This window comes from Exiguobacterium sp. s194, assembly GCF_018618275.1.
Lineage (GTDB): Bacteria > Bacillota > Bacilli > Exiguobacteriales > Exiguobacteriaceae > Exiguobacterium > Exiguobacterium chiriqhucha.
The window spans coordinates 172,327-260,177 of record NZ_JACSLT010000006.1 but is presented as its reverse complement, the minus strand read 5'-3'; the positions used below and the strand labels follow the sequence as shown (position 1 = coordinate 260,177).

85 protein-coding genes and 2 other annotated features (1 of these 87 running past the window's edge) are annotated in these 87,851 nt (G+C 52.2%); of the genes, 62 read left to right on the top strand and 23 right to left on the bottom strand.

What is annotated here, in order from left to right:
* Positions 1–133 precede the first annotated feature (133 nt).
* Both mnmM and mnmL read right to left on the bottom strand, forming a co-directional pair.
* Positions 134–706, bottom strand: coding sequence for a tRNA 5-(aminomethyl)-2-thiouridylate-methyltransferase MnmM (mnmM, locus tag KNP85_RS09740; RefSeq protein ID WP_214802830.1), 573 nt, complete (start codon positions 704–706; stop codon positions 134–136).
* Positions 660–1,637: a tRNA modification radical SAM protein MnmL/YtqA gene (gene mnmL / locus KNP85_RS09735; protein ID WP_214802828.1), complete on the bottom strand. Its 978-nt coding sequence runs from the start codon at positions 1,635–1,637 to the stop codon at positions 660–662. The genes mnmM and mnmL overlap by 47 nt, the downstream gene beginning before the upstream one ends.
* Before the next feature lie 176 nt (positions 1,638–1,813).
* Between mnmL and KNP85_RS09730 the strand changes: the two genes are divergently transcribed.
* The 5 genes from KNP85_RS09730 (at position 1,814) to KNP85_RS09710 (ending at position 8,276) form a co-directional block, all read left to right on the top strand.
* Complete coding sequence (locus KNP85_RS09730) at positions 1,814–2,995, top strand: MFS transporter (RefSeq protein WP_214802825.1); 1,182 nt, start codon at positions 1,814–1,816, stop codon at positions 2,993–2,995.
* A 129-nt stretch (positions 2,996–3,124) separates the two neighbouring features.
* Positions 3,125–3,871: a bacteriorhodopsin gene (locus KNP85_RS09725; RefSeq protein WP_131437070.1), complete on the top strand. Its 747-nt coding sequence runs from the start codon at positions 3,125–3,127 to the stop codon at positions 3,869–3,871.
* Positions 3,872–3,928: 57 nt separating this feature from the next.
* Positions 3,929–4,147: a binding site (T-box leader), on the top strand.
* 38 nt (positions 4,148–4,185) lie between these two features.
* Entirely contained in the window at positions 4,186–6,591 is a 2,406-nt protein-coding gene (leuS, locus tag KNP85_RS09720) for a leucine--tRNA ligase (RefSeq protein ID WP_214802823.1), read from the top strand.
* Between the two features lie 117 nt (positions 6,592–6,708).
* Positions 6,709–7,749, top strand: a complete 1,041-nt coding sequence (locus tag KNP85_RS09715) for a hypothetical protein (protein WP_214802820.1) — start codon at positions 6,709–6,711, stop codon at positions 7,747–7,749.
* A gap of 14 nt (positions 7,750–7,763) precedes the next feature.
* Positions 7,764–8,276: a pyrophosphohydrolase domain-containing protein gene (locus tag KNP85_RS09710; RefSeq protein ID WP_021065560.1), complete on the top strand. Its 513-nt coding sequence runs from the start codon at positions 7,764–7,766 to the stop codon at positions 8,274–8,276.
* A gap of 44 nt (positions 8,277–8,320) precedes the next feature.
* On the opposite strand, the gene KNP85_RS09705 is transcribed toward KNP85_RS09710, so the two are convergent.
* Positions 8,321–9,595, bottom strand: a complete 1,275-nt coding sequence (locus KNP85_RS09705; RefSeq protein WP_021065561.1) for a BaiN/RdsA family NAD(P)/FAD-dependent oxidoreductase — start codon at positions 9,593–9,595, stop codon at positions 8,321–8,323.
* A gap of 128 nt (positions 9,596–9,723) precedes the next feature.
* On the opposite strand from KNP85_RS09705, the gene KNP85_RS09700 reads away from it, so the two are divergent.
* Complete coding sequence (locus KNP85_RS09700) at positions 9,724–11,421, top strand: putative polysaccharide biosynthesis protein (RefSeq protein ID WP_214714552.1); 1,698 nt, start codon at positions 9,724–9,726, stop codon at positions 11,419–11,421.
* On the top strand, positions 11,421–12,131 hold the full coding sequence (locus KNP85_RS09695; protein ID WP_214802817.1) for a pseudouridine synthase: 711 nt from the start codon (positions 11,421–11,423) through the stop codon (positions 12,129–12,131). The genes KNP85_RS09700 and KNP85_RS09695 overlap by 1 nt, the downstream gene beginning before the upstream one ends.
* Before the next feature lie 83 nt (positions 12,132–12,214).
* Here KNP85_RS09695 and KNP85_RS09690 read toward each other — a convergent pair whose 3' ends face one another.
* Positions 12,215–12,436, bottom strand: a complete 222-nt coding sequence (locus tag KNP85_RS09690; RefSeq protein WP_081637897.1) for a DeoR family transcriptional regulator — start codon at positions 12,434–12,436, stop codon at positions 12,215–12,217.
* Between the two features lie 306 nt (positions 12,437–12,742).
* Here KNP85_RS09690 and pepV point away from each other — a divergent pair, with 306 nt between their 5' ends.
* The 6 genes from pepV to KNP85_RS09660 are packed head-to-tail and all read left to right on the top strand — an operon-like array spanning position 12,743 to position 19,761.
* Positions 12,743–14,128, top strand: a complete 1,386-nt coding sequence (gene pepV, locus KNP85_RS09685; RefSeq protein ID WP_021065564.1) for a dipeptidase PepV — start codon at positions 12,743–12,745, stop codon at positions 14,126–14,128.
* A 59-nt stretch (positions 14,129–14,187) separates the two neighbouring features.
* The gene (locus KNP85_RS09680) at positions 14,188–15,339 is read left to right on the top strand and encodes an MFS transporter (RefSeq protein WP_214802814.1); all 1,152 of its coding nucleotides are present in this window, start codon (positions 14,188–14,190) and stop codon (positions 15,337–15,339) included.
* A 5-nt stretch (positions 15,340–15,344) separates the two neighbouring features.
* Entirely contained in the window at positions 15,345–15,920 is a 576-nt protein-coding gene (thpR, locus tag KNP85_RS09675) for an RNA 2',3'-cyclic phosphodiesterase (RefSeq protein WP_214802811.1), read from the top strand.
* Entirely contained in the window at positions 15,890–16,729 is an 840-nt protein-coding gene (locus KNP85_RS09670; RefSeq protein WP_058764022.1) for an NERD domain-containing protein, read from the top strand. The genes thpR and KNP85_RS09670 overlap by 31 nt, the downstream gene beginning before the upstream one ends.
* A 21-nt stretch (positions 16,730–16,750) precedes the next feature.
* Complete coding sequence (pulA, locus tag KNP85_RS09665; RefSeq protein WP_214802808.1) at positions 16,751–18,916, top strand: type I pullulanase; 2,166 nt, start codon at positions 16,751–16,753, stop codon at positions 18,914–18,916.
* A gap of 50 nt (positions 18,917–18,966) precedes the next feature.
* The gene (locus KNP85_RS09660) at positions 18,967–19,761 is read left to right on the top strand and encodes a phosphotransferase family protein (RefSeq protein WP_029595153.1); all 795 of its coding nucleotides are present in this window, start codon (positions 18,967–18,969) and stop codon (positions 19,759–19,761) included.
* Between the two features lie 45 nt (positions 19,762–19,806).
* Here KNP85_RS09660 and cydS read toward each other — a convergent pair whose 3' ends face one another.
* A complete protein-coding gene (gene cydS / locus KNP85_RS15965; protein ID WP_021065570.1) occupies positions 19,807–19,917 on the bottom strand; it encodes a cytochrome bd oxidase small subunit CydS family protein in 111 nt (36 codons plus the stop codon).
* 135 nt (positions 19,918–20,052) lie between these two features.
* Between cydS and trmB the strand changes: the two genes are divergently transcribed.
* Together trmB and KNP85_RS09650 are read left to right on the top strand one after the other, a co-directional pair.
* Entirely contained in the window at positions 20,053–20,700 is a 648-nt protein-coding gene (gene trmB / locus KNP85_RS09655) for a tRNA (guanosine(46)-N7)-methyltransferase TrmB (RefSeq protein ID WP_214802806.1), read from the top strand.
* 105 nt (positions 20,701–20,805) lie between these two features.
* Positions 20,806–21,315 (top strand): hypothetical protein, encoded by a 510-nt coding sequence (locus tag KNP85_RS09650; protein WP_236355697.1) that lies wholly within the window; start codon positions 20,806–20,808, stop codon positions 21,313–21,315.
* Positions 21,316–21,339: 24 nt separating this feature from the next.
* Here KNP85_RS09650 and dhaM read toward each other — a convergent pair whose 3' ends face one another.
* From dhaM to KNP85_RS09630, 4 genes are all read right to left on the bottom strand, one after another.
* Positions 21,340–21,708, bottom strand: coding sequence for a dihydroxyacetone kinase phosphoryl donor subunit DhaM (dhaM, locus tag KNP85_RS09645; protein ID WP_021065573.1), 369 nt, complete (start codon positions 21,706–21,708; stop codon positions 21,340–21,342).
* Positions 21,701–22,291 (bottom strand): dihydroxyacetone kinase subunit DhaL, encoded by a 591-nt coding sequence (dhaL, locus tag KNP85_RS09640; protein ID WP_021065574.1) that lies wholly within the window; start codon positions 22,289–22,291, stop codon positions 21,701–21,703. The genes dhaM and dhaL overlap by 8 nt, the downstream gene beginning before the upstream one ends.
* A 23-nt stretch (positions 22,292–22,314) precedes the next feature.
* Positions 22,315–23,292: a dihydroxyacetone kinase subunit DhaK gene (gene dhaK / locus KNP85_RS09635; RefSeq protein WP_029595158.1), complete on the bottom strand. Its 978-nt coding sequence runs from the start codon at positions 23,290–23,292 to the stop codon at positions 22,315–22,317.
* Between the two features lie 105 nt (positions 23,293–23,397).
* A complete protein-coding gene (locus KNP85_RS09630) occupies positions 23,398–23,700 on the bottom strand; it encodes a PepSY domain-containing protein (protein WP_021065576.1) in 303 nt (100 codons plus the stop codon).
* Positions 23,701–23,836: 136 nt separating this feature from the next.
* Between KNP85_RS09630 and KNP85_RS09625 the strand changes: the two genes are divergently transcribed.
* Both KNP85_RS09625 and KNP85_RS09620 read left to right on the top strand, forming a co-directional pair.
* On the top strand, positions 23,837–24,910 hold the full coding sequence (locus KNP85_RS09625; protein ID WP_029595159.1) for a M42 family metallopeptidase: 1,074 nt from the start codon (positions 23,837–23,839) through the stop codon (positions 24,908–24,910).
* A 128-nt stretch (positions 24,911–25,038) separates the two neighbouring features.
* A complete protein-coding gene (locus KNP85_RS09620; protein ID WP_021065578.1) occupies positions 25,039–26,055 on the top strand; it encodes a PTS sugar transporter subunit IIC in 1,017 nt (338 codons plus the stop codon).
* Positions 26,056–26,104: 49 nt separating this feature from the next.
* On the opposite strand, the gene KNP85_RS09615 is transcribed toward KNP85_RS09620, so the two are convergent.
* Positions 26,105–26,437: a hypothetical protein gene (locus tag KNP85_RS09615; protein ID WP_021065579.1), complete on the bottom strand. Its 333-nt coding sequence runs from the start codon at positions 26,435–26,437 to the stop codon at positions 26,105–26,107.
* 114 nt (positions 26,438–26,551) lie between these two features.
* On the opposite strand from KNP85_RS09615, the gene KNP85_RS09610 reads away from it, so the two are divergent.
* The 6 genes from KNP85_RS09610 (at position 26,552) to KNP85_RS09585 (ending at position 31,245) form a co-directional block, all read left to right on the top strand.
* On the top strand, positions 26,552–26,863 hold the full coding sequence (locus KNP85_RS09610) for a thioredoxin family protein (RefSeq protein ID WP_021065580.1): 312 nt from the start codon (positions 26,552–26,554) through the stop codon (positions 26,861–26,863).
* A gap of 5 nt (positions 26,864–26,868) precedes the next feature.
* The gene (locus KNP85_RS09605) at positions 26,869–27,660 is read left to right on the top strand and encodes a DUF1444 family protein (protein WP_029595160.1); all 792 of its coding nucleotides are present in this window, start codon (positions 26,869–26,871) and stop codon (positions 27,658–27,660) included.
* Between the two features lie 48 nt (positions 27,661–27,708).
* On the top strand, positions 27,709–28,329 hold the full coding sequence (gene ytpR / locus KNP85_RS09600; protein ID WP_058764015.1) for a YtpR family tRNA-binding protein: 621 nt from the start codon (positions 27,709–27,711) through the stop codon (positions 28,327–28,329).
* Positions 28,330–28,382: 53 nt separating this feature from the next.
* Entirely contained in the window at positions 28,383–29,294 is a 912-nt protein-coding gene (locus KNP85_RS09595; protein WP_214802803.1) for a hypothetical protein, read from the top strand.
* An 88-nt stretch (positions 29,295–29,382) separates the two neighbouring features.
* Positions 29,383–30,690 (top strand): UDP-N-acetylmuramate--L-alanine ligase, encoded by a 1,308-nt coding sequence (gene murC / locus KNP85_RS09590; RefSeq protein WP_021065584.1) that lies wholly within the window; start codon positions 29,383–29,385, stop codon positions 30,688–30,690.
* 102 nt (positions 30,691–30,792) lie between these two features.
* Positions 30,793–31,245, top strand: a complete 453-nt coding sequence (locus KNP85_RS09585; protein WP_021065585.1) for a Dps family protein — start codon at positions 30,793–30,795, stop codon at positions 31,243–31,245.
* A 40-nt stretch (positions 31,246–31,285) separates the two neighbouring features.
* Here KNP85_RS09585 and KNP85_RS09580 read toward each other — a convergent pair whose 3' ends face one another.
* Positions 31,286–32,398: an aminopeptidase gene (locus tag KNP85_RS09580; RefSeq protein WP_029595163.1), complete on the bottom strand. Its 1,113-nt coding sequence runs from the start codon at positions 32,396–32,398 to the stop codon at positions 31,286–31,288.
* Positions 32,399–32,571: 173 nt separating this feature from the next.
* On the opposite strand from KNP85_RS09580, the gene KNP85_RS09575 reads away from it, so the two are divergent.
* From KNP85_RS09575 to ccpA, 4 genes are all read left to right on the top strand, one after another.
* Entirely contained in the window at positions 32,572–33,090 is a 519-nt protein-coding gene (locus tag KNP85_RS09575) for a DUF948 domain-containing protein (RefSeq protein ID WP_021065587.1), read from the top strand.
* A gap of 22 nt (positions 33,091–33,112) precedes the next feature.
* Entirely contained in the window at positions 33,113–33,829 is a 717-nt protein-coding gene (locus KNP85_RS09570) for a YtxH domain-containing protein (RefSeq protein WP_029595164.1), read from the top strand.
* 138 nt (positions 33,830–33,967) lie between these two features.
* Entirely contained in the window at positions 33,968–35,059 is a 1,092-nt protein-coding gene (locus tag KNP85_RS09565) for a bifunctional 3-deoxy-7-phosphoheptulonate synthase/chorismate mutase (RefSeq protein WP_021065589.1), read from the top strand.
* 126 nt (positions 35,060–35,185) lie between these two features.
* Positions 35,186–36,199 (top strand): catabolite control protein A, encoded by a 1,014-nt coding sequence (ccpA, locus tag KNP85_RS09560; RefSeq protein ID WP_021065590.1) that lies wholly within the window; start codon positions 35,186–35,188, stop codon positions 36,197–36,199.
* 49 nt (positions 36,200–36,248) lie between these two features.
* On the opposite strand, the gene KNP85_RS09555 is transcribed toward ccpA, so the two are convergent.
* From KNP85_RS09555 to KNP85_RS09545, 3 genes are read right to left on the bottom strand one after another with little or no spacing between them, the layout of a single operon-like run.
* Positions 36,249–37,418, bottom strand: a complete 1,170-nt coding sequence (locus tag KNP85_RS09555) for an acetoin utilization protein AcuC (protein WP_021065591.1) — start codon at positions 37,416–37,418, stop codon at positions 36,249–36,251.
* Positions 37,415–38,047 (bottom strand): acetoin utilization AcuB family protein, encoded by a 633-nt coding sequence (locus tag KNP85_RS09550; RefSeq protein ID WP_021065592.1) that lies wholly within the window; start codon positions 38,045–38,047, stop codon positions 37,415–37,417. The genes KNP85_RS09555 and KNP85_RS09550 overlap by 4 nt, the downstream gene beginning before the upstream one ends.
* Positions 38,048–38,059: 12 nt before the next feature.
* On the bottom strand, positions 38,060–38,689 hold the full coding sequence (locus KNP85_RS09545) for a GNAT family N-acetyltransferase (protein ID WP_029595165.1): 630 nt from the start codon (positions 38,687–38,689) through the stop codon (positions 38,060–38,062).
* Between the two features lie 155 nt (positions 38,690–38,844).
* On the opposite strand from KNP85_RS09545, the gene acsA reads away from it, so the two are divergent.
* A complete protein-coding gene (acsA, locus tag KNP85_RS09540; protein ID WP_021065594.1) occupies positions 38,845–40,551 on the top strand; it encodes an acetate--CoA ligase in 1,707 nt (568 codons plus the stop codon).
* 44 nt (positions 40,552–40,595) lie between these two features.
* Here the strand turns inward: acsA and KNP85_RS09535 are convergent, their stop codons facing one another.
* Positions 40,596–43,076, bottom strand: coding sequence for a transglycosylase domain-containing protein (locus KNP85_RS09535; protein ID WP_214802799.1), 2,481 nt, complete (start codon positions 43,074–43,076; stop codon positions 40,596–40,598).
* A 167-nt stretch (positions 43,077–43,243) separates the two neighbouring features.
* Positions 43,244–43,441: a binding site (T-box leader), on the top strand.
* A gap of 47 nt (positions 43,442–43,488) precedes the next feature.
* On the opposite strand from KNP85_RS09535, the gene tyrS reads away from it, so the two are divergent.
* On the top strand, positions 43,489–44,736 hold the full coding sequence (tyrS, locus tag KNP85_RS09530; protein WP_214714563.1) for a tyrosine--tRNA ligase: 1,248 nt from the start codon (positions 43,489–43,491) through the stop codon (positions 44,734–44,736).
* Between the two features lie 107 nt (positions 44,737–44,843).
* Complete coding sequence (locus KNP85_RS09525) at positions 44,844–45,470, top strand: GTP pyrophosphokinase (protein WP_021065597.1); 627 nt, start codon at positions 44,844–44,846, stop codon at positions 45,468–45,470.
* A 43-nt stretch (positions 45,471–45,513) separates the two neighbouring features.
* Here the strand turns inward: KNP85_RS09525 and rpsD are convergent, their stop codons facing one another.
* Both rpsD and KNP85_RS09515 read right to left on the bottom strand, forming a co-directional pair.
* Complete coding sequence (gene rpsD / locus KNP85_RS09520; protein WP_029595169.1) at positions 45,514–46,113, bottom strand: 30S ribosomal protein S4; 600 nt, start codon at positions 46,111–46,113, stop codon at positions 45,514–45,516.
* A gap of 222 nt (positions 46,114–46,335) precedes the next feature.
* Complete coding sequence (locus KNP85_RS09515) at positions 46,336–46,818, bottom strand: GAF domain-containing protein (RefSeq protein WP_021065599.1); 483 nt, start codon at positions 46,816–46,818, stop codon at positions 46,336–46,338.
* Positions 46,819–47,054: 236 nt separating this feature from the next.
* On the opposite strand from KNP85_RS09515, the gene ezrA reads away from it, so the two are divergent.
* Entirely contained in the window at positions 47,055–48,785 is a 1,731-nt protein-coding gene (gene ezrA / locus KNP85_RS09510; protein WP_021065600.1) for a septation ring formation regulator EzrA, read from the top strand.
* A 74-nt stretch (positions 48,786–48,859) separates the two neighbouring features.
* Positions 48,860–50,431, top strand: coding sequence for an amidohydrolase (locus tag KNP85_RS09505; RefSeq protein WP_214802796.1), 1,572 nt, complete (start codon positions 48,860–48,862; stop codon positions 50,429–50,431).
* Positions 50,432–50,476: 45 nt separating this feature from the next.
* On the opposite strand, the gene KNP85_RS09500 is transcribed toward KNP85_RS09505, so the two are convergent.
* Entirely contained in the window at positions 50,477–51,295 is an 819-nt protein-coding gene (locus KNP85_RS09500; RefSeq protein ID WP_031199840.1) for an NAD kinase, read from the bottom strand.
* A gap of 155 nt (positions 51,296–51,450) precedes the next feature.
* Between KNP85_RS09500 and tpx the strand changes: the two genes are divergently transcribed.
* The 5 genes from tpx (at position 51,451) to KNP85_RS09475 (ending at position 56,473) form a co-directional block, all read left to right on the top strand.
* Complete coding sequence (gene tpx, locus KNP85_RS09495) at positions 51,451–51,939, top strand: thiol peroxidase (protein ID WP_021065603.1); 489 nt, start codon at positions 51,451–51,453, stop codon at positions 51,937–51,939.
* 99 nt (positions 51,940–52,038) lie between these two features.
* Positions 52,039–52,926: a class I SAM-dependent methyltransferase gene (locus tag KNP85_RS09490; RefSeq protein WP_058764001.1), complete on the top strand. Its 888-nt coding sequence runs from the start codon at positions 52,039–52,041 to the stop codon at positions 52,924–52,926.
* Positions 52,927–53,052: 126 nt separating this feature from the next.
* A complete protein-coding gene (locus tag KNP85_RS09485) occupies positions 53,053–54,264 on the top strand; it encodes an acetate kinase (RefSeq protein WP_058763999.1) in 1,212 nt (403 codons plus the stop codon).
* Positions 54,265–54,698: 434 nt separating this feature from the next.
* The gene (locus tag KNP85_RS09480) at positions 54,699–55,292 is read left to right on the top strand and encodes a 3D domain-containing protein (protein ID WP_021065606.1); all 594 of its coding nucleotides are present in this window, start codon (positions 54,699–54,701) and stop codon (positions 55,290–55,292) included.
* 158 nt (positions 55,293–55,450) lie between these two features.
* Positions 55,451–56,473 (top strand): serine hydrolase domain-containing protein, encoded by a 1,023-nt coding sequence (locus KNP85_RS09475; RefSeq protein WP_214802793.1) that lies wholly within the window; start codon positions 55,451–55,453, stop codon positions 56,471–56,473.
* A 48-nt stretch (positions 56,474–56,521) separates the two neighbouring features.
* Here KNP85_RS09475 and KNP85_RS09470 read toward each other — a convergent pair whose 3' ends face one another.
* Positions 56,522–56,959, bottom strand: a complete 438-nt coding sequence (locus tag KNP85_RS09470; RefSeq protein ID WP_021065608.1) for a universal stress protein — start codon at positions 56,957–56,959, stop codon at positions 56,522–56,524.
* 183 nt (positions 56,960–57,142) lie between these two features.
* Between KNP85_RS09470 and KNP85_RS09465 the strand changes: the two genes are divergently transcribed.
* Positions 57,143–57,868 carry an SDR family oxidoreductase gene (locus tag KNP85_RS09465; protein WP_214802790.1) on the top strand — a complete coding sequence of 242 codons (726 nt, stop codon included), beginning with the start codon at positions 57,143–57,145 and terminating at the stop codon, positions 57,866–57,868.
* A gap of 12 nt (positions 57,869–57,880) precedes the next feature.
* Complete coding sequence (locus tag KNP85_RS09460; RefSeq protein WP_214802787.1) at positions 57,881–58,603, top strand: metallophosphoesterase family protein; 723 nt, start codon at positions 57,881–57,883, stop codon at positions 58,601–58,603.
* 43 nt (positions 58,604–58,646) lie between these two features.
* On the opposite strand, the gene KNP85_RS09455 is transcribed toward KNP85_RS09460, so the two are convergent.
* Complete coding sequence (locus tag KNP85_RS09455; RefSeq protein WP_021065611.1) at positions 58,647–59,744, bottom strand: M24 family metallopeptidase; 1,098 nt, start codon at positions 59,742–59,744, stop codon at positions 58,647–58,649.
* Between the two features lie 161 nt (positions 59,745–59,905).
* On the opposite strand from KNP85_RS09455, the gene KNP85_RS09450 reads away from it, so the two are divergent.
* Positions 59,906–61,216 (top strand): DRTGG domain-containing protein, encoded by a 1,311-nt coding sequence (locus KNP85_RS09450; protein WP_021065612.1) that lies wholly within the window; start codon positions 59,906–59,908, stop codon positions 61,214–61,216.
* A gap of 44 nt (positions 61,217–61,260) precedes the next feature.
* Here KNP85_RS09450 and KNP85_RS09445 read toward each other — a convergent pair whose 3' ends face one another.
* Positions 61,261–61,575 (bottom strand): YtpI family protein, encoded by a 315-nt coding sequence (locus KNP85_RS09445; RefSeq protein WP_251128808.1) that lies wholly within the window; start codon positions 61,573–61,575, stop codon positions 61,261–61,263.
* A 77-nt stretch (positions 61,576–61,652) separates the two neighbouring features.
* On the opposite strand from KNP85_RS09445, the gene KNP85_RS09440 reads away from it, so the two are divergent.
* Positions 61,653–62,618, top strand: coding sequence for a DHH family phosphoesterase (locus KNP85_RS09440; RefSeq protein WP_058764551.1), 966 nt, complete (start codon positions 61,653–61,655; stop codon positions 62,616–62,618).
* 18 nt (positions 62,619–62,636) lie between these two features.
* Here KNP85_RS09440 and KNP85_RS09435 read toward each other — a convergent pair whose 3' ends face one another.
* Entirely contained in the window at positions 62,637–62,828 is a 192-nt protein-coding gene (locus KNP85_RS09435) for a YtzJ family protein (protein ID WP_021065615.1), read from the bottom strand.
* Between the two features lie 102 nt (positions 62,829–62,930).
* On the opposite strand from KNP85_RS09435, the gene dnaE reads away from it, so the two are divergent.
* The 15 genes from dnaE to coaE all read left to right on the top strand — a co-directional run bounded on the left by dnaE (position 62,931) and on the right by coaE (position 82,557).
* Positions 62,931–66,101 (top strand): DNA polymerase III subunit alpha, encoded by a 3,171-nt coding sequence (gene dnaE, locus KNP85_RS09430; protein WP_353048933.1) that lies wholly within the window; start codon positions 62,931–62,933, stop codon positions 66,099–66,101.
* Positions 66,102–66,175: 74 nt separating this feature from the next.
* Complete coding sequence (locus tag KNP85_RS09425; RefSeq protein WP_214802781.1) at positions 66,176–66,730, top strand: FadR/GntR family transcriptional regulator; 555 nt, start codon at positions 66,176–66,178, stop codon at positions 66,728–66,730.
* Positions 66,731–66,744: 14 nt separating this feature from the next.
* Complete coding sequence (accD, locus tag KNP85_RS09420) at positions 66,745–67,599, top strand: acetyl-CoA carboxylase, carboxyltransferase subunit beta (RefSeq protein ID WP_029595180.1); 855 nt, start codon at positions 66,745–66,747, stop codon at positions 67,597–67,599.
* Complete coding sequence (locus tag KNP85_RS09415) at positions 67,592–68,527, top strand: acetyl-CoA carboxylase carboxyltransferase subunit alpha (RefSeq protein ID WP_021065619.1); 936 nt, start codon at positions 67,592–67,594, stop codon at positions 68,525–68,527. The genes accD and KNP85_RS09415 overlap by 8 nt, the downstream gene beginning before the upstream one ends.
* Positions 68,528–68,687: 160 nt before the next feature.
* On the top strand, positions 68,688–69,656 hold the full coding sequence (gene pfkA / locus KNP85_RS09410; RefSeq protein ID WP_029595181.1) for a 6-phosphofructokinase: 969 nt from the start codon (positions 68,688–68,690) through the stop codon (positions 69,654–69,656).
* Between the two features lie 95 nt (positions 69,657–69,751).
* Positions 69,752–71,494, top strand: coding sequence for a pyruvate kinase (gene pyk / locus KNP85_RS09405; RefSeq protein WP_021065621.1), 1,743 nt, complete (start codon positions 69,752–69,754; stop codon positions 71,492–71,494).
* Between the two features lie 67 nt (positions 71,495–71,561).
* A complete protein-coding gene (locus KNP85_RS09400) occupies positions 71,562–72,026 on the top strand; it encodes a DUF441 domain-containing protein (RefSeq protein WP_021065622.1) in 465 nt (154 codons plus the stop codon).
* A gap of 183 nt (positions 72,027–72,209) precedes the next feature.
* On the top strand, positions 72,210–73,322 hold the full coding sequence (citZ, locus tag KNP85_RS09395; protein ID WP_021065623.1) for a citrate synthase: 1,113 nt from the start codon (positions 72,210–72,212) through the stop codon (positions 73,320–73,322).
* A 118-nt stretch (positions 73,323–73,440) separates the two neighbouring features.
* Complete coding sequence (gene icd / locus KNP85_RS09390; RefSeq protein WP_029595182.1) at positions 73,441–74,709, top strand: NADP-dependent isocitrate dehydrogenase; 1,269 nt, start codon at positions 73,441–73,443, stop codon at positions 74,707–74,709.
* A 30-nt stretch (positions 74,710–74,739) separates the two neighbouring features.
* Complete coding sequence (mdh, locus tag KNP85_RS09385; protein ID WP_214714576.1) at positions 74,740–75,675, top strand: malate dehydrogenase; 936 nt, start codon at positions 74,740–74,742, stop codon at positions 75,673–75,675.
* A gap of 185 nt (positions 75,676–75,860) precedes the next feature.
* Complete coding sequence (locus tag KNP85_RS09380) at positions 75,861–76,565, top strand: response regulator transcription factor (protein WP_214714578.1); 705 nt, start codon at positions 75,861–75,863, stop codon at positions 76,563–76,565.
* On the top strand, positions 76,562–78,289 hold the full coding sequence (pnpS, locus tag KNP85_RS09375; RefSeq protein WP_021065627.1) for a two-component system histidine kinase PnpS: 1,728 nt from the start codon (positions 76,562–76,564) through the stop codon (positions 78,287–78,289). Before KNP85_RS09380 ends, pnpS begins: the two co-directional genes overlap by 4 nt.
* 207 nt (positions 78,290–78,496) lie before the next feature.
* Positions 78,497–81,094, top strand: a complete 2,598-nt coding sequence (gene polA / locus KNP85_RS09370; protein ID WP_214714581.1) for a DNA polymerase I — start codon at positions 78,497–78,499, stop codon at positions 81,092–81,094.
* Positions 81,095–81,114: 20 nt separating this feature from the next.
* Complete coding sequence (gene mutM / locus KNP85_RS09365; protein ID WP_214714583.1) at positions 81,115–81,939, top strand: DNA-formamidopyrimidine glycosylase; 825 nt, start codon at positions 81,115–81,117, stop codon at positions 81,937–81,939.
* A 12-nt stretch (positions 81,940–81,951) separates the two neighbouring features.
* On the top strand, positions 81,952–82,557 hold the full coding sequence (gene coaE, locus KNP85_RS09360) for a dephospho-CoA kinase (protein ID WP_214714585.1): 606 nt from the start codon (positions 81,952–81,954) through the stop codon (positions 82,555–82,557).
* A 17-nt stretch (positions 82,558–82,574) separates the two neighbouring features.
* On the opposite strand, the gene KNP85_RS09355 is transcribed toward coaE, so the two are convergent.
* Positions 82,575–83,057 (bottom strand): site-2 protease family protein, encoded by a 483-nt coding sequence (locus tag KNP85_RS09355; protein ID WP_214714587.1) that lies wholly within the window; start codon positions 83,055–83,057, stop codon positions 82,575–82,577.
* 155 nt (positions 83,058–83,212) lie between these two features.
* Between KNP85_RS09355 and KNP85_RS09350 the strand changes: the two genes are divergently transcribed.
* The 6 genes from KNP85_RS09350 to dnaI all read left to right on the top strand — a co-directional run.
* Entirely contained in the window at positions 83,213–84,244 is a 1,032-nt protein-coding gene (locus tag KNP85_RS09350; RefSeq protein ID WP_058763986.1) for a glyceraldehyde-3-phosphate dehydrogenase, read from the top strand.
* A gap of 231 nt (positions 84,245–84,475) precedes the next feature.
* Positions 84,476–84,862 (top strand): adenosylmethionine decarboxylase, encoded by a 387-nt coding sequence (speD, locus tag KNP85_RS09345; protein ID WP_029595188.1) that lies wholly within the window; start codon positions 84,476–84,478, stop codon positions 84,860–84,862.
* Between the two features lie 111 nt (positions 84,863–84,973).
* Positions 84,974–85,345 carry a hypothetical protein gene (locus KNP85_RS09340; RefSeq protein WP_214714589.1) on the top strand — a complete coding sequence of 124 codons (372 nt, stop codon included), beginning with the start codon at positions 84,974–84,976 and terminating at the stop codon, positions 85,343–85,345.
* A 12-nt stretch (positions 85,346–85,357) separates the two neighbouring features.
* Positions 85,358–85,825, top strand: coding sequence for a transcriptional regulator NrdR (gene nrdR, locus KNP85_RS09335; protein ID WP_021065634.1), 468 nt, complete (start codon positions 85,358–85,360; stop codon positions 85,823–85,825).
* A 42-nt stretch (positions 85,826–85,867) separates the two neighbouring features.
* Positions 85,868–87,220, top strand: coding sequence for a DnaD domain protein (locus tag KNP85_RS09330; protein WP_021065635.1), 1,353 nt, complete (start codon positions 85,868–85,870; stop codon positions 87,218–87,220).
* Between the two features lie 5 nt (positions 87,221–87,225).
* Positions 87,226–87,851, top strand: the 5' portion of a protein-coding gene (dnaI, locus tag KNP85_RS09325) for a primosomal protein DnaI (RefSeq protein WP_029595191.1). 289 nt of this gene lie beyond the right edge of the window; the window shows 626 of its 915 coding nt (coding positions 1–626); the start codon lies at positions 87,226–87,228; its stop codon lies off the right edge, out of view.

Genomic DNA, 87,851 nt, shown 5'->3' with positions numbered 1-87,851 from the left:
CTGCGGAAGTTCATCGCCACCGTTGTCGCCCGAAGTACAAAGAAGGGGTCCGGTCACCGAAAATCGGTGACCGGACCCCTCTTTTTGATTGAAATACTTTAGAACTGGCTAGTTATGTCCCAGCCTCGTTTTTTTATGCTCGTTTTTCAATCGCCACGATGAACGGGGGATGATTGATTTGATTGATGAAGCCGTAACGGAGGACGCCGGCCCGTTTTTGATCGATTGATTCGACATAGGCTAGCACTTCGTCGCGCTCGACTTTGCCGCTCTCATGGCCGTGATAGATGACGACGACGATGACGCCGCCGACGGCCATGACATCGAGCAGTTGCTCGAGGGCGTCGATGGTCGTATTGCCGGTCGTCGTGACCGACTTGTCGCTTCCCGGTAAATAGCCGAGATTGAACACGGCCGCTGTGATTGGGCGTGTCTCGTCCGCCACAATGTCTCGGACCGTGTCATGGCTATCGTGGATGACAGTGACGCGGTCCGTCAATGCTGCTTCCTCGATGCGAGTACGTGTCGCCTCGACCGCCGCTGCTTGAACGTCGAACGCGTAGACGTGTCCCGTCTCCTCGACGAGTTCGGCTAAAAACAATGTATCGTGCCCGTTGCCGGCCGTCATATCGATGGCGACGGCACCAGGTGTGACGTGTTCACGAAGTAGGTATTTCGCGAACGGTAAGACTCTCATTAATCCCATGGCTCTCATCCTTCTTTTTTCCTTGGAAAGAATCACGACGCATTAATTCGGCATCGATGGCGTTCAAGACAGCCATCTTGTGCCGGCTCCACGTCGGACCAATCAACAGATCGGGTGGTCCGTCACCAGTCAGACGATGGATGACGATCTCGGGCGGCAATACTTCCAATTGATCGCAGACGAGCGAGACGTAAGTCGCCTCGTCCATGAGCTCGAGCAGTCCTTTTTCGTATTGTCTGGCGAGCGGTGTCTGTTTCAAGACGTGGAGCAAATGAATCTTGATTCCTTGTACGTCCATTTTAGCAACTTCTCGCGCCGTGTCGAGCATCATCTTTGTCGTCTCGCCCGGCAGGCCGTTAATGATATGGACCACGACGCTGATTTGGCGTCGCCGGAGTTTGTCGAGTCCTTCCAAAAACGTCTTGTAGTCGTGACCACGATTGATTTTCCTCGCCGTCGCATCGTGAATCGTCTGCAGGCCGAGTTCGACCGTGAGTGACGTCCGTTCATTCAACTCGGCGAGATAGTCGACGACGTCGTCTGGCAGACAGTCCGGTCGGGTCGCAATCGATAGACCGACGACACCGTCTTCCTCAAGGGCGGGCTCGAATAATTCCTGGAGCCGGGAGACGGGGGCATACGTGTTGCTGAACGCTTGGAAGTAGGCGATGTAACTGGCGTGTTTCCATTTTCGGTGCAGCCGCGCCTTCACTTCGGCGAATTGGACCGAAATCGGATCACAGGCATTGCCTGCGAAGTCGCCACTTCCGTCATCCGAGCAGAACGTACACCCGCCCTTCGAGACGAGCCCGTCCCGGTTCGGACAAGTGAAGCCCCCGTCGAGCGGTACTTTGAACACTTTCCCGCCGAACTCGCGGCGATATGCTTCATTTAATTTGTGATATCTGGCTTCGCCAAACGGATGTTGCATGAATATCCTCTCCTTCTTTGCTCATGCTATCACAAAGATAAGTCACCGTTATTTCATAATAAGTAATTTTTCTTGACAGTTATGAGGCGTTCCGTTAGCTTGGAGGAGGACTTATTTTTGATTCGGCCGTCGTGCCGAATTTTTATCGTTTAACGGGTAGGAAAGGAGTAACTGGTATGAACAACAAAATGCCGATTTCGGTATGGATTTTGGTCATCGCGATGGCGCTCAATACGACGGCGGCGTCTTTTTTATGGCCATTTAACACACTCTATATAAATGGATATTTAGGCGAGTCGATGACGCTCGCAGGGGTGGCGCTGCTCGTTAACTCGGCGCTCGCCATTGCCGGGAACTACATCGGGGGGACGCTGTTTGACCGGATCGGCGGGAAGCGGACGCTCATCCTCTCGGTCGGCCTATTGCTCGCGAGCTCGCTCGGTTTCTTGTTGTTCCACGCCACGTTCCTCGGCTACTTGGCTTGGCTCGGCTTAATCGGATTTTCCGGTGGACTCGTCTTCCCGACAGTATACGCTTTTGCTGGCTTGATCTGGCCGGAAGGGGGACGACGTTCGTTCAACGCGATTTACGTCGCCCAAAACGTTGGGGTCGCCCTCGGGACAGCGATGAGCGGACAGATCGCGCGTATCGATATCGAGTTGATTTTCTACGCCAACTTCTTCTTATCGGTCTTGTTTGTCGTCGTTCTCTTGTTCGGGCTCCGTTATTTGAAAGACCCGGCACGTCCGGTCGTCCAGTCGCAGCTTGAGGCTGCGGCGACGACGTTGTCCGGCGCGACGATGAAATCGATGTGGTTCGTCGCCATCGGTTACGCGGCGCTTTGGTTCGTTTACGTGCAATGGCAAGGCACGATCGCCGTCCATTCGAAAGACCTCGGCGTGACGATCAGCCAGTATTCGCTCCTTTGGACGGTGAACGGTGCATTAATCGTGTTCGCTCAACCGCTCCTCAACCGCGCGCTTCGCTATTTTGAAGACGATTTGAAGAAACAATTGGTCGTCGGTGCTGTCATCTTCCTCGCAGCTTTCGTCATTGTCCCGTTCGCGGGCGGTTTCACGATGTTTATGGTCGCGATGATTGTCATGACGATCGGGGAAATGTTCATTTGGCCGGCGGTCCCGACGATTGCCGCGAAACTTGCACCTCCGGGGAAAGCAGGGCAGTTCCAAGGGCTCGTCAATATCGCGGCCTCGGTCGGACGGATGATTGGTCCGACGCTCTCAGGACTTACGTTTGATTTACTCGGTATGAATGCTGTGTTCGGACTGTTGCTCGTGCTCATTCTGACCGCACTCGTCTTCTTCATTAAAATTCGGACACTGAATGTTCAAACTTGATTCGATTTGCACATCGGCTGCATATCTAAATCAGGCGAAGACTAATTCGCGAATATAAAATGAAGACAAAGGATTCTTTCACATAATCGTTCCGTCGTTTCCTGTTTCAGCAATGAGGAGATGTACACCATGAACGAAGAGGTCAATTTGCTCGTGCTCGCGACCCAATATATGTTTTGGGTCGGATTTGTCGGAATGGCAGCCGCTACGCTCTACTTTCTAGTCGAACGGAATAGTCTTGATCCAGAATATCGGTCTGTCGCCACCGTTGCCGCCTTAGTCACGTTCGTCGCGGCGATTCATTATTACTTTATGAAGGACGCGGTTGGCGATTCGGGTCTGTTATCGGAAATCACTGGATTCCCGACGGAGATTCGGTATATCGATTGGCTTGTGACGACACCGCTTCTACTTGTGAAGTTCCCACTCTTGCTCAGTCTAAAAGGAAAGATGAAGACTGGTCTGTTGACGAAGTTGATTGTCGCCGACATCATCATGATCGTGGCTGGTTACCTTGGAGAGTCTTCGATTAATTTGAATGGCGGCTTCACCCAGCTTGGATTATGGGGCTATCTCGTCGGTTGTTTGGCTTGGATCTATATCATCTATCTGTTGTTCACGAACGTCACGAAGGCGGCCGAATCGTCTCCAGCCCCAATTCGGAAAGCGCTCCTCAACATGCGTTTGTTCATTTTGATCGGGTGGGCGATTTATCCGATTGGCTATGCGGTCACGTTGTTTGCGACCGGTGTCGAAGTCCAATTGGTGAGAGAACTCATCTATAACGTCGCCGATTTGATAAACAAGGTCGGCTTCGGGTTGATTGCCTTCTTCGCGGTCAAAACGATCTCGACGTTGAAACAAATTAAGACGTAAAGATAAGTTGACGTTGACGTAGATTTTTATCTTGCGCTAGAATGAAGAGGTGAGATAAAAATTGCGTTGATAAGGAATAGTATCGTGACGTCTGTATTTGTAGAGAGCCGGTGGGTGGTGTGAACCGGTATATGGACCGCGAGAACTCGCCTTGGAGCAGTTCGCCTGAACGAACAGTAGGGTGAACCGGAGTTACGCCTCGTTACCGGCGTCTCAAGTGGCAGAAATGCAACATGGGTGGTACCGCGGAAAGCTTTCAAGCCTTTCGTCCCATTACCGGGGCGGAAGGCTTTTTATTATGCAGAGGAGGATGAATGTTGGACTATTTTAAACATCAAGACATCGAGCCGAAATGGCAAAAGCGTTGGGACGAGAAAGATGCATTCCGGACGACAGAAGACCCGGACAAGGAGTGTTTCTACGTCCTTGACATGTTCCCTTATCCGTCAGGAGCCGGACTTCACGTCGGTCATCCGGAAGGTTACACGGCGACGGACATCATCGCGCGTATGAAACGGATGCAAGGCTTCAACGTCCTCCATCCAATGGGGTGGGACGCGTTCGGTCTTCCGGCCGAGCAATATGCCCTCGACACAGGGAACGACCCGCGCGAGTTCACAGAGCGCAACATCGGCACATTCCGCCGCCAATTGAAAGAGCTCGGTTTCTCATACGATTGGGATCGTGAAATCAGCACGACCGACCCGAAATACTACAAGTGGACGCAATGGATCTTCACACAACTCCATGACCGCGGACTCGCCTACGTCGACGAAGTCGCCGTCAACTGGTGCCCGGCCCTCGGGACGGTACTCGCCAACGAAGAAGTCATCGACGGATTGTCGGAGCGGGGAAGCCATCCGGTTTACCGTGTGCCGATGAAACAGTGGGTGCTTCGCATCACGGAATACGCCGAGCGCTTGCTCGATGATTTAGAAGGGCTTGACTGGCCAGACAGCGTTAAAGAGATGCAACGCAACTGGATCGGCAAGTCGGTCGGGGCTGAAGTCGATTTCAAAGTCGACGGTCACGATAAAGTCGTGACGGTGTTCACAACACGTCCGGACACACTTTACGGCGCGACATACGTCACGCTCGCACCGGAGCACCCATTCGTGAAAGCAATCGCGACACCGGAACAAGTCGTCGCCATTGAAGCGTACGTCGAAGAAGTCTCGAAAAAGACAGACCTCGAACGGACCGATCTCGCCAAAGAGAAGACGGGTGTATTTACCGGCGCTTACGCCATCAACCCGGTCAACGGGGAGAAGCTTCCGATTTGGATCGCTGACTACGTGTTGTCGACATACGGCACGGGCGCGGTCATGGCCGTACCTGGACATGATGAGCGCGACTATGAGTTCGCGAAGACGTTCGACCTTCCGATCCGTGAAGTCGTCACAGGCGGCAACTTGGATGAGGCGGCTTACGTCGAGGACGGCGTCCACGTCAACTCAGGCAGCTTGGACGGCCTCAATAAAGCCGACGCGATCGCCAAAATCATCGAAGAACTCGAACTCGCCGGCACTGGCCGTGCGAAGACGACGTATCGTCTCCGCGATTGGTTGTTCAGCCGTCAACGCTATTGGGGCGAGCCGATTCCAATCATTCATATGGAAGACGGTACGCTCAAGACCGTTGCGATTGAAGAGCTTCCGCTCGAACTCCCGATTATCGATGAAATCAAGCCGTCGGGTACGGGAGAATCACCGCTTGCGAACGCCGACGAGTGGTTGATGTACACGGATCCTGTGACAGGTGAGAAGGGGCGGCGCGAGACGAACACGATGCCACAATGGGCCGGTAGCTGCTGGTACTACATTCGCTTCATCGATCCGCACAATGAAGACATGATCGCGGATCCAGAGAAGTTGAAGCGTTGGCTTCCGGTCGACTTATATATTGGTGGTACGGAGCACGCGGTCCTACACTTGCTCTACGCTCGCTTCTGGCATAAAGTGCTCTATGATATCGGCATCGTTCCAACGAACGAGCCATTCCAAAAGCTCTATAACCAAGGGATGATTCTCGGTGAGAACAACGAGAAGATGTCGAAGTCAAAAGGGAACGTCGTCAACCCGGACGATATCATCAAATCGCACGGTGCTGACACGCTTCGCCTTTACGAGATGTTCATGGGACCGCTCGACGCAGCCATCGCTTGGTCGACGAACGGCCTTGACGGCGCTCGTCGCTTCCTTGACCGCGTCTGGCGCTTGTTCGACCAGACGGAGCTCACGGACGGCGCTCCGACGGCCGACTTCGAACGGACGTACCATCAGACGGTGAAGAAAGTGACAGAAGACTACGAGGCGCTCCGTTTCAACACGGCGATCTCGCAACTCATGGTCTTCATCAACGAGGCGTACAAACAAGACACGCTTCCAAAACAAGAGATGGTCAACTTCATCAAGATGCTCTCCCCAGTCGCGCCACACTTGGCCGAAGAGTTATGGGAACGTCTCGGCATGACAGAAGACTTGACGTACGCGGCATGGCCGACGTTCGATGAGTCGAAACTCGTCAGCGACACGATTGAAGTCGTCATCCAAGTGAACGGGAAGCTTCGTGCGAAGATGCACGTGGCCCGCGACGCTTCGAAAGAAGCGCTCGAGGTCGATGCGCTTGCGAACGAACGCGTTCAAGAGTTCACGGAAGGAAAGACGGTCCGCAAAGTGATTGTCGTTCCAGGGAAACTCGTCAATATCGTCGTAGGATAAGCAAAGGAATGTGTGACATTGTCACACGTTCCTTTCTTTTTCGTCATGTCGTTTTCTTTTCGGGTCGGGTTTGTTACACTAAAGGGCGATACTGCATATAAAGGGGACGAAACGTCCATGAAACGTTCATACGTACTATATACGACGCTATTTGCCGTCGTCGTCGGTGTGATTTTATGCTATGTGTTCGTCTTTTCGGACGAGGACATCCAAAGCCAAATCGCCTCGACGTTTGAGAAAATCGATATTCAAACGAGCCATCAATCGACTTCGGTACCTCCCGTCGAAGCCTCGCCGGACGAGGAGGACATCGATACGACCGATGCCCTTGAACAGATTCAAGAGATTGATGAAGTGTACTATAGTGACACGATCGGATCGTATCTTGTCTTGACGAAAAATAAAGAGTTCTTCGAAGTGAGCGGGAACGCCAATCGCGTGAATTCGTCGCTCATATTGGAGAACGAAGGGCAACCCTATCGGTTCGGCGAGTTCATCGGCATGCGCATGATTTCCGAAGACAAGATATATGCCGTCACGGCGAACGGGGTTCTCGTGACAATCGAGCGGGTAGAAGGCCGTTGGACGGAACAACGACGCAAATTGATTAAAGGAATCGCCTCGACAGATCGGTTGTTCGGCCTCGGTTACGATGAAGAGACGAAACGATTGATTATCATGAGCCGTTTGGAGGACACGCCGGATGTAGAACTGTTGTACGTCCAAGAGCGGACGCTCGAGGAAGAGACGGTCGACGACAGTGAGGCGGAAACGGGTACAGCGACGGAAACCGATTCAGACGACGATTCGACATCGACGACAGATGAAGCGGACTCTGAAGCAGTAGCGGAACCGAAGACGGAATGGGCTGTCGAGTCGAGAAAACCGCTCACGACCGAAGGGATGAGCGCCTCGATTCAACAGAAGTTCGAGAACTTCCGCGGTGTCGGCCTCGTCGAACGCCAAGGGCGCATTTACGTCCTCGATTCGGAAGAACTCGTCCTCTATACGGTCAACCCGGACGAAGGGACGATGAACGGGCAGATGGTGACACCTCGCGTCTACGGCTCGACCGGCATGTTCCTGCAAGACAATGAGATATTCGCCATCGTGCGACCAGATGTGTTCGACCTTGACGATTTCGTCTCGGTCGACTGATAGGAGAGAATGAGATGAGCAAACGTTACTTTTATGAAGAGGTTCGCCAGTTCCACGAGACGTTCGGACACCCGGAGGCGAGTGCACCGCAACCGCTCGGCTTAGACCGTGCTGTCAAACGTTCGGTCTGGACGGCAGAAGAAGCTGTCGTCGAATTTTTACATCAATCGGCACGGAATGAAGACGAATTCCTTGCTGCCGTCGCCACGTTCCAACAAGGATTCGAACAGGCGGTTCAAAAATCGCTCCAAGACGCACCGCCGACGGACGACGTCGCTCGCCTCGTCGGACAAGGTGATGCGCTCACGGACGCCCTCTATTTCGTGATGGGCAGTTTCGTCGAACTCGGGCTCGACCCGGTTCCGTTGTTTGAAATCGTGCAGCGTGCCAATATGGCGAAGCTCGGACCAGACGGCAAGCCGATCCTCCGTGCGTCAGACAATAAAGTCATGAAGCCGGAAGGCTGGTTGCCACCCGAGCCAGAGCTCGAGGCGGAAGTAAGACGTCAACTTGAAGCAAAACAGTGACACTAAAAAGAGAGCCGATCGCACGTGCGATCGACTCTCTTTGTTTATACGGTCGTCTGTTCCGCGAACTGTGCCGCGTGTGAACCGGCACAGTGTCCGGTCGTGAAGGCGGCCGTGATGTTATAACCACCCGTATAGCCGTGAATATCGAGCACTTCGCCGGCGAAGAACAAGCCGTCTGCTTTCTTCGACATCATCGTCTGTGGGGCGATTTCTTTGACGGAAACGCCGCCGCCCGTGACGAACGCTTTATCGAAATCGAGCGTTCCGGTGGCGTGCAACTCGAACGTCTTCAATCGGGTCGCGAAATCGATGACCGATTGTTTCTTCAGTTGGCTCGCGTCCTCTTCGCCGAACGCGAGGTCGGCCAACAACAAGTCGAGCATACGCTCCGGGATAAATCCTTTCCAGACGTTCTTGACGGCCCGCTTCGGTTGGTCTTGCACTTGGTTCCAAAGCTCTTGATACAGCTCGTCACGTGCCATGTCCGGGAACAAGTCGAGCGAGAGGGCGACGACGCGCTCTTTGCTACGTTTGCGTTCTTTAATCGTATATTGACTGCACCGGAGGGCAATCGGACCCGAAATCCCGAAATGCGTGAAAATCATGTCGCCACGGTGTGTCTTAATCGGCTTGCCTTTCTTGCCGTGAACGGTGAGGGCGACGTCACGGAGCGACAGCCCTTGCAGCTGTTTCGTGCCGATGAACGCATCGTTCAACAAAATCGGTACTTCAGTCGGGAACAGCTCGGTGATCGTATGGCCGGCTTTCTCGGCCCATGGATAGCCGTCCCCGGTCGAGCCGGTGTGAGGGACGGATTGTCCACCGACGGCGATGACGCAAGCGCCGGCCTCGATCCGCTCTCCGTCCTCGAGTTCGACCGCTTCGAACTCATTTGCTTCATTAAAATGGAGCGTCTTCACTTTCGCATTTTTGCGAATCTCGACACCGAGTTGGTCGATGGCCCCGAGGAGCGTGTTGACGACGTCTTGCGCTTTATCCGTCACCGGGAACATCCGGCCGTTATCTTCCTCTTTTAACGGGATGCCGAACCCGGTGAACAAGTCGATAATCGACTGGTTGTCGAACTGGGCGAGGGCGCTATATAAGAAGCGTCCGTTCCCCGGGATGAATTGAATCAACTCGTCGACGGGCTTGCGGTTCGTCACGTTACAGCGTCCTCCGCCAGAAATGGCGAGCTTGCGTCCGAGCTTCGAACCTTTATCAATTAGGAGTGTGTTCGCTCCGGCTTTGGCGGCGGCATAGGTCGCCATCAGACCGCTTGGGCCTCCTCCGATGACGATTACATCTTTCATCATGGTATCCCTCGTTTCTCTTTCAAATCAAATTCGTAACTTTATTATCTGCAACAGTAAGAGTATAATGAGAAACGGTCGTTTTGTAAAATTAGGTACATTAGTTGTGAAACAATAGATGGAGGTATCTCATGTCATCAAGCGTCAAACAAGATTCAGGACGAGAGTCCTTCGTCAAAGGCACGCTGCTGCTGTCAGCCGGAAATTTGATTTCACGTGCACTCGGACTGCTCTATACGTTCCCGTTCCAAGCGATGGTCGGGATTGCCGGTGTCACGCTCTATCAGGCGGCGTACACCTATTATGCGCTCATGATCGCCATTTCGACGGCGGGGATTCCCGTGGCCGTATCGAAATTCATCGCCAAGTATAATGCGCTCGGCGAATATGGCACGAGTCAGCGCTTGTTCCGTCAAGGGATGAAGCTGATGCTCGTGACCGGAGTCGTCGCTTTTTTATTACTGTTCTTCTCAGCACCGTGGTTATCGGAACTCATGGTCCGCAACTCGGAGAACAATCAGCAATATATCGACTCGTTGACGCTCGTCACGCGTAGCGTCAGTTTCGCCCTCCTGCTCATCCCAGCGATGAGTATGGTGCGCGGCTATTTCCAAGGACATCAGGACATGGCCCCGACGGCCATCTCCCAAGTCATCGAACAGATCGTCCGCATCATGTTCCTCCTCAGTGGGACGATGCTCGTCTTATTCGTCTTCTCGGACTCGGCACTCATTCGTCCGCTCGCTGACTCGCTCGGTGGCACCGCTGCCGTGGCGACGACCGAGTTGAACGGTTTGAAAGTGCTCGCCGTCACGATTGCGACGTTCAGCGCCTTTATCGGTGCGATTGGGAGTATCGTCGTGCTCGCCATGTACTGGCGCAAACGGAAAGACATCCATCGTCAAACCGATAATCCGGCCGGCACACCGGTCCGTTCGATGAAATCACTATTGCTCGAGTTGCTCAGCTATTCGATTCCAATCGTCATGGTCGGTCTGTCGACGCCGCTCTATCAGTTCGTCGACCAGTTGACGATGGTCAATACGTTGCTCAACTCTGGGAAGTCGGTCGCCGAAGCGACGTCCGCGTTCGGATTCTTGACGGGGAACGCCCATAAAATCGTGTTGATTCCGGTATCGATTGCGGCGAGTGTGTCGATGGCGACCATCCCGCTCGTGACAAAATCGTTCACGCACGGCGATATGAACAAAGTTCGCAATCAAGTGAACCATATTTTCCAAGTATCGTTCTTTGTCACCATCCCGGCCGTCATCGGATTGGTCGCGCTCGCGGAGCCGTTGTTCGGGACGTTGTTCCCAGGTGACCGCGAAGGGTGGGTCTACCTGCTCCACTACGCACCGAGTGCGTTCTTCCTCGCTTATTACTCGGTGGCGGCGGCCATCCTGCAAGGGATCAACCGTCAATATTTCACCATCTTCGCGACGGCGATGGGTCTCATCACGAAAGCTGTGCTCAACGTACCTTTCGTGTATGCACTCGGCGGGATCGGCGCTGGTTATGCGACGATCGCCGGTTATATCGTCGCGATTATCCTCATGGTTTGGAAAATCCAACGGGCGCTCCAGTTTCCGTATAAGCAACTGTTGCGTCGGACGATGCTCATGTTTGCCATGGGTGGCGCGATGTTTATCGCCGTGTATGGTTCGCTGTTCGTCACGCTCCGGAATGAACCGAGTTGGGGCAATGATATCGTTGCCACGATCGTCGGTTTCGGAATCGGTCTCGTCGTATACGGCTATCTCGGTTGGAGAAGCCACTTGGCCGGAAAACTATTAGGGAAACGATTCCAGTATCGGAGGAAAGCTTAATGCGAATTGATAAATTATTGGCGAACATGGGATACGGTTCGCGCAAAGACGTCAAGATTTTACTGAAACAAGGGGTTGTCCGTGTCGATGACCAACCTGTCAAAGACGCGAAACGTCAAGTCAACCTTGAAACGGAACGGGTGACCGTGCAAGGCGAGGTCGTCGAGTACAAACCGTTCGTCTACTTGATGATGAACAAGCCGGCAGGTGTCATCAGTGCGACCGAGGATAAGGTCGAATCGACGGTCGTCGATTTGATTGACCCGTCCTACGCCCATTACGAGTTGTTCCCGGTCGGACGTCTCGACAAGGACACGACCGGTCTGTTGCTTCTCACAAACGATGGGGCGTTCAATCATGCGCTCATGTCACCGCGTAAGCATGTCGACAAAGTGTATGTCGCCGAAGTTGACGGGGAGATGACGACAGACGATGTCCGTCACTTCGCCGAGGGTGTCGAGCTTGAGGACGGCTATACGACGAAACCGGCCCGACTTGAGCTCATCAGCAAATCCGGACGTCGTTCGACGGTCCGTCTGACGCTCTCGGAAGGGAAGTATCATCAAGTAAAACGGATGATTGCCGCGGTCGGGAAACACGTCGAGCAGCTCGAACGGGTCCAAATCGGCGAGCTCGAGCTCGACCCGACGCTCGAACCCGGGGCGTATCGGGAATTGAGCGAAGAAGAAGTCGACTTGTTCTTCACATGAAATGAAGGCACGTGTCAGCCGACACGTGCCTTTTTGGGCGCAAAAAAAGGGACCCGTTGCCGGAATCCCTCGTAACTTGTTATTTAATTTGCCGTCTTGAGCGAACGTTTTGATGATGTCCACGTTCCGCGACTCGGACTTTCAACCAGATTGTTGTATTCAAGCACGTTCAAATCACGCTGTACGGTGCGTGATGTGATCCCGAACTCCTCTACTAGTTCAGAAGTGGTGACGCATTCCCTTTCGTTAATGAACAAATAAATGGACTTGATGCGGGTTAGCATACGATCTGTTGAACCTTTCATTGGATAACCTCCCAATGCGTAGAATGATGAAAGACAAAACCTACGGACGACAAATGAAATATGAAATTGTTATTTTCTAAAATTACACCTTTAGTATACCGCTCCTGCATAGAATTGCAAGGGAAAAGAACGAACAATCGAAATGTAAAGAAACGATTATGAACGTAAATATCGAATGAAGGATATGTAAAGACGTAGACAAAAGGCTAAAAGACGAACGAAAAAATATTTTCGAAATGAATGTTCGTCTTTCTAACATTTGGATATACTAATAAGGGAGAGAACATTCGCAAAGGGGAGATCCATATGAATTGGAGACAAGAAGTCGACGCACGAAAAGACGCATTTTTAGAAGATTTAACAGGGTTATTGCAAATCCCAAGCGTGCTTGATGAGACGAAGACCGGCCCGAACGAACCGTTTGGACCTGAAGTCCGCCGAGCTCTCGATTACATGTTTGCACTCGGAGAGCGAGACGGGTTCGCTACGAAAGACGTCGCCGGATACGCGGGGCATTTAGAATACGGGTCAGGGGAAGAAATCGTTGGCATCCTCTGTCACTTAGACGTGGTGCCGGCTGGGGAGGGATGGACGTATGGGGCGTTCAATCCTACCATCGCCGACGGGAAAATATTCGCCCGTGGCAGCAATGACGATAAAGGACCGACGATGGCTGCTTATTACGGACTGCGCATCGTGAAGGAACTTGGATTGCCGCTATCGAAACGCGTCCGCCTGATTGCAGGTTGCGACGAGGAGAGCGAATGGCGTTGTGTCCGCGAATACTTCAAACAAGAGGCGATGCCGACATATGGCTTCGCACCGGACGCTGACTTTCCAATTATCAATGCTGAAAAGGGGCTATACGATGGCGTCTTGAAGCAGCTCCCAATTCAACGGGTGCCAGGCTCGAAACATCACTTGGTCTCGTTCGTGAGCGGAGAACGGCCGAACATGGTCCCGGACTTTGCGACAGCGGTACTCGAGACAGAAGACGTTCTCGAAGAAAAGTTTGAAGCGTATCTCGAAAAATATGAAGCGGACGGCACGTGCACATGGGACCAAGGGACGTATACGTTCACGATGAAAGGTGTGGCCGCCCACGCCATGGAACCAGATAACGGAGTCAACGCGGCCTACGTCCTCGCCGGCTTCTTGTTGACGCTCCCGCTCGACATTCAAGGAGAGCGCTACATCGAGTTCATTCGTCACGTGTTCGCCGATTCACGCGGGATTTCACTCGGTATCGAAGCGAGTGATGAGACGGGTGATTTGACGATTAACGGTGGCGTGTTCCGCTATCAAGGGGACGAACGGACGGCGACGGTGAATATCCGTTATCCATACACCGCGAAATTCGAGGAACGGTTGCAAAACTTGAAAGAGATCGCCTTGTCGTTCGGGTTCGAACTGTCGACGCGTCATCATATGCCGCCGCACCATGTGGCCGAAGACCATCCGCTCGTGAAAACGTTGGCAGGCGTCTATGAGCGTCAGACCGGCGAGTCAGCGCACTTGATGGCCATCGGCGGAGGGACGTATGCGCGCTCGCTCGAGGCTGGTGTCGCTTTTGGGGCGCTGTTCCCTGGAGCGAAAGACGTCGCCCACCAAGTCGATGAATACATGGAAATTGAAGATTTACTTCGCGCCGCCGCCATCTATGCGGAAGCGATTTATGAGCTCGCTAAATAATAACCCGTGAGAGCTGACTGATTCGGTCGGCTCTCTGTCTGTTAGGAAGGAAGTTTACTGTGAACCAACAAAAAATATCGTTTCAATCGATTTACGTCGCCATTTTCTTTGCCCAAGGAGCCCTCATTCCTTACATGGCACTTTTCTTCTCGCAGTCACGTTTTGATTTGTCTCCGGGTCAGGTCGGAACAATCGTCGCCATCATGCCGATCCTCTCAATCGGTGTCCAACCGCTATGGGGCATGCTCGCCGACCGAACGGGGCGGGTTCGGGCTTGGCTGATTATCGCAATGCTCGGGGCGGCTGCCTTATCGCTCACGTTTTTGTTCGCGACGTCTTACGTATGGATTATTGTATTGATGATCGCCTGGTCCATCTTCCAATGTGCACACATCCCGCTCGTCGATATGATGACACTCGAGTATACGTCACGCGCCAAAATCGACTACGGGGCCATCCGTCTGTTTGGATCGGCCGGATTTGCGATTGCGGTGTTCGTCATGGGTCGCATCTCGGACACGACATGGGGACTCGCGAGTACGTTTTTACTCAGCGCGGTCATGCTGGCAATCGGTACGCTGTTCGTGCGGAGCGTATCTGAACAGGAACCGAAGCAAGTGCACACGACGGCCCCGTTCCAATGGTCGGCCGTCTGGAATGGGCCGTTCATCGCCTTTTTGATTGGGGGCATGCTCGTCTTCGGCCCGATTTACGCGAATAACTATTACTTCGGAATTTATGTGACGAGCATCGGAGGCTCAACGACGCTCGTCGGGACACTGTTCCTTGTCGCGGTATTATGCGAAATTCCATTCATGAAAGTGGCTTACCAAATCGTCTCACGTCTAGGTACGGTCAACGTGCTGGCGGGAGCCGCCTTGATTTCGGCGCTTCGCAACGGCTGGTTAGCACTTGAGCCCCCGATTTGGGTCGTTTGGATTCTTGCCATCGTTCAAGGACTGGTCGTCGGATTATTGATTCCGGTCGCACTTCAATTTGTCCGCAGCCTTGTCAGCCGCAACGTCGTCTCGACGGCGATTGGCGTCTATATGGCCATCACGTCAGGACTAGCGACGGCCGGATTCAACCTCCTCAGTGGATTTATCATTGAATATAACAGCATCATCGGTGTATTTTGGATGTACACGGTGGTCAGCATCGTAGGAGCGGTCCTCTTCTTTGGACTGAGACGTTTTCGAGTGAAAGGATGATGGTCATGTCGACACATTATTTTTTGGCGCTACCCATCGAGGACGAAAAGTTCGAACATGTACATCGGGACATCTTGCCGTTTTATTCGTATCGTCGGACGTATCGTCCGGAGGAATTTCATTTGACACTTCAGTTTCTCGGTTCATTGGACGATGATGAAGTCGAGGCAGTGAAAGAACTCACACGTGAAGTGACAACGTCGACGGCCCCGTTCGCGCTGACGTTCCAGCAAATCGACCACTTCGGTAGACCGGATCGTCCGCGTGTCTTGACGATCGTCCCGGAACCGTCCGTGGACTTGACGGCGCTTACCGGGACGCTTCGACGAAAGTTATCCGAAGAGATTCCAGCACTCGACCGTAAACCGTTCGTCCCCCACGTCACACTCGCGAAGAAGTGGGACATAGGCACACGAATCCCGTACATCGCCCCGACGTTTACCATCGAGGAGCCGATTGAAACGGTCGTACTTTATCGAATCAATCCAAACCATACCCCTGCCTATGAGGCAGTCGAAGTATTTCCGTTACAGCGGTCAGAGGAGGACACATGGCGATCCCGATTAAAATTTTTGACGTAACATCTAAATATGAACGAAACATGCTCGACCAGTTCAATCGCTTTCAAGAGTATGTCGAGTCCGATGTCGCTCGCATGCGTCGTCTTCACGATTCCAATCGGTTGAATCCTCCCGAAATCATGGAGTTTGAGAACCCGTGGTGGAAATTTTGGCGCCGTACGGAACGCATCGAGCTCGAACCGACACCGCTCTCGGAGTCGCAGTTCCAGACGTTGCTCACGAACCGCCGTCATATCCAAAAACTGCAGTACGCCTGTGAAGGGGCGACCGAGGCGGACGTCCCGTTGTTGCCGTTTTTGCGAGAATACGGATATCGCAAGATGGTATCCGAATGGAACGACCAACACTTCTTCATGTATCGTCCGGTCGTCGAATGGAACGGGGCGACGGTCGAACTGAGCCATCTCATCATCGGACCATCGCATATTTACCTGGTCGAATGGCTCGACGGCGACCGCAGCATCTATCACATATCGAAGCAGAAGACGTGGATTCATCAACCGCTCAAAGGGGAAAATAAACGTGTAGTCAACCCGCTCATCGCGTTGACGCGCACCGAAGAAATCGTTCGACAGTTTCTTCCGTCCTATGACGGGGTCATCCAAAAAGTGACGGTGGCCCCACAAGGCTATTTCGATCATGTGCCTGAAATTCGGTCGACTCAGTTCATCTCACGCGCGGATTATGAACCGTGGATGAAACAAGTGAACACGAGGGCGCCGATCGTCAAAGCCCAACAAATTCGAGATGTGGCGAAACTACTAGATGCGACAGCCCAGATGCCGTTTCGACAATTTTTGGACCAGTAGGTAGGAGAGGATGGAACGCGTATGCATCACACACCAAATCAGCAAACGACGTCTCATGTGACGATTGAACGGGCTTCCTTGCTCTCATTCGAGACGATTCGACTCGAGGTCATTGCCGAATATGAATCCGTACCGGTACAAATCGAACAAAACGGTCGACCGGTCGATTATGTGGTGCTCAACGAATGGACGACAGAGGCGGGCACGATTGAACGAGATATCCAATTGACGCGCCCGGTTACGCTCGAAGCGGTCTATACCGTGTTTCACCCTGGACATAAGACGATTGTCGTCGTGCCCCGCGAAATTGTGCATACAGACGAGTTTGAACGTCGCTATGCCTATGACGGACCGCTCGGCCTTTCATTTTCCGGGCAATCGATTGAGGCATATGTCTGGTCGCCCGTCGCGTTTTCGATTTGGTTCGTCATCCATGATCCCGAAACGCATCGTGAGATTGAACGGTTTCGCATGTCTCGGAGCGGTCGAGGCGTCTGGCATGCCGATGTTCCTAGACTGTACGAAGGCTATTTTTATCGACTGTACGTCAAGACACCTGTCGAAACGAACGAGGTCGTCGATCCTTACGCCAAAGCCGTCAGCCTAAATGGCGAATTTGGCGTATTGATCGATGTTGAGACAGCCGTCGCTGAGCACGTGGAGCCGGCAGAACGCCCGCCTCTCCGCAAAGCGACAGATGCCGTCATCTATGAACTGCATATCCGTGACTTCACGAGCCACCCTGCGTCGACGAGTCGACGGCAAGGGCTGTACGCCAGCATCGTCGAGACCGGGCTTGAAACCCGGGCGGGGAACAGTGCCGGTTTCGATTATTTGAAAGAACTCGGGGTCACGCACCTGCAGTTATTGCCGGTCCATGATTTTGGAAGCGTCGACGAAGCGACCCGGATGCCTTACAACTGGGGTTATGATCCGATCCATTGGTTCGGGTTGGAAGGCAGTTACGCCTCGAAACCTGACGAGCCGCTATCACGCATTCTAGAGTATGCCGAAATGGTCGATGCCTTGCATCGCCATGACATGCGCGTCGTCGTCGATGTCGTCATGAACCATATCTTCATCCGTGAGCAATCGTCGCTCGAAGCACTCGTCCCGTACTATTATTTCCGTTATGAACATGACGGGACGGTCGCGAACGGGACCGGCGTCGGAAACGACACGGCCTCAGAACGGTATATGATGCGACGGATGATTGTCGATTGTGTGACGTACTTTGCCGAGACGTATCACGTCGACGGTTTCCGGTTCGACTTGATGGGCATTCATGACGTCGAGACGATGAATCAAATACGGGCCGCACTCGATAAAATCGATCGCTCGATTTTGATTTACGGGGAAGGATGGGATTTGGCGACACCGCTCAGCCCATCATTGAAAGCCTCGTCGCATAACGCGGCCTTCATGCCCCGAATCGGTCATTTCAATGACATGATGCGGGACGCCTTGAAAGGGTCGACGTTCAATGACCGGGAGCGCGGGTTCGTCTCCGGGAATGAGTGGCGGGAGTGGGAGCTTCGCGAATGTATCACCGGAGCGGTCCAAATCCCGAACGTCACCGTCGGGCGTTTCCCGAGCCCGCAGTATACGATCAACTATGTCGAAGCACATGACAATTATACGACGTACGATAAATTGCTCTTGTCGTGTGAAGATATGGACGAGACGATGCGGTTGCGGATGCAACGGTTCGCCACAGCCATCGTCATCACGTCGCAAGGCGTCCCGTTCCTTCACGCCGGCCAAGAGTTTGGTCGGACAAAACAAGGGGTTGAGAACAGCTATAATGCACCGGACCGAATCAATCACTTCGATTGGGACTTACGTGACGAGCGGCAAAGTGAGGTCGAGTTTGTGAAGACCCTACTCAAGTTACGGCGCCGTCACACGTGTTTCCGCTACGATACCCGGCAAAAAGTCATCGAACAGTTCAAGTTCCTCCCGTCGCCCCCGGGCGTGATTGCATACGAGCTGACGGCGAGCCATTCTTATGATGCCTGGCAGCGCGTCCGCGTCTATCTGAACGGAACGTTCCACGATGTGACGTTCCAAGCGGAGGGGGACTGGAACGTCTACGTACAAGGGGAAACGGCGAGCCTCGTCCCGATTGAACGAAATCCGAGCCAGATTCAAGTCGAGTCGTTGTCAATGACGATTATCGCGTGTTAATATGGTGATTGTATCTTTGTAATTCTTAATGAGATTTGAGCGTGATGAATATGTATTCAGATATAATCGGTGCGCTCGGTGAAGAGTGGACGGTGGCTTCCGCAGGCGGGATTACAGGCGAAGCGTACGTAGCGACGACGCGCCAACAAAAAATCTTTGTCAAACGAAACTCGTCCCCGTTTTTAGCCATTCTTTCCGCCGAAGGCATCGTCCCCAAATTGCTGTGGACGAAACGGATGTTTAACGGTGACGTCCTCAGTGCCCAACAGTTCATCGAAGGTCGTGAGCTCTCGCCAGCCGATATGAAACGGGCTGATGTGGCGGCACAGCTTGGGAAGATTCATCATTCGAAAGAGCTATTATTCATGTTGCAGCAGTTGAATCATACACCGGTCACGTCCTCACTGTTGCTCCGGCAATGTGCCGCTTACGAGCAAGACGAGGCGGACGTGACGATTGATGAGGCAATCCGTTGGTTGTCGGTCCATCAGCCGATTGATGACGAACGTGAACTCGTCGTCTGCCATTCAGACTTGAACCATAACAATTGGATTGAGGATGAGACCGGTCTGTTATATTTGACCGACTGGGATGACGCCATCATCGCCGACCGTGCCTTTGATTTGGCCATGGTCGTCTACAGCTACGTCGACGAGGTGGACTGGGAGACGTGGTTCAGCCATTACGGCATCCGTTTCACCTCCGAGTTACACTATCGAATGCACTGGTATGCGATTGCCCAGACGGTTCTGACCTTATATGGGGAACAGAACGGCATCGCCCGCGCAGAAGGATTGACCGTGCTCCGGGAATTGCTCGATGAAGCAGAGGAACGGACACAATGAAAAAAGGGATGGATCACGAGTGTGAGCCATCCCTTTCCATATGCATCAGACATCATCAGGTTTCATGAAATACGCCCATACGAACGTCGCGATGACGGCGCCGAAGAACGTCAACGGAGCCGCGTAAAAAATAAGAAATTGATCTAACGTGCTCATCGATATAACCTCCTTGTGAAGGATGATTCATGTCCATTAAACAATGATTTCGTGTATAATCGCAAGGGGACTGCTCGCGCGAAGCGGCTAGTCAGCTGAAACTTGAACATTTCTTGAACGAAAGGTTGGAAAAACATGCGTTTACGTCACAAGCCTTGGGCTAAAGAATACATGGAAGCTCAAGAACACGTCTTTATCACTCATCCCGAAACGTTAAAAGGGAACTGGACATCAGAATTTAAGAACGACAATCCGCTCTTCATCGAAGTCGGGTCGGGGAAAGGGCAATTCATTTTAGGGATGGCCCAACAGTTCCCGGACGTCAACTTCATCGCTATCGAGTTGTTCGAGAGCGTCGCCGTGTCGATCGTGCAAAAGCTCGTCGAAACGCCGATGCCGAACGTCCGCGTCTTGACTGTGGATGCCAAGCAACTCGTCGACTATTTCGAAGCCGGCGAAGTCGACCGCGTCTATTTGAACTTCTCAGATCCATGGCCGAAGACCCGACATGCGAAACGTCGTTTGACGTATAAGACATTCCTCGCCACGTACGAGGCTGTGTTGCCACGCGGAGGCGAGATTCACTTCAAGACGGATAACCGCGGACTCTTCGAATATTCACTCGAAAGCATGAGTCAATACGGCATGTACTTCACAGATATTTCACTTAATCTTCACGCGAACGAACCGGCAGATAACGTCCGTACCGAGTACGAAGAGCGCTTCAGCGCCATGGGACAACCGATTTATCGGATGGAGGCCGCGTTCCGCCCGAAAATTTGACACGCTTTTTTCTTATTTTAATAGCATTTTCTTCACACTTTTTTCTTTCTTCTTGGTACAATAGGAATGACGCTAAACTGGAATTAGAGAAGGGGGAACATGGGGATGTTGAAAAAAGCATGGGCAAGCCTGCTTGCACTAATCTTCATTCTAACAATCGCACCACTTAATACCTCGGCAAATGAGGCGTTCTTGGACGCCCTTGAAGAGGATTTGAAGGCCACGCACTATGATTACAAAGAAGGAACGGCTGAAATCGTAAAAGAAGAGACGCTCCGTCACTCGAATGGCAACGAAGTCATCGCGGCGGTCGTTGAAATTGATACGATCCGTGACGGCATCTTCATCACACGTAAGACGGAGTTCCATTACTATGATGCGACGGACAACAAAATCCTCGCAACAGCTGACCTTGCAGAAGTCGAAGGCGCGACTGAATTTGCAGACGCAAACATCGACATGCTCGGACAACAAATCGTCTATTGGTTGCCTGTCTTGATCTTGTTACTCTTGATCGCAATCCCGGCTGTCATCTTGTTCGTTGTCGTGCCACGTTTCTACTCGACGACTGAATACATGAACCCGATTTACGAGAAAAACGATAACCCACGTTAAAAAAAGAGCCGCGAGGCTCTTTTTTTATGCCATCTTTAACTGTTCGACGATTTGAGCAACGTCCATGCCGTTACCGGCTGAGACGGAAGCGACGAAGGCGCTTTCGACGATCGGGCCGTCATAAAACTGGACGGTCTTCTCGCCTTCATACATATCGACGGCCAGTTCGGCGTTCATCGTGGCCGAACCGATATCCGATAAGATGAGTGCCTCTTTGTCGACGGCTTCGATGGCCTCAAGGATTCGGGTCACATCAGTCCCGATGCTGCCGTCTTCAAGCCCGCTCGCTAAATGAATCGGAACGGATGGGGCCATCTCTTTCATCAAGTCTTGAATCCCTTCAGCGATTTTGGCGCTATGGGATACGATGATGAGCTCTACGATATCACTCAACCTCCTTCATAATCGCTTTTAAGACGATTGAACTCGAGAGGGCCCCAGGGTCGACGGTGCCGCGAGAGTTCTCACCGAAATAAGACGCCCGTCCTTTCGTGGCAACCATATCCTCGGTCGCACCGACGAGTTGATCAAGTTTCGCGTCAAAGTCGTCGGACTCGTTCAAGTCACTCAAGAACGGGTCCCACACATCGACCATCGTCTTTTGGCCAACTTCCGATTTCCCGCGCGCCTTGATTGCTGTCGCTGCTTCGACGAGCGCTTCTTTGACGAGATTGAAATCGGCTTCGGTCGCGTCACCAAACTTAGGCGCTGCCTTGACGAAGGCGGAACCGTAAAGTGGACCGGCTGCACCACCGACTTTCGACATGAGCGTCATCCCGACTTTCTTACTCAAGTCGCCGAGAGTTGCGTAGTCATCATCGAGGACAGCGACAACCGCTTCAAAGCCACGTGACATATTGATGCCGTGATCTCCGTCGCCGATAGCGCGGTCGAGATCGGTCAATGTATCCTTGTTCGCCTCAATCTCTGATTGGGCGTGCCGTAATGCTTGCTTGAATCCTTCAATCGTCAACATTGCATGAACACCTCATTCGTAGATTAGAGTTTGAAACCGAGTGCCGCCGATGGTGCATCGAGATAGCCCGTCAACTCTTCATCGAGCGGCAAGAGTGTGATCGAGAAGCCGTGCATCTCGAGTGACGTCATATAGTTGCCGACGTATTTCCGTTTCAATGAATAGCCGGCATCTTCCAATTTTTTCGCGACGAAGTGATACGTCACGTACAGTTCAGATAGAGGCGTTCCGCCCATACCGTTGACCATGACGGCGACTTCGCCGGGGCTGACTTCTTTTTTCAAATGATCGAGCAAGTCATCGACAATCGCATCGACGTTCGTCGTCGGTTTCCGTTCGACGCCGCGTTCTCCGTGAATCCCGATTCCAATTTCCATTTCTTCTTCGTTCAAATCGAATCCAGGTTTACCGCTCACTGGCATATAGCAAGGTTCGACGGCCATCCCCATTGAGCGGACATTGGCCGCAACTTTCTCTGCAAGCGCTTTCACTTCATCGAGCGACTTCCCGCTCGCTGCGGCTGCACCGGCAATCTTGTGGACGAACACGGTACCGGCGACACCGCGACGGTCTTCTTTGTTCGTGATAGCGACATCATCGGCGACGACGACGTGGTCGACTTTAATGCCTTCGGCGTCCGCGAGCTCGGCGGCGAGTTCGAAGTTCATGACGTCACCTGCGTAGTTTTTGACGACGAGCAATACGCCGTTGCCGCCATCGGCCGCTTTGATGCCTTCGAGTACCATGTCCGGTGTCGGGGACGTGAACACTTCACCGCATACGGCGGCATCGAGCATCCCATCGCCTACATAACCGGCGTGCGCTGGTTCGTGACCGCTCCCTCCACCTGAGACGAGTCCGACTTTCCCGGACTTGGCCCCGTCGGCACGACAGAGGACATTGAATCCTTCCACACGACCGTACAGTTCAGGGTGGGCGTGGACCATACCTTCGACCATTTGTGACACGAGCTCGTTTGCTTCACCGATCAGTTTCTTCACGTGGGATCACTCCTTTTTGAGTTTGAAAAGTACCATATTCAATTTTCCACTCTTTTGGGTGAATTAAACAAAAAAAAGTCGGCGAAAATGTTCGCCGACCTCATCTCATGCATATTCAAGTAGAGCGCCAGTCTCTGAATCGACTGTGAATTGGTACGTCTTCTCTTCGTCGTTCTCGAGAACCGAGATGCCGCCTTTGAAGACATCGTACTCGCGTCCGTCATACGTGTAAATCTCAGGTGATGCCGAGATCCATGCCCCTTGGACGTGACCTTTGGCTGAAAATGCACGCTTCGTGTACTCAAGCGCATCCTCGGCCGATAAGCTTCGTTCATCTAACACTTTTTTCGTCATAAGTGCGGCTGCGATGGCAACCCCGATTCCAACTAACCAATATCTTTTCTTCATATGACTACCTCCCCTTGAACTATGGCTATCATGTACATCGTACCAAAACCTGTACCCCATTGGAACGAAAACCATTCGCATCTGTCGAAAAGTTCTGTATATAATGAAACAAGAACGGTTGAAGGGATGGATGGAAATGGAACAAAAAACGAGAGACTTATTCAAGACGTTGACAGAGCTTCCGGGCGCGCCCGGGTTTGAATCAGAGGTCCGCCGGTTTGTTCGTGACCGAATCACACCGCACGTCGATGAAGTCATGACGGATGGCATCGGCTCGATCTTTGGGAAACGAGTCGGCGATGAGGCGGGACCACGCATCATGGTTGCCGGTCATATGGACGAAGTCGCATTCATGGTCACCCGAATCACAGAAAACGGGATGCTGTACATACAACCGCTCGGCGGATGGTGGAGCCAAGTGCTCATGGCACAACGATTTGACATCGTGACGGCCGATGGATTGATTCCAGGGGTCGTCGCATCGACGCCGCCGCACTTGCTTGGACCGGAGGCGATGAACAAGCCGATGGACATGAAGCAAATGTTTATCGATATCGGGGCCGACACGAAAGAAGAGGCCGAATCGTGGGGCGTACGTCCAGGTCTACCGGCTGTGCCGACGAGCGAGTTCACGCCGCTCAAACATCCGAAAAAAATTATGGCCAAGGCATGGGACAACCGCTACGGCGTCGGGCTCGCCGTCGAGTTGCTCGAAGAGACGACAAAAGCCGATCACCCGAACATCTTGTTCGCCGGGGCGACCGTACAAGAAGAAGTCGGTCTCCGTGGTGCCCAAACAGCAGCCGAAATGATTCGTCCGGATGTCGCGCTTGTCCTCGACGCATCACCAGCCAACGATGCATCAGGCAATAAGACAGAGTTCGGACAGCTCGGGGAAGGGGCACTCATTCGTATCCTCGATCGAGTCATGGTCATGTCTCCTGAGATGCGTGACTTCCTGCTCGATACGGCATCTGATGAAAACATTAAGACCCAGTATTTCGTCTCGCCAGGTGGCACGGATGCGGGTCGCATCCACATGAGCGGGGAAGGGGTGCCGACGGCCGTCATCGGTGTCGCGGCGCGTTATATCCACACGCATGCCTCGATTTTGCATACGGACGACTACGACGCGGCGAAAGCGCTCCTGAAGGCACTCGTCAAACGACTCGATCGATCGACGATGGAGACGCTCCGGGCTTCACGCTAATTGAACGAAGAACGTCACTCGTGGAGTGGCGTTTTTTTTCATATTGAAATTTCACGAGAAAAGCTTATACTGATAAAAGTGTGAAGACAGAAACTTTACGACTGACAAGACAGAAAAGAGGAATTTCCATGCTTAAGAAAAAAGGGATTACGCTCAGTCCGTCGCTCTATTTCGTGACGGCTCTCAGTTATATGGCACTCGGATTATTCAGTACGCTCATTATCGGCTTGATTATGAAGACGGCCGGAGGACAGTTGCTCGAGACGAGCCTGTCTGGATTTGGTTCGACGCTCATCGAGATTGGTGACGTGGCCATCGGCTTGACCGGGCCTGCCATCGGAATCGCCATCGCCTATGCGCTCCAGGCACCACCGCTCATCTTGTTCTCGGCACTCGTCGTCGGGGCGTTCGGCTATGAGTTCGGACCGGCCGGCAGTTATGTGGCGACGTTGCTCGCCGTCGAAGTCGCCAAACTCGTCTCGAAGTCGACGAAACTCGATATTTTGGTCACGCCGTTCACGACGATCGGCATCGGTTATTTAAGTGCGACCTATATCGGTAAGTACGTCGGGTTGTTCATGACACAGCTCGGCACATGGATCGAATGGGGAACGGAACAGCAGCCACTGTTCATGGGCGTCGTCGTCGCGACGTTGATGGGGCTCGCGCTCACGGCTCCGATCTCGAGCGCGGCCATCGCCCTCATGCTCGGTTTGAGCGGGATTGCCGCCGGCGCGGCGACGGTCGGGTGTGCTGCCCAAATGGTCGGGTTTGCCATCACGAGCTATCGGGACAATGGCATCGGAGGCGCCATCGCCCAAGGCATCGGTACATCTATGCTCCAAGTCGGCAATATTGTCAAAAACCCATGGATTCTGTTGCCGCCGACCGTGGCCGGCGCTGTGCTCGCGCCGATTGCGATTCTGTTGTTTGAACTCGAGAGCGTCGCGGCAGGCGCTGGCATGGGAACAAGTGGACTCGTCGGACCGATCGTCATGCTCGAAACGATGGGCTTCAGTTGGTATACGTTCATCGTCGTCTTCGGCTTTTTAATCGTCGGGCCAGCGGTGCTCAGTTACGCCGTCTATCAAGTGTTGGTCCGGATGAACCGGATTCGACCGAACGACATGAAAATCGAATATTGAACATACGAAAGAGAGCGTCCCGTCAAATAAGCGGGACGCTCTCATTCGTTCACCACCCAAAAAAATTCCGGACGATTTCGACCGTTTCCCGCGGGACGCGGAAGCTCGCGAGGAATAGTACGAGCAGGACGGCATAGACGGGGAGTAAAAAACGTTTTCGAATGATGGGCAGCCTGCGCACAAGACGCTTGCCGACGCGTTCAAGTATGTAAATCACGGCGAATCCGACGACGAGCCAAATGAAAATCTCGCCTCGTGATTTGTCCGTATCGATGAACAAATAACCGTAGCGCAGAATCGCCAACATGCCGATGACGCCGACGAGTTGTTCAAGTGGATGCTTCATTTCTGGATTCAACTGTTCGCGTGTCCATTTTGTCATGACTTCACCTTTTTCACGTAGTCTTCACTCCCGACTATCATAAAACACGAGAGCGGAATGTGACAACGGACTTATGCTATCATGAATGAGGAAAAAAGAACAGGAGTGGTGAAGATGAAACAACTGACAACGATGAACGAATATACAGCAGCGAAACAAGGGAAGAGCGTCCTCATGTTTTCAGCAACGTGGTGCGGCGATTGCCGTTTCCTCGACCCATTCATGCCGGACATTGAAGCGAAGTTCTCAGACTGGTCATTTTATTACGTCGATCGTGATGAATGGATGGAACTTGCGCAAGAACTCGACATTTTTGGAATTCCAAGCTTCGTCGCTTTCAACGGCGGACAAGAAGTCGACCGCTATGTCGGACGCGAACGGAAGACGCCGGAGCAAGTCGAAGCCTTCCTTCATGGGTTAGGGTGATTTAAATGGAGCGGAATGAATTACGTCGTCATCTCGAAAGTAAGTTCACTGACGGATACCGGACCTCGTACGACCGCGAGAATGAGGTGTTGCGCATCGAACGGGCGACCGATCGTTTCGGCGTCAACATCCGTCTCGCCCCGCTCGTAGCGAAAACAAAAGTTCGAGGGGAAATCGCTGTCGATGAGGTCGTAGACTACATCAAGACAGCGCTCACCGCGGATGATGACATCACATTAGCGGGTAATGAGGCCAATCTTTATCCTGTCATCCGTTCTGCTTCGTTCTCGACCGAGACGAAACGGGGCGAGACATTGGCGATGACGCCGCATACAGCTGAGACTGCCGTCTTTTACGCCCTAGATTTGGGTAACGGCTATCGCTTGATCGAAGAGCGTCATTTGGGCGGGATGACGCTCGAACGCCTTGATGAGTTGGCGCGGGATAACGTCAAAAAATTACCGACCGATTTAAAAGAAGATACCGTTGCCGGCAACACGTTCTATTTCCTGGCGGCACGGGACGGCTACGAGGCGTCACGTATCTTGAACGATGACTTTTTACGAGTTATGGAACGGCGCATCGAAGGCGATATGCTCGTCGGAGTGCCGCACCAAGACGTCATGATTATCGCGGACATCCGTAACGATCAGGGTTATGATGCGATGCAACAGCTCATGTTCGACTTTTTCACGAACGGTCGGATTCCGGTGACGGCTCTTTCTTTCCATTATGAGGCTGGCGTACTCGAGCCAATTTTCATTGTCGGAAAAAAGAACCCACCAACCGACGCATAATCTGCTAAACTATTTGTGTCTAGTTTGAAAGAAGGGGCGTTTTTACGTATGCAAATCAATGCTTTTTATAACCGTGAAGGAATCGGCGATGTCCTCATGGTCCTGTTAAGAGAAGGCGATCGCCATCATCAAGTTGTTGAACGGAAAGACGATGTCGCCATCGTTAAGTCGACGACAGGGAAAGTCAATGGCTACAACGTGTTCAACGCGAGCAACTATTTTGATGTCAGCGATTGGCATGGACCGGTCGAATTGACGGCCGAATTGATTGAGACGCTCGGTGTCATCTTGCGTAAACAAAATATCGAAGCCGAGTTGTCGGGCGTGGACTTTACCCCGAAATTCGTCGTCGGCTATGTCAAAGAAGCTGAGAAACACCCGGATGCCGATAAATTGTCGATTTGTCAGGTCGAGACTGACCAAGGTATGGTCCAAATCGTCTGTGGCGCACCGAACGTCGCGGCCGGCCAAAAAGTCGTCGTCGCGAAACCGGGTGCGGTCATGCCATCAGGTTTGATCATTCGCCCGTCTAAATTACGTGGTGAGAGCTCACACGGGATGATCTGTTCGGCGCGTGAATTGAACTTGCCTGATGCACCGCAAGAAAAAGGAATTCTCGTATTAGATGACGAATATGAAGTAGGTAAAGCATTTGAAATCGGTCGCTAAACTCGACCGATTTTTTGCTAAATAGGATTGAGTGAAAAAGCGAGGAATCAAGTATGGATGCATATGAACGTTCATTAAAACAGCAAGCAGACCGAATTCGACGCGAACTATCCCAAGAAGGGAAGAAAGGTGCGCCTGCACCGAAGCCCGAGCCGAAGGATGAATTTGTGCCGTCGGATGTACCGTCTCCGATTTATGGATACGCCCGACCGAAACCGAAAATCATCCTGCCGACTGAACATTCTCCGGAGACGCGAGACGATTCAGCGATGCGCCAAGCGAAGCGAGTGGCCGTCCCAGTTGAGGGAATGTCAGAGGTGGTGCCACCAAGCGTAACGTCTGAGCCTGAGAACGAACCGGTAATTGATTCTGTAGATGAATCGGTGATGGAGTCAGTAGACGAATCGGCGCCGGACACGGACGAAGCGACGACACCACAGTCTGACTTTGATGTCATAGCGGACGAAGCGCCAGTAGCGGAGACGCTTGAGGAAATGGTGGCCGAGCAAACAGATTCACCAATCGAAGCGTCGATTATTTCCGCGGAAACATCGCAACCGATTGACGAGAGTCAGACCGTCTTGGAAGATGAGCCGGATGAATCAGATACAAAACCGCTTCTCGGGGAAGTCTCGATTGTAGAGAGCGGATTTGCATCGGTCTTCATGGGGTCGACCGATTTGAAATCGTCAAAGATTGCCGTTCGTGAAGAAAAACAAGATGTGACCGAACCATCGTTGCCGACTGAAGCATCGGTCGAGAGGGTGGCACCGATTGTTGAGGATGTTGCGAAAACATTACAGTCGGACGAACCGGTCGATGTGCCTGATGAAGAAACATTGACGCCCGCCATGGGCGTGTCATACAAAGCGGATGGCCCTCCGCTCAACGTCATGATGACGCCGCAAGACCGGATGGCGATGTACAAGAGTCGCCGATTGGCTAAAAAAAACAATAATCTGTAATAGCATGACTCCGGTAGTTTTGCTATAATGACAAAGGTTTGTCGCATTTTTGAAACAGACCGCAATGAATTAGGGGGGCTATTTACAGATGAACCGTTATCACTTCGTCGGAATTAAAGGAACGGGCATGAGTCCTTTAGCTCAAATTTTAAATGACATGAATAATGAGGTCCGAGGTTCGGACGTTGACAAAGCATTTTTTACTGAAGAAGCATTGAACCGTAAAGGAATTGAAATCCTTCCGTTTGACCCTGAAAACATTACTGAAGGGCAAATCGTCGTCCAAGGTAACGCCTTCACAGACGATCACCCTGAAGTTGTTCGGGCACGCGAACTCGGATTGACGATATACAAGTACTATGAGTTTCTAGGCGAGTTGGCTGACCACTATACTAGTGTCGCCATCACTGGATCTCACGGGAAAACATCGACGACAGGTCTGTTGGCCCACGTCATGCGTGGCATCGAGCCGACATCATTCTTAATCGGCGATGGTACGGGTGAAGGTGTCGAAGACTCGAAAAACTTCGTCTTCGAGGCTTGTGAGTATAAGCGTCACTTCTTATACTATCGTCCGGACTATGCCATCATGACGAACATCGACTTTGATCATTCTGATTACTTCTCAGGACTCGATGACGTCATCGACGCATTCCAAGAGATGGCCAAGCAAGTGAAGAAAGGCATCATCGCTTGCGGGGATGATGAAAATCTTCAACACATTCAAGCGAACGTGCCAATCGTCTATTACGGTTTTGGCGCTCATAACGACTTCCGCGCCGAGAACGTGAACTCGACGGATAACGGGACGACGTTTGACGTGTATTTGCGTGACGACTTCTATGGGACGTTCCGGATTCCAGGATACGGGAACCATAGCGTCTTGAACGCACTTGCCGTCATCGCGACATGTGACTACGAGAACTTACCGAAAGAGTTGGTCAAAGACCGCCTCGAGACGTTCAACGGCGTGAAACGTCGTTTCAGCGAATCGACGCTCGGAAGCCAAGTGTTAGTGGATGATTATGCCCACCATCCACGGGAAATCAGTGCGACAGTGGAAGCGGCGCGTAAAAAATACGTCGGCCGTGAAGTTGTAGCTATCTTCCAACCGCACACGTACACGCGTCTTAAATCATTCATGGATGATTTCGCTGCGGCATTAGCCGAAGCGGATGCCGTTTACTTGTGTGACATCTTCGGTTCGGCTCGCGAACAAGAAGGTACAGTTACGATTGAAGACCTGCAATCGCGCATCGAAGGCGCGAACGTGTTGAAGCGCGGCGGAACGCAAGTGCTCCAGGCACATGACAATGCCGTCCTCCTGTTCATGGGGGCTGGGGACATCCAGACTTATCAACGCGAATATGAGAAACACGTCCAACTTGAAGCGTGAATCGAGAGCGAACGGCTGATGCCGTTCGTTTTTTTTGTGTTTAACATCGAGCTAAGACGGTAATAATACTAGCGACTGAATTTGGAAAAGGAGATGTTAAGGATGGCAAGCCAAGGCGCATTAAACACATTGAACAAAGAGGTAGCCAACTATGGCCTCTTATTCGTCAAACTGCACAACTACCATTGGTACATTAGCGGCCCTCACTTCTTCACGTATCATGAAAAATTAGAGGAACTGTATAATCTCGTCGCCGAACTGTACGATGACGTGGCGGAACGTCTATTGATGAACGATGGCGAACCGTATGCGACGATGAAGGAGTATCTCGAACATTCGACGTTGCAAGAAGGGGACCGCCACGCGGATACCGAGCAGATGATTAAAGATGTCATCAGTGACTTCAAACAGATTCGCCAAGAGATGCAAGACGCGATGGAGAACTTCGAAGACGGGGACGAAGCCATCGAGGACACATTCGTGTCTCATATCGAACGACTCGAAAAAGAGATTTGGATGATGTCGGCTGCGCTCGGTAAAAAGACGAAGCTGTAACGAAAAAACAAGCGTGCCGTCATCGGCACGCTTGTTTTTGTTATTTCAAGTTCTCTGGGTTGAGTGGCAAGAGCGAGTCGATGACGAAACGCCCGTCCTTACGAATCAAGACATCATCGAACCAAATCTCGCCGCCGCCGTAATCAGGGCGTTGGATATTGACGAGGTCCCAATGGATTGACGAGTTGTTGCCGTTATAGGCGTCGTCATACGCCTGACCCGGTGTAAAGTGGAAACTGCCGTCGATTTTCTCATCGAACAAGATATCCTTCATCGGATGTTGGATGTACGGGTTGACGCCGATGGCGAACTCGCCGACGAAACGTGCCCCTTCGTCCGTATTGAACACTTCATTGATTCGGTCTGTGTCGTTCGCTGTCGCATCGACAATCTTTCCATCTTTGAACGTCAACGACACGTTCTCGAACGTGAAGCCGTGATACGGTGACGGCGTGTTGTACGTGATGACACCGTTGATCGAATCTTTGACCGGCGCTGTGAACACTTCACCGTCCGGAATGTTCATTTGGCCAGAACACTTGATGGCCGGAATGTCTTTAATTGAGAACGTGAGGTCCGTCCCTGGTCCTTTGATTGTGACACGGTCGGTCTCATTCATGAGGCTGACGAGCGCGTCCATGGCCCGGTCCATCTTACCGTAGTCGAGTGTGCAGACGTTGAAGTAGAAGTCTTCGAACGCCTCAGTCGATTTGCCAGCGAGTTGTGCCATCGACGGCGATGGATAACGGAGCACGACCCATCTCGTTCCTTTGACGCGGTCCTCGGTATGCATTTTACCGATAGTGGCCCCGACGAGTTTTTGTTGCTCGGCCGGCACGTCTGACAGTTCGTTGATGTTGTCACCGGCACGAAGGCCGATGTAAGCGTCCATCGCTTGCATCTGTTTGCGTTCGATGTCGGCCATGAGTTCGAGCTGTTCCCGGCTCGCTCCCGTATAAAGTTTGCGCAAGATGCGGCTCTCTTTCAATAAGACGAACGGATGCCCCCCAGCCTCATACGCCTTTTCGACGAGCGCTTCGACAAGCGATTCCTCGACGCCGAAATTTTCAATGAGAACGCGTTCCCCCGGTTTCAATTCGACTGAATAATTGATTAATCCATCAGCGAGTTGCGTGATTCTTGGATCTCTCATACGAACACCCCTTTTAACTTTTTTAAATTTATTTCTATTTTAGTGTAATCGAAAACATAAAAACGGGTAAAGGAATAATCAGACCGGATGGCGAAAACGGTTGTGACAAATCTTTTGAGTCATAATGGTGCTATAATGAAACCACCACATTATCGAATAGGAGGAATGGATGCATGGAAATCACATTAGGAGGCATTGCAGGGCTCGTCGCAGCACTCGCATTTGTCGTACTCGTATTTTTCTTGGCACGTGTCTTGTCGAACGTCAATCGGACACTCGGCAGCGTCGCCAACACAACTGAAAACTTAGAACGTCAATTAGACGGAATCACAATGGAAGTGACGGCGCTCTTACATAAGACGAACCGTCTCGTGGATAACGTCGAGGAGAAAACAGAATTGCTCGCACCGGTGGCACACGCCCTTGATGAGCTCGGCACGTCACTCAACGAAGTGACAGAGTCGGTACGGACGGTTTCTTCTTCTGTTCACGTAGCAGCAGACGAGAATAAAGAGCAGATTGCCCAAGCGGTACGTTGGGGATCGGTCGCTGTAGAATTATTTAAGAAAAACAAAACAGAAACGTCTTCAGACGAACGACCATCACGTCGTCGCGGCCGTCGGGACCGTAAACAAGAACCGACTACGGTTTCACCAGGGTTGATTGCGACAGACGATACAATCAAATCATAACTATCACAAGGAGGAAGTAACGATGACATACGACAAGAACAAGACATATACGAATGAACAGCAATCAAGCGGTGGGTTTTTAGCAGGTGTCGTCCTCGGCGGCGTGATTGGTGCAGCAGTAGCACTCCTCACATCACCGAAGAGCGGACGTGAAGTACGGACATACCTCGACGAGAAAACGGCGACGTCGCGTGAGCGATTGACCGTCAAGTCGAAAGAAGTTCGTGAAAAAGCAGAACCGGTCGTCGGCGAATGGATTAAAGTAGCGAGCGATAAAGCGGCTCCGGTCTTAAACCTCGTCAAAGACAAGGCCCGTGAAGCGGCTGAATTGAAACAACAAGTCGATGAAGACGAATTGTCAATCGAAGAAGCGATGGAGAAAGCTGATCAACTCGTAGCGGAGGCGGAAGCCGAAGTGAAAGAGCAACTCGATAAGGCTTCAGAAGAGCAGTCGAACGAAGCAAAAGATTCGAATGAAGCGAAAGCCTCAAATGAGTCAAACGAGTCGTCGAAGTCAGAAGCGTCGACAGACAAACCGAAACAATCAGACAATAAGCCGAACGCGAACAAATCGAACGCGACGAAATCGGCTGCAAACAAACAAAAAACAACGAGCAGCCGTGACCAATCGGAAGACTATGAGTCAGACTTCGAGGCACCTGTGAAAGACTTGCTCGACGATGAGTCGAAACAAGAATTGAACAACTTGAAGCAAGACCTTAAAAACGGCAACAAATAAGTGATGACGCGTCCGGGACTAGCCGGGCGCTTTTTTTTGTTGATTTTGTGTCGTCAGCCCATTTCCCTATGACAAAGCGATTAAAGTTCGTTATAATTAGGAATCTGGAAAGAACGGCTTAGAAATGAGAGGGTAATTATGAGTCCACAAGATCAGTTGAATCGATTACGTCGCGAGATGGATGAGTTGAATCGTGAGATGCTCGACTTGCTCAGCCGCCGTGGCACACTCGCTGTTGAGATTGGAAAAGTAAAACGTCTGCAAGGTGTGGAGCGATACGATCCGGTACGTGAACGTGAGATGCTCGACTTCATCGCGGCAGAGAATCCGGGTCCGTTCGAGACGGCTCGCTTGCAACATCTGTTCAAAGAGATGTTTAAAGCTTCGGCCGAACTGCAAGGCGAAGACCGTGACAAGACGCTACTCGTTTCACGGAAACGCCAAGCCGAAGACACGATCGTCACGCTCGATGATGTCAAAATCGGCAATGGACGTCCGCAACTGATTGCGGGACCATGTGCGGTCGAATCGTTTGAGCAAGTGAACGCCGTCGCTGAGAAATTGGCGCTGTCCGGAGTGAAAATCTTGCGGGGCGGGGCGTACAAGCCACGTACTTCACCATACGACTTCCAAGGTCTCGGCTTCGAGGGATTGAAACTGCTGAAGCAAGCGGCAGATCGTCATGACTTACGGGTCATCTCTGAAATCATGACGCCTGGTGCGGTCGAATCGGCACTTCCATACGTGGACATCATCCAAGTCGGTGCGCGCAACATGCAAAACTTCGACTTGCTGAAAGAAGTCGGGAAGACGGATAAACCGGTGCTCTTGAAGCGTGGCTTATCGGCTACGATTGAAGAGTTCATCTATGCGGCCGAGTACATCATGGCGAGCGGCAACAGCCAAGTCATCTTGTGCGAACGCGGCATCCGGACATATGAACGGGCGACACGCAACACGCTCGACATCACCGCGGTCCCGATTTTGAAACAAGAGACGCATTTGCCGGTCATGGTCGACGTGACGCACTCGACAGGACGACGCGACTTGTTACTGCCAGCGGCCAAAGCGGCGCTTGCAGTCGGAGCGGACGGGGTCATGGTGGAAGTACACCCGAACCCGGCCATCGCCTTATCGGATGCCCAGCAACAACTCGATTTCGATCAGTTCGATCAATTCGTGGACGGGCTAACGGCCCAGTTCCCTCAACTTGATTTGGTGAAAAAGTAAGCTTTCCAATTGGAAACGTTTTATATAGCGTGAAGACAGGGTAAAATGATGACAGATACCTGTCTTCCTTTTTTGACACGTTTTTTGAAAATCGTTTGAAAATCATTGCTTGTAGGAGGAGTTTTAATGAATAGTAACAATGTAACCATCTATGATGTCGCACGAGAAGCCGGGGTGTCGATGGCAACCGTCTCACGCGTCGTCAACGGAAACCCGAACGTCAAACCGACGACCCGCAAGAAAGTCCAGGATGCGATTGACCGTCTCGGCTATCGTCCGAACGCTGTCGCACGTGGACTGGCCAGTAAGAAGACGACGACGGTCGGCGTCATCGTCCCAGATATCTCGAACATCTTCTTCGCAGACCTTGCCCGCGGAATCGAGGACGTCGCGACGATGTACAAGTACAACATCATCCTCGGGAACTCGGACTCGAACCGTGACAAAGAGATCCATTTGTTGAACACATTGCTCGGGAAACAAGTCGACGGCATCATTTTCATGGGCGGTCGTCTACATGAAGACCTCGTCAACGAGTTTAAAAAGTCACCCGTCCCAATCGTCCTCGCGGCGACACTCAACCAAGGGTATGACCTCCCTGCGGTCAACATCGATTATGAGCAAGCGGCATACGACGCGACCGAAATGTTGATTGGCCACGGTCATAAACAAGTCGGCTTCATCACAGGTCCACTCGAGCAACAAATCAACGGCGAGAAGAAATTCTCTGGCTACCGCCGTGCCCTTGACGACGCCGGACTCCCGTTCCGTGAGAGTGACGTCGTCCTTGGGAATTACACATACGCATCAGGCCTTGAGGCGATGCAGAAGATGCTCGAACGTGACGATTGCCCGAAAGCGATTTTCGCCGGTACGGATGAGATGGCACTCGGTGTCATTCACGCGATTCAAGACGCCGGTTTCTCGGTCCCGAACGATTTTGAAGTCGTCGGCCATGATAACACGCGTCTCGCTACGATGATTCGTCCGAAATTGACGACGGTCGTCCAACCGATGTATGACATCGGTGCCGTTGCCATGCGTCTCTTGACGAAAATCTTGAATGCGGAAGAAGTCGAAGAGAAGAACGTTGTCTTGCCGCACCGCATCGAACGTCGCGATTCGGTACGTCAAGACTGAATAAAAATCCCCTCGCCTGTCGGAGTCACTCCGCGGACGAGGGGATTTTTTAGACATATAGTGATTTGCGATCGTGCGAAATGAACGGCCAGAACGCCCGTTTCGTCACTTCCCAATTTTTCTCCTCAATTTGTTGGCGTCGGGGAATATGTTGGAACGTGTACGGATGGTCATCCCAGCGTGTCGGCAAGGCTAAATCCGCTTTGTCCTGCCACTGCTCGATCCATTCGGGCGGAATGTCGCCGCTGTACGGCGCCTCGCGCGTCAGTCCGGCCCACACTTGCGCCCAAGCCCGGGGTACGGTCCGATACCAATCATAGCCGCCACCGCCGAGGGCGACGAGTCTTCCTTCCGTATACTCGTCGGCAAGTCGAGAGGCGATTTGAGGAATCTGTTCGAACGTCCGAATCGTCGAGGCAAGGTGCGTCAACGGATCAAAGGCATGGGCGTCGGCCCCGTTCTGCGTCACGATGATATCCGGCTTGAACCATTCGCACGCTTCCCGGAACACTGTCTCGTAACAGCGCAAGAACGACTCGTCTTGGGTGAACGCATCGACCGGGACGTTCCAGCTATAGCCGTACCCATTCCCGTTGCCGCGCTCTGTGACGGCTCCTGTCCCCGGGAACAGGTAGCGGCCGGTCTCGTGGATGGATAACGTCATCACATCGTCATCGTCATAAAACAGCCATTGTACGCCGTCTCCGTGGTGGGCGTCAGTATCGACATAGAGGACCCGGCTGCCGTACGCTTTACGGACGTGGGCGATGGCAACCGCTGCGTCGTTATACACGCAAAATCCGGACGCTTTCCGCCTCATCCCGTGATGGAGGCCGCCCCCGACGTGAAAGGCGCGCTCCAGTTTACCGCTCGCGACCAAATCGAGTGCGTGAACGGTGCCCCCGACGAGCCGGGCCGCCCCTTCATGGATGGTTGGGAAAATCGGCGTGTCTTCAGTGCCGAGGCCGAACTTGTTCGCTTTCAATGTCGACAGCTCACCGGCCGCCGCCGCTTGAACCGCTTCGATATAATCAAGGTCATGGACGAGCGCGAGCGACTCGACCGAGGCGAGGGGCGGGGCGATGCACTCGGAGGCCTGAAGTTTACCTGAGGCGATGAGCAGGGACGTCGTCAGCTCCAGGCGGACCGGATTGAACGGATGATCCGCATGGAAGCGGTACGAGTTCTCGTTCTCCCCGAATATGTAGGCCGGTCTCATTGGGACATCTCCGGACCGAGCACGTCATAACCTTCGCGTTTCAACCGTTCGATGATGCGGAGCGGATTCATCGTCTGGACGCGGAACGAGATGATGCGTTTATACGGGTCGGGCGTCGGGTGAACGAACACGTTGATGATGTTGACGTTCGTCTTGGCGAGGAGCCGGGTCACTTTCTCGAGCGTCCCCGTCGTGTTCTCGACCAAGAGCTCAATCTGAGAGCTCGGCTCGAGCGCGCCCGTCAATTGGACGAAGTAACGCAATAAGTCTGTCTCGGTCAAGACGCCGACGAGTTTGCCTTGTTCGACAATCGGCAGGCAGGTCAGGCGATACTCATAAAACAGAGCGGCCGCATCTTCGAAGAAGTCGTACGGATGTGCCGTCGTCACATCTTGACGCATGATGCTCGAAACGGGGTTTTTGAAGTCGGCGCTCTCGCTCTCCGGATGGAACACGCTCGTCGCTCCGCTCATCTCGAACTGGCCGACGATTCCGACGACTTGTCGGGCCGGGTTGGTGACGATGAGATGGCGCACTTTATGATCACGCATGAGCTTGGCCGCATGGGCGATCGTGTTGGTCGGTTGAATCGTCACGACATGACGGTTCATCATTTGTTCAATCAACATCCAGGTCCCTCCTTAGTCATACATGAACCGGCGCCGCAGCCGGAGCGAATCGAAATGGTCGATCGTTTCTTGCCGGACGTTCTTGCCAATCCGTGCCATGAGACAGTTGGCCGGATGCGAGGCAATCTCCGGGTCATCGGTCGGGAAGAAGACGAGTCCGCCGTGGTTCATCATCTTTTCCATCACTTTCCGATAGTCCCAGATAGAGAGCCCGCTCCCTTTCAAGTCCCAGTGCCAATAATATTCGGTCGTCAAAATCAAGAAGTCATCCATATGCGCGTCCATCATTGACACTTCGAGCAGTTGCTTGCCGATCCGTTGGCCACGGAAGCGCGGGCTCACTTCGATCGCGCCGAGCTCGAGGATATAGGGGTCGTTCCCTTCACTCCAACGTTCATATGGGTCCGGATATAAATACGTGACATAACCGATGACGAGGTCATCGACGCGGGCCACGATGATGCGGCCTTCTTTCAAGTCAGCGATTTCGACGAGCGCCTTGTGTTGGTCCTCAGGTTCACGAAATGCGGTCAATCCCTCATCGAGCCGATACGTGGCCAACACGTCGCTCTCGATCGGTCCATCGATGATTACGGCTCCGAGTGAGGTTTCCCACACCTTTGAATGATATTGTTTTTCCATGGAGTCACCACCTTTTCCACCTTCTATTATAGCGCTTTCATTTAGCTTGTTTCACACTCTTTTGGAGATTTTGGAAATTCATTGATTTGTCATAATATTAACACTATACTGAAAGTGGTTATACCATTCATTACAGGGGAGGCGAATCTTTAGCGATGGAAAAATTGAAAGCGTTATCAGGGGAACATCAATTGGCGTCGTATGAAGATGCTTGTCAGTCGTTCGAGTGGACACAAGCAGAAGCATTATTTTCTTGGAATTTGACGGGGAACGTCAACATGGCGTACGAAGCAATCGACCGTCACGCAGAAGGTGAACTCGCCACGAAGCTGGCGTTGCTCTATTTCGATGGGGAACGAGAAGAGCGCTACACGTATGAGGACATGAAACGAGAAAGCAATCGGGCCGGAAACGTTCTGAAATCGGTTGGAGTGGAGAAAGGCGACCGCGTCTTCATCTTCATGCCACGGAGTCCAGAACTTTATTTTATTTTGCTCGGTACACTCAAGCTCGGGGCGATTGTCGGTCCGTTGTTTGAGGCGTTCATGGAGCAAGCCGTCCACGACCGTCTGCTCGACTCGGAAGCGAAAGTCATCGTCACGACCGAGGCGCTCCTACCGCGTATCCCGGTCGATCAACTCCCGCACTTGGAGACGATTTTAATCGTCGGTGACGAGGTAAAAGAGGCAGGGAAAATCATCGACTACCGCAAATTGGCGGGTGATGCCTCGACCGATCTCGACATCACATGGGTCGACCGCGAAGACGGCATGATTTTGCATTATACGTCAGGGTCGACCGGGAAACCGAAAGGTGTCTTGCATGTCCATAACGCCATGGTGCAGCATTTGATGACCGGCAAATGGGTGCTCGACTTGCAACCGGATGACATTTACTGGTGCACAGCCGATCCAGGTTGGGTGACGGGGACGAGCTATGGGATTTTCGCACCGTTCTTGAACGGGGCGACGAACGTAATCGTCGGGGGACGATTCAATCCTGAGTTCTGGTATTCGGTCATCGAACGGTTCGGTGTCACGGTCTGGTACAGCGCGCCGACAGCGTTCCGGATGCTCATGGGTGCCGGAGAAGAGGCGTTTGAAAAATATGATTTGTCGTCACTCCGCCATATCCTGTCGGTCGGAGAACCGCTCAATCCGGAAGTCATTCGTTGGGGGAACGAATCGTTCGGATTACGGATTCATGACACGTGGTGGATGACAGAGACCGGCGCGATGATGATTTGTAACTATCCGACGATGGATATCAAACCGGGGTCGATGGGCAAAGCCATCCCGGGTTGTGAAGCGGCCATCTTAGACGACCGCGGTCAACCACTCCCGCCGCACCGGATGGGCAACTTGGCACTCAAGACGCCATGGCCGTCGATGATGCGGAAAATTTGGAAGAATGACGCCAAGTATGAGAGTTACTTCTGGGGAGACTGGTACGTCTCGGGTGACTCGGCGTATATGGACGAGGACGGTTACTTCTGGTTCCAAGGCCGCGTCGATGACGTCATCATGACGGCAGGGGAGCGGGTCGGTCCGTTCGAAGTCGAGAGTCGTCTCGTCGAGCACCCAGCTGTCGCCGAGGCAGGGGTCATCGGGAAACCGGACCCGGTCCGCGGGGAGATCATCAAGGCGTTCATCGCGCTCCGTAAAGGCTATGAGCCGTCGGACGAGTTGAAGGCGGAGATTCAAAAGTTCGTCAAAGAAGGACTCGCGGCTCACGCGGCTCCGCGTGAGATCGAGTTCAAAGACAAATTGCCGAAAACGCGAAGCGGGAAAATCATGCGTCGTGTCTTGAAAGCATGGGAGTTGAACCTCGAGACGGGTGACTTATCGACAATGGAAGATTGAACGACAAAAGGTCGACACGCGATGTGTCGACCTTTCTTGTCGGATTAGGCGCCGTCTGCAGCTTCGGCGTCTTCTTTCTTCTTGTCTTCCTCAGCCTTTTTCTCAGCTTCGGCTTTCTTCTTTGCTTCTTCTTCAGCTTTCTTCTTGTCAGCTTCCGCTTTTTTCTTTGCGTCGGCTTCTGCTTTCGCTTTTGCGTCAGCCGCTGCCTTTTCCTTCGCAGCAGCGTCAGCTTCTTGTTTCTCTTCTTCAGCTTCCTGTTTCTGTTCTTCAGCCTCTTGTTTCTTCTCTTCGGCTTCTTCTTTCTTCTTCGCCTCTTCTTCGGCTTTCTTCTTCTCTTCAACTTTTTTCTTCTCAGAGAATGAACCAGAGTCCTTGAAGTCAGCGGCAGAAACACTAGAAGGCTGGGTAAAGCGTGCACCCGCGTTGAAGATTTCAGGATTATCGGCGAATACGCGGTTGGCAGTCTGTGACCAGATACGTTGTGTCCGTTGATAATACTGACCGACTTCATAGCTGTTTTGCATCTCAGCTAATTGTGAGTCAAAACCAGACCACACGGCGAGCGTGACGTTCGGGTTCGAACCGACCAAGTACGAATCGCGTCGTTCGTTCGTCGTACCAGATTTACCCATCCAATCGCCAGGGACATTTAAGAGCGATTTGGCATACGTCGCTGTTCCTGACGTATAGACATCACGCAACATGTCGATGACGAGATAAGACGTACGGTCAGTATAGATGCGTGTCTTTTTCGCTTTTTTCTCGAAGATGGTCTCACCGTTATATTCGATGCGTTCGATGAAGTATGGCTCGACATGTTCGCCGTAGTTTGCGAGCATCGCGTAAGATGCGGCCAAGTTGACCGGGCTGACTTCTCCGACGCCTAGAGCCATCGATGATGCATTTCGGTTCGCTTCCGATACTTCGATGCCCATATCGACGAGTTTTTGCGTATCAGCAGTTTTCTGGTTCCGTTCTTCGTAAATCTTAACGGCAGGGACGTTGAGGGAACGCTTCAATGCCTCGCGGGCCGTCACCGGACCGTTATGCGTTCTGCTCTCATTTAAAACTTCTTTTTTAGGCTGTCCCGGACCGGTAAATTTGTAGAAATACTCTTCGTCTAAAATGACCGTCTCAGGTGTGATCATTCGAGCTTCAATCGCGTTGGCATACACCAAAATTGGCTTGGCCGTCGATCCGATTTGACGCTCCATGCGCATGGCGCGGTTTACTTCATCTGTCTTGCCGTTAATATAACGACCACCGACAAAACCAAGGATGCGCCCTGTTTTGTTTTCAATCATGATTGATGCCGTCTGTTCAGGCAATGTCCGATCTTCTTCTTTGATGTATTGATCTTTATCAAAGTTATTGGCATTTTTAGCCGGTTGTTGCATCGCCTCATGAACTTTTTTGTCAAGCGTCATATGAATCTTGAATCCACCCTGACGCAACATATTGTGTGCACGTTTGGCATATGTTGACCGGATGGTATTTTGTTCTTCCGTTTTTAAATCTGACAAGACGATGCCGTCTTGTTCAAGCAAGTAGTTCGTGACGATTTGTCGGGCTTGTAGTTCAGCTTCTTGCACAACATACGGATAGCGGTCACGCGGCTTCGATTGCGTCTTCATGAAGTCTTTTGTGATGTCGTAGTTGTATGCAGCGTCATAGTCTTTTTTCGTGATCTTCCCGGCGACGTACATCCGGTTGAGTACCGTCTTCATCCGGTTGATGGCCGGTGCTACGTCCTCTTTAATGACACCGCCTTGGTAATACGGTGTATAAAGGAACGGGTTTTTCGGAATCCCGGCGAGGAAAGCGGCTTGTGGCAACGTCAACTTCTCAGCCGATGTGTTAAAGACACCGCGAGCGGCTGCTTCAATCCCTGAGATGTTGCGTCCCATCGAGTTACGTCCGAACGAGACGACGTTCAAGTACGCGTTCAAGATCTCATCTTTGTTCATTGCTTTCTCGAGGCGAAGGGCGAGTAAAATCTCTTTCGCTTTTCGTTCGAACGACACTTCGTTCGTCAGCATTTGGTTCTTGATGAGCTGTTGTGTGAGCGTAGAGCCTCCGGTCCGGTCTTCCGATCCGGTCGCTTCTTGTAAGATGGCACGGAGCGTCGCTTTCGGGACGACACCATCGTGTTCGTAAAACTCGACGTCCTCTGTGGCGAGTAACGCGTCGACGACGAACGGAGAAACTTTGTCGACGGCGACGGGAACCCGTACTTCATCCGTCGTATAGTTTCCGATTCGTTCACCGCTTCCAAAATAAATGTCAGAAGTCGATGAGTACGTGTTGATTTGTGACGTCATCGTCTTATAAGCGGGTGCCGGCATATCCTTGACGAGTGAAGCGAAATAACCCGCTCCGATCCCGGCGCCTAAAAATCCAATGAGAACGACCGATATAATCGTTAGGAGCAGAACGTTCCAGGATACATCGTAAAATACATTGGCATAACGGCGGGCTTTCAAGGACTTTGGTTGGTTCCATGTGTCTCGAATCTTTTGCAGCATGACAGCCTCCTTAATATGGTGTAAAACTATTTTGCACAGTAATATATACGATTATAGCACAAGTCGTTGCCGACCTTCCTCCCAATCAACTGTCGGATACAAGTTTCCATCTTCCAGTTGACAATTTGGAAATGGAACTTATAAAATGTAAAGCATAGTCCATAAACAAAGATGCTATGAAGAAAGCGAAGTAGTCGACTGACCGCTTGTCCAGAAAGCTAGTGGGTGCTGTGAACTAGCCAATGTCAATCGATGAATTACACTTTTGGAGCATGCCGTTCGGCCGGGTCGAGACCGTTATCTCTCGCTACAAGTGGCCACAGCTGTGGCAATTAGGGTGGTACCGCGGAATCTCCGTCCCTTCTCATATGAGAAGGGACGTTTTTTTATGTCAATCGAAGGAGTGGAACAGATGGAATTATTGAAGGATTTAGAATTTCGAGGTCTCGTCAACCAAATGACGGACGAAGCAGGATTGAAAGAACAGTTGAACAATCCGACGACGCTTTACACCGGGTTCGACCCGACGGCGGACTCGCTCCATATCGGGCACTTGCTCCCGATTTTAACACTCAAACGTTTCCAAGAGGCGGGACACCACGTCATCGCCCTCGTCGGTGGCGCGACTGGGATGATCGGTGACCCATCAGGTCGTTCGGACGAGCGTTCGCTCAACACGCTCGACACGGTCAAACAGTTCTCGGATCGAATCAAAGACCAATTGAGCCGTTTCCTCCCGCTCGAAGGTGAGAATCCAATCTCTATCCGCAACAACTACGAATGGACGGAAGAGTTATCGATTATCGATTTCTTACGTGATATCGGGAAACACTTCCCGATCAGCTACATGCTCGCCAAAGACTCGGTCGACTCACGTTTGGAGAACGGAATCTCGTACACGGAATTCTCATACATGTTGTTGCAATCGTTCGACTTCTTGAAGTTGTACGAAAACGAGAACTGCCGCCTTCAAGTCGGGGGCAGCGACCAGTGGGGCAACATCACGGCTGGACTCGAACTCATCCGCCGCTTCGGTCACTCAGAGAAGGCGTTCGGGTTGACGGTGCCGCTCGTGACGAAGTCGGACGGTCAAAAATTCGGGAAGACGGCCGGTGGTGCAGTCTGGCTCGACGCCGATAAGACGACGCCTTACGAGTTTTACCAGTTCTGGATTAACGTCGACGACGCTGACGTCATCAAGTTCATCAAATACTTCACGTTCATGTCGCACGAAGACATCTTGGCGCTCGAAGCAGAAGTGGTCGCTGCACCGGAGAAGCGTGTCGCCCAACGTCGTCTCGCTGAAGAGATGACAAAACTCGTCCACGGAGAAGCGGGTCTTGATCAAGCGCAACGCATCACGACTGCCTTCTTTAGTGGCGACTTAAAAACGCTCAAACCAGAAGACATGGATGCCGCATTCAAAGGCATGCCACAGTTCGAGCTCGAAGGCGAGCGCAACCTTGTCGACCTTCTCGTCGAAGCGAAGATTGCACCATCGAAACGTCAAGCCCGTGAAGACGTTCAAAACGGGGCGATTTACTTGAACGGGGAGCGGGAGCAGTCGCTCGATAAGACGGTGACACGCGCCGATACGCTCGGTGAGTTCACCATCATCCGTCGCGGTAAGAAAAAATACTTCGTGATCCGTCACGTCTGATGCATGCGTCCATGTCCGCCAATGTTGCGAACATGGACGTTTTTTTCTGACTCAACATCGATTCGGTCTGCTACGATAGCAAGTATAGACGACAAGGAGGCTTTGTTATGGACATTGAAGAATTTTTTGGCGAGCAGTTCCATCAATGGCGGGAGCGATTCCGGTACTACGAGATGGCGATCACTGAACTCGAGAGCGATCTCGGCATCATCGACCTCGATTGGCAGACGCGGCTCGGCTATTCGCCGATTGAACACGTGAAGACGAGGATGAAGACGTTGCCGTCCATCATTCGGAAGATGAATCAAAAAGGGCTTCCCCTCGAAGTGGAAGCGCTGTGGGACAATATATCTGACGTCGCCGGAGTGCGAATCGTCACGAGTTTTCGTGATGACATCTACGCCATCCTCGATCATTTGAAAAAACGGGACGATTTAGAAATTGATGAGATTAAGGATTACATCCAACATCCGAAACCGAGCGGCTATCGGAGCCTGCATCTCATCGTCCGAACGAAAGTGTATTTGGCGGAACGCGTCATCTGGGTGCCAGCCGAGATTCAAATTCGCACGCTCGCCATGGACTTTTGGGCGGCGACGGAGCATAAACTTCATTATAAATACCAGCACGTCGTCCCGGAGGCGTCGAAACTCGAGTTGATTGAAGCGGCGAAGATGGCGGATGCGCTCGATACCCAGATGGGCCGGATTCGTGAACAGATTTTAAAGAAATAAAAAAATCCCCTTTCCTGCCGAGGCAGGGAAGGGGATAAAAGCATTAACGTGAGTAGTACTCAACGATGAGTTGCTCTTTGATTTGGTCGTTCAATTCAGCGCGCTCAGGAAGACGTACGAATGTACCTTCGAGCTTCTCAGCATCGAATGTGACGTAGTCTTTTGTAGCTGGTGCTACTTCGAGAGCTTCAGCGATCGCTTTGAAGTTTTTAGACTTCTCGCGAACTGAAATGACTTGACCTGGTTTTACACGGTAAGACGCGATGTCTACACGTGAACCGTCAACTTGGATGTGACCGTGGTTGACGAGTTGGCGCGCTCCGCGACGTGTGCGAGCGAGACCCATACGGTAAACGAGGTTGTCAAGGCGTGACTCGAGCAAGAACATGAAGTTCTCACCGTGGATACCTTGCATTTTCCCAGCATCGTTGAAGATGCGACGGAATTGCTTCTCGTTGATTCCGTACATGTGACGGAGTGCTTGCTTCGCTTGAAGCTGAAGACCGTATTCAGAGATTTTACGACGACCATTTCCGTGTTGACCTGGTGCGTAAGGACGTTTTGCTAATTCTTTACCCGTTTCGCTAAGCGAGATGCCTAAGCGACGCGAGAGTTTCCAAGCTGGACCTGTGTAACGAGCCATGTTTGGACTCCTCCTTGTTGTTCATGTATTTTGCACAAAAGAACAACGGTGTCAAAGACGGGTGACGCCCCTTTCTAGGTTCAAGCACCTTCACTTGATAGCGAAGCTACGAGATGCTCCTCCGACTCAGTCGAGGCCCGAAAGGTGGATACGTCTGTCAATGACTGCTATCGTCATTTCATGCACAAAAATCAGTATACGACGAAACGATTCGCTTGTCAATCAGATGAAGCGAAGTAATGTCTGGCAAAATTGCTCGAGCCCTTGGCGATCGACATCTGAGAAGCGGTCGAACTCGGGGCTGTCGATATCGAGGACACCGATCGTCTTGCCGTCGCGAACGAGCGGGACGACGATTTCTGAGTTAGAAGCCGCGTCACAAGCGATATGGCCCGGGAATTGATGGACGTCTGCGATGAGTTGCGTCTCTTGCGTCGAGGCCGCCGTGCCGCAAACTCCTTTACCGAACGCGATATGGACACAAGCCGGAAGGCCTTGGAACGGTCCGAGGATGAGGGCATCTTCTCCCTCTGTTAAATAGAATCCGACCCAGTTGATGCGGTCGAGGAACTGGTTGAGCAATGCGCTCGCGTTCGATAGATTGGCGACACGGTTCGTCTCGCCTTCTAGAAGTGCTGCCAACTGTTTATTGAGCATGTCGTACCCGGCGGCCAAGTCGCCAGTGTAAGTCGTTGTTTGAAACATTTGATTCCCTCCTATGAATGAATGCATGATGAATTAGCATTATGGTACACGCATTTTTTCGGTTTGTCTTCTCAAAAGATTCGCGTGAAAAATAACATTCTCTCCCTAAACCGTTGGAAAACCTATGCAAATCATTGGTTCTATAATATGATTAGTATTATCTATACTCATAAAATACTTCATTTATTCATTTAGATACATAAGTCCATGAAAGCGGCTTGGAGGTTGTGACAGAGATGGATTACGGAATCTACGGAATTTTAATTGGAATCATTGTCATCGCATTAGGGGCCATGCTGGGAAGCATGCTCGTACGAAGGAATTTTTACCAGAAAATTGATGATTTAGACATGCGCAAACAAAGTGTGCTAAGCGCCAGTGTGCCGGCTGAACTGCAGAAGTTCAAACAATGGCCGATGGAAGGCGAGACGAAAGAGAAGTTCGAACGATGGCATCAGTCGTGGGACGAACTCGTCAGCGTACATACGGGACAAATCGATGAGGCGCTCTATCATGCCGAAGAAGATTTGGACAAATATCGCTTCCTTAAAGTGAAATCCGATTTGAACGCGACGGAACAGTTGATTGAAGAGCTCGAGTCGATGGTACACGCCATGCTCGATGAGATGGATGAGTTCAATCAACACCATTCGTCGCTTCTCGATATCGTCAAAAAAGACGAGAAAGAGTTGTATCAATTCCGGAAGACGCTCGTCGCCCAAAACAGTGCGTTTGGCCCGACATACGAGCTCGTCGAGTCTGAAATCGCGGCAGCGGAAGCGAAGCGGACCGAGATGATCACGTTGAAGCAGGAAGGACAAGTGTCGGAGGCGTATATCGCCGGCCAAGTCTTGTCTGAGAAAGTGACGAAGATTCGTGAACTCGTCGGCGTCATCCCGCAGTTCGTGCGCACGGTGCAAATCGATTTGAAACAACAGCTCAACCAGTTGCGCTCGGGTCATAAAGAGATGCAAATGGACGGCTACGCGCTTGAGCCGCTCGGTTTAATGGAAGAGATCGAGCAAGCGGAAGATCGCCGGGCCGCGCTCATGGACCGGATTGAACAACTCGACTTCGATCATTTCGAGATGGACATGCAACAGCTCAGCTCGGACATCGATCAGCTGTTCGAAGCGTTCCGGACCGAAGTCGATGCACGCCAATACGTGAAAAAAGAATTCGCGACCGTGAAAGAACGTGACCGCCAGACGAGTGAAGTCATGGCTCGTCTCCATCAAGAGATGACCCGCCTCGTCAGCAATTACGAGATTAATGCCCGTGTCGGCGAAGAGTTTGAACAGCTCGAACGGGAGCGTGCGACGCTCACAGCGAACGTACTCGACATCGAACAGGCGCTCGTCGCCCAGATGATTCCGTTCAGCATGATTAAATCAAAAGTACAAGAAGCGAAACGTTCGCTCGATCAGTTCAGTGCGATGCATGAACGGTTCATCGAGAACACGAACTCCCTTCGCAAAGAAGAACTCGAAGTCCGCAACAAACTCGAGTCATGGAAGCGCGAACTGTCTGCCCATCGCCGTTTGCTCGCGAAGAGCGCCATGCCGGTCGTTCCGACTGATTTGACGAGCGATATGCGCCAGTTGCAAAAAGGCGTGCAATCGTTGGATGAACAGTTCGAGAAAGCACCGTTTAATATGACGTATATCGTCGGCCTCAGCCACGACGTCGAAGAGACGATGGACAACTTCCGGGACCGGGTCAAAGCGCTCTTGCGCCAAGTCACGTACGCCGAACAGCTTCTGCAGTATGCGAACCGCTATCGCCGTCGCGACAACGAGGTGCATATCGCCTTGACGCTCGCCGAGAACAAGTTTTTACACGGTGAGTATGGGACGGCCGTCGAGATTGGCGAACGTGTCCTCGGACGTTTCGATGAAGGAGCGGCCCGTGAGATTCGCCAACGCGTCGAAAAAGGATTGGAACAGCAAGAGCTATTACGAAAATAATGATGCATGAAGATTGACGTAAACGGGAATTAACGTGTACGTCAATCTTTTTTGAATCGAGGAGGAATTTTGTGATGGGAACGCTATGGGTTAACGGAAAGATTTATACGATGAACAAAGAGCATGAACAAGCTCGTGCCATGTACGTGGAGCACGGCCGGATCTTGAAGATGGGGGAAGAAGGCCACCTTCGTCGTACATACGCCGGAAGAATCAAGCAAATTGTGAATCTTGAAGGGAAGAGCGTCTATCCGGCGTTCACCGACTCACACATCCACTTGATCGGGTACGGGGAAGCGCTCGACCGGATCGATGCGACCGAGACGACGGACTTGCAAGCTCTGCTCGAATCGATGAAGCAAAAGGGTGGAAACGACGATTGGATCGTCGCGGAAGGGTTCAATGACCGTCTGCTTGGCGAAATGCCGACGCGTGAGATGATTGATGCCGTCATTCCGGACCGCCCCGTCGTCTTGAAACGGGTCTGTCGCCACGTTGCCATCGTCAACTCGAAAGGGTTGGAACGGCTCGGCTTGATTCATCATACCGTCATCGAAGGCGGGAAGCTCGGACGCGATGCGGACGGCAAGTTGAACGGGGTACTGTACGATGCGGCGCTCGACCTGCTCCACAAAGAGCTGGGCGGGAATCGCGAGAAAAATGTCGCCTCGCTCCACCGGGCCATCGACTCTCTGTTCGCCCACGGCATCGTCAATGCCCATACGGAAGACTTGTTCTATCACGGTGACCCGCTCGAGACGATTCAAGCGTATGAAGACGTGTTGGCGGACCTCCCGTTCCACGCGCATCTGCTCGTCCATGAACAAGTCGTCGATACGTTGATTCGTCACGATGCGCTCGCCAAGCGCCCGCGTTTTGATTTCGGGGCGATGAAATTGTTCGTCGACGGATCGTTCGGGGGACGGACGGCACTCTTGTCGGAACCGTACACGGATGATCCGGCACAGCGGGGAATCGAGGTCCATCGTCCGGATCATCTCGAGGCGCTTGTCAAAAAGGCGCGGTCCTACGGGATGAACGTGGCGGCCCACGTGATTGGGGACGCCGCCGCCGAACAGTTCATCACGCTGCTTGAGAAATATCCGGCCAAGCGCGGGACGCGAGACCGGATCATTCACGCCTCACTCTTGAACGACGCGCTCTTGAAACGGATTCAAGCGTTGCCGGTGTTGATTGATGCCCAACCGATTTTCTTGTCGGACGACATGAACTTGTTGTTCGACCGGCTCGGCAACGACCGCGTCGATGACGCCTACCGCTTCAAATCGATGCTTGATACGGGAGCGCTCGTCCTTGGAGGCAGTGACGCCCCGATTTCTACCGTCGATGTACGGAAAGGTTTGTATGCGGCGGTCACCCGTCAGTCATTTGAGGAGTCAGGGGCGCTCAACCCGCCGGAACGCCTATCGATGTATGAGGCGCTCCGCAGCTTCACGTATGCACCGCGTGTCGCCACAGGCACACACGGACGCGACGGCTTGTTGATTCAGAGCTATAACGCGACGTTCACAGTGTGGGAAGAGGACTTCTTCGACTTGCGTGGACGCGACATCCTCGACAACCGACTCGTCATGACGGTCGTCGACGGGGCTCCGGTATACGAGGCCGACGTCGTCAACACGTAATAAAAAAAGGCTAGCCATCCACGAGGACGGCTAGCCTTTTGTCGTTTAGAAAAATGAGCGTTGGACTTTGTGCCAGAACGAGTTGTTTTTCAGTTTGACCGTCTTGATGACCTGGTCAGACAGTTCGATATCGATGCGGTCTGTATACTTCAAGCTGAGCGCCTCGTTGTCCATGCCGATAATCGGATAGTCGTTCCCGTCCTCAACGATGCGGAGCGAGAGTTTGCGTGAGTCGTGCACGATGAACGACGAGCCGAGCGTGCGGTAACGATTATTGTTCACCGAGGCGATCTCGCTCACTTGCATACATGGGATGAGCGGGTCGACGATGGCGCCGTCGAGTGATTTGTTGTACGCTGTCGAGCCGGTCGGTGTCGAGACGACCATGCCGTCACCGCGGAACGTCTCGAAATGGAGATCATCGATGTACACTTCGATGGCGAGCGATTTGATGATACTCGATTTGATTGAGGCTTCGTTCAAACAAAGCATCGGAGTCGATTCATTGATGGATGCCGACAAGAGCGGGTATTTCCGCACTTCGAGACCGGCTTCGATACGGGCGCTGTTGTCCGAGAACAAGCGATCGACTTCGTCGAGTTTATGTATATCGAAGTCGCAATAAAACTCGTTCAAGCCGCGGCCAAACCCGACGTAGATAGCATCTTGACGGAATCCTGTATAGCGGACGGCCTGCAAGAACGCGCCATCTCCCCCGATGGCGACGATGATGTTGGCGTCTTCAGGACGATTGACGACGTTGAAGCCGTATTTCTCACCGATTTCGATTAATTTCTTTACTTCTTTTGTAAAGTCGTTGACGTTACGATGGTACAAAAAAACGTTGTTTCTCATCCTAGTCATCCCCTTTGTCAATTGAGTCTCTTTCATTATACAGCGTTTTAGACGCTCGATATAGGGAAAATCACAATCAGGCCGTCTGAGGCAGGATGCTTGTCATCGAGACGGCGCCATCGCTATGATGAAGAAGTATAAATCATGCAAAAGGGGATGAAACGATGCCAACATTTAAAGGCAATACCGTTACACTGCAAGGGAACCCGGTCAAAGTCGGAGATACTGCACCGGACTTTACAGCGCTCACGACGGCACTTGAAGAGGTGACGCTCGCGTCATACCCAGGCAAGAAATTGATTAGTGTCGTTCCATCGATCGACACAGGTGTCTGTGACACGCAAACACGCGCATTCAACGAGAAGGCGTCATCGCTCGGCGGTACCGTCTTGACGGTGTCAAACGACTTACCGTTCGCACAGCGTCGCTGGTGTGCGGCGTCAGGGCTTGATAATGTCGTCATGTTATCGGATCACCGCGACCAATCGTTCGCGAAATCGTACGGCGTATTGATGGAAGAACTCCGTCTTCTCGCACGTTCGGTATTCGTCATCGACTCGGCCGGTACGGTCCAGTACGTCCAGTACATGGATGAGATGACTGAGGAAGTTGATTTCGATGCGGCGCTCGAGGCGTTTGACGCTGCGAACTGATTCGCTTGGCGAAACGACCACGAATCGCTTACACTAATAGAAGTGAACCGACCGGCTCTCCACAAGAGGGCCGGTTTTGTATGGAAAGGATGATCGAAGATGGAACGATTTGAACAACTGTATCGGGATTGGAAGAAAGAAGCGAAGAAGCTGACGACAGACCTTGACTTATTGCCGCTCGAGGCATTGATTGAAGTGTTTGAGCGAGTCAATGTCGAACAGGAGAAAACGGATGATGTCCGCAAAGCCGTCAGTCTGCTCGTCCTCGAGGAGACGACGACACTCCCGCCGAACCATCAACCGACGCCGGACGCCGTCAGCCTGTTCATCGGGTACTTGGCGACGAAACTCGTCAAGGACGGGGCGAACGTGCTCGAGCTCGGTAGCGGGACGGGGACACTCGTCCACGCCGTGTTGACACAATTGAAAGATGCCACCGCACAGGCGGTCGAAGTCGATGAGACGATGCTGCGTCTGTCTTACGCAATCAGCAACCTGCTCGGGAAGCCGGTATCGTACTTCCATCAAGACGCACTCGCACCGCTGTTCGTCGAGCCGAGCGACTTGGCACTCGTCGATTTGCCGATCGGCTATTATCCGAACGATGACATGGCGTCTGGCTACGCCTTGAAACGGGATGAAGGCCATTCTTACTCGCACTTCTTGTTGATCGAGCAGGCGATGCGTCACTTGAAACCAGGCGGTCACGGGATTTTTGTCATCCCGAACAATTTGTTTGAACAGGATGACGAAGGGAAATTAAAACAGTGGATGGACCGTGAGGCTGTCGTCAAAGGTGTTCTTCAATTACCGACGACGATGTTCAAAGACGAGCGATATGCGAAAAGCCTATTGATGTTACAAAAGCTTGGGGAAGGCGTCAAACGCCCGAAACAAGCACTCCTCGTCGAGTTGCCATCGTTCACGGATGTGCGTGCTGTTGCCAATATTGTGAAACAGATTGACGATTGGTTTAAAACAACATAATTTTTATTGGGCAAAAGACTTGAAAAACATATGCCATATCAAGTATCTTCATTATGATACAGTTATCGGTTTTTAAGAGAACAGATAAAGACTCGTGTTTAAATCGAAAGGTAAGAGGTGTATGACATGACAAAAATTATGGCAGTCAACGCAGGTAGTTCGTCATTAAAGTTCCAACTTCTCGAAATGCCATCTGAGAAGATGCTCGCCGTCGGGCTCGTCGAGCGTGTCGGAAAAGAAGATGCGATCTTCACGATTAAATATGGCGAAGGACAAAAGTTCCATATCGTCACACCGCTTCATTCACATAAAGAAGCGGTCGAGCTCTCGCTCGAAAAATTGATTGACCTTGATATCATTCAGTCGTTCGACGAAATCGCAGGCGTCGGTCACCGTGTCCTTCACGGAAAAGAGTTGTACGCGGATTCGGTCGTTATCGACGATGAAGTCATGAAGAACATCGAATCGTTCGTCGAACTCGGACCGCTCCACATCCCGCCAAACTTGACGGGGATTCGTGCGTTCCAATCGATTTTACCGAACGTACCGCAAGTCGCGGTCTTCGACACGGCGTTCCACCAGTCGATGCCGGAAGAGAACTTCTTGTACAGCCTTCCGTACGAGTACTACACGGAGCACGGCGTCCGGAAGTACGGTTTCCACGGAACGAGCCACAAGTACGTCACGCAACGTGCGGCAGAGCTTCTCGGTCGTCCGCTTGAAGACCTTCGTTTAATCTCATGCCACCTCGGTAGCGGTGCATCAATCGCAGCGGTTGCCGGCGGTCGTTCGATCGACACGACGATGGGCTTCACGCCACTCGAAGGAATCACGATGGGAACGCGCTCGGGATCACTTGACCCGGCCCTCATCCCGTTCTTGATGCAGAAGACTGGCAAGTCGGCTGAAGACGTATTGAACGTCATGAACAAAGAGTCAGGTGTCTACGGTCTCTCGGGTATCTCGAGTGACTTGCGTGACATCGAGCAAGCAGCGGCTGAAGGCAACCACCGTGCCGAAGTCTCGCTCAAAATCTTCTCGAACCGCATCCACGGCTATATCGGTCAATATGCGGCAGAGATGAACGGTGTCGATGCGATCATCTTCACAGCTGGTGTCGGAGAAAACTCTGACGTCATCCGTGAGCGCATCCTTCGTGGCCTTGAGTTCATGGGCGTCTACTGGGATCCATCACTCAACAACGGAGCACGCGGCAAAGAGTTGTTCATCAACTACCCGCACTCACCGGTCAAAGTCATCATCATCCCGACGAACGAAGAATTGGTCATCGCACGCGATACTGTTCGCATCGCCAACCTCGTCGAATCACACGTTTAAACTGTTACAACGTCCGTTCCGTACTCATACGGGACGGACGTTTTTTTTAGTGCTTTTGGCATACGGCACGAGATGGTTTTGTGACGATGGGCCGAATCGAAAGTGCTCGTTTGTAACATTTGACGTAAGAAAACATGGTTTTCGTAACAAAGTAGATATATTAATTCCTTTAATTGGTAATTAATATGACGAAATCTAAAGAATTTTATTTAAACCGTCATCCGGGATTAAAGGATGACGGTTTTGTAATGTAATCGTAACTTAGCTGACACTCAAATGAATTTTAGTTGTAAACGCACGGTCATGCGATTCGTCATATAGTTATCTGGACGAAACATTCCGTAATCGATACGACATGTTTCAACTGGAACAGCACCACAGACTCGACAACACGAACTTACAACGAACAAACCGACTAGGAGAGGACAAACCACATGCTCAAAAAAATTGGAACGGTCTTACTACTGACGGTCATGACACTCGCTATGCTCTTACCCCAACAACAAGTTGAGGCGTCTTCAAAAGTTTACGTACAAAGCCAAGTCAACGGATTGAACGTCCGCTCGGCAGGGACGCTCAGCGGTAAAGTGATTGGGAAAATCAATAAAGGACAACAACTTCAACGCACTGGCTCAAAAGGAGCTTGGATTCGCGTCAACTACAAAGGCAAGTCAGGTTGGATCGCTACAAAGTACTTACGCACCGTGAAGAAAACGGTCGCGAAGGCTAGTGTGAAAACATATACGATGAACGCATCGGCTTACACACCATACTGCAAAGGATGTTCAGGCGTTACGGCATTAGGCTGGAATGTCCGGGCACAAAAACGTAACGTCGTCGCTGTCGACCCGCGCGTCATTCCGCTCGGTAAGAAAGTACAAGTGTACGTCGGCGGGAAGTTGATGGGCACATACACAGCGGCTGACACAGGCGGCGCCATCAAAGGTAACAAAATCGACATCTTAATGTACTCACAAAGTGCGGCCCTCAACTTCGGTCGTAAGACAGTAACTGTCAAAGTATTATAATATGTGAACGACAAAGGGCCATCGCATCTGCGGTGGCCCTTTGTTATATGGTTAATGAAACCGCTTTGGCTCGGTTTTGGAACAGGACTTTCAGAAAAGTAAAGGAAGTTCGGGTTTTGTCCAGAAATATACACGAGGCTTGAAAGGGGGAGATTGACTTGAAGACATCTTACGTTGCATTGGATTCGTACGTTAGGCATATTCAAAACCTAAATCATAGCAGTGCCGCCGCGCTGCTAGTCCTGCAAGACGATCGCATCGTGTTCGAAAATTATGACGGATTCCATTCGAATCATGATGCAAAAGTGGTTGACGTCAATTCGATGTTCAACGTCGCTTCGGCCCGTAAAAGTTATTTGGGGCTGGCGATTGCCTATGCGTTGTATGAAGGCAAGATTCGGCATCTCGACGATTTGGTCTCTGATTATTTTGATGAGCATGACGTGGACACGTTTCGAGGGACGACGATTCGGCACTTGGTCACGCACTCGCACGGACTGAACCGGGATGAGACGGGTGTGCTATTTCGGGAGTTCGATGCGGGTGAAGGATGGGCATATCGGAACGTGAACGTCGAGATCGTGACGGATTTGTTTAAACGGTTATACGGATATGACTTCACGCACTTATTAAGGGAGCGGGTGTTTCGGCCGATGGGACTCTCGCGGACGGAATGGGCGACCGATGCGGCACCGAGTTTCGTCAAAGTCATTGACGATCCTGACGAGGAAGCGTCGTATAAGTTGTATCCTTTTGATGATGGAATGGGGTCGAACCTACATACGACTGCGCGAGAATTCGCGGCATGGGGCAATCTTCATCTGAATATCGGACGTCATCATGGCGTTCAGATTGTGCCGGAAGAAGTGATTCGTCTCGCGACATCGATTCAAAGTCCCGCATATCCCAACTCAACGTTCCCGACAAACGGGCTGTTTTGGTATGTCCAAGGCGAGCCGAAAGCGTGGAGCGAACTAGGGGAGGCTGTACCAGCTGGGTCGTATCAAATTCTTGGGAACACCGGGCCATTGCTATTGGTTATTCCTGCTTATCGAACCGTCGTCGTCAGGATGTATAACAAACTCTATAATTATGGTGGCGATCGATACCTCGATTACCTTCGCGAGTTCAGTAATTTGGCGGCTGAGACGGTTCGACCGATTGATAACCTGATGCCATAAGCGACTACACACGAAAGGGCCAACGCATGCGCGCTGGCCCTTGAAACGTTATTGGCGGACGATCAGAACGTCACACTTCGAGTAGCGGACGATGCTTTCAGAGACGCTACCGATGAAGAAGCGTTCGACGGCGTTCAACCCGGTCGCTCCACAGATGATAAGATCAATGTCGTGATTCGGTGCGATTTTTTTAGCGATTGTCACTTTCGGAGAGCCGTATTCGATGACCGTTTCCACTTCTTTGACACCGCGTTCTTTTGCCCGATTGACATAATCCTCGAGCAGTTCTTTCGCATACGTCTCGGCACGCTCGGTAATCGTCCGGTCATACGCTTCAACCGTGGCGAATGTCCGTGTATCGATGACGTGACCGATATACAGTTTGCCATCGTTTCGAAGTGCGACGTCGATTGCTGTTTCAAATGCACGTTCGGCCTCTTTCGAGCCGTCGACGGCAGATAGAATATGTTTGTAGACAATTGCCATGTAAATCCCAACCTTTCGCTTGAAATGTACGTGCGGCTTACATGTATAGTATACCACTTCTGTCTGAATTCACGCCCGGTTCTTTCAGAAATGTGTGAAATTTTCACAACTTTCTGATGAAACAGGTTGAAGTTTGGAAATGGGCAGGCGGAACGGGTAAGATGATACAGAGGAGGGATGACGATGAAACATGTAGTCATCACGGCCGGTGCGAAAGGAATCGGCCGCATTGTGACGGAACGATTATTGGAGGAAGGTTGGCACGTCAGCGTATTGCAGCGGAAGCCGATCGATTGGCAACATGAACGGTTACATATGGTCGAGGCTCCGTTGACGGACCGCGAGGCTGTCTTGAACGGCTATGAAGAGGCAGTGGCCAAATTCGGAGAGCCAGATGCGCTCATCTTGAACGCCGGGCCATACATTTTTGAACGGAAGTGTCTCGTCGATTTATCGGACGAGGAATGGGACGAAGTCATCACCGGCAACTTGTCAGCCTCGTTTTGGTTGATGCGTCGGGCCATCCCGAGCATGCGGGCGAAACGGTTCGGCCGCATCATCACGTACGGCTTCCCGGAAAGTGGGACGGCGCCTGGCTGGATTCATCGGTCGGCGTTCGCGGCCGCCAAAACCGGTCTCGTCAGTTTGACGAAATCGGTCGCGCTCGAGGAAGCGGCGCACGGCATCACGGCCAATATGATTAACCCGGGTAATATCGTCGGTGCGCAAAAAGAGATGCGAATCGAATCGGCCGAACCGGACGACCAGACGCCGGTCGGACGGCACGGGACGGGCGAAGATATCGCCCGCATGATTCTGTTCCTGCTCGCACGCGACTCCGATATGGTCACAGGTGCCGTCATCGATGTGACCGGTGGCGTAAACGTCGTCCATCAATATCGTAAATAAGGAGGGAACCACATGAAATTGGCCATCTTGACCGATATCCACGGGAATGTCCAAGCGCTCGATGCGGTGCTGGCCGAGCTCGACCGCCAGCAGGTCGACGAGATTTGGAGTTTGGGCGATATGATTGCGATGGGTCCCGATTCGAACGAAGTGATGGCGCGTCTGCTCGACCGTGGTGTCCACATGATCACCGGCAACCACGATGAGGCCGTCTTGTCGCTTTTGGCCGGGACGGGTCACCCCGACAGTTATGCCCATACCCGTCCGCATCACGAGTGGGTGGCGCGCACGCTTAGGCCTGACTATGCGGACGCGCTCTTCAAGTTGCCGCGTACGATTGAACGCGTTGTCGAGGGTACGCGGGTATATGGGATTCATTATCATATCCCGAGCGAGAAGCGGGACGTGCCGATCACCGAGGAGCCGTTCCATGACATCGTCGAGGCGACGCTTTCGAACATGCAGTCGCTGTATGGGTCTTATGAAGCGGACGTCATCTGTTTCGGGCATCATCATCCGGAGCATGTGTTCCATGACGACACGAAACATTATTTCAATCCCGGTGCGCTCGGTGTTGCCCGTGACGACTTGGCCCGTTACGGCATCCTCGAGTGGGATGAGACAGGGTTCGCCATCCATCCGCAGTCGGTCCGTTATGACAAGCGGGCATTTCTAGAGGCGATGGAACGGAATGATGTGCCGCAACGTGACGTCATGTTCCGACTCTTTTATTGACCATGAAAAAGACCAGCCGCGTGCGGCTGGTCTTTGTTGTGACTCAATTGATTTCTTGGAGCGTCTTCGGGTAACTCGTCAACAAGATCGGACCACTCTCGGTCATGACGATATCGTCCTCGATGCGGACGCCGCCGACGCCAGGGAGATAAATTCCTGGTTCGACGGTGAACGTCATCCCGACTTGGGCCGTCATATCATTGTTGGCCGCCATCGATGGGAATTCGTGCACCTCGATGCCGATTCCGTGTCCGACGCGATGCGTGAAGTATTCGCCGTAGCCGGCCGACGTGATGACTTGGCGAGCCGCGATGTCGATGGACCCGAGCGTCGTCCCGACGTTCGCCATCTCGATGGCGGCTTCTTCGGCCTTAAGGACGGTCTCGTAAATCTCACGTTGCTTCGTGCTCGCTTCGCCGTAGACGACGGTGCGCGTGATATCCGAGGCGTAGCCTTGCCAAATGACACCGAGGTCGAACAAGGCGAAGTCGCCTTTCTTCAAGCGATTGTTACCAGGTACGCCGTGCGGATCGGCACTGTTCTCGCCGAACAAGACGAGCGTGTCGAACGACATCTCGCGGACACCTTGTTTCTTCATCGCATATTCGATCTCGGCGATGACCTCGAGCTCGGTCACGCCTTCACGCAAGGCGCGAATCCCTGCCTCAATCGCCATATCAGCGAGTTCGGCGGCGCGTTTCATCAGGCGGACCTCGTCCGGAGACTTAATCATGCGAAGCGCCTGAAGCTCTTCGGTCAAGTCGATGATTGAGAGACCGGCAAAGCCGGCGCGGAGCTGTTCGACGCGGTTGTAGGTCAAATGCTCGCCTTCAATCCCGATGCGCTCGGGGATAATCTGTTGGTCGAGGAACAATTTGACGACTTTGTCCCATGGATTTTCGTGGTCCATGTACGTGACGATATCGCCATTCCAGTCGCTCGCCTCGACGATGCCTTTTTCAAGTGCCGGACAGACGAGAGCGGTCGTGCCGTTCTTCAAGACGAGGATGGCGATGAGCCGCTCATGTGCCTCGGCATATACTCCCGAAAAATAAAAGACCGATGCTTTCGACGTGACAAAAGCAGCGTCTAACCCTTTAGTGGCCAAAGATTGTGCAATATGGTTGGTTCGTTGATTCAACTCGTTTCCCTTCCTTCTCGTTCATTGGCGTTCTGTTTCATTATACCGTTTTCCAAAACGGAAAGGAAATGTCACATTTTCAGTAGTACAGTTTGAAGAAGGAAGACTGATACAGTATACTGAGGATGACAGAAAATGTATTGAGGAAAGGGACTCGTGACATGACAACAAAACATGAACAGATTATAGCACATATCGAGTCGCTCGATGTCGGATCTAAAATTTCGGTCCGCCAAATCGCGAAGGAATTGGCAGTATCAGAAGGAACGGCGTATCGGGCCATCAAGGAAGCGGAGAATTTAGGCTTCGTCTCGACGATTGAACGGGTCGGCACCATTCGCATCAAGCGTAAACATAAAGAGAATATTGAGAAGCTGACGTTCGCAGAAGTCGTCAATATCGTCGACGGGCAAGTGCTCGGTGGCCGAGACGGGCTCCATAAAACGCTCTCGAAGTTCGTCATCGGGGCGATGAAGCTTGAGGCGATGATGCGATATATCGACGTCGACTCACTCGTCATCATCGGAAACCGGGAAAAGGCGCATGAACTCGTGCTACAGTCCGGTGGCGCCGTGTTGATCACGGGGGGATTCGACACGACCGATGAAGTGAAACGGATGGCCGATAAGTATCACATGCCGGTCATCTCGACGTCGTATGACAGTTTCACCGTCGCGACGATGATCAACCGGGCCATCTATGACCGCTTGATTAAAAAAGAGATTCTACTCGTCTCGGATATCGTCATCCCGCTGCACGACACGTTCTATTTGAAAGTGGACGATACGGTCAAACGGTGGCACGAACTGAACGAACGGACGAAACATAACCGTTATCCCGTCATCGACGAGCAGATGAAAGTCGTCGGCGTCATCACGGCGAAAGACTTGCTCGACCGGCCGCATGATACCGAGATCGAGAAAGTGATGACGAAGAGCCCGATCACGGTTGGCGTTCAGACGAGCGTCACCAATGCGGCGCACCAAATGGTTTGGGAAGGCATCGAGATGTTGCCGGTCGTTGATAACTATGGCCGTCTGCTCGGTATCATCAGCCGCCAAGACGTGTTGAAGGCGCTCCAACTCGCCAACCGCCAACCGCAAGTCGGCGAGACGTTCGACAATATGATCACGAACCAGTTGAAAGAAGACCCGGCTTCGAACGGGACGGCGTTCACCGTCGAGGTCGCGCCACAGATGACGAGCCACATGGGGACGGCATCGTCAGGGGTGTTGACGACGTTGCTCGTCGAAGGAGCGACCCGCAGTCTACGCCATATGAAAAAAGGCGACCTCGTCGTCGAAAATATTACGGTCTACTTTATGAAACCGATTCAAATCGAGAGTCAAATTCGCGTCTCGGCCAACGTGTTCGACCTTGGCCGGAAGTTCGGGAAAGTCGATGTCGAGATGACACAAGGCACCCAACTCGTCGCCAAGGCGCTTGTCACGGCGCAATTGATTGACCGCTAACAAAAAAACGAGCTGATGCCATCATCAGCTCGTTTCTATTTCTCTTATGATTGGTTGATTGGCTCTTCGCTAGCGAGCGGATAGATTTTACGATAGCGAATGAACCCGACGATGGCGTTGCCGACACCCAAGACGAGCATAGCGATGCTGACGATCCAACCGATCGTCGAGCCGAGTCCGAGTCCGCCAACCATTTGGTTGATGGCGAAGAGTGCGAGAAACATGCTCAGCCAGATGAGCGCTTGCGTGTTGAACAGTGCTTTCCGGTACGGTGTCTTCGTCAAATAAGCGCGTCGTTTGGAAACGAAGTAAGCGCCTAACGAAAACAGAATGAGTCCGATCATAACTAATTGACCCAAGTGAAGAAACCCCTTTCAGACGTGTAATCTGTTATCATCATACCATAGAATAGTGTTCAAGAAAGCGAGGAATGGCAATGGCACATTGGCCAGAGGCAGCAACGATATTGAAATTGATTGAAGCGGCGGACACGATTATGATTCATCGACACGTCCGTCCCGACCCTGACGCGCTCGGGAGTCAGCTCGGATTAAAGCGGATTCTTGAAGTCGCCTATCCGGAAAAGCAGGTCTATGTCGTCGGCGGTATCGTCCGTGATTTAGAGTTTTTAGGTAAGATGGAGCATGTCGAACCGGAGATGTATCAAGAGGCGCTCGTCATCGTGCTCGATACGGCTAACCATGAACGGATCGATGGGCCGCACGCCTTGACCGGCAAAACGGTCGTCAAGATTGATCACCACCCTGACGAAGATGCGTATGCGACCCATCAAATCGTCGACACGACGGTCAGTTCCACCTCAGAGATGATTGCTGAACTTGCAGGGATTTGGGGGCTTGAACTTGACGAGGCGTCCGCATTCTTGTTGTTCGCCGGAATCGTCGGCGACACGGGACGGTTCCAGTTCCGCAACGCGACGCCACGTACGTTCGAAGTCGCGGCCGAACTGATTAACCATGGTATCGATACGAACCGGTTGTATCGTCAAATGTATAAGACGAATTTGGCGACGTTGCAACTCCAAGGCTATGTCTTACAAAACGTCAATGTGACCGACGCGGGTGTCGGCTACGTCAAAATCGATGCAGACGTCTTGCGCACGTTCCATGCGACACCGGAAGCGGCGTCGCTGCTCGTCAACAGCTTCTCTGGCCTTGAAGGGCTGAAGTGTTGGGTCATGTTCGTCGAGAACAAGGACGAGATTCGTGTCCGGATCCGTTCGAAAGGACCGGTCATCAATGAAGTGGCGAAACGCTATCGCGGCGGTGGTCATCCGATGGCCGCCGGTGCCACGATCTATAAATGGGAAGAGATGGACGAGGTGATCATGGCGCTCGATGAAGTCGCGGCCCCGTTCACGTTCGAAACTGAAGAGAGCTGACCCGTTGGTCAGCTCTCTTCAGCGTTTATCCTCTTCTTGTGGAATGAACCACGTACCACGGTCGGTCACATCCTCGACGACATCGAGTTGATACTCGGTGATATAACGACGGAGTCGTTCGATAATCTCCGGACTATCGGCGAAGACGGTCTGGCCGTTCTGTAAATTCTCTAGCTTGTCACGTGCGATTTTACCCCGATTAATAATCATACGGTTTATACCCCCTTTTAGGAGAAGTTTTGTCTATAATTATTGTATCAGACAAGTGCCAAAATGAGTTTGACAATTGTGAAAAAAGAAAGGGGGACTCATGTGATCCACTTAAATGTACGATCGGCTTATAGCTTGATGCAAAGTACGATTCGGCTCGAACAGTATGTCGCCCAGATGGCCGAACGGGGGAGTCGAGCGGTCGCCTTGGCCGACGATGCGTTATACGGCTTGCCGCAATTCGTCCGATTATGTGAACGCTATGCGGTTAAACCCGTTATCGGATTACGGACGACGCTGCGAATGGATGGATTCGATGTCTCCGTTCTCGTCTATGCGTTGACCGATGAACAAGTGCCCGAACTGTATCGCATCGTCCAGGCCGATGGCTTGACCGAAGCGACCGAACTGGCGGTGCTCATCTTACCGGAGAACTGGAAAGCGAACGACCCGGTTCACCGCCGCCGCCTCTATAACCATTTGCTCGGTTATGTGAATGAAGACAGACTGTGGCTCGGGTTGCCGGCGCCACAATCGACGGAACAGACGCTGATGCTCCGGCAATTACGCGAGATGCGTGACGAACTGGGGACACGACTCGTACCGGCCCCGGACACGTGTTACATGAGACCGGAGGATTTCGAGGCGTATCGCGCCATCGTCGCCATCGGTGAAGGCGAGCTCATCTCACAAGAAGATGTGCATCGGAAAGGAAAGTACGTAAGACTGCCGAGCGAAATGAACGATTGGTTCGACCCGATCGAGCTTGAGGCGTTGGACGAGTTCGAATCCCTCATCTCGGTCACACGCTTGCCGGAGGCGACCTCGTCGATTCCAGAGATTGAACATGCGATCGACCGACTGAAGCGTCTCGTCGCCGAACGATTAAAGGCGCTCGACTTGTTCCAAGAGGAATATATCGAACGAGCCCGCTATGAACTCGACGTCATTGCGCGGACCGGTTTCGCCTCGTATTTCCTCATCGTCGAGGACATCGTCCGCTACGCTAGGGAGCAAGGCATTGAAGTCGGTCCGGGGCGTGGGTCCGCGGCCGGATCACTCGTCAGTTTCGCGCTTCACATCACCGAGGTCGACCCGGTCCGGTTCGAGCTGTTATTCGAACGCTTTTTGAACCCGGAACGAATCACGATGCCGGATATCGATTTAGACTTCGAAGACGAGCGGCGCGACGAGGTCGTCCGCTATGTCCTCGATAAATACGGGGCCAACCACGCCGCCCAAATCGGGACGCTCGCGACGTTCGGCGCGAAAGCGGCGCTACGTGATGTCGCGCGGGCGCTCGGGCTGACGCTTGAAGAAGGACAGGCGGCCAGCAAACAAGTGAAAGACGACGGGTTGGCCGGGATTTTGGCCAATCCGACGAAGATGAAATGGTTCGCCGGCAGTCAGAAGCGGTCGCAACTGTTACACATCGCCGCCCAGCTCGAAGGATTGCCCCGTCAAGCCTCGGTCCACGCGGCCGGACTCGTACTCAGTCGTGACGCGCTTGATGACGTCACCCCGTTACAGCCGACAGCAGGGGAGCAAGTGACCCAATATAATATGAAGGATCTCGAAGCGCTCGGCCTGTTGAAAATCGATTTGCTCGGCCTGCGCAACTTGACGAGACTCCGTCAGATGGAGACGCTCATTCGCGAGACGGATGAACTGTTCTCGCTGAAGACGATTCCATTGAATGACGCAAAGACGTTGCGGGTGCTCGCTCGCGGTGACACGGACGGGATTTTTCAGTTCGAATCGGAAGGGATGAAACAAGCGCTCCGGCAAGTGAAGCCGACCACGTTCGAGGATATCGTCGTCACGATGTCGCTCTATCGTCCAGGTCCGATGCAGTTTATCGATACGTATGCGAAGCGAAAGCATGGCATGCCGCATCAGCCGGTCCACCCGGTCGTCGGTGAGATTATGCGTACGACGAACGGCGTGCTCGTCTATCAGGAGCAAGTCATGCGCCTCCTGCGAGAACTTGCCGGCTACTCGTATGCCGAGGCCGATTTGATTCGCCGTGCCATCGCCAAGAAAGATGTAGCGGCCATCGACGTCGAGAAGAGTCGATTCTTGGAACGTTCGTCGGAGCTGTTCGACAGCGACTCGATGCGACAAGTATTCTCGTGGATTGAGAAGTTCGCGGGCTACGGTTTCAACCGTTCGCACGCGGTGGCCTACAGTTTAATCAGTTATCGCTTGGCTTTCGTGAAGGCGCACTTCGAGCGGATTTTTTATCTCGTTACGTACGACAAGACGAACCAACTCGTTCGCATGCTGCGAAAAGGGAAAATTCCCGTCTATCCGCCGGACGTCCTTCATGGCCAAGCCGGGGCCTTTTTAGAAGGGCCAGGGGTCCGTCTCGGGTTGAAGGCGGTCCAAGGCTTGACGAAACGCGACGTCGAACGGTTGATTGAACACCATTCCGAATTCACCGACGTAAAACGTCTGCTCGAACTGATGGAGTGGGGCTCGAAAGACCAGCCGAAGTTGCGGCGCCTGCTCGGAGCCGGTGCCCTCGACCGGATGTATCACGGCGATCGCCACCGTGCGTTCGAGGCCGTTGAACGGCTTCGCGAGGAGACAGAGACGCATCTGCTCCCAGATGAGCTGTCCGCACTCGGTTTGAAGCGCTCGGCACCAATCGAGCCGAATTGGTCCGAAGAAGAACGGGAAGCACTCGGGACGTGGATCGTCCACTCGCCGTTGACGACGGTCGCCCCGCTCTCGATTGAGACGGTGACGATCGATGAAGTGTTGAACGGCGAACGGGGATTCATCGTCGTCTATGTCGATGCGATTCGTACGTTCAAGACGAAAAAGAATGAAGAGATGGGTGTTGTCATGGTCGATGACGGCGTCTCGCAAGACGAGGTCGTGATTTTTCCACGCGTGTTCACCCAATTCTCTCGTTCACTTTACGTCGGGAACGTCCTCTTGCTCGAGGTACATCCGAATGAACGGGACGGGCGTCGCCAACTCGTCGTCGAACGCGTCCGGCCTCTCCACGGCCAAGCGTTGTTTGTCCGATTGCGTCTGGAGTCGTTCGCCGACCTTGAAGAACTATTGCGAACAGCGCCAGGGGATGTCCCTGTCATTTGCCGATTCTCTGATTCGAAAGAAGTGAAACAACTCGCCTCGACATATGCCGTCAATCCGACAGAAGCATTGTTGCAAGGATTGAGGCAGCGGTTCGGCGATACGGATGTCGTGTTGAAACGGGTCGACTCGAAATTGCCCGGCACGGGAACTAGTACCAAGTCATAAAAAGTGGTATAATCTGTTTAATTGGTCTGACCACTTTAGAGATAATGCCATCCAAAAGGGAGTTGAACGGTCAGATGCATGGAAAACACGCATCCTCATTTCACGAAAACATTTCTAAAATCAGAACGTTAATCGTCCAGGCCGCACTCGAGCCGGGCGACCGTCTCCCATCAGAACGGGAACTCGCTGAAACGCTGTCCATCAGCCGTGCGTCAGTCCGTGAAGCATTACGGGCTCTCAGCTTCCTTGGGATTGTTGAGACGAAACACGGCGGCGGCACGTTTTTGTGCGAACAGGATCGGCACCGTTACATTGAAATCTTGTCAGAGTTCATCGTCACGAAACAGACGAAGGTGTCGGACATCGTCGATATGTTGCGTTTGCTTGAGCGCTTGGCGTTGACGGAGGTCGAACCGACCCCGGAACGCATCGCGTTGCTCGAGTCGAGCGTTGAGACGGACCGCGCCTTCAGGCAAAACCTCATCTTCGGATTAAAGAATGAACTGTTCATTCGAATCTGGAGCGAAGTGAACCGGTTTTATGACGGCACGGACGCAGGCGACCTATATACGGAAGACGAACGTAGACGATTGTTGGAGATGTGGCGTGGGGCGGGGATGCCGGAATGAACGAGGGGGAAGCGATGACTGCTTTTTTCAAGAAACCTAAACGATATATGCCATTGCGTCAACGAGAACCAAAGATTGATGCACCACAAGGCTTGATGACGAAATGTCCATCTTGTAAATATATGCATTACACGAAACAGTTAAACGAGAATCATAAAGTGTGTGATTGCGGCTACCATTTCCCGCTCAGTGCAGATGAGCGGATTCACATGTTGGTCGATGGTCAGTCGTTTGAAAAATTTGCGGGACCGCTCGTCAAAGAGAACCCGCTTGATTTTCCAGATTATGAAGATAAATTGAAAAAAGACAGGGAACGAACTGGGATTGAGGAAGCGATTGTTTGCGGTCGTGCCACAATCGATGGGCTCCCGGTCGTCGTCTGCGTCATGGATGCCCGTTTCCGTATGGGGTCGATGGGCGCCTACGTCGGAGAAGCGATCGCCTCGGCGGTCCGGACCGCGACGAAAGACGGATTGCCGGTCGTCTTGTTCACGGCCTCGGGCGGTGCCCGCATGCAAGAAGGCATGGTCAGCTTGATGCAGATGGCCAATACGTCAATCGCCTTGAAAGAACATGACGAGGCGGGTCTTCTGTATGTCGCCTACTTGACGCATCCGACAACAGGTGGCGTGTCGGCGAGTTTCGCGATGCTTGGTGATGTGAACGTCGCCGAACCTGGAGCGTTGATCGGCTTTGCCGGTCGTCGCATCATCGAACAGACGATTCGTGAAAAATTGCCAGACAACTTCCAAACTGCCGAGTTTCTATTAGAAGCGGGTCAATTGGACGCCGTCGTTCATCGTGAACAGATGCGTTCGTTCTTGAAGAAGATGATCGTGTTACACGGCGGGGAGGTCCATCATGTTTGATCCAATCAAAGAAGTAAATGAACAGCTCGGGAAGTTGCGTGAGACGGCGGAGACGAAAGGAATCGATTTATCCCGTGAAATCCGTCACCTTGAAGCGAAGCTTCATCGATTAGAAAAAGACATTTATGGGAATATGAAACCGTGGGATCGCGTGCAGCTGGCGCGAAATCCGAAACGCCCGACGACGCTCGATTATATAGATCGCCTGTTCCCGGATTTCATCGAATTGCACGGTGACCGTCACGGCTATGATGACGCTGCGATTGTAGCGGGATTGGCCACACTCGACGGCGTCCCGGTGACGATTATCGGTCATCAACGTGGGCGGAACACGAAAGAGAACATGAAACGCAACTTCGGGATGCCACATCCAGAAGGCTATCGCAAAGCGCTTCGTTTCATGAAGCAAGCAGAGAAGTTCAATCGTCCGGTCATCACGTTCATCGATACAAAAGGCGCCTACCCTGGGAAAGCGGCCGAAGAGCGTGGACAAAGCGAAGCGATTGCCCGCAACTTGTTTGAAATGGCGACGTTGAAAGTTCCGATTATCTCGATTGTCATCGGGGAAGGCGGATCGGGCGGTGCGCTCGGGATTGGTGTTTGCGACCGGTTGCTCATGCTTGAAAACAGCACGTACTCGGTCATTTCACCAGAAGGCGCGGCTGCCCTGCTTTGGAAAGACGCGAAGCTTGCGGAACGCGCTGCGGAAACGATGAAGATTACGGCACAAGATTTGTTGAATTTAGGGATTGTCGATGAAGTCGTCACCGAGGTGTTTGGTGGGGCCCATATCGATGTGTCATTACAGTCATCACTCTTAAAGCCTGTATTAGCACAACACATGACTGAGTTGCGAGGACGGACTCAAAACGAGTTGTTGCAAGGGCGCGCTGCCAAATATCATGAAATTGGCACAATTGGCTCGTGAAAACGTTAACAATCGCTTTGCGTTCACGTTAAATCACTCACGAGTTGACTGCTTTCGAGCATACCCCATGCTTTTTTTTCACATACTTGTGTTGTAAAACAAAGGTCAGACATGGTATTTTATTTTCAGATTTCGTTAAAACACATAAGAGGTGAGTGACGTGAATTTAAAACGTATTGCGGTATTGACAAGTGGGGGAGACGCCCCCGGAATGAACGCTGCAGTCCGTGCCGTGACCCGAAAAGCGATTTTCGAAGGTCTAGAAGTGTACGGTGTGTATAACGGCTATCAAGGTCTAATCGAAGGAGATCTCGTTGAATTGAACCTCGGTTCTGTCGGTGACATCATCCAGCGTGGAGGAACATTCTTACGTTCTGCCCGTTGCCCTGAGTTTAGAACGGAAGAGGGCCGTGCCAAAGCGGTCGAGCAGTTGAAGAAATTCAATATCGACGCGCTTGTAGTCATCGGGGGCGACGGTTCTTACCGTGGCGCCCAGAAGTTGACGGAACTTGGATTCCCGACAATCGGGCTTCCAGGAACGATCGACAACGATATCCCAGGAACGGATGCAACAATCGGGTTCGATACGGCGCTCAATACGGCGCTTGACGCGATTGATAAAATCCGTGACACGGCGTCGTCGCATGAGCGGACGTACGTCATCGAAGTAATGGGTCGTGATGCAGGTGACATCGCACTTTATGCCGGTCTTGCCGGTGGTGCCGAGTCAATCCTCGTCCCAGAACGTCCAGAAGATTTGAGTGCCATCGTCGACCGCATCAACCATGGTGTGGCGCGCGGTAAGAAACATTCGATCGTCGTTGTCGCCGAAGGCGCAGGCAGTGCCGAAGAAATCGGAAAAATGATCGCTGAGAAGACAAACTCAGAGACGCGTGTAACGATTCTTGGACATATCCAACGCGGCGGTTCCCCGACTGCTGCTGACCGTGTGCTTGCGAGCCGCATGGGTGCGTATGCCGTTGAGATTTTACTCGAAGGCAAAGCCGGACGTGTTGTCGGTATCCGCGGCGGTAAGATGATGGATCTTGATATCGATGAAGCGCTCGACCATAACAAACATTCGATTGATATGCAGTTGATTGATCTTTCGAACCAACTTTCGATTTAACGAGTAGTAGTGAACTCCACAGAGACGGGATCAGGTCGGTCGACCCCCCGTTTTCTGTGTGTAAATGTAATACATCCCCTAGGAGGTTTTTATTTATGCGTAGAACGAAAATTGTATGTACGATTGGACCAGCTTCAGAGAAACGTCTTCCAGAAATGATTGAAGCCGGAATGAACGTCGCTCGTCTCAACTTCTCACACGGTGACTATGAAGAGCACGGCGCACGTATCCGTGACATTCGCGAAGCATCAAAAGCTGCCGGTAAAGTCGTGACGGTACTTCTTGACACGAAAGGTCCTGAAATTCGTACACATACGTTTGAAGAAGGAAAAGCACTCCTCGAAAAAGGCAAAGAAGTCATCATCGTCTCGACAGAAGAAATCGTCGGAACGAAAGATCGTTTCTCAGTCACGTACGAAGGCTTGTACGAAGACGTTGAAGTCGGTTCACGCATCATGCTCGACGACGGACTCATTGGTCTCCTTGTCGTTGAGAAACTCCCGAACCGTGACCTTCGCTGCGTCATCGAAAACGAAGGCGTCATCAAGACGAAGAAAGGTGTCAACTTGCCTAACGTCAAAGTGAACCTTCCTGCCCTTACAGACAAAGACATCGCCGACATCGAGTTCGGTATTTCTCAAGACATCGATGTCATCGCGGCATCGTTCGTACGCCGTGCGTCTGACGTCGTTGAGATTCGTCAACTTCTCGAGCGCAACAACGCGTCACACATCAAAATCTATCCAAAAATCGAAAACCAAGAAGGTGTCGACAACATCGACGAAATCTTGGCGATTTCTGACGGTTTGATGGTCGCTCGTGGTGACCTCGGAATCGAGATCCCAACAGAAGAAGTCACACCAGTTCAAAAAGAATTGATCAAGAAGTGTAACGACCTCGGGAAACCGGTCATCACGGCTACACAAATGCTTGATTCAATGCAACGCAACCCGCGTCCAACACGTGCGGAAGCATCTGACGTTGCCAACGCCATCCTCGATGGTACGGACGCAGTCATGCTTTCAGGTGAGACGGCAGCAGGGGACTACCCAATCGAGTCAGTTCAAATGCAAGCAGCAATCGCTGTTCGTACTGAGCAAATGCTCGACTACAAAAACTTGCTCAAAGATCGTCAGAAGCGCAGTGAGCACACGGTAACGGATGCGATCTCACAAGCGGTTGCCCACACGGCAATCAACTTGAACGCGAAAGCGATCTTGACACCGACACAATCAGGTTACACGGCTGCTCGTACAGCGAAGTATCGTCCAGAGGCGAACATCATCGCGGTCACAGAGTCAGAGCGTGTGGCACGTCAATTGAACCTCGTTTGGGGCGTGTACCCAATCGTGGCTGACACGATGCCAAACAACACGGATGAGATGTTGGTACAAGCTTCAGAAGCAGCTCGTCACGCTGGATTCGTTACAGACGGTGACCTCGTCGTCATCTCGGCTGGTATCCCGGCTGCGACTGCTGGTACGACAAACATGATGAAAGTTCATATCGTCGGTCACGCCCTCGCAAACGGACGTGGGATCGGTGAGCGTGGTCTCGTCGGTGAAGTCGTCGTTGCGAACAATGCAGACGAAGCGAATGCGAAAGCGAAAGAGGGCATGATCCTCGTCGCACCATTCACAGATAAAGAAATGATGCCAGCGATTGAAAAAGCGGCTGGAATCATCACAGAAGACGGTGGATTGACGAGCCATGCCGGTATCGTTGGACCATCACTCCGCAAGCCGGTTATCGTCGGTGTCGAATCAGCGACATCAACGTTCCGCGACGGACAGATGATTTCAATCGACCCACTTACTGGTAAAATCTACAACGCGTAATCGAATGCCAATCGAACCGACCTTTTCATGAGGTCGGTTCTTTTTCCATTCAGAAAGAGAGTGTGTGATGAGTGCCTATTTATTCTTGCTGTTGCTCGTATTGATTGGGGTTATCTCCCATAACCAGTCGGTCATCATCGCCAGCAGCGTCCTCTTGATTATTAAAGCGGTCGGATTCGGCGACCAATTGTTCCCGACGCTCGCCTCAAAAGGCATCCATTGGGGGGTAACGATTATTACAATTGCCGTCCTCGTGCCGATTGCGACCGGCGACATCGGATTCCGGGAATTGTGGAATAGTATTAAAGGTCCAGTCGGCATCATCGCGTTCGCCTCTGGAATCTTCGTCGCGCTTGCCGCCGGCCAAGGGGTCCAACTGATGCGGGTCGACCCCGTCGTCACGACGGCATTGCTCGCTGGGACCATCCTGGCCGTCGGTTTCATGAAAGGCGTGCCGGTCGGACCGCTCGTCGGAGCCGGCATCGCCGCCTTGATTTTAGGTGGATTTAGCCTGTTACAAAAATGGTTCTGACATTTTTTGACGGCTGGATACGCTTACATTTCTTTTTTTCAGTAAATTGTTTATACTAGATAAAGGACAGGGTGGAGCGAGCTCGAAACGGATTGGGGAGAGTCTTCGACTCCTCGCCCTTATTCCCTACACACAGACTGTATATGCGGTCGATCACTTTTAAAGACTGAGGGGGAGTTATTGATGTCAACGACAAAAGGTTTAGAAGGAATTGTGGCAGCGGCCTCAAAAGTCAGTTCGATTATCGACGGACAATTGACTTACGGAGGATACACGATTGACGATTTGGCAGACCACGCCACATTCGAAGAGGTTGTTTTCCTATTATGGAACGACCGCCTTCCGAAAGAAGATGAATTAACTGAGCTCTCAGCAGCGCTCGTGAAAGAAGCCAAATTGCCAGAAGACGTCATCGCGACGCTCGAACGGGCACCGAAATCGGCCAATGCGATGGCGACGATTCGGACTGCACTTTCACAGCTCGCGCTTTATGATGAAGAGTCTGAAGATATGAGTCCGGAAGCGAACATGCGCAAAGCGATTCGTCTCCAAGCGCAAATCGCCACGATTGTGACGGCATTCGCTCGTCTTCGTAAAGGCGAACAACCGGTTGCACCAAAACAGGGCTTGTCTTATGCGGGCAACTTCTTGTACATGTTGAATGGAGAAGAGCCGAGCGAGGTCGCCGAGAAGACGATTGACAAGGCACTCATCCTTCACGCCGACCATGAATTGAACGCTTCGACGTTCACGGCCCGCGTCTGCGTTGCCACATTGTCGGATATTTATTCTGGTGTGACGGCGGCGATGGGCGCCCTTAAAGGCCCGCTCCACGGTGGTGCGAACGAGGCGGTCATGAAGATGCTTCATGAAATCGGATCGGTCGACAAAGTCGAAGACTACGTCCGCGGCAAGTTCGAACGCCGTGAGAAGATCATGGGCTTCGGTCACCGTGTCTATAAGGACGGCGACCCACGCGCGAAACACTTGAAAGAGATGAGCCGCCAATTGACGGCCCAAATCGGCGAACCGGAATGGTACGAGATGTCTGAGAAAATCGATCATCTCGTCGAGACGGAAAAAGGCTTGAAACCGAACGTCGATTTCTATTCGGCGTCAACATATTACGCGCTCGGCCTCGACGAAGAGTTGTTCACGCCGATCTTTGCTGTCTCACGCATGTCGGGCTGGATTGCCCACATCCTCGAGCAGTACGCGGACAACCGTTTGATCCGTCCTCGCGCTGAATACATCGGCGAGACGAACCGGTCATACGTCCCGGTGAACGAGCGTTAATTGACGCCGAACGAGAAGTTCGAGTCACAATTTAGACATAAACTTTGGTAAACTAACAATTGACGTAGGTCGGCGCTCGCGTCGGCCTACATAAATGTACTTAGGGGGATTCATTATGTTGACACAAAACGAAAAGATTACAGTTGAGAACGGTGTATTAAACGTACCAAACGTACCGACGATTCCATTTATCATCGGCGACGGCACAGGACCTGATATTTGGAACGCTTCAGTGCGCGTCTTCGATGCGGCTGTCGAAAAAGCATATGGCGGCGAGAAGAAAATCGAATGGATGGAAGTGTACGCTGGGGAGAAGGCCTACAACCAAAAAGGCGAATGGCTTCCAAACGAGACACTCGATCAAATCCGTGAATATTTGATTGCCATCAAAGGTCCATTGACGACACCGGTCGGCGGCGGAATCCGTTCACTCAACGTAGCACTCCGTCAAGAACTTGACTTGTACACGTGCTTGCGCCCGGTCCGTTACTTCACAGGCGTCCCTTCACCGGTCAAACGCCCAGAGGATACAGACATGGTCATCTTCCGTGAGAACACAGAAGATATCTACGCAGGAATCGAATACGCGTCAGGTAGCGACGAAGTGAAGAAGTTGATCTCATTCTTGAAAGAAGAGATGAACGTCAACAAAATCCGTTTCCCAGAAACGTCTGGAATCGGAATCAAGCCAATCTCGTCTGAAGGAACAAAACGTCTTGTTCGTGCGGCGCTCGAGTACGCCATCGCGAACAACCGTAAATCGCTCACGCTCGTTCATAAAGGAAACATCATGAAGTTCACAGAAGGCGCCTTCAAAAACTGGGGCTATGAGCTTGCAGAAGAAGAGTACGGCGACAAAGTCTTCACATGGGCGCAGTATGACCGTATCAAAGAAGAATCAGGCGAAGCGGCTGCGAATGAAGCGCAATCGAAAGCAGAAGCAGAAGGCAAAATCATCGTAAAAGATTCAATCGCTGATATCTTCTTGCAACAGATTTTGACACGTCCGCGTGAGTTCGATGTCGTGGCAACGATGAACTTGAACGGTGACTACATCTCGGATGCGCTCGCTGCCCAAGTCGGCGGAATCGGGATCGCCCCTGGAGCGAACATCAACTACGTGACGGGCCATGCTATCTTCGAAGCGACACACGGTACGGCACCGAAGTATGCCGGCCTCGACAAGGTCAACCCGTCATCGGTCATCTTGTCTGGTGAAATGATGCTTCGTCATATGAACTGGAACGAAGCGGCTGACCTCATCATCAACTCGATGGAGAAGACGATCGCCTCGAAAGTCGTCACATACGATTTCGCTCGTCTCATGGACGGCGCGACAGAAGTGAAGTGTTCAGAGTTTGCGGATGAATTAATTAAAAACATGTAAGACATCAGCTAAACCAAGGGGGAGAGCACAATGATTCGTCGCAATAAAATCTCGGTTATCGGTAGCGGATTCACGGGGGCCACGACGGCACTGTATTTGGCTCAAAAAGAACTCGGTAACGTCGTCTTGCTCGATATCAAAGAAAGCGAGAACCCGACGAAAGGAAAAGCGCTCGATATGCAAGAGACGGCGCCGATTCAAGGGTTTGACTCGTGGATTACAGGGACGTCGGACTATGCCGAAACGGCGGACTCGGATATCGTCGTCATCACAGCGGGAATCGCGCGCAAGCCAGGCATGAGCCGGGACGACCTCGTCTCGACGAACGCCAAAGTGATGCGGGCGGTCACGAAAGAAGTGGCCCGTTACTCGCCGGACGCGATTATCATCGTCTTGACGAACCCGGTCGACGCGATGACGTATGCCGCCTTCAAAGAGTCGGGCTTCCCGAAAGAGCGTGTTATTGGTCAATCCGGTGTGCTTGATACGGCCCGGTTCCGGACGTTCGTCGCTGCGGAGTTGAATATATCCGTGAAGGACGTTTCTGGATTCGTGCTCGGCGGGCACGGGGATGACATGGTCCCGCTCATCCGCTACTCGTATGCGGGGGGAATCCCGCTCGAGAAACTGTTGCCGACCGACCGCATCGAAGCAATCGTCAATCGGACCCGTAAAGGCGGCGGTGAGATCGTCCAACTGCTCGGGAACGGATCGGCCTACTATGCGCCGGCTGCGGCCATCGTCGAGATGGTCGAAGCGATTCTCAAAGATCAACGGCGTATTTTACCGGCCATCGCGTATCTCGACGGCGAATACGGTTTCCACGACTTGTATCTCGGTGTTCCGACGATTCTTGGTGCGAACGGGATCGAACGTGTGCTCGAACTTGAATTGACGGAAGCCGAAACGGCGGCGCTACAGCGTTCAGCCGACTCGGTCCGCTCCGTCCTGAACGTCCTCAACTGAGGGCTTACCTCGTCTGCCATGGCAGACGAGGTTTTTTGTATGCGTGGCGCATGCTACACTGAAAGCAGAACGTGGATTTGTTTTGTTTTTGTAAAGATTTGCTTTGAGGTTGGTCGTAGGTGGCATTGATTTGTAAAATAGGTAGTGTACATGACTGAACAGATAGATTAGAGGAGGAACTAAGCGTGGCTGATAAAGTAATTGTTGTCGATGACGAGGTGTCGATTGCGACGTTATTAAAGTTTAATTTAGAACAAGCCGGGTTCGAAGTCGAGACGGCGCACGATGGAAAGACCGGACTTGAACTGGCCGAGAAACAAGATGCCGTCTTGATTGTCCTCGACTTGATGTTGCCTGAGATGGACGGTCTTGAGGTTTGTAAACGGCTCCGCCAACAAAAAGTGAACACACCGATTCTCATGTTGACGGCGAAAGATGATGAGTTCGATAAAGTGCTCGGCCTCGAACTCGGTGCCGATGACTATTTGACGAAACCGTTCAGCCCACGAGAAGTCGTGGCCCGGGTCAAAGCCATCCTGCGCCGTTCGGCCCCACAAGAAGCGCCGGCGACGGACACGGACGTCATTGAGATTGGTGACGTGAAAATCATCGCGTCGAACTATGAAGTGTTCAAGAACGGCGAACGGCTCGAGTTGACACCGAAAGAGTTCGAACTGTTGGCCTACTTAGCCAAGAACAAAGGACGCGTCTTGACGCGCGACCAGCTCTTGTCGGCGATATGGAATTACGACTTCGTCGGAGATACGCGCATCGTGGACGTCCACATCAGCCACCTCCGGGAGAAGATTGAACCGGTGACAAAAAAACCGACCTATATCAAGACGATTCGCGGCCTCGGCTATAAGATGGAAGAGCCGATGGCCGAATGAAGACGTACCGCTCGCGGTTTTTGACGACGCTCATCCTGCTCGTGACGGGCGTCTTATTAACCCTCGGAATCGTGCTCGGTCAATTATTCAAAGATTTCTATTTGGATTCTGAACGCGACCGCTTGAAAGAAGACGCTGAGTTGGCGGCGCTCTATTTAGACGGAGGCGACCTTGCGGACATCCAAGACTACGTCGGTCAAATCGATGATGAGAGCAGTTTCGATATCTTGCTCCTCAATCGTCGGATGGAAGTCATCGCCGGGACACCGTTTCGGGTCGGTTCTTTTGATTTCCGGATGGATGCCTCGTCGATCCCGGAAGGCGGGACGTTCGGTAACGAGACACGCGAGGACTTGATTCAGTTCACAAAGCCGATCGAACTGTCATCCGGGGACACGGTGTACTTGAGTTTTATCCGCTACGTCTCCGATTTGGAAGGGGTGTATGACCGGATTTGGCTGACCATCGCGCTAGCCTTGATTTTCTCGTTCTTCTTAATTCTTTTCGTGTTACACAACCTGACGAACCAGTTCATCCGACCGATCGACGAGGCGACCATCGTCTTGCGGGAACTGGCGGACGGGAACTATCGGGCCCGCGTCTACGAGTTGCGAAACGATGAGGAGACGGGTAGCCTGGCCGGGTCGATTAACGTGCTCGCCCGTAACTTGGAGACGATCTCACTCGGGGAATCGGTTCAACGGGCAAGGCTTGAGTCGCTCATCGAGTATATGGGGGCAGGGTTACTTTTGGTCGACGAACGTGGCATCGTGACGCTCGTCAACCGCTCGTATCGCGACATGTTCCAATATGATGAGTTGATGATCGGTCAGTTTTATCATGGAATTTTGCCGAGCCCGGACGTTGAGACGCTGATTGAAGACGTCTATTTGACAGAGGAGCCGCATCGCCGACAACTATCGATTCGGTCCGGTTTCAACCAAAAGACGTATATGGTATCGGCCGCACCGATTTTCAGTGATACAGGCATGTTGCGCGGGACGACGCTTCTCTTTAACGACATCAGCGAGTTGAAGCGACTTGAGAAGATGCGCAAGGATTTCGTCGCGAACGTCAGTCATGAACTGAAGACGCCGCTCACGTCGATTCGTGGTTTCAGCGAGACGCTGCTCGACGGGGCGAAAGAAGTGCCGGAACTACGCGATCAATTCTTGGATATCATTCAAAAGGAAGCGACGCGCATGCAGATGCTCGTCGAGGACTTGCTCGAACTGTCGCGGCTCGAACGGGAAGACTTCCATTTGGAGTTCACCCCGGTCCAACTCAATCAGCTCGTCGAGGAAGTCTGTCTCGTGCTCAGTCAAAAAGCGGAACAGAAATCGATTCACTTGGAGTCGCGTCATGATGGGGAAGTCGTCTTGCAGGCGGACATGAACCGAATCAAACAAGTCATCTTGAATCTCGTCGCCAATGCGATCAACTACTCGCCGGAAGGTAGCCAGGTCGAGATTGCGGTCGAGAAGAGACCGGACGGCTCTTATTTGATCGTCAAAGACAACGGCATCGGCATCGCGCCGAAAGAAGTGGGCCGAATCTTTGAACGGTTCTACCGGGTCGATAAGGCGCGGAGCCGAAACTCCGGCGGGACGGGTCTTGGTCTTGCCATCGTTAAGCATATCGTCGATCTCCATCACGCGACGATTCAAGTCGATAGCGTCGAAGGCGAAGGAACGACGTTCACCATCAAATTCCCGAGTGCTTAACAAGGAATTCATGGTGAATTCATACCGGCTTTACAAAGCGATGCTACTCTATGGATGAGACCTCTTCATCATCTCGTGTCCCGATTGGTGCTCATCTCCACTCGATCGGGAAGATCGACCCTTTTCTAGTACCTAGAAAAGGGTCTTTTTTTTCGAACGCATGTACCCGTATGATATGATGGAACCAGATAGAATGGAGGTTGTCCAATGAATAAACTACTACTCCTTGACGGAAACTCACTCACGTATCGTGCCTTTTTCGCGTTGCCTCCGATGACGGATGCGAGCGGTCGAAACACGAACGCCGTGTACGGGTTCACGATGATGTTATTGAAGCTGATGGAAGACGAACAGCCGACACATTTCGCGGTCGCGTTCGATGCGTCGAAAAAGACGTTCCGCCACGACACGTATGCCGACTATAAAGGTGGACGGCAAAAGACACCGGGTGAGCTCCGCGAGCAATTCCCGATCGTCCGTGAGATTTGCGAGGCGTTCGGTATCAAAGTGCTTGAGCTCGACCAGTACGAGGCCGATGACATCATCGGGACGCTTTCAAAAAATACCGCGTTCGACCAAGTGACGGTCGTCACGGGTGATAAGGATTTACTGCAGTTGATTGACGACCGTGTCACCGTCTATTTGACAAAGCGCGGCATCACTGACGTCGAGACGATGGACGCAGCGGCGTTCCACGAGCGGTATGAGGGACTGAGTCCACTTCAAATGATTGATTTGAAAGGTCTGATGGGCGATAAATCCGATAACATCCCGGGCATCCCCGGTGTCGGTGAGAAGACGGCCCTCAAATTGCTCACAGCTTACGGTTCTGTGGAAGGCCTATATGAACATACGCATGAACTGAAAGGGAAACAAAAAGAGAAGGTCGAGGCGAACGAGCGGGAAGCGCTCATGTCGAAACAATTGGCGACGATTTATACCGACGTGCCGATTGACGTCACCATGGACGAGCTCACGTTCCATCCGTATGACGCTGGAAAAGTGAAGCCGTTGTTCATGAGCCTGCAGTTCAAGTCGCTTCTCGGGAAACTGAGTCTCGACGCGTCGAGCGAGGAAGCCGTGGAAGTACGTGATGTGAACCATATCGGGATTGACGAGCAAGATTTGACAGAAGCGGTCCTCTTCCTCGAGCAACTTCGCGACGATTATTTCGAAGAATCGGTCATTGGCGTGGCCATCGCTTCAAAAGCCGGGGTGACCGTCGGTGACGTGTCGCTCTTAGACGTGCCGGCTGTCCGCGAATGGCTGGCGGATGAAAACCGGGCCACGATTTGTCTCGATGCGAAACAGACGATCATTCAATTGAAACGCCACGGCGTGTCGCTCCGAGGCTACGAGGACTTGCTCGTCGCTGGCTATTTGCTCAACTTGTCGGGCGGGACGACGCTCGACTCGATTGCCGCTCATTTCGAATACGCGTTGCCGGAAGATGAGGCCGTGTATGGAAAAGGGGCAAAACTGCACGTGCCGGAACAAGACGTCCTCGAGCAACACCTCGGGGAGAAGGCGATGGCCATTTTGACGTTGTTCGTGAACGTCAGTAACGAGCTCGTCCAAAACGAACAGACATCGCTGTATGAAGATTTGGAACGGCCGCTCGCCTCGGTGCTCGCTGAGATGGAGTGGGCCGGGATTCACGTCGACGTGGCGACATTGAAGGTGATGGAAGACGATCTCCGCGAACGCTTGCTTCAACTCGAGACCGAAATTCACAGCCTCGCTGGCGAAGCGTTCAATATCAATTCACCGAAGCAACTCGGCGTCATCCTATTCGAGAAGTTGGCGTTGCCGCCGGTTAAGAAGACGAAGACGGGATACTCGACGGCGGCGGACGTGCTGGAAAAACTCGCACCGCTTCACCCGATCGTCGAACATATCATGCATTACCGTGAACTCGGAAAGTTGCAGTCGACGTACGTCGAAGGGCTACAAAAAGTCATCAAGGACGACGGGAAAATCCATACCCGTTACACGCAGACGTTGACGCAGACGGGACGGTTATCTTCGGTCAACCCGAACTTGCAAAATATCCCGATTCGCTTGGAAGAAGGACGTCGCATTCGTAAAGCGTTCACAGCGAGCGAGGCAGACTGGGTACTCTATGCGGTCGACTACTCGCAAATCGAGCTCCGCATCATGGCCCACATGTCACAAGATGAGAAAATGCTCGAGGCGTTCCTGCATGACGAGGATATTCATACGTCGACGGCAGCCAACGTGTTCCGGGTCGCCAAAGAAGAAGTGACGTCGCTCATGCGTCGTCAAGCGAAAGCGGTCAACTTCGGGATTATCTACGGCATCAGTGATTATGGGCTGTCGCAAAACCTCGGTATCAGCCGAAAAGAAGCGCAGGCGTTCATCGATACGTACTTCGAGCAATTCCCAGGAGTGAAACGGTTCATGGATGCCGCCATCGAACGGGCCCGGGAACACGGCTACGTCGAGACGATGTTGAAACGCCGCCGCAATATCCCGGACATCCATTCCCGCAACTTCAACTTGCGCGGTTTCGCCGAACGGACGGCCATCAATACGCCGATTCAAGGGACGGCAGCCGATATTATCAAGAAAGCGATGATTGACGTCGACGTGGCGCTCCGAGAGTCGGGACTTAAGTCGAAACTATTGCTTCAAGTCCACGATGAACTCATCTTCGAAGGGCCGAAAGAAGAGACGGAAGCGCTCGAAAAAATCGTCAAACAAGCGATGGAGCACACAATCACATTGGACGTCCCGCTCCGCGCGGACGGTTCGTTCGGTGAGACGTGGTTCGACACGAAATAAGATCGAGAAAGGAAATCAATATGCCTGAATTACCAGAAGTGGAGACGGTCTGTCGCCGATTGCGACCGTTCGTCTCCGGAAAAACGATTGCAAATGTCGAGGTGCTCGACGCGAAAATCATTCGGGGACACGAACCGGAGATTTGGAAACAACAGTTGCTCGACGAGACGATTCAAGACGTCGAGCGGCGTGGGAAATTTATTTTGTTCAAATTGACGAACGGATATCTCGTTTCGCATCTCCGAATGGAAGGGAAATTCTTCCCACATGACGAAATGGTCAATCCGGTCAAACATACGCACGTCGTCTTCACATTCACGGACGGGACGACGCTTCATTACAATGATGTCAGGAAGTTCGGCACGATGGAACTGAAGACGAATGACGACTTGTATGTGACACCGCCGCTGTCGTTGCTCGCACTTGAACCGTTCGATCCGGGAGTGACGGCAGAGACGCTCCACACCCGCTTGAAGCGGATGAATGTCCGTGCCATCAAGACGGCACTCCTCGACCAGTCGATTTTCGTCGGCCTCGGCAACATTTACGTCGATGAGACATTGTTCCGGGCCGGGGTCCATCCGACTCGTCCGGCGGCCTCGCTCTCGCTTGACGAGGTGCGCTTGGTGCATCAAGAAGCTGTGGCCGTGCTGTCAGAAGCGATTGAGCGCGGCGGGAGCACGATCCGAAGCTATACGAATCCGGATGGGGCGAGCGGAACGTATCAAGAGACGCTCTACGTGTATGGACAGACCGGTGAGCCGTGTAAACGATGCGGCCGACCGATTGAAAAGATGAAATTGGGCGGACGGGGCACGCACTACTGTCCGCACTGCCAACAGTAAGAGGTGGACATGATGTTGAAGATTGGTTTGACAGGTGGAATTGCGACAGGGAAGTCGACCGTATCCCGTCTGTTTCGAAAACAAGGAATCCCGATTATCGATGCCGATAAAATGGCACGGATCGTCATCGAGCCGGGAGGCAAGGCGTTCACGGCCGTTCGTGAGGCGTTCCCACAATGCTTCTCGGGCGACTCGTTGAACCGTCAGGCGCTCGGACGTGAGATTTTTCATGATGACGCCAAACGTCAGTTGCTGAATCAGCTCATGCATCCGGCCATCCGTGAGGAGATGCTCGAGGAGATGCGTGGCTATGAGACGGCAGGGGAAACGGTCGTCATATTCGACATCCCGCTCTTGTTCGAAGGGACGATGCGGGACCTCGTCGATTATACGGTCGTCGTCTATTGCCGGGAAGAGATTCAGTTGATGCGCCTCATGGAGCGGAACGGCTTGACGAAAGCTGAAGCGCTCGCGCGCATCCATGCCCAAATGCCGATTGAAGAGAAGAAGCAACAGGCTGATTTTTTAATCAACAACAACGGTGCCTTAGGCGATTTGTCGGCCCAAGTGGCCCGCCTCGTCGAACAATTTGAAGACATGAAAAAAGAAGGCGACTGAGCGCCTTCTTTTTTTGTTCAGTTCAACGGGTCTGAGTCTGGTCGGCCTTTCTTCCATGTATCGAAGATGGCTCGGCCGTCACTCGGATGACCGTTCGAATAATAAATCGGATAGAGCGAGAAGAAGACGTAATAAAACGAGAAGTACGCGAATTGATACGTATAAAGCGTCGGTTCAATCTCCCGCATCAAGATGAAGGCGTTCACAATCAAGATGCTCGATAGGTTGAAGATGGATCCGCCCGCGTAGACGATACTGCGGGTCAATCGGTTACTATATTTCAAATCGCTGAACTGACACCACGCGTCATAGAAGTAGACACGGTTGAATTGCAGGCGCCCGACTTTGAATAATTTTTTACCGGTCCCAATCTCCATATCGAGCGACCCCCCAAATAGTTTCGCAAAGAAGAAATGGCCGAATTGATGGATAATCGTCACTATCGGCAAAATGATGAAAAACGAGATGACAAATTTGTCTAAATCGGTCCAATCGAACATGCTGTCCTAGCTCCTTTCCAAGCTCTACACCAAATTTCCCTCTTTTTCAAATCTGAAACTGTAAAAAAGTGAAAGAAATGTGACGATTCATAGTGAAAACGCTTCCATTTTTCCGTTATAATGGTGTCGTAACGCAGAAAAAAGGGGGACTTTACATGGGGACGAAAGTTGCAATCAATGGATTTGGTCGAATCGGTAGAATGGTATTCCGAAAATTGATGCTCGAAGGGCGTCACGACGTTGTCGCCATCAATGCGAGTTATCCGGCGGAGACGCTCGCCCACTTGATTAAGCACGACACGGTCCACGGACCGTTCACACTCACGGTCCGGGCGCATGGGGATGCGCTTGAAGTTGATGGGAAGCGAATCATGCTCGTCTCCGAGCGTGATCCGGAGCGGTTGCCGTGGAATGAGCTCGGGGTTGAAATCGTCATCGAGGCGACTGGTAAATTCAATTCAGATGTCGGGGCGAAAAAACATTTGACGGCCGGTGCGAAGAAAGTTATTTTGACGGCACCAGGAAAAGGGGAGCTGCGGACGATTGTCATGGGGGTAAACGATCGTGATTATTTACCTGAGCACGATCACGTCATTTCGAACGCCTCGTGCACGACGAACTGCCTCGGTCCGGTCGTTAAAGTATTGGACTCGACGTTCGGAATCGAGACGGGGCTCGTCACGACCGTGCATGCCTATACGAATGATCAAAACAATATCGACAATCCGCATAAAGACCTACGGCGCGCTCGCGCTTGTGGTAGTTCCATTATACCGACTTCGACTGGGGCTGCCAAAGCCATCGGACTCGTCTTGCCTGAATTGCAAGGGAAGTTGAACGGGATGGCACTTCGCGTACCGACACCGAACGTCTCACTCGTCGACCTCGTCGTCGAGTTGCACCGTGACGTGACGGTCGATGAAGTGAATCAGGCGTTCGAGCGTGCCGCACATGGAGAGATGACGGGTATTCTCGGTGTCTCGAACGAACCGCTCGTCTCCATCGACTTCAACGGGGATGAACGTTCATCGATTATCGATGCCGATTCGACGATGGTGCTCGGGGGCAATCACGTCAAAGTACTCGCTTGGTACGATAACGAATGGGGCTATTCGTGCCGTGTCGTCGACTTGTTGGACATGGTCGCGAGCTACTTACAAATCGGACAACAAGAAACCCACGTCTGAAAAAATATATTTACACAAAAATATTTTTAAAGAATTGAAACAAATGTCTTGTATCGACGTCCCAAACGCGATACACTCTAACTCGTGAACTTCAATTGGTCTGACAAACGCAACTTAAAGGGTTAGGACCTCTTAGGACTAACTTGCCCCCGTGGTTGTGGGCGATTCAGGCACAAAGTGAGTGATCATCAACTACTTTGAGACCATTGATGTAAAGGGGGATCCACTAATATGGATACTATGGGACGTCACATTATTACAGAACTTTGGGAGTGCAATCCCGACAAATTGAACGATATCGACTACATCGAGCGCTTGTTCGTCGATGCAGCACTTCGTTCGGGCGCTGAAGTCCGCGAAGTCGCTTTCCACAAATTTGCGCCACACGGTGTAAGTGGAGTCGTTATCATCTCAGAATCACACTTAACGATTCACAGTTTCCCAGAGCATGGCTACGCATCAGTCGATGTGTTCACATGTGGGGACCGAATCGATCCGGCCACAGCTTCGCAGTACATCGCGGAAGGCTTGGAAGCAAAAGTTCGTGAGGATGTGAAACTTGATCGCGGAATGGGACCGATTCGTGTTCCGGAAGCACAAGTTGCAATCAGCAAATAATCAGATTGACCTTTTGAGGCTGGCCGAATTTCGGTCAGCCCTTTTAATTGTTTTGTTAACCGCTTAATTTTGATATGCTTAACCTATATAAATAAGGTGTCGAGGTGGATAATGGGATTATTGGATAAGTTTCAAACACATGTCCAGACGGACGATTCGCATAAAAATGAGGCGCTGCGCACACGTTATGTGGCGGCTTCGCCGACCGCCGTGCTCACGTGGCTCCGCGATCGGATTCAAACAGAAGGACAAACGGTTCGCCGTGTCGATCCAGACCGGGGCGAAGTGGCGTTTAATGGCGATGGCTGGGATGCACTGGCGACAGTCATTCAAGTGGATGGCGGACGCACGGCTGTCGACTTCACGTTGAACCGTGACCAGATGCTCGGGCCGGACCTTGGTCAAATCGTTACCACATACTATGAGGCGCTGCAAGTGAAGTTCCCGCTCCGCGCCATCGGGAATCAATCTGTCGAACGATAAGGAGGGCTGAGCATGCGTTGTCCTAAATGCGATCATAATGGAACGAGAGTGCTCGACTCCCGACCAGTACAAGATTTCTATTCGATTCGTCGCCGTCGCGAATGCGAGGAGTGCGGCTATCGCTTCACCACGTTTGAAACGGTCGAACAGACCCCGCTCATCATCGTTAAAAAAGACGGGAATCGGGAAGAGTTCAGCCGGGAGAAAGTACTTCGCGGGATTATTCGGGCGTGTGAGAAACGACCGGTCACGCTAGAGCAACTCGAAGGCGTGGTCACGAAAGTCGAACAACAGTTACGCGCGCTCGGTCAGTCCGAGATTCCGAGTGAGCAAGTCGGTGAGCTCGTGATGAATGAATTGGCACGTGTCGATGAAGTGGCCTACGTCCGCTTCGCGTCCGTCTATCGCCAGTTCAAAGATATCTCTGTGTTCTTTAAAGAACTTGAAGATTTAATGAAGCAAGAAAAATCGACCAACTAGAGTGGCGGCCTGCTGGTCGCCTTTTTTCAGGGGAGACCTATCATGGAAAAAGAACGAATCTTGTACGGGACTGACGAACTGTTGATTATGAGCACTGGGCTCATCGATCGCGAGTCGTATCAGTCGTTGTACCACTTATATCAGCCGGTCATCGGTGTGAAGGCACTTGCGATGTATCAGACGCTTTGGAGCGAGCTGAAGCCCGGGAAGATGAAATCGAATTATATGTCGCACAGCGCGCTCTGTGAAATGCTCGATTACTCGATTAACGAGCTGACGGACTGTCTGTTCCGGCTCGAGGCGATCGGTCTCGTCCGGACGTATAAGACGAAAGATGAGCGTTTGACCCAGTACGTATATCAACTGCGTGTCCCGCTCGCACCCCATACGTTCTTGAACGACGGACTGTTGTCGAGTTTTCTCTTCTATAAAGTCGGGGAAGTTCGCTTTAAACAGTTACAAGGACGATTCACGATCGATCCATTGCCGGCCGGGATTATCGAGGTGACGAAAGACTTTAATGAAGTGTTCGACGTCAAAGGCGTCAATCATATGGCGTTCACCCAAAAGAACTACGAGAAACCTGACCGCGCAAAAATCGAGATCAACTATACGTTCGATATGGAAATCGTCAAAAAACTGACGAACTTCCCCGTCGGCTTCTTTACGAAGAAGCTCGATGAGACAATCACGAAGCTTGCCTACGTCTCACAAATCGATGAAGAGACGATGGCCGAGATGTTGAAGGAGTATTTCGTCCACGAGGCGTATCTACCACTCAGCGAGCAAGAGAAACGCGACGGCTGCCGCCAAATGGTGTTGCAGTTGAAGAAGAAACAAACGCGCCATCGGAAAGTGAAGTCGGACGAGACGGTAAAAGCAGAAATCGGTGATTTGCATGACGTGACGGTCATGGAAGAAGCGCATCCGCATCAATACGTGTCGACGTTACGGAAGACGCCACAACTGTCGAAGAGTGACGAGCAACTCATTATCGATCTCGTCGATACGCTCGGGCTCGCGCCAAGTGTCATCAATGCATTGTTCTATTACTGTATCGAAGTGAAGAAGCAGACGCGGCTCAGTGAGAACTATGTCATGCGGATCGCGACGAGTTGGAAGACGGCGGGCTATTTAAACGCCAAAGACGCGTTGGAACAAGAAGCGACACAAGATGCGCTCATCGAGAAGAAACAGCAGAAACGGGAGAACGTGCAACAGCGGACGACCGTCGGCTCGAGACGCAAAGACAAGACCGAGATGCCAAAATGGCTCGAAGACGAGGCGAAAGAGCAACGGACGTACGATCAAAAACGAAAACAAGAGCTCGAGGCATCGGTCCCAGACGACGCGGAACTCGTTAAGCTGTTGAATGAATTGAAAGAGAAAGGATGAGGGACATGGAACGCATCAATCAAACGCTCGCCCAAATGATGAACCGGAAAGAAGTGCGGGAAGCGTACGAATCGATTCGCCGGCGCACCCTCGAACATCCAGAAGTCGTCGCTTTTTTAAAGGCACATCCGGAGTTAGACGAGACGGCGGTCGAGGTCGGCTTTACGAAGCTCAGTGAATATGCGGAACAGATGGACGGTAAGAAGCTCATCGAGGAGCAAGCCGTCATCCCGGGCCATCAGCCAGTGCTCTATGTCGACCTCGGTCAAATCGCAATCCGTTATGAAGAGACGGTGAAGCATCGTCAAGCACGGCGCCAAAAAGAGATGGACCGGAAGTTCAAGAGCCTATTCTTGCCGGAAGAAGTGCGAGAGGCGAGCTTTGAATCGTTCGACTGGTCCGATGACGCCCGTAAAATCGCACTCCGTGAATCGATGCGGTTCGTCTCAGGCATGAAGACCCGCCAAAAAGTGAACGGTTTATACCTTCACGGTAGCTTCGGCGTCGGGAAGACGTACTTGCTCGCGGCGATCGCCAACGAACTGAAAGTGGCGGACATCGAGACGATCCTTGTCCACGCCCCGGGATTCGTCTCGGAAGCGAAACGGAAAATCCGGACCGACTCGTTCGA

Coding starts and splice junctions, on each gene's coding strand:
- polA (WP_214714581.1), top strand. CDS start 78,497: ATGAATAAACTACTACTCCTTGACGGAAACTCACTCACGTATCGTGCC.
- trmB (WP_214802806.1), top strand. CDS start 20,053: ATGCGTTTACGTCACAAGCCTTGGGCTAAAGAATACATGGAAGCTCAA.
- KNP85_RS09480 (WP_021065606.1), top strand. CDS start 54,699: ATGCTCAAAAAAATTGGAACGGTCTTACTACTGACGGTCATGACACTC.
- KNP85_RS09630 (WP_021065576.1), bottom strand. CDS start 23,700: ATGAAGAAAAGATATTGGTTAGTTGGAATCGGGGTTGCCATCGCAGCC.
- KNP85_RS09350 (WP_058763986.1), top strand. CDS start 83,213: ATGGGGACGAAAGTTGCAATCAATGGATTTGGTCGAATCGGTAGAATG.
- KNP85_RS09705 (WP_021065561.1), bottom strand. CDS start 9,595: ATGATGAAAGATGTAATCGTCATCGGAGGAGGCCCAAGCGGTCTGATG.
- mdh (WP_214714576.1), top strand. CDS start 74,740: ATGATTCGTCGCAATAAAATCTCGGTTATCGGTAGCGGATTCACGGGG.
- dhaL (WP_021065574.1), bottom strand. CDS start 22,291: ATGTTGACGATTGAAGGATTCAAGCAAGCATTACGGCACGCCCAATCA.
- KNP85_RS09505 (WP_214802796.1), top strand. CDS start 48,860: ATGGGAACGCTATGGGTTAACGGAAAGATTTATACGATGAACAAAGAG.
- KNP85_RS09355 (WP_214714587.1), bottom strand. CDS start 83,057: ATGTTCGATTGGACCGATTTAGACAAATTTGTCATCTCGTTTTTCATC.
- acsA (WP_021065594.1), top strand. CDS start 38,845: ATGGAAAAATTGAAAGCGTTATCAGGGGAACATCAATTGGCGTCGTAT.
- KNP85_RS09625 (WP_029595159.1), top strand. CDS start 23,837: ATGGAACAAAAAACGAGAGACTTATTCAAGACGTTGACAGAGCTTCCG.
- coaE (WP_214714585.1), top strand. CDS start 81,952: ATGTTGAAGATTGGTTTGACAGGTGGAATTGCGACAGGGAAGTCGACC.
- KNP85_RS09580 (WP_029595163.1), bottom strand. CDS start 32,398: ATGAGAGATCCAAGAATCACGCAACTCGCTGATGGATTAATCAATTAT.
- mnmM (WP_214802830.1), bottom strand. CDS start 706: ATGGGATTAATGAGAGTCTTACCGTTCGCGAAATACCTACTTCGTGAA.
- KNP85_RS09525 (WP_021065597.1), top strand. CDS start 44,844: ATGGACATTGAAGAATTTTTTGGCGAGCAGTTCCATCAATGGCGGGAG.
- KNP85_RS09515 (WP_021065599.1), bottom strand. CDS start 46,818: ATGTTTCAAACAACGACTTACACTGGCGACTTGGCCGCCGGGTACGAC.
- KNP85_RS09575 (WP_021065587.1), top strand. CDS start 32,572: ATGGAAATCACATTAGGAGGCATTGCAGGGCTCGTCGCAGCACTCGCA.
- KNP85_RS09485 (WP_058763999.1), top strand. CDS start 53,053: ATGACAAAAATTATGGCAGTCAACGCAGGTAGTTCGTCATTAAAGTTC.
- KNP85_RS09415 (WP_021065619.1), top strand. CDS start 67,592: ATGTTTGATCCAATCAAAGAAGTAAATGAACAGCTCGGGAAGTTGCGT.
- tyrS (WP_214714563.1), top strand. CDS start 43,489: ATGGAATTATTGAAGGATTTAGAATTTCGAGGTCTCGTCAACCAAATG.
- KNP85_RS09670 (WP_058764022.1), top strand. CDS start 15,890: ATGGCGATCCCGATTAAAATTTTTGACGTAACATCTAAATATGAACGA.
- murC (WP_021065584.1), top strand. CDS start 29,383: ATGAACCGTTATCACTTCGTCGGAATTAAAGGAACGGGCATGAGTCCT.
- KNP85_RS09490 (WP_058764001.1), top strand. CDS start 52,039: ATGGAACGATTTGAACAACTGTATCGGGATTGGAAGAAAGAAGCGAAG.
- KNP85_RS09555 (WP_021065591.1), bottom strand. CDS start 37,418: ATGAGACCGGCCTACATATTCGGGGAGAACGAGAACTCGTACCGCTTC.
- pulA (WP_214802808.1), top strand. CDS start 16,751: ATGCATCACACACCAAATCAGCAAACGACGTCTCATGTGACGATTGAA.
- KNP85_RS09650 (WP_236355697.1), top strand. CDS start 20,806: ATGTTGAAAAAAGCATGGGCAAGCCTGCTTGCACTAATCTTCATTCTA.
- KNP85_RS09450 (WP_021065612.1), top strand. CDS start 59,906: ATGACAACAAAACATGAACAGATTATAGCACATATCGAGTCGCTCGAT.
- KNP85_RS09730 (WP_214802825.1), top strand. CDS start 1,814: ATGAACAACAAAATGCCGATTTCGGTATGGATTTTGGTCATCGCGATG.
- KNP85_RS09440 (WP_058764551.1), top strand. CDS start 61,653: ATGGCACATTGGCCAGAGGCAGCAACGATATTGAAATTGATTGAAGCG.
- ccpA (WP_021065590.1), top strand. CDS start 35,186: ATGAATAGTAACAATGTAACCATCTATGATGTCGCACGAGAAGCCGGG.
- leuS (WP_214802823.1), top strand. CDS start 4,186: ATGTTGGACTATTTTAAACATCAAGACATCGAGCCGAAATGGCAAAAG.
- KNP85_RS09340 (WP_214714589.1), top strand. CDS start 84,974: ATGGGATTATTGGATAAGTTTCAAACACATGTCCAGACGGACGATTCG.
- KNP85_RS09615 (WP_021065579.1), bottom strand. CDS start 26,437: ATGACAAAATGGACACGCGAACAGTTGAATCCAGAAATGAAGCATCCA.
- KNP85_RS09460 (WP_214802787.1), top strand. CDS start 57,881: ATGAAATTGGCCATCTTGACCGATATCCACGGGAATGTCCAAGCGCTC.
- pepV (WP_021065564.1), top strand. CDS start 12,743: ATGAATTGGAGACAAGAAGTCGACGCACGAAAAGACGCATTTTTAGAA.
- pyk (WP_021065621.1), top strand. CDS start 69,752: ATGCGTAGAACGAAAATTGTATGTACGATTGGACCAGCTTCAGAGAAA.
- mutM (WP_214714583.1), top strand. CDS start 81,115: ATGCCTGAATTACCAGAAGTGGAGACGGTCTGTCGCCGATTGCGACCG.
- cydS (WP_021065570.1), bottom strand. CDS start 19,917: ATGAGCACGTTAGATCAATTTCTTATTTTTTACGCGGCTCCGTTGACG.
- KNP85_RS09610 (WP_021065580.1), top strand. CDS start 26,552: ATGAAACAACTGACAACGATGAACGAATATACAGCAGCGAAACAAGGG.
- ezrA (WP_021065600.1), top strand. CDS start 47,055: ATGGATTACGGAATCTACGGAATTTTAATTGGAATCATTGTCATCGCA.
- speD (WP_029595188.1), top strand. CDS start 84,476: ATGGATACTATGGGACGTCACATTATTACAGAACTTTGGGAGTGCAAT.
- KNP85_RS09700 (WP_214714552.1), top strand. CDS start 9,724: ATGTCATCAAGCGTCAAACAAGATTCAGGACGAGAGTCCTTCGTCAAA.
- KNP85_RS09690 (WP_081637897.1), bottom strand. CDS start 12,436: ATGAAAGGTTCAACAGATCGTATGCTAACCCGCATCAAGTCCATTTAT.
- KNP85_RS09660 (WP_029595153.1), top strand. CDS start 18,967: ATGTATTCAGATATAATCGGTGCGCTCGGTGAAGAGTGGACGGTGGCT.
- KNP85_RS09695 (WP_214802817.1), top strand. CDS start 11,421: ATGCGAATTGATAAATTATTGGCGAACATGGGATACGGTTCGCGCAAA.
- KNP85_RS09710 (WP_021065560.1), top strand. CDS start 7,764: ATGAGCAAACGTTACTTTTATGAAGAGGTTCGCCAGTTCCACGAGACG.
- KNP85_RS09620 (WP_021065578.1), top strand. CDS start 25,039: ATGCTTAAGAAAAAAGGGATTACGCTCAGTCCGTCGCTCTATTTCGTG.
- mnmL (WP_214802828.1), bottom strand. CDS start 1,637: ATGCAACATCCGTTTGGCGAAGCCAGATATCACAAATTAAATGAAGCA.
- citZ (WP_021065623.1), top strand. CDS start 72,210: ATGTCAACGACAAAAGGTTTAGAAGGAATTGTGGCAGCGGCCTCAAAA.
- KNP85_RS09595 (WP_214802803.1), top strand. CDS start 28,383: ATGGATGCATATGAACGTTCATTAAAACAGCAAGCAGACCGAATTCGA.
- KNP85_RS09545 (WP_029595165.1), bottom strand. CDS start 38,689: ATGGAAAAACAATATCATTCAAAGGTGTGGGAAACCTCACTCGGAGCC.
- KNP85_RS09585 (WP_021065585.1), top strand. CDS start 30,793: ATGGCAAGCCAAGGCGCATTAAACACATTGAACAAAGAGGTAGCCAAC.
- KNP85_RS09535 (WP_214802799.1), bottom strand. CDS start 43,076: ATGCTGCAAAAGATTCGAGACACATGGAACCAACCAAAGTCCTTGAAA.
- KNP85_RS09465 (WP_214802790.1), top strand. CDS start 57,143: ATGAAACATGTAGTCATCACGGCCGGTGCGAAAGGAATCGGCCGCATT.
- KNP85_RS09550 (WP_021065592.1), bottom strand. CDS start 38,047: ATGTTGATTGAACAAATGATGAACCGTCATGTCGTGACGATTCAACCG.
- KNP85_RS09435 (WP_021065615.1), bottom strand. CDS start 62,828: ATGATTATTAATCGGGGTAAAATCGCACGTGACAAGCTAGAGAATTTA.
- KNP85_RS09715 (WP_214802820.1), top strand. CDS start 6,709: ATGAAACGTTCATACGTACTATATACGACGCTATTTGCCGTCGTCGTC.
- KNP85_RS09565 (WP_021065589.1), top strand. CDS start 33,968: ATGAGTCCACAAGATCAGTTGAATCGATTACGTCGCGAGATGGATGAG.
- ytpR (WP_058764015.1), top strand. CDS start 27,709: ATGCAAATCAATGCTTTTTATAACCGTGAAGGAATCGGCGATGTCCTC.
- accD (WP_029595180.1), top strand. CDS start 66,745: ATGACTGCTTTTTTCAAGAAACCTAAACGATATATGCCATTGCGTCAA.
- KNP85_RS09330 (WP_021065635.1), top strand. CDS start 85,868: ATGGAAAAAGAACGAATCTTGTACGGGACTGACGAACTGTTGATTATG.
- KNP85_RS09500 (WP_031199840.1), bottom strand. CDS start 51,295: ATGACTAGGATGAGAAACAACGTTTTTTTGTACCATCGTAACGTCAAC.
- nrdR (WP_021065634.1), top strand. CDS start 85,358: ATGCGTTGTCCTAAATGCGATCATAATGGAACGAGAGTGCTCGACTCC.
- KNP85_RS09470 (WP_021065608.1), bottom strand. CDS start 56,959: ATGGCAATTGTCTACAAACATATTCTATCTGCCGTCGACGGCTCGAAA.
- KNP85_RS09725 (WP_131437070.1), top strand. CDS start 3,125: ATGAACGAAGAGGTCAATTTGCTCGTGCTCGCGACCCAATATATGTTT.
- KNP85_RS09570 (WP_029595164.1), top strand. CDS start 33,113: ATGACATACGACAAGAACAAGACATATACGAATGAACAGCAATCAAGC.
- tpx (WP_021065603.1), top strand. CDS start 51,451: ATGCCAACATTTAAAGGCAATACCGTTACACTGCAAGGGAACCCGGTC.
- KNP85_RS09425 (WP_214802781.1), top strand. CDS start 66,176: ATGCATGGAAAACACGCATCCTCATTTCACGAAAACATTTCTAAAATC.
- pnpS (WP_021065627.1), top strand. CDS start 76,562: ATGAAGACGTACCGCTCGCGGTTTTTGACGACGCTCATCCTGCTCGTG.
- rpsD (WP_029595169.1), bottom strand. CDS start 46,113: ATGGCTCGTTACACAGGTCCAGCTTGGAAACTCTCGCGTCGCTTAGGC.
- thpR (WP_214802811.1), top strand. CDS start 15,345: ATGTCGACACATTATTTTTTGGCGCTACCCATCGAGGACGAAAAGTTC.
- KNP85_RS09605 (WP_029595160.1), top strand. CDS start 26,869: ATGGAGCGGAATGAATTACGTCGTCATCTCGAAAGTAAGTTCACTGAC.
- KNP85_RS09400 (WP_021065622.1), top strand. CDS start 71,562: ATGAGTGCCTATTTATTCTTGCTGTTGCTCGTATTGATTGGGGTTATC.